We start from the raw sequence: 115,343 nt of genomic DNA on the forward strand, positions 1-115,343 counted from the left end.
CCAGCCAAAGGAACGCTTCTTCGCTCACGCCAAGCTCGCGGGCAAGACGGCTGCGGAGCTCGGCACGTTGCCGCTCCGTCCGCCGCCGGAACTGCGCCGTGTCGATCCCGTTCGGCACGTAGCGGATTTTTCGCGCCGGGACAACGCGGCGCTCGATGTAGCGGTCGACCGCGTCCCGGCTGACATTCGTGGTCAGATCGCACAGCGGATCGGTCAGCCGGTACAGAAGTTCGCGCAGCCGCCCGCCCTCATTCCGGTTGTGCGCTGTGCAGATCAGCCGGGGCATCCGTACAAACAGACGGGTGACTCTGGCCAGGAGGTTCGCGTGTACCAAGTGGCTGTGGACGATATCCGGCCGGAGCTTGGCGACAAGCCGGCGCAGGCGAAAGATGGCGCGAGGATCCGGAACTCCTTTTTTCATCCCAAGGGAATGAACCGGGATTCCCATCGCCCCCAGCTCCTCCAAATAAGCCACCGGCTCAAGCATACTGACGACCTCGATTTGACAGCCCCGCTCCCGGAAGCCCCTGCACAGCTGAACGACTTGCGTTTCGGCGCCGGCATAATTGAGACCGGTCAAAAGAAACATCATTTTTCGCATTTTCCTCGAGCATCTCCTTGATTCTGGAATAAAAGGCGAAGCTTCGTACTCCGCCCGGAATGAAACGGGTCGAGGCGGGTCCAGGACATCCGGGAGCGGTTCGGAAGCCCTCGCCACAGCCACCTCCGACGAATACGCCCAAGCCTCCGTCTCCTTAACGCATCCAAGACCCGAATCCGACACGGGTACCGGCCTTCCGGCCGGAGCCAGCGCCAAGGCGAGAAACGCAAACATGACATACTCGAAATTAAAGCCGAAGTCGCCGCTCATCATGGCGGTTCCGAGGGTCTGCAGGAGAAGGACGAGCAGCACGGATTGACGGCGTGCCATCCAAAGCGCATACAGAAACGCGAAGGACCAGACCAAAAGTCCGGCCACCCCCTGCTCCCCGGCGATTTCCAGCACCACATTATGCGGGTGATCGCGAACGGCCGGCGGCGAGAGGCTGCCCACTCCGCCTCCTATAAAGGGCTGCTCGGTCCACTGTTCCAGCGCCTGCCGCTGCAGCTCCATCCTTCCAAGAAAATTGGCGTCTCCCACCAATTCGCCGAGATTCATAAAGATGGACAGGCGGCTCCCGTGGGCCCACTCTTCCAACTCAGCGGAGTAATTGGCGGCGGCTAACCCCGTCCCTATAAGCAGTACCGGCACGATCGCCGCGTAGCGGGCCAAGTGCCGGAACTCGCCGCGCCGCCATTTCCTGTAGAGCACCATCGCCAATATCAACGCATTGGCGATGGCGAACGCGGCGACCGGTCCGCGGGACTCCGTGGCTAAAGCCGAGGCCGCCGCCGCGACGATGCCCGCCAACCGAATGATCCGGGGGATTCCCGGCGCCCACAGGCAAACGGTAATCGTGATGAGGGACATCCGGGCGTTGAAGATCGGATTGCTGCCCGGAAGAGACAAACGGCCGGGATACTCCGGCGAATACTCGCCGAACGCCAAGTGCGCCGCCGCAAAAGCCAGGCCGAAAAGAGCGAATATCGTCCAGGAGAATTTCGCGTATTTCCTATAAAGGATGTAGGCATAGATTCCCGGAATTGCCGCGTGAATGAAGAGAACCGCTATTTTCGTCAGGCCTCCCGAATCGGGCGGGGCCCAGGTCAGGCTTACCGTCGACAGCAGAAAGACCGCCCCCCACAACCCGATTCCGGGATCCCGAAGCAGCGCGCGGGGCGCGCGGCTTTTGCCGAACCAGGCGAGGAGCGCCGGAATGAGCGGAACCGCAATCAGCAGAAACAGCGCGTTCCCCGGCAGCATTTTTTTATAGAAAAAACCGAACATGTCGAAATAGGTGCAAAATCCGATCACGTAGGCCGCGTCGATGTTCATCCCCGCTTGGGTGATGCATTGGACCAAAAACACCCCCGCGCTAAGCAGCAGGAGCGCGATCAGAATCAGCTGCAGATTCAAGGCTTGTCGCCGCCTTTCCTCGCGATCCGCTCCATAAAGCGAACCCGGGCAGCCTCCTTCACGGCCGTATCCAAATGCATCACTTCACCGGCGGGAACGCGGCGGCCCTTCCAGGTGCGCACAAAGTTTTCGATGTCCTGCAGCCCCTTCGCGGTACTCCCCGCCTCATTCGCCAGCTCCAGAATAAAGGAAGCTCCCTTTGGGAAATCCGTATCCCTGTATCCGATAATAACCGGCAGTCCATAGGCCAGATACTCCCGGACTTTCAAAGGCGAGGCCTCGTTCATGCGATTCCGGTACAGGGCCAGAGAGCCGACGGCTACATCGGCCTGGCGCAGCAGCGGCTCATAGTCCAGCCGGGACAGCCTGCCGTGGAACTCCATATTGCGCGGTGCCGAGCCGCCCACCATATCCTCCGGCTGTAGCCCGACCATATCGAAGTGCCAATCCGGCCGAAGCCGGGCCAAGGCAGCGATCTCGTCCACGCCGTGCCAAGGCTGGCCCGGTGTGCCGATAAAGATCAGCCGGACCCGGACCGAAGGCGGCGGAGGCGATGGGGTCGCATTGCTCAGCGCAAACCCGTTGCCGATCACCTCCCTGGGTTGTCCGTATTTTTTAAAATGAGGCTCCTCTCCGATCTCCGCGCTGACAAAGACAAAGCCCCCCGCGCTGCGCAGTACGAGACCGCGGGTCAGCCGGTGGTAGAGGTAGCGGAGCCTGCTTCCGAGGCGCATCTCCGCCAGGTCGTTCGTGTTGATTTCCAATATGGAAGGAATGCGCCGAAGCAAACGGGGAAGCCCGGCGTAATAAAGGTCGAACCGATGGTATATGGCGTCCGGGGCCCATTGTTCCAGACGGGTAAGGAGCATCCGGAAAGCGGCGAATCGGTTGAGCCCTTTCCCGTAAGGTTGGATGACGAGCGGGATGTCCGCCGGAACCGCCTCGCCTCCCCCATGCCCCTCGCCCTTCCAGCGGCGGGTAAACAAAAACAGCCGAACTTCATGGCCAAGCGCGATCCATTCGGCCATTTGGGCGGTGACCTTTTTAAACACCCCGCTCTCCGGCCCTTCATTCCAATGCATCAGATAGGCGATTTTCATCGGTTCGCCCTCCCCCTTCTCTTTTGATATCGCTGTCCTGCTATCGCCATCCGCCTATTAACGGGAAAAGTTCCCGGTAATTTATCGCTTTGGACGCTTAGACCGGATTTAGCTGGAAAAACTCCATCTAATATGCGCCCCAGCCGCCAATTTCCCCTGGTTCGGATGAAATAGCGGGAGGTTTTCCAGCTAATCCCCCATTGCTTCCCGGCAAACAGTCAATTAACGGGAGGAAATCCCGGTAACTTGCGCCAGCACTAGCACTAGCACTAGCATTAGCATTAGCACCAGCTCCAGCTCCAGCTCCAGCTCCAGCTCCAGCTCCAGCACCAGCTTCAACTCCAGCTTCAACTCCAGCTTCAGCACTAGCTCCGGCTCCGGCTCCAGTTCCAGTCCCACTTCCACTTCGAATTCCAATTGAATCCAGCCCAGCCCAAGCCTCCACACCTTTCCCCCCCGGCCCGGATTCGTTCGTCAGCTCAATTCCTCCAGGCACTTTCGGTACAGCCGGCGGTCGGCTTGATGCACCAGCTCGCTGTTGTGCCACAGGAGGGTGAAGTCCCCTCCATAGCGGGCACATTGCCGGTAAAGGCGGCGGATTCGCTCGAAAGCTCGAGCTTCACACCGGTCTCCCCCATGTTCGGGATGCCATACGGTCTGCTCCATGACGATCAGCGGACGCTCCCGCAGCTTCAGCATCCGCCGGGTTGCCAGGTTGAAAACCGGGTATTCCTGGCAGATGCCGCAGCGGAATCCCGGCGAGTCGGGGTAACCGAGCGAGCTGTCGTAGTCCAGGCCGGCTTCCTCCCAGGCCTGCCATGTATCGGGGGCCCGCCAGCGCAGAAAATGCTGGCGTCCCCCCCAGGCGTCCTGCCGCACGCCGGCAACCTCCGCTCCCTGCCGCAGCAGGGCAAACTGGCGGCGGATGTCCTGCGGGGACAAATAGGCCCCGTACCCCGGGTGCAGGCCGATCTCATGTCCCCGCGCATGTATGGTTCGCAGCAGTCCGGCGATTTCCGGATCCTCCAGCGTATACGCCTCGTCATAACGCGGATCGGTCTGTTCCGGAATGAAATAAAAGCTGCTGCGCACCCCGGCCCGCTCGCTCTGCTCCATCAGCCAGCGGAACGTGTTGTACGGGTCCGTCTCCCGGACCCGGTCGCCGCCGCCCGCGGCCCAGGGCAGCAGCCTGCCCTTCTTCCAGGCGGCCTCGAAGTCCCGGCGCTTTAGCGCGTCGGCGGCCGCCTCCTTAATCAGGCTGAACCGGCCGCGGCGCCGGTGGGCAAAGAAAGGGTGGTCCACATCGTGGCTGACCACCTTCCGCACCTGCCGGCGCCGGCGCAGCCCGTCCAGCCGCGGCCATAACCGCAGCAGCAGGCTCCACAGCAGTTCGGCGTAAGCGTTGACGACCGGGAAGTCGAGGAAGTCTTCCCGGTAAGCCAGCGAAGCCCGGACCGGGAACCGGCCATGGCTGTCCCGGTCGGGAATGACCATCTCTTCATAGCGCGTCAGCATAAAGAAACTGCTGCCGAACAAATCCAGCCCGCAGCGGAGTACGGTGCCCTCCCCCTCCTCCCGGATGAGCCGTCCTTCCGCGTCCGGTCCGACCGCGGCTCTCTTTTCTTCATGGCTCGATCCTCTTTCCCCTTCGGTTTCGAGTAGTTCTCCGTAAATCACGGGCAAGCTGCCAACTTCCTCCATATCCAGCCGGGCGAGCGGTTCCCGGGGGAGCGAGTCCGGGCTCAGCCATTTTCGCTCCGGCATCCCGAGCAGCACGTCGGAGAGCAGCAGGACCGCCCCTTGACCCGAATCTCCGGCTACGCGAAGCTCCCAGTCTTCCCGGTCTTCCCATTCCAGGATGAAGGGCAGACCCAGCACTTCCTCCAGCAGCACCCGGGCCGCATAAGCGCGCTCCGGCTGCCGGGAGCGCGGGCAGCGCAGCATCAGCATCGTCATTCCTCCTGTCCCTGTCCGGCTCCCGCCCCGGCTTCATTCCCGGGCTCCGGTTCCGCCGGCAGATTCCGGTATTTTTTTACGGCGGTCCAAGACATCCAAAGATGCAGCATGTACCCCAGCGTGGACGCCAGACTGAACCACAGCACCGCCGTCATGGAGCCTTGCCCGGTATACTTGGCCAGGAGCAGCGCGCCCAGCACGATAATCACCCGCACGATTTCCCGGTATAAATGGAGGTCCTGCCGCTCCATGACATCGATTGTGGTCCCGACCGCGTTCGCCACGAACTGGCTTAAATACATGACGCCCAGCAAACGTACGATCTGCCCGGAATTCCCCCACTCCGGCCCGAACAGGAAAGCAAAGGCGGACGGGGCGATAAAAACCATGACCAGGACGATCGCCAGACCGAACAGGAAAATGTTGCGCACCGTCCGTTTAAACAACGGATACAGCTTATGGGGGGCATGCAGCCTGTACTGCGAGGATTCGGACAGGTAGACGTTCATGACGGAAGACGTGATCAACGTCATCGGAGATCCGAGAATCCGCTGCCCCAAGGCAAACCATCCGGCGACGTGCGGCCCGTAAAAGGCGGCCAGCAGGATCGTCGGGAGATAGATGCCCAGGCTGTTCAGCATATTGGAGGCCAGGGACAGCATCGGAAACCGCCGGTACCGGTAAGCCGACTCTTTGATATCACTCCAGGTCGTGTGCAGGGCGTCTTGCTTTACGTCTTTTCGCCAGATCCGCCACTGCGGAATCAGGCCGCCGAGCCGGCCGGCCACATCGCCGAGAATCAGGCCGAGCGGCCCCTTGAACAAGCCGCTGAACAGCAGCTGAGCAGACACCAGGGAGAAGCTCTGTGTATATTTGGTCCGCGAGAGCTGACGGAAGTATTTTTTGCGGATCGACCAGCCATTTAGAATTTGATAGAACCCTCCGAAGAAGAGGCTGAGAATAAAAAAGATGAAAAACTCCCGAATATCGGGTTCATGCGCCCACGTCGCCAGCGGACCGGCCAGAAAATAGACCCCCACCCCGCCCAGCAGGCTCATGGCTACACAAATGCGCAGGGACAGGCTCAGCAGACTGCTGGCGACCCGGTCCTCCTCCGGGAGGGTAATGGCCTGCTCGTAGGAAAAGGAAACAAGCATGAGCATGATGGAGATGATCGAGGTGTACATGGAATAAACGCCGTATTCCGCGGGATTGTATAAGCGCGTAATAATAGGCAGGGTGGCGAGAATCAGGAGTTGGCTGATGATCGTCCCGCTGGCCAGGACAACGACGTTCCGGAAAAAATGATCCCTCGTCAGGTTTTTTAAGCGGTTCAGCATCAGCGATCGGCCCCGGGAAATCAGCGTAGCGACTGCTTTATTTTTTCGCTGATCCAAAGCTGGGTTTCGGCCTCGATCTGCGGCCAAATCGGGATGGACAGCACTTCGCCGGCCAACGCTTCCGCCGTGGGCAAATCCCAAAGAGATGGAGCGTACACCGGGAGCCTATGCACAGGGAGGGGATAGTACACGATCGAGCTGATTCCTTCCGCCTCCAGCCCGGCCTGAAGTTCATCCCGTTTCCCGTCCGCGATCCTTAATGTGTACTGGTGATAGACGTGCTTGGCATATGATTTTTCCTCGGGCAGGGTAACCCCCTCCAGACCGCTCAGACAGGCGCGATACCGCTCCGCGGCCAGCCTCCGCCCCGCATTCCATTCCTCGATCCGCGGCAGTTTCACCCGCAATATCGCCGCTTGGATCTCGTCCAGGCGGGAATTGAAGCCGATGAGCTCGTTGTAATACTTTTTGCGGGATCCATGAGTCCGCAGCATGGCCGCCCGTTCGGCAAGATCGGGATCATTCGTCACCAGCAGGCCGCCGTCTCCGTAAGCGCCGAGGTTTTTGGACGGAAAAAAGGAATAGCATCCCGCGGTCCCCAGCGTCCCGAGCTTCCGGTTCTTGTATTCGCCGCCAAATCCCTGAGCCACGTCCTCGATCACTTTCAGATCGTACCGGGCGGCCATTTCGAGCAGCGGGTCCATATCGACGGCATGGCCGAACAGATGCACCGGTATCACCGCTTTTGTCTTGGCGGTCAACACCGTTTCCAGGCGGCCGGGGTCCAGGTTAAAGGTGTCCGGTTCCACATCGACGAACACCGGAACCGCTCCGACACGGCTGATCGCCTCCGCCGTGGCAAAAAAAGTGAACGGCGTGGTCACCACTTCGTCGCCCTCGCCGATTCCCGCCGCCAGCAAGGCGATGACGAGCGCATCGGTTCCCGAATTCAACGCGATCGCATGGGCCGCACCAAGATACTCGGCTGCCTCCCGTTCAAAGGCTTTGACGTTGTCCCCCATAATAAAGGCGCCGCTATCCAGCACTTTTTCAATCGCATCCATCATCTGCGGCTTCAGTTCACGAACCTCGCAGCCTATATCAAGGACGGGGATTTTCCCCATCGCTTTTTCCGCTTTGTTTTCTCGTTCCCTCATCGTCCCTCTACCCTTCCTCCGTTTTACTGACCGTCTCTTGATTTCGTTCATACTTCCTTCCGCACTCCGCACATACCGCCTTGCGGTCGCGGAAAGCCAAGGTTAGCCCGCACTCGCACACCCAACCCAGGCGCCTGGCGGGTACACCGGCTACCATGGCGTAAGCGGGAACGTCCCGATTGACCACGGCCCCGGCCGCCACAAAAGCGGATTCCCCGATCGTCACGCCGCACACTACCGTCGCGTTCGCTCCGATCGACGCCCCGCGCTTGACCACGGTAGGCCGGTAATCCGCGCTCGTGTTGCGCGGAAATGCCGAACGGGGCGTCCGCACGTTGGTGAAAACCATGCTCGGTCCGCAGAAGACGTAATCCTCCAATACGACTCCCTCATATACGGACACGTTATTCTGGATTTTGACGCCCCGACCGATAGATACATTCGGCGCAACATACACGTTCTGGCCCAGGCTGCAGCGTTCCCCGATTTCCGCTCCCGCCGAGACATGGCTGAAATGCCACACCCGCGTCCCCTCGCCGACCCGGGCGCCTTCATCCACAATGGCGGTGGGATGCGCATAATAGGTTTCCAAGATCTATCGCCCCCGTATAATGAACATTTTTGGCGTTCTTGCGTTTTTTGCGCGTTAGCTAGAGCAAATAGTAGGCTTCCGGCTTGGCATACCGGTTCATGGCATTGCGTGTGTCAAGCAGACAGCGGCTTCGCCGACCGATCCGTTCGTAATCGAAAGCGGTATGGTCCGTCGCGATCACGGTGATATCCGCTTCAGCCAGCCCCTCTCCGGTGACCTGGATGCATTCGTACGTTCGATCCTGGAACCGGAACGACGGAATATGCGGATCGCTGATCCATACTTCGGCTCCCCGTTCCTCCAACAGCCGGATCATCTGCAGCACCGGCGATTCCCGGTAATCGTCGATGTCCCGTTTGTACGCCACGCCAAGCAGATAGACAGTGGAGCCATGCAGGGGCTTGCGGGCTAAATTGAGTATTTCCGCGATCTTGTGGACGACGAACTCCGGCATCGCGTTGTTGATCTCGCCCGCCAGCTCGATCAGCCGGGTGTGATAGTTGTACTGCCGGGCTTTCCAAGTCAAATAGAAGGGATCGATCGGGATGCAATGTCCGCCCAGGCCCGGTCCCGGATAAAACGCCATGAACCCGTAGGGCTTCGTCTTCGCGGCATCGATCACTTCCCAGACGTTAAGACCCATGCGGTCGCAAAGAATCGCCATCTCGTTGGCGAGGGCAATATTGATATGCCGGAACGTATTCTCGTAAATTTTCTCCATCTCGGCCACGGCCGGGCTGGAGACGAGGTGCACCTCTCCATCCAGCACCTGCCGATACAGTTCCGCCGCGACTTCCGTGCAGGCCGAAGTGACCCCGCCGACCACCTTGGGGGTGTTCTTGGTGTTGAACGAAGTGTTGCCGGGGTCGATGCGCTCCGGGGAATACGCGAGGAAAAAGTCCTCCCCGCACACCAGTCCGGTCGATTCCAGAATCGGCTTGATCAATTCCTCGGTCGTCCCGGGGTATGTGGTGCTTTCCAGCACGACCAGCATCCCGGGATGCAAGTGGCGGGCGACTTCCCGCGCCGAGTTCTCGACATAGCTGGTGTCCGGCTGCTGATAGACGTCCAGCGGCGTCGGCACGCAGATGGCCACCGTATCCGCCTCCCCGAGGAAGGCGTAGTCGGCCGTCGCCCGGAGCCGGCCGCTCCGCGCCATCTCCCGGAGGTCGTCATCCACGACATCCCCGATATAGTTGTAGCCGCGGTTCACCATCTCCACCTTCTGCGCCTGGACGTCAAAGCCGATGACCCGGTACCCGGCTTTGGCCTTTTCCACCGCCAGCGGCAGGCCGACGTAGCCGAGTCCGATCACCCCGATGACGGCGCTCCGGGTTTGCAGCTTTTCCAATAAAGTTGTGCTGTGTTTCGATTTCCTTCCTTTTTGCCCGCTCATCGCCTACTGCGTCCTCCGTTTCCCTTTTCCTTAAAGTTTCCATATAAGCTGAACTAAAGAATTAGCGGTCTGCAGGCTGACCGGTTATTAACGGGAAAATCTCCTGTTTATTCTCCGCTCTTGTCCCTTGGATCACTAGCGTTGCAAAAAACTCAAGCAAATGTGTCAGCGCCAACTCCGTTCTGAGGTAGGGTCGTAAATAAGGGTCGTTTGCGGCGCTATTTTGTCGAATTTGGCTCTTTGGCATGAAATAGCGGTCTTTTGGGGCCTTATTTTAGAGAAAGTCGGGCAAAAACCGGATTTTTGGGCTCGCACCAGAGAAATAAGGCCCCTTTTAGCCGCTATTCTTCCCTAAAACGCAAATCGGGTTGAAATAACGGCCCAAAAGGCCGTTATTCGGCGGGCGACAAGAAAGATTGCGGGTCGGCAGCACCCATATCAGTTCTAATGCAAAGCTAGTGGAAAAAAACGGATCAAAACTCAATTTTTGTACCCGCTCCAGAGAAATAAAGCCCTTTTTAACCGCTATTTTCCCCGATAAAGCGAATCTGGGCGAAATAGCAGCCCTAAACGCCGTTATTATAGCGGGTGGCAAGTGAAATTGCGGGTCGGCAAGCATCCACCCTAGCCGCCGAAACCCCTATTTTCAGAACAATTTAACGGGAGGTTTTCCGGCTAATTTCCCTTTGCAACCGCGTAGGCACCAAATTAACGGGAGGAAGTCCCGTTAATTTGACTCCTGCCCTTTCAACAGACGGCCATCGTCTATCTTCCGTTCCGGACAATATCCCAGGCCAGCCGAACCGCCCGGGCCCCTTCTTCCAGGGTAACGGCCGGTTCCCTTCCCGTCCGGATCGCTTCCACCATATCGGCGATTATCCGTTCATGTCCCGGTACGCCATAAGGATCGGCCTCCACCTCGGCCATGATTCTGCCGATCTCCTCATCCGGCATCTTGACGCAGTTCCACGCTTTGATCCAGTTGGCGGTCCGCCCGCCGATCAGGACGTATCCGTTCTCGCCGAACACCGCCAGGCTTTCTTCCAGGTTATGCTCGTAAACGGTCGTACATGCCTCTACGACGCCTAACGTGCCGTTTGCGAATTTCAACGCCGCGATCGCGGTATCTTCGGCCTCCATGTTGCGGATTCGGGTGTCCACCCAAGATCTCACTTCGGCCACGGGACCGAACAGCCAGAGGAGCAAATCCAGGCTGTGGATGCCCTGATTCATAAGGACGCCGCCGTCCATCGCCACCGTGCCCCGCCAAGCCGCCTGATCATAGTAAGCCTGGCTGCGGTTCCAGCGGACGGTCGCGTTGACATGGCTCAGCTTGCCGAACATCTTGCGGTCCAGCGCCTCTTTCAAATGGCGGATTGCCGGCCGGTAACGGTTCGGATGTACGACCGTAGCTTTGACGCCAGCGGCCGCCGCGGCCTCCCCGATGCTCTCGGCCTCCTCCGCGCAGAGGGCGAGCGGCTTCTCGATGACCAGATGCTTGCCGGCCCGGGCCGCGGCGATCGCCAGCTCGGCGTGCAGCCCGCTGGGCGTGCAGATGCATACGGCGTCGATATCCGGCTCCCGGGCCAGCATCTCCGCCATCCCCGCGTACGCCGGCACATTCCAGCTCTCTGCCAGCGCGGACACCCTCGTCAAGTTCGGGTCGCAGAGCGCCGCCAGGGCGGCTCCTTCCGCCTGTTGAATCGCTTCGAGATGCTTGCCGGCGATATGCCCGCAGCCGACAATGGCGAAGCGGATCTCCCCGGCTTGCATCCGCTCCCTTTCCGATTCGAATTCGGGTCGTTTTCTCATACGGCTTCCTCGTTTCTATTCGGCGTTCCTTTTTCCTGATCCGTTGCAAGGGACGGGTCCGGGCCCGGATCGCTTGCTTCCGGGTTTCCCCGGCGCCTTCTCTTCCTCCGCGAGGCGTCCCGTTTCTCCAGCAGCATCGCCACGCTTAGCGAGGCGAAAACCCCGATGAAGACGCCGATTGCCAGATTGAACACCTTTTTGGGGCTTACCGGGATGGAGGCGTCCTCCAGATTGGCGTAATCCAATACCGTCACATTGGCGCTCTGTACGATTTCCGTGGATTTGCTGATAAACGATTCGGCAAACGCGTTGGCGATGGCGACGGCGTCCTCCGGGTTATCATGCCTCGCATACAGCACCAGCACGAGCGTTCCCGGGTCGGTTCTCACCTTAATCCGCTTCAACAGGCCGTAGGCGGATTCCGATGTTTGCAGCTTGGCTTTCGCCTCATTGGCGACAAAGCGGCTTTGAATCGCATCCTCATACGTTTTGGTTAGCATCTGGCTGGCCAAAAACTCGTTGTAGGTTCCCGATTCCGAGGAGGAAATCGTGGCGACGAGGCTTGCTGCGGCCTCATATTGGGGACGGACAAGCTCATTCGCCAAAAAAACGCCGCCCACGCATAGCGCCAGCGTAATCAGCACGGCAATCCCGTGTTTTTTGGCGGTTCTCAACAAAACGTTCAGCTCCACTTCCCACTCACCTCAAGCTATCTATATTCCGTAGTACGGCAAATAGAAGAGGTTTCCTCTCATTCTTTTTCAAAATAAAAGAGTCATTGCAGATATTGGTGAATCAACTCCGCAATTTGAAGGGAGGCGGTGCCGTCGCCATATAAGTTCTCGATATAGGCCCTCGGCCGGTAATCCCCTATAATTCGTCCCAAATCCATGGTGAGCGGGTCCACCAGCGTATTCCAGCCGCAGGCCACCGTCTCGACCCACTCCGTCTCCGAACGCAGGGTAAAGCAAGGAACTTTGGCGAAATAAGCCTCCTTCTGCACCCCGCCGGAGTCGGTGATAATCGCCTTGGCCTGGCGTTCCAGCGCCAGCATCTCGAGATAAGACAACGGTTCGGTGAACAAAAGGTTGTCCCCGTACGTCCGCTCGGCGGAATCCCCCATCGCTTTCAGCATTTTGCCGGTCCGGGGATGAAGCGGAAACAAAACCGGCTGGTCCAGGCTGCGCAGCGCCTGCAATATCGCCCTTAGCCGCACGGGATCGTCGGTGTTGGAGGGGCGGTGGATCGTGGCCAGGTAGTAACCGCCAGCCGGGACGCCGAAATCCTCGGACCGGTGTTTCGCCGCGGCCAGGCGTTCGTTGAAAAGTACGGCGTCATACATGACATCGCCCACCTCATAGACGCCTTCCGTCACCCGCTCGGCCCGCAGGTTGCTTACCGCCTCCGCCATCGGCGCAAACAGCAAGGCGGAGACATGATCCGTCATGACCCGGTTGATCTCCTCGGGCATATCGCGGTTATAGCTTCGCAGGCCCGCTTCCACATGAAACAGCGGAATCCGCAGCTTGCTTGCCGCAAGCGCCCCCGCCAGCGTGGAATTCGTGTCGCCGTATACCAGCACGGCATCCGGAACGTTCTCCAGCATCAGCGCCTCCAGCGAAATCAGCATTTCGCCGGTCTGCCGCCCATGCGAAGAAGAACCGATGCCAAGGTCATAATCCGGCTTCGGAATCCGCAGCTCCTCGAAGAACACCCCCGCCATGCTGTAATCGTAGTGCTGTCCCGTATGGACGAGCACCTCGCGGCATCTCTTTCGGAGTTCGCGCGACACCGGCGCCGCCTTCACGAATTGCGGCCTGGCGCCCACGATGGTCATTACCGTTTTCATCCTTTCAACTCCTTTCGTCTTCCATAAACGGCGAGGTCTCCCGCCTCATCCACCCCCTCGCTGACTCCGGCCGCGCGGTAAACCGACGTCATCTCCTCCAGCACCCGGGCCACGGTATACTTGCCGAGCAATCGATCCCTGCCGTTCAATTTCTTGCGCAGCTTCGCACTCGCGTAAAGTTCCCAGACTCTCTGTTCAAACGCCTCCGTATCCCCCGGTCTTACCAGATATCCGTTGATTCCGTCCTCGACCAAATCCCGGTTGCCCCGAACCTCGGTCGCGATCACGGGCAGTCCCGAGGCCAGCGCCTCCATCACATTCACGGGCAGTCCTTCCTGCCTGCTTGTGGTTACGGCCACATCCGCCAGAGCGTAGAGCGCGGGCATGTCTTTGCGCTGCCCCAGAAACACCACATTTCCGGTCAATCCCAATCGCTGTGCCAATCTTTTGTAAGGGGTCTCCAAATCCCCCTGACCCGCCAGGAGCACCAGAAGCTCCGGAATCCGCCGCTTCAAATTCGCCGCAGCCTGCAGCAGAAAACCCTGGTTCTTCCGCTTGCTCAGTTCGGCCGCGTAGATCAGAACGAAGCGGTCCTGGCCGATGTGGTGCTCCCGGCGCAGCTGTTGCTTTTCACGTGGGTCCACCGGCTTAAACCGCCCGAAGTCAACGCCGACCCCATGCACATGCACGATGGATTGGGCTTTAAACCCCCGCCGGATGGCCCGGAGATAATCCTCCTCGTTGATCGTGATCAGGCAGTCCGTCCATCGGGAAAGCAGCTTCTCCGCCGGGTAATAAAGCAGCCAGTTAACGACGGGGGCCCCGTCAAAAAAATGAAAGCCATGCGCGGTATAAAGCACTTTCGTTCCGCTTCGCCTCGCTTGCCTTGCCGCCAATCTCGTCAGAACGCCCCCCATCGGTGTGTGGCAGTGGACCACATGATAATCGTGTCGTTTGATTAAATCCGCCAGCTCCTTGTAGGCCTTCAGATTATTCCACCGGAACGGGGACCGTTTGATCGACAGTGAAAACTGACGATCCGCATCGGGAATCGGCGTCTCCCCGAATGCCGCCGCGTGGACTTCCCAGCCCTGCTGTTTAAACCAGCGCATATAGGGAGTGTGGAACTGGTTCAAATGAGATACCACCGTAGCGCAAAACAACACTTTCTTCAGCACAACCATCCTCCACTTCAGAAAAAAATCAAGGGTTTCTCCGGAACTACTCATACATTGAAAAAGGGAAAATATACTATAACAGCCAGTTCGAAACGTTCTATAACACTAGTAGATGATGTTTCCGGCATCTTAGAACTTGAATTTTTGGGAGGTTAACTATGGAACAGCTGCAGCCTGTTTCGCGCGGCCTGGAGCCTTGGGCCGAATTCAACCGGATTAAGTGGGGCTGTGAAGCGAAAATCTTAAGATTTCAGCGCGAGGATTCCGAGGCCTATATCGAAAGTCTCTTTTTTCTTAACAAACGCGGAAAAATCTATCTTCCTCCGCTTAACCCGTTTCACCCGACCGTGTTTCAGCCTACGCCGACGGACAAACCTTACCGTTTGAACCGGCAGTGGCATCAAACCGCCGAAGTGATGATCGGCGAATTGCTCCGGTACGGAGGAAGCGCGGCTTACTGCTTCCCGCCGGACATCCGGGATATCCGCCCATTTTTATGGAAGGGGTTTAAGGCCGACGTAAAGTACACTTATCAGATCCGGCTTCCCCATTCGCTGGAGCAAGCCAGTCCAGGCATCCGCAACCGGATTAAAAAAGCGGTTCAGGAAGGATACCGCTGCGGCTTGACTCATAATATGGCGGAAGTGCATGCCTGCCTGCTCGAAACGGAAACGCGAAAAGGCTTCAGTCATCGGCTGAGCCTGGAAGATTTGCAATTGGCGCAGACGCTTCTCGGCGACGACGGTCTGCGCTGTTACGTCTGTTACAGCCCGAGCGGCGAACCGGTGACCGCCAGCGTCATCCTGATTTTGGACGGGCGTCGGGCCTTGTTTTGGATGGCGGGGAGCAAAACCGAACACTTATCGCACGGCGTGGTCCAGCTCTCCCAGCATGCGGTGTTCGACGACTTGGCCGCGGCCGGTTTGCAGGACATCGATTTGGTAGGAGCCAATCTGCAATCGGTCGCGCGTTCGAAATCCGGTTGGGGAGGGGATCTAGTATCCTACTATCAGATACGGCTCCCCATATTTAAAGATTTGGCTCGTACAAGCCTGGACTTGCTGCGGTTCCACCGGAAAAAACGGCTTGCTATACTTCAGGAAGAAGGGAGTTTCGGAGCGAGAGGATGATCGATCATACTGCTTTAAGTCAGTGGGGGGAATTCAATCGCCGTAAATGGGGCTGCAGGGTGGAGCATGTGCGGCTGCAGGCGGAGCGGTCCGAGGCGCGGGGAGAGTTTCTGTTCTTTTTCAATGCCGTGGAGCGATTCATGCTTCCGCCGCAAAACCCGTATCACCCGTCGCTGTTCCTGGCTACCCCCAGTCAAAAGCCATTCCGCATCAACAAACAATGGCACGAAATCGCCGGTTTGCTAATGGATCGCCTACAGCAGATTCGGGGACCGGCCGTCGTTCACCTCCCGCCTGAGCTGGACGATGTCCGCCCGTTTCTGTGGCGGGGGCTGAAGGCGGAAGTGAAGTACACGTACTGCGTGAATGTTCCTTATTCCTTGGATCTCGCCAGCAAAGCGATCCGCAACAAGATCCGCAAGGCGGAAGCCGCCGGATACCGAACCGAAAAATCGGTCAATATGTCGCATGCCTACGAGTGCCTGGTAGAAACGGAAAAAAGGCAGGGTTTTAGCCATCAGCTTAGCGCAGCGGATTTGGAGCTCGCGCGCGACTTAATGGGGGACCATGCCTTCCGATGCTATATTTGCTACTCTAAAGACGGGGAGCCGGTTAGCGTCAACATTTCTCTGCTGCTGCAGCCGGCTTCGGCGATCGGTTGGATTGCCGGGACCAAGACCGCCCATCTCTCCAACGGCGTCGTTCAACAGGTTCAGTTCCATGAATTCGAGGATCTTGCCGCCGCCGGCGTACGGCGTTTTGATTTTGCGGGAGCCAATCTCGCTTCCGTTTCGGAAGCCAAGGCGGAATGGGGCGGGGAATTGCTCCCCTACTACGTCATCCGCAAACCGGGTTTAAAGGATGTGCTGCGGGCCGGCCGGGACTGGCTGCAATTCTCTAGTCGGGTCAAACCGTAGCCTCGAGAGATGACGGATGAACGTAGTACTGATTACGTCCCTCCCGCTTGGCTTCGTACATCGCTTCGTCCGCCTCGCGAATCAGCCGGTCCAGATCCCCCGGACCCCCATCGTAAACGCAAATACCGATGCTCGGCGTCGTTACCAGAGGATATCCTTGGTAGTAGTAAGGCTCGGACAAGCTGCCGATAATCCGCTCGGCAACCTTGGAAGCGTGCCTCTGATCACTCGCCGAGAGCAGGACCAAAAACTCGTCCCCCCCGAGCCGGCAGACCGTGTCGCTATCCCGAATATGGCTGCACAGTCTTCCGGCGGTTTCTTTAAGCAGCAAATCGCCCGCGGTATGGCCGAAGGCGTCGTTAACCTCCTTGAAGTTATCCAGGTCGATAAACATGATCGTCAGCGGAGTCATCCCGTCATGGACATATTGATCGAACTTCATTTGGAACAGCGCCCGGTTGGGGAGCCCCGTCAACTCATCATGATAGGCCAGGTATTCCACCTGCTCCTCCAGTCTCTTGCGTTCGGTGATATCAATGATGACTCCCTCCAGCCTCTCCAGATGCCCCAATTCATTGAAGAGCGGGGTTCCCCGGATTTGCGTCCAGCGGTACTCCCCGTCTTTGTCGTAGATTCTGCACTCCAGATTCACGCTTCGTTTATCCAGGACCATTTCCTTCTGGGCCTGCATAATCCTCGGCTTGTCCGCCGGCAGGACCAGGCCGGTCAGCAGATGGTAATCTCCTTTAAACGCCTCCGGCGGCCAACCGGTAATGTGAACGATTCCATCCGACAGCGTCATGACGCCTACGCTTAAGTCGAAGGACCATGTGGCGATCTTGACATTCTCCAAAATATTGCTCAGTTGAATCCCGTTCTTCTCGGCCTTCAACCATAGCGATTTCGTATATCGGGTGAACAAGAAAGAAAACACGGTGGTAAACGCCCCGAAGATCACGATATAAATGACATCGCTTGCGGCCGCTTCGGGAAACATATTGTCCCGAAACCGGATGAACAAATAAGCCGCGCTGGCCAAATACAAGCCCCCGGACAGCAATACCGCCCTGAAATCCAGGTACAAAAGAGCGAATAAAGGCACAAGTCCGAGAAAAATATAGTTGATCGAATAAGGATATATGATGGCATGACTCACAAAAAACACGTACAGGGAAACGATCATCAGTAACATGACGATTTCCGGAACACGTCGGCTGTTCACGAGCAGCAGCATAATCAGGCCCACAAGCAGACCTACCGGAGGATAGATCACATCGATGCTTTTGTCCATGATGAGATTTACCGCGAGTGCTATGCCATAGAAGCTCCACAACAGCTTTAACATCAGTACGTTCCGCCGGTGAATTTCTTGCAACCTGTTCATTTAATCCACGCTCTCCAAGAAATAGTTATAAAGAACTAGATTTACTTTCTTTCATATTACACCTTTGGGAATTATAAGGGTACTATTTCCTAAAAAAAATTAATAAAGTCCAAAAAAAGACCGGATAAACATCCGGTCCTTACGGTTAAGGCACATACTGCTGGACGATTTGGGTGACGACGCCATTCTCGATACTCAAATGATAAGGAAACACTCGAGGATCCAGCACCTGAGCGCCCCGGAACAAACTCTTGAATTTGTCCAAGCTTACCGGTTCATTCCATACAATATCCGCATCCGCGGGATTTCCCGTACGGTCGTAAATCTGCATGAGAATCTTGGCATCCTTGGCTACCGGAATATGTTCCAGCGTCTCGTTCTCATTCACGATGTAGTACCCGTCGGGAGGTCCGTCGATTCCGGCGTCCGGTTCGTGCTTGGCGAAAACCTCCTCGGCTTCCTTCCCGGTGTACCACTCGATCGGATCGACCGCCAGTGCGACCCCGTCCGCGCGAGTATCTATAGCCTCGATATAAACCGTCAACTGTCTCGATTCCGGAGCTGCGACAAGCCGCTCGTTTTGCTCCCGGCTTGCTCCCGAACTGGACGTAGCGTTTAACGAAGACAGCATTACGATAAGTAACAGGGGGATCAACAATTTCATCCATTTTTTCATTCCAGCGTCCCGCCTTTCGAAATCCGGTATCACCGTCTATTAAGTATAAATAACCATTCTCGAACGGTTTAAACACCGTCGGTAAATTTATACTTTCATTATATGGTTTTGCGGAAGGGAAAGGGTCACAAACCGGTTAAAACGGGTGACAAATTCTTATCTTTTCGGCTCAGTGTGCCGGGAAGAAGGTAAGCTGAATCAGGAAAATCAGCCCGAACACATAAAGCAGTGGATGCACTTCACGCCCCTTGCCGCTGACCAGCTTCATAACGGGGTAAGTAATGAAGCCGACTGCGATCCCTGTGGCGATGCTTGCGGTCAGCGGCATCATCAGCAGGATGGCGAAGGCCGGAAAGGCTTCGTCGAACGTCTTCCATTGGATGCGGGCAAGCCCCTCCATCATGAAGCAGCCGACGATAATGAGCGCCGGAGCGGTGATGGCGGGCAGCGATGAAATCGCGCCGACGAGCGGCGAGAAGAAAATGGACAGCAGGAACAACACCGCAACCACGAGCGAGGTGAGTCCGGTCCGTCCCCCGGCCGCGACTCCGGTGGTCGACTCAATAAACGCGGTCGTCGGGCTGGTGCCGAACATGGAACCGACCGTTGTCGCGGTCGCATCGGCAAGCAGCGCGGACTTGGCCCGCGGGAACTCCCCGTTCTTCATCGTGCCCGTCTGCTCCGCCACCCCGATCAGCGTGCCGGTCGTGTCGAACAGCGTGACAAGCAAGAACGCGAACACGGTCGTATACAGCCCCTGGCTGAACACGCCCGGAATGTCCATGTCGAAGAAGACCGGAACCGGCGGAGCGGAGATCATCCCTTGGAACTTCAACTGGCCGGTCAGGTAGCCGATCAGCGCCGTTACGGCCATACCGATAAACAGCGCGCCCGGTATTTTGCGAGCCATAAGAATCAGCGTGACGAACACGCCGACAATCGTCAGCAGCGTCACCGAGCGGTGCAGGTCGCCAAAGGTAACTATGTTATCGGGATTGGCAACGACGATACCGGACATTTTTAGCCCGAGAAAAGCGATAAACAGACCGATGCCAGCGGTAATGCCGAATTTCAGCGAATCGGGAATCGCCCGAATCAACGCCTCCCGCAGCTTTGTCAGACTGAGCAGCAGGAACAACACCCCGGCGAGAAACACCGTGCCGAGCACGGTTTGATAAGTGAGTCCGGTGGAAGCGACGACGCTGGTAAAATACGCGTTCAGCCCCATGCCCGGAGCGATGGCGATCGGATGGTTGGCGAACAGCGCCATAAACAGCGTGCCGATCACGGCGGCGATCACCGTGGCCATAAACACTTGGTCAAACGGGATCCCGGCCGCGCTCAGCACCGCCGGATTGACGACCAGGATGTAGGCCATGGCCAGAAAGGTGGTGACCCCCGCCAGCAGCTCGGTTCTGACGCTGGTTCCATGCTGTTGGAGTTTGAAAAACTGATTCATGTAGGTGTTCTCTCCTCTTTTTTTACGGCTTTACATTTTAATCCTCTAGTATTGTCCGCTTATCCCCTAGCCTCGTCAAGGCCTGGGCGATTCATTCCACGAATCGTTCGGAAATTGCGCTTAGCTATAACAATATAAAAAAACGACCCGTTTAACGAGTCGTTTAACTTAACCGATCTTCAAGGAGCGGTCCGTCGGTCCATATTAGTTCACCCAGTACACTTCTCCCTTGGAGTTATACGTAATCTCGACCGATGCTGCGCCGCTCTTGGTAAAGATCGCGTTACCCGGTTCATTCGCAACTTTGGTCAGCTTATAACCGGATAGATCCAGTCCCAACCATTTTTTAATTTGCGGAACGGCGGTCTTTTTAAGTTTGTTCATATCCGCATTTTTCATAGTTTGCATAACTTTATTGATTTGCGCATCGCTCTTGTTGGCAAGGTTGTCTTGAAGGAATCCCAAATATAACCCGGTTGCTTTATTTGTCTTTTTATCGATATCGACACTTACGGGGTACTTTGAGGTTGGCGCCCCGAAACGGAGTTCATATTTGACGGCGTCCGGTTCGGTAATCAGGAATGCCTGGGTCAAAGCCTCCGCTTTTTTAACATGTTCCACCCTCGCAATAACGGCTTTGGCGGATTTGATCGCTGTCTCAGGGACATCTTGTATCTTCAGGATTTCCAGAGCCATACTCAATTTTCCATCCAGCACATTTATCGTGGTGTTCTGAACCTCCGCTAACATCTGAAGTTTGTTTTTCACCTTTGGATTGGTATTGGTGTAGTCCATGATCAACGTCACGTGTTCCGCCTGTGCCGATCCTCCGGGTAATACGGTATCCAGAGCCTTTTGCATAGCTTCCTGATGGGAAGCACTCAGGTCGCTCCATTTCATTTTTACACTAATACTATCGATCTCCCCCTTCTTATTGAAAAGCACTTCGCCCCCGGACGCTCCCTGAACAGCCAGGATCGAACCTGAAGGGAAATTCGTGGCCTTGCCCAATGTAAGTGATTTCCCGGTCAACTCCTCCAGCTTCTTTTCAGCCTTTTGAATCGAAGACGCGCTCAATGAGGTGGCTGCGGCGAAAGCCGGGTTACTTGAAGCCCCCGTCCGTTGGCTCGCATGGGCCTGCACTTGCATGACGCCGGCTACAAGGGTCCCTGTCAATACTGTAATTCCCAAAGCCTTCAGAAGAGTGCTATACTTGGTTGCTCCCGTTCTTTTCATAAAATAAATCCTCCTAATCGTAAAGTTAGTGTCATTGGATGCTACATAGAGTTAGATCACCCGATCGCAACGAAACGTTACATTGCTATTCGATTTATTTTAGCGGCCGTTACCATCTCGGTGCCTCCGATTATTAGGCTTCCTTATATAGCAGCAATTGCAGTCATTTTAAAAATTTTACGATGTAACCTTTATGCTCCGCAGGGTCATCTAACTAGTATAAACCGAAAGGAGGTTGCCGTTTTGAACTTCGAATCCGATGTCATCCAGGCCCAGGCCGGAGACCGACATGCTTTCGTACTTCTCATGCGAAGAATCGAGTCGGATATGTACGGAATGGCTTACAACATTCTTCAAAATGACGACGATTGCGCCGACGCCTTGCAGGAGACGATGATTCAAGCCTACCAATCCTTATCCGGATTGCGTGAGCCCGCCTACTTTAAAACCTGGGTCTTCCGGATCCTGATTAACAAATGCAATCAGATACACCGCAAAAGAAAAGCCACCGTGGATATGGATTCCTTGCATTACGAGCCTTCCACGTCAGGGGATGAATATGGGCAGGTTGAATTGCGGCAAGTCGTGGACCAACTCGATGAGTCGATGAGGGTGGTAGTGGCATTGCGTTACTTCCAGGACATGCAGATCAAAGAAATCTCGGACTGTCTCGACATCTCCGAAAGTGCGGTCAAAACCCGGCTGCACCGTGCACGTAAGGCATTGATAAATATGCTCCAATATTCCGGAGAAGGGAAGGCGAAGTTAAATGAAAGCTATTGATTTGGAAAAGCAGTTGGATATGGAAATGTCAAAAATGGGAGGAAAGCGTACCATGCCCGATCAAGTGAGACAACGTTTGGAGGAGACCTACGCCCATATCGAGGCCGGATTACCGGGAATGGGCCAAACCACTGAATTTAAACGCCGGAAAAAGCCGGCTCGCCCTTGGGGCAGATTTACCGTCGCGGCCGCCTCGGCAGCTGTTTTAAGCGCCTGCATCCTGGGCACCGCCTTTGTCTCTCCCACCATGGCCCAATCGCTGAAGCAAGTGCCGGGAATGGGGCACGTGTTTAACCTGATCGGGGATTTGGGACTTCAAACGGCCGATGAAAAGGGCATCCTGCAGGCTACCCTGGCCGAAGCAAGCCAGGAAAACACAAAATTGAAAATCTCCGAAATTGTGTTTGACGGTGCGCGCTTGTCCATGGCCTTGGAGCGGGAGGGGGATGCCGAGGCCAGCGAACCGCTGGCTGTCCAACTCGCTAAAACCGAGCTGCTTGTCGACGGGAAACCGCTGGAAGCCAAACCGGGGAGTCTTGGAGGACCGATCGGCTCAGCGAACGCTACTGTCATGAATTTTACCGATATAAAGGGTATGCCGGATCAATTTGATCTGACCGTCAAACTGTATTTGCAGGGGAATGAAAAACCGTTTGAACTGGTTACGCCAGTTACCAAAACAGCCGGCCAGAACGTCGTCTTGAAGCCGGGGGCTCAAGCCGAAAATGAGGTCCTTCGCCTCCGCGTCGATAAAGTGGAGATCACCCCGTCCACGGTTGCCGTTGAGACGACCTATACTCAGCTGGTTGACAAGCTGCCGGCTAACTACGTGGACCCCGTTACATCCGTTCAAGCCTTTGACTATGACGTAACGGATGGTCAAGGACGTGCGCTGGAGTTCATCAGCGGTCAAGGAGAGACCTTGGCAGCCAACCAACCGCGGGAACTGCGCACTTTGTTTACTCCTTTTGCGGAAGTTCCGGAGAAAGTGGTCATCAAGCCTTACGTATACAAGCACAGTTCGGACGGAGGAGTTCAAAAAGAATACCTGTCCGAGCTTGAATTAAGCATCCCGGTGACCAAGAAGTAACTGGCGCCAGCAAGGAAAAAAGGACTGCCCCGTTTATTTTTAGGGACAGTCCTTCTTTTTTTACTGCTGAGGCTGCGGGTTAGGCTGCGGCTCGGCAGGGTGATATTCGACCGGCGCGTGCGTGCGGCGCAGGAAAAGCCCCAGCAGCAGCGCGAGGACGCCGACGAACATCGAGATGGTGAATGCGTTATGAATGCCGGAGACGATCGCGTGCGGTGCTTGAGCCGGATCGGTCGGATCGGAAACCGTGCTCAGGTAATTCTTTTGACCCGCGGAATAAATGCTGATGAACAGCGCCGTACCGACCGCACCTGAGACCTGCTGCAACGTGTTCATAATCGCGGTTCCGTGCGGATATAACCGGCGAGGAAGCTGGTTGAGACCCGTCGTTTGGCCGGGCATCATCACCAGCGAGATCCCGATCAGCAGGGAAATGTGCATGGCAATCACCGTCCCGACAGGCGTCGTGGTGGTGAGGCCGCGCATAAACCAGATGGTGACGATCACGATGACCAGACCGGGAACGACCAGAGCCCGCGGCCCGAACTTATCGAACAGACGTCCGGCAATCGGCGACATCAATCCGTTGATGACACCGCCCGGCAAAAGCGCCAATCCCGCCGCAAACGGAGCCAGCACAAGCGCTCCCTGCAGGTACATCGGCAGCAAAATCAAGGTCGAGAACAGAGTCATCATCATAACCATCAGCAGCGCGGCCGCCAGAGCAAACATCGGATATTTAAAGACCCGGACATCCAGAGTCGGTTCCTTCACGACCAACTGGCGCCATACGAACAGGGCCAAGGAAACAAAACCCGCCACCAGACAAATGTAAACGGTCGGATCCGACCAACCGCCGCCTTCACCGGCATGGCTGAAGCCGTATACGATTCCGCCGAAACCGACGGTGGACAACAGGATTGAAATCAAATCCACTTTAGGACGGGTCAATTCGGAGACGTTCCGCAGGTATATGGCCGCAAACAAAATGGAGAAAGCGGCAAGCGGCATAATCAGGAAGAACAGCCAACGCCAGTTCAAGGCGTCGAGGATCAAACCGGACAACGTAGGGCCAATCGCCGGGCCGAACATGATAACGAGACCGATGGTCCCCATGGCGGCGCCTCTTTTTTCCGGCGGGTAGATCGTCAGAATGGTATTCATCATGACCGGGAGCAGGAGCCCGGTCCCGACCGCTTGAATAACCCGGCCGATCAGCAGTACGCCAAACGAAGGCGCTATCCCGCAAATGACCGTTCCTATCAAAAACAGAATCATGGCCGACAAAAACATCTGTCTCGTCGTAAACCATTGAATCAGCAGCGCCGTAATCGGGACGAGTATACCGATGACCAGCATATAAACGGTGGATAACCACTGTATCGTCGAAGGACCGACGCTTAATTCTTTCATCAAATCCGTAAAGGCTACATTCAGCAGGGTTTCGTTCAGAATCGACACGAACGCGCCGATAATCAGTGCAATCGTGATCGGAAGCCTTCGAATCCCTTCCGTAGGGGCGGTTGAAGCCGCGCCTGTCGCATCCATATTCATTATAATTTTCCTCCAATACTATCCAAGGTTCATTGTGTATGTCTCTATATCAACAAGTCGGGAGGCTTGCGCCTTCCTCCTTGACATATTCGGGCACATGGTCAGTAGACCGTTCTATATATAAATTTTTAAGCATTAGGTTAAAAAAAGTCCCCGTTCCCCTTTAACGGTCAAATAACCGGGGAACCAACTTGGAAGCAATCCGCAGCGGTTCGCTGCTCTTCTGGGTCATGCTCATAATCGCGGCCCCTTCCACCATGGAATTGATCATTATCGCCAGTTCCTGCGCCTCTTCCTCGGCAAGTCCGGACGATACGAACTTCTTCTTAAGTTCGACGCCCCAGCATTCATAGGCATTGCTGCATGCCTGGCGGATCGTTTCGTTACTCTTGGCCGTTTCATGCGCGATGATGCCGATCGGTACTCCAATCACCTCATCCTTGTCGAATTGCTCGATCATCAAATCCAGCATGCGTTGAATAGCCTCCACGGGATCCGCGGTGGATTGCAAAACCTTCATCATTTCGGAGCGCGCCTTGTCCTGCGTATAACGGATAGCTTCGCAGGCGAGCTGCTCCTTCCCCTCGGGAAAGTGATAATATAACGAACCCTTTGGAGCGCCGCTGAGCTGGGTGATCTGATTTAAGCCAGTCGCATTGTAGCCTTGATTCATCAGGAGTCTGGCGGTTGTTTCAATCAGAGTTTTGCGGGTGGGATTCTGGTTTGCCATTGAAATAACCTCGCCTCTCATAGGATTATACCAATCGGTCTATATAATTTAGTTCATAATAACCCCCCTGTCAAGAACCCAAATCCGTCGTAATGAGAAATTTACATTCCATTTTCAATTCTCTTCATTCAAGTTTTCACAAAATCCCGAGGAGGATCGCGCAGGCCCCGGGTTTCACGATCTTACTCGTCCAACCCGAGGCGTCACGCGAAAAAAGTTCTAGCGGCTCCCTAGCCTTTTACCAGGCGTAAGCGCGTGGCGCCTCTCCACCCGGACCCGGGAAAATATCGTCCAGCGCCTTCAATGTGTCCTCGCTCAGCTCAAGCTCCACGACACGGAGCGTATCTTCGAACTGCCGCAGCGTGCGCGGGCCGATAATCGGCGCTGTAACCGCCGGATTCGCCAGCGTCCAGGCCAAGGCGACGTTCGCCTCCGACTCGCCGAGCTCTTTGCACAGCGCGGTGAAGCGTTCCAACTGCGGGCGCAGCTTCTCCATGCGCTCGCTCTGTTTGGCTGTCCGCGACCCTGGCTGCGGATTCCAGTTGCCGCCGAGGATGCCTCCGTCCAGCGGACTCCAAGGGATGACGCCGATGCCGAGCTCCTCGGCGGCCGGAAGCACTTCCAGCTCCGGCAGGCGGCAAAGGAGGCTGTATTTATGCTGTTCGGACACGAGGCCGAACATGCCGTGATGTTTTGCTTCGTACTGGGCTTTGACCAAGTCCCGGCCGGCAAAGTTGCTGGCGCCGACGTAACCGATCTTGCCCTGTTTTAACGGAATATCGAACGCGTTCCACAGTTCGTCCCAGGAAACGCTGCGGTCCACATGATGCATCTGGTACAGCTCGATATGGTCGGTTTGAAGCCGACGGAGCGAATCCTCCAGATGACGGCGGATTTTGTAGGCGGATAGCCCGGCTCCCCCGTTCGGGTCGACATGGGGATCTCCCATTCCTCCGTAAACTTTGGTGGCCAGAACGACCTTCTCCCGCCGGCCGCCGCCTTGGGCAAACCAACGGCCGATGATTTCCTCCGTCCAGCCGCGCTTCGGCGTCCCGCCGTACACATTGGCGGTGTCGAAAAAATTCACGCCGGCATCGATCGCCGCATCCATGATCTTGAACGCTTCTTTCTCCTCCGTGCTCGGCCCGAAATTCATCGTTCCCAGACACAGTCGGCTCACCTTCAAGCCGCTTCTTCCCAAATTCGCATACTTCAATGTTCCAACCTCCTCGTCAAATAGATAGATGGCTGATATCACAAAAGCAGTATTGCGGACTACGCTTTCATTATAACATTGATAGTTAGAGTGGGCGGAGGCTTCGGGCAAAATCCGTGTATTTGGCAACCGCTTGATCGTAACCCGGCATCTTGAATCCCGCGTACCCGGCCACTTTGGCAGAATGTATTCTAAACAACGCTTGGCATGTAAACAGGGCATCCCACACTTTGGGGTAATCGCTCATCTCGTAGGTCGACATAAGCGCATCCCAATCTTCCTTGGGAAGATAGCGGTCTAATAATTTATAGTTCTTGCCGAGGCTAAAAGTATATCCCTGTGCCGCTCCGATCCGCCAAGCCATCATTCTCAGCAGATTGGGCCGGACGATCTCCTGCAGATGGTCGATGGCGAACAAAATCTCCCGCCGCACCAGCCCCTTCACGACATAAGTGGAAGTCATCCAGAACTCGTTGCAGCAATCGTCGAATTTCCGGGCGGTCGGCGGCTCGATCCAATGCTGGCGGTCGTGGGCCGGCTCCTTATGATCGACCCGGTCATCCTTATCCAGCAAAACCTCGACCAGCCCGTCACCGCCGGCAAAATACTCGTCGGCTTCGTCCACGGGAATCAAAGTAAGGTCCATTTTGTTCCCGTCTTCAAATAAAATAATATACGAGAACCAATTCCCCAATTCCGGCGGGAACAGCTCCATATCCTCGGGTTTCTGCATCATGGACCTGCTCCCGAACGTCTCGAGCCAACTCTCGTCGCCTTTATAGTAATCCATGTCGGTTACAAAATAGGAAATATCATAGTCTTGCAGCGCATCCCGGGGAATGTTCGCGTTCGTTCGCGACCCTTCCAGCGTGACCAGGCGAATTCGTTCCTCCCGGGCCGCGAAATCCAAAATAAGGCTCATCATTTCCTGTTCCGTTCTCATAGGAACTCCTCCCGATTTATGGTTATATAGGTTGAACTAAAGAATTGGCGTTGTGAAAAGGTATGAAATGGTTTCGGAGATACGTTACCGAAATTCACAATTGTAGATATACTCGGAGTTTACATCATTAACGGGAAAATCTCCCTTTAATTTACCGCTCTTGGTCCTTTTATCGAATTTAGCTGGAAAAACTCCATCTATTTCGCGGCCCTATTGCCAATATGCACAATTTCAAGCGAATTAACGGGAGGTTCTCCAGCTAATTCGCCTCTCCAGCCGCATACGCACCAAATTAACGGGAACAATTCCTTTTATTTCAATGAGCTGCAGAAGAAGAACGTGAAAAGAACCTCTCCACCGCTCTTTAGCCCCATGAACATCCAAATCGTATTAAGCCCACTGTGACCGAGGTGCCTAGTGCACTTCCAACTCCAAAAGATGCAAATCTGCAGGTATTTCTTGCGGTTTTAGAGAAACGAGCCGGTTTCGACGAAAATCCCTGCAGATTATTTGCAGGAATTTTGTTAGTCAAGGTTATCTGACGGGGCACCTAGTATGCAAATCAATAGTTCAAACTATATAGTTCCTATTATAGACAAAATTCCTGACAGCGTACTGTCAGGAATCGGATATTCAACTTTAAAGTTTTTGTAGATTCTAGTGAAAAAGGAGAGTTTCTATGAAAAAGTTAAAAAAGTGGGTTATAAACATTCTGGTTTTTTATGCCGTGATCCAATTGCTCTTTCTGTTTTTGCGGCATGTCGTGTTTGGGTTGATCGATGTACCGGAACCGTATGAATTGATCGTTCAACTGGCCGCCTCCGGAATCACTGTTTTGCTGGCGCTGCTGATCACCGTCTATCTGACGAATGAAAATGGAGACGCTTGATCATTAGCCGACATCAAATCTTCCGAGACCGGAGTTGCGGCCGCCTCTCGGTAGACCCGCGGAACCCGCTGACCGATGAGGCAAACCGTCTCATAATTCACCGTGTTCATCAGGGCCGCCACTTCATCGACCGGAATGCTCTCTTTGCCTTGTTCCCCGCCAATCAAAATGACGGTATCGCCAACCGATACATCGGGCAGCGCCGTGACGTCGAGCATCGTCTGGTCCATGCACACCCGCCCGGCGATCGGTACCCGGCGGTTCCGCACGATCGCCGATCCCCGATTGGAAAGCGAACGCGATAACCCGTCCGCATAACCAATCGGAACGGTGGCGATGACCCGCTCCCCGTCCGCACGGAAGGTCCGGCCGTAGCTGACCGTGTCTCCCTCCCCGATTTGGCGGAGAGCCGCGATCTTCGTTTTCAGTTGCATCGCTTCCCGCAGCGGGTAGTTCGGAAGCCGGGTATGATCCGAGGGATAAAGGCCGTACATGGCGATTCCCACCCGGATCATATCCAGATGCATGTAGGGAAAGCGCATGGCGGCGGCACTGTTGCAGCAATGCTTCAAGGGAATGGACACTCCCCGGGACTCCAGAGCTTGGATACAGGAGATAAACTGTCTATATTGCCGCTCTGTGAATCCGGGGTCAGGCCCATCCGCATCCGCAAAATGCGTAAACAGCCCTTCCACAACAATATAAGGGGAATAGACGGCCGCTTGCCGCACGATCTTTATAACATCCTCGGTGGAGGTCAGGCCGATTCGGGACATTCCCGTATCCATTTTGAGGTGGATCCGGGCCGGCTTCCGCCGCAGCTCCGCCCGGGCGGCAAGTTCCCGCAGCACCTCTTCGGAAAAAACCGTGAGGGTGATGTCATGACGAACCGCCAAATCAACCGCGGAGGGCGGAGTATAGCCCAGCACGAGAATCGGCAGCTTGATTCCCGCTTCTCTGAGGCGAAGGGCTTCATCAAGCAAAGCCACGCCCAGATAATCCGCGCCGCCCGCTTTCGCCGCAATTGCCGCTTGCACGGCGCCGTGGCCGTATCCGTCGGCTTTGACCACCGCCATAATTCGACACGCCGCTGCCGCCTGACGCCGGAACAACGAAACATTATGAGTTATCGCATCGAGCGAGACTTCCGCCCAAGTGTCGCGGCAACTCATCTTGGTATGTGTAGAAATCATGATGTCCGCCACTTTCATATCGCCTCCACGCCGACGCGCATCCGTTCCAAAAACCGCCCGATTCGCTCCAGAGCCCGTTCCAGGTTTTCCGTGGACGCCGCATAGGAAAACCGGATATGCCCTTCACCGCCTTTTCCGAACACCCGGCCCGGTACGGCCGCCACCCCCGCTTCGCGAAGCAGTCTTTCGGCGAAGGCTTCACAATCCTGACCGGTAGAAGCAACGGAGGGAAAAGCGTAGAACGCCCCTTCCGGTTCATGACAGGAAAGCCCGACTTCCCGCAATCCGCTTACGAACATACGTCGTCTTTGGTCGAATATTTCCTTCATGGCCTCTTTGGCCTCCAAGCCATGTTGAAGGGAAGCCAGCGCGGCGATCTGCCCCGGGGTCGGAGCGCTCATCGCGGTGTACTGGTGAATTTTCAACATGGCCGACAGCAGGTCATGATTGCCGCAGGCGGCGTACCCGACCCGCCAACCCGTCATGGCAAACGCCTTGGAAAAACCGCCGATGACCAGCGTCCGCTCCCGCATTCCCGGCAGCGAGGCAATGCTGACGTGCCGCTTCCCGTATGTCAGCTCCGCATAGACCTCATCCGAAATAACGATCAAGTTATGCTTCACGGCAAGCGCGGCCACCGGAAGCCAATCCTCTTTCGTCATGACGGCTCCTGTCGGATTTCCCGGGTAATTGACGATCAGCACTTTGGAGCGGTCTGTGATCCGCCGGGCCAGCGCTTCCGCGGTAAGCTTAAATTTGTGCGCCGCGCTCGTCTCAACCTCCACGACTTTTCCGCCGCACAAATGGGCGATGGGCGCGTAAGCGACATAACCCGGTGCCGGTATCAGGACTTCGTCCCCCGGGACGATGCAGGTGCGAAGCGCCAAATCAACGGCCTCGCTGGTCCCGACAGTCACGAGGACTTCTCTGGCCGGATCGTACGTCAGCCGAAAGCTGCCCTGCATATATTCGGAAATGGCCTCCCTGAGCTCCGGCAATCCCGCATTAGGCGTATACCCCGTCAGCCCGTCTTGAAGAGCGCGGATACAAGCCGCCCGAACCGGTTCGGGTACGGAAAAGTCCGGTTCCCCCACCCCAAGTCGAATTACATCGGCGCACCCTTGGGTTTGGTCAAAAAACTTCCGGATTCCCGAAGGCTGAATTTCCCTTACTCTTGGAGCAATCCAATTACTCGTTGATGTCATCGCGTTTTCCTCCCTTTCCCCGCTCCCGCAAGGAGCCTTCGATAATCCGGTCCAGCAGCTCCGCATAAGTCCATCCCGCCGCCTCGGCGCTTCTGGGGAGCAAGCTGGTTTTCGTCATGCCGGGCAGCGTATTTACCTCCAGTACAAAAGGAGTATCGTTGTGCAAAATCATGTCGATTCTCGCATAAACGCCGCATTTGAAAAGCCGGCAGCAGGCTAACGCCGTCTCCCGGACCCGGGAATACACTTCATGCGGAAGCGAGATCGGAGCCTCCTCGGCTCCCCCGTCGGTATACTTGGCGTCGTAGTCAAACCAGTCCGCGCGGGCCGCGCGGATGCCCAGCACCGGAAGGAATTCCCCGTCAACGATGGAACAGGTGATTTCCTGCCCCTCGATCATCGATTCGACGATAACCGTCCGATCCCAGCGAAAAGCTTCCGTTACCGCCCCGTACAGGTCCTCTTCATGGTCCGCCCGCCGAACCCCGATGCTGGAGCCGCCGTTATTCGGCTTTACGAATACCGGAAATCCCGCTCCGGCCGCTTGTTCTTGCCAATTCTCCAGGCTAAGGCGACGCCAGTCCGGGGTCGGTATTCCTTCGGCGCGCATCAGCATTTTGGACAAGTCCTTATCCATGCACAGGCTACTGGATAGTACGCCGCTTCCCGAATAGGGGACGCCCAGCGTTTCGAGCGCGCCCTGAACCGTGCCATCCTCGCCAAACGCTCCGTGAAGCGCAAGCAGCGCGAAATCGATGTCCCTCACCCGGTCGATGAGCTCCTCCCGCTTCGTTACTATAATGGGCAGAACGTCATATTTTTTCCGGTCCAAATGCGCAACCATCTCCCGCCCCGTCATCAGCGAGACCTCATATTCGGAGGACACTCCGCCCATGATGATGCCGACTCTCATGCCTGATCGATCTCCCTTCCCCTTAAGTCCCCCGGTCCGTTGTTTCCCGTCAGTTCCCCATCATCTTTGCCGCCGTCTCGCCAATCAAGCGGATGCCGGTCCCGATATCCTCGTCGGACACTCTGGAGAAACCGATCCGCATCGTATTCCGCCCCCGGCCATCCGTATAAAACATATCTCCCGGCGTAAAGATCACCCCTTGTTCCGAGCAGGCCTCCAGCAGTTTCCAGGTGTCGAAATCTTCGGGGAATTCGATGAAAAGATGCAGCCCCCCGCTCCCCGATAGCCGGCTAAACGGGATATACCGCTCGCAGCAGGCCTTGGTCCATTCATATTTCCGTTTATATTCCATCCGGGCCTTCTTCAAATACTTCTCCAAATTCCCGTTCTGCAAATATTGAAAAAGCAGCGATTGATCCAGCGTCGAGGTGTGGATGCTGCGCGCCCGCTTTACGCTTTCCAGGCTGTCGATCAACGCGCGGTCCGCCAGCACCCAGCCGACGCGAATCCCCGGGAACAGCACCTTCGAGAAGCTTCCCAGGTAGACTACGCTGTTGCCCGTTCCCGCCATCGCGATCAGCGGAGCCACATGCGAACCCGAGTAGCGCAGTTCTTCATTGAATCCATCCTCGATGACCGGGATGCGGTAGCGGCTGAACAGCTGAAGCAGGGCCAGTCTTTTTTCCGCGGAAGTTACAATCCCTGTCGGATTGTGGTAGGAAGGGACCAGGTAGGCGCAATCGTAAGCGCGTTCCGCCAAAGCCTCCTCCAGCCTCTCCAAATCGATCCCGTCCGGGTCCATAGGGATGCCCGTGATCTCAAAACCGTGCAGTTTGAGATTTTTGATCGCTGTATAATGCGTCGGATTTTCGCAAATGACCGCACCTCCGGATTCGCGATGCAGGGCGGACAACACGATGTCGAGCCCTTCCGTGAACCCGTTGGTGATAAGGATGTCTTTCCCCTGCAAATCGACGCCCTTGCTCTCCATATAGTTCAGCAAATAGTCCATTAACGGCTTATAGCCTTTGGCATATCCGTAATTCAAAAGCACCCGGCCTTCCATGGCCATGCGGTCCAAAAAAGCCCGTTTGACGTTTTCGAGATCAAACAGCTGTTCATCGGGGGCGATGCTGGTGAATGAAATCGTCCCCTTCTCCGCACGGAGGCCGCGTTTCATATGATCCAGCTCTACCGCCTGCCGCGCCTGTCGGCTCATCCGTTCCTTCCAGTCCATACGCCATGGTTCGGCGTCCGCCGCCGGCCCGGGAAGGCTCGCATCCGAAGCGACATAGCTGCCCCGGCCCGCTTGGGCGTAGATGAATCCCTCTTCTTCCAGCAGGGTATAGGCGGAAATCACGCTGTTGCGGCTGACGCCCAGCAGCTCTCCCAATTCCCGCGTCGACGGCAGCTTTTGCTCACTCTGCAAAGCGCCTTTCAGGATCAGCCCTTTGAGGTAATCCCTCACCTGGATATAAACCGGACGGCCCGCGGCAAGCCGAAAATCATTGAACATGCGTCATCTCTCCTTATCCTCATGATGGCACAAACCGACACCGAAATAAAAGAACCGCCGATCCGGTTTTTTGACCCGGAGGCGGTTCTCATAAAACGGGAGGGGCTTACCGTTCGTTATGATAGCGGCATTTTGGGCCGCTATTTCGCCCAGATTTGCTTTTCGGGAAAAATAGCGGCTAAAAAGGGCCCTATTTCTCTGGTGCGAGCCCAAAAATCCGTTTTTGGCCCGACTTTCTCTAAAATAAGGCCCCAAATGACCGCTATTTCACAGCAAAGAGCCAAATTCGACAAAATCGCGCCGCAAAAGGCCGTTATCCACCCGCCCGGTTTCAAAGGGAGGCGATTACAGCCATTAGACCCCTCGAGTTAATGCAACGCTAGTGGTAAAATCGGTGGTTGGGCCGATTTGGCTTGAATGAACTGGAGTTTTTCCAGTTCATTCACTAAGAATGACCGCTCCAGTTTCACCGTCAATCCTCCGGGACCTGAACCGAGGATGCCTGGTGCGGCAAGGTCGGTTGCTGTGCCGGGCTTGCCAGCCGGAGGCGTTCTTCCGCAGCTGCGGGCGTACCGGTGTCCGGGCTGGATTCGACATAATGCTTCAGCAGGGAGAGCTTATTCTCCCAGAAGCGGTCGAAGTAAGCGAGCCAGCGCTTCAGCTCGAGCAGCGGATCGGCGTTAAGCCGGTAGCGCGTTTCCCGGCCTACCTTCCGTTCCCGGACCAGTCCCGCATCGGAGAGGACACGAAGATGCTTGGAAACGGCGGTCCGGCTCATCGGAAAATGGCCGGTCAGGTCTTTCAGCGGCAGCTCCCGGTCGCCGAGCAAACCCAGAAGCTCGCGCCGGGTCGGATCCGCGACCGCTTGAAAGACATCTTGTTTCGGCGCGGCGGCCGTGTTCGTCATCGTTAACCTCCGACGTAGGCGGACAGCTTGTTAACCAGTCCGGCCCAGCCTTGGTCCATCCGGTCGCGCACAATGTCATGGGGCTCGCCGAATTCCGTCACTTGAGCCGCGGTCCAGCCGCCGTGGATGAGCGTAAACTCGATCTGCCCCTCTTTTTCCACCAGCTCAAAGGTCAGCGTCCAATCTTTACCCCAATTAAAAGACAACTTGTTCGGCGGATCCACAAGCGTTACTTTGCACGGGGATTGCCCGAAGGGCCCCGCCTGCAAATGAAATTCATGTCCCACCACCGGCTTCAGATCATTCGGCATAAACCAGGCCGACAATCCCTCCGCCGTGGCGACGGCCTCCCAAACCTTTTCTGCCGTTGCATGCAATAAAATAGTATGCCGGATATCCGGCAGCGTTTCATTCAGCTTATCTTCCATCATCCATTCTCCCTCCATTAGGAAACCCTTTGGTTTTCATTTTAAGCATGGTGCCATTATATGAAACCAAACGGTTTCCTGTCAACTGAAATTAAGGACCGTACTCCACCATAGGTTGTGAATACGGCCCTTTCTTCATTCCATCGGATCCGGCTTTGCTAAACTGACATTTCTTACCGTTTCGCTACTCCCCCACGGTAATCTCGTACAATCTTGCGGTTTTCTCGGCCGGCAAGACGACCTTCAGCTCCCCGTCTTCGGCGCTCCAGACGCAATCGCCCGCAAAACCCTGCGGGTAAGCGAGACGCACTTGAAGCGGCTTGCCCTTTAACCAGTCCAGCGGGATGGTTGTCTCCGCCGGCTTGTGCGGATTGCCCGACTCCGCAGCCCGCACCCGCCACACCGCCAGGTACACCCGGTCCTCCCGCCGAAGTCCGAGACTCACCCATTCGTCCTGCTGGGTCGGCAAGCCGAGCGGCCAGAACGGCAGCGCTTCGGGGATATCCGCGCGGATCGTTTTGTAGTAATCCAAGGCCTCCTTCACCAGTTCCCGCCGGCGCGGGCTGAGTTCGGCCAGGTGGCCGCTTTGGTGCACGCGCAGCAAAAGCGCGTTGACCATGTTGAACACGACTTCCTCGTCGTCGCCTTCCCGCAGCGGGTATGACCAGATGGCCGACTGCTCCGGCGTCAGCGCGGACGGGGAAGCCGCCGCGATCGCCGCGTAATTGACGTAGTCCTCCTGATCGCTGGTGGACTGGATGCTGTGACGGCTGAGCATCGCATAGTCCATGCGCATGCCGCCGCTGGAGCAGTTCTCGATGACGAGGTCGGGATAACGGGCAAAAATGCCGTCCAGCCACTCCAGATAAGCGCGGTTATGCTGGAGCAGCCCGTCGCCTACGCTGTCCGCCCCGGCTTCGGTCCCGATCCCCGCATTGATGTTGTAGTCCATCTTGATGTATCCGACGCCGTAGTCCTCCACCAGCCGGCGGATCACCTCGGTCGCGTGCGCCCGGACCGCCGGATTCCGGTAGTCCAGCTGATACCGGCTCCGGTCTTTGACCCGTTTGCCGTGCCGCATAAAGAACCAGCTGTCATCCGTATCTTTCAGCTTGGGACTGTGGATGCCCATGACTTCCAACTCCAGCCACAGACCCGGAATCATGCCCTTGCCCCGAATATAGTCGAGGACATATTTGATGCCTTCCGGGAAACGTTCCTCCGAGGGCAGCCACTCGCCCACGCCGTCCCACCATTCCCCTGCGGCATACCAACCGGCATCGATGCAAAAGTATTCGCTTCCCGCCTCAGCGGCGGCATCGATCAGCGGCAGCAGCTTCGCCGTCGTCGGGCTGCCCCACAGACAGTTCATATAATCGTTAAAAATTACCCGCAGCAGCCGGTTATCCTCGTTCGGTCTGCGGATTTTGCGCCGGTATCGGGTCAGCGCCCCGATGGCCTCGTCGAATCCGCCGGACACCGAGCCGACGGCGACCGGGATGCTGACGAACCGCTCTCCCGGTGCCAGCTTGTCCCACCAATGGTTGTCGTGTTCGGTCGGTCCGCTGATCAACGCGGTCAAATAATCGTTCTGGTCGATGATTTCCCAGTGCCAGGAGCCGTTATGCTCGATCTGCCAGAAGAGGGTCGTACCCGCCTCCTCGTTCTCCAGCACCGCCATCGGAATATGTTCCGCGGCGGACCAAGACCCGGTATTGCTGCAAGAAATTCGTTTTGAGGACCGGTCGGTCAAATGGGACAGCCCGAGCTCGGGCAGCCGGTACGCTCTCCACTGCAATTCGCTCTGCCACCCCGTATGCGGAATGAACAGCTTCATTTTCTCGTCGCGGGACCGTACCCCCTCCTTGTCGATTCCGGTCAATGCGAAGGAAGAGACGTATTCCACGCCCAGTTCTTCCGTTCCTTCATTGCTTAAAACCACCCAGGCGCGGGCGGTGGGAACGCCATCGTAAAACTGAATGTGCTGCACGGCCGAAAGCGAGGTTACCGGGTCCTTGAGCGTGATTTCCAGCTTGCGCCCCGTCTCGTTCCGGACATCCGCATGACCGGCATAGCGCATTCGCAGTCCGGGGTAAGTGGCGCGGTGCGTCCGGCCGTGGTATTCCTCCCGGTCTTCGCCGGTAAGCTGCAATTCCATCAGGCGAAAGCCTTGTTTTTGATCTTCGCGAATTTCCCGCTCGTCGTACGGCACCGCCCCGAAATGCAGCAGCCGGACATCCTGTTCCTCCGTGATCTCCAAGACCAGGTGCAATCCGTTTTCTATCATCTCGATGTTCCGAGTCTTCGTCATCGTTCTCCTCCTCATATCTCTTTTATCATGGGTCTATGCAAGTTGAGACGCCATCGCCGTACTCTTTACTTCATCCTATACCTTCCAATTCCTGAAAAAAACTTAACGCAGCACCAGGCGGTGCTGCGTTAAGGGGAGTGACTCGCGGCCCGGTATTATTGAGCGGAACCGAGTTGTACCCAAGCTTGTTCGATTTCGGCTACTGCAGCGTCTTTATCTTTGCTGCCGCCAATGTAAGCCTGCATAATTTCACCGAATTTTTGGTGGAACGTATCCAGCGAGTAGTTGATGGAGAGGTCGCCGGAAGGCTCTTTTTTCAAAATTTCGTCCATTTGCTTCGGCATATCCAGATCAGGAAGCGGAGCGTCCTTGATTGGAGGGATTACTTTCGCAACGCTGGAGAACCAGTTCTTACCGTATTCCGAAGTATACAGCCAGTTGAAGAATTCAATCGTTTCCTTCGCTACAGCGGAATCTTTGTTGATCCGCAGCGCCTGGTCGGCCCCCGTAATGATTTGGGATTGCTCCGGCTTGTCGCTGACAGGGTATCCCGCGATACCGATTTGGATGTCCGGCGTAATTTTCTTGATCGCTTCTTCGTCCCATGCGCCCTTACCGTTCAGAATCGCGGCCTTGCCGGATGCGAAGTCGCTGACTTGAGCGTTGCTGTCGCGCTCCAAAGGCTTGTCCGTACCATGTTTTACCGTCGTGTCAACATAAGCGAAGAAGTTATTGTACAGCAAAGGATAATCCTTGATTTTGGCTTCCCCGGCGATAAATTTGTCGACGAGTTCTTTCGGAGTTACGCCGGCATCCTGTGCGGCGGCATCCACAAAGTGTTGGAAGAGGTGCTTCCATACCCACCATTCTTTGTAGGCATTGGCGAATGGCGTGATGCCTTTGGCTTCCAGCTTGGCGATGGCGTCTTCCATCTCGGCTGTCGTTCTAGGGAATGTCGTGATCCCGGCTTCCTCAAACAATTTCTTGTTATATACGATCGAGAAGAGGTTGCCTTTTACCGGCAGACCGAGCACTTTGCCGTCGCTGGAACTCATGTTGGCGCGAACGGCGTCCGTCATGGCTGCCGCCAACGGTTCGTTGGTCAAGTCGGCGCTGTATTCGGCGTAAGTATCGATGTCCCCGCCCGCGGTCGTTTGGAATACGTCCGGCGTGCTGCCTGCCGCGATTCTGGATTTCAATACGGTGTTGTAGTCGGATTGCATAATTTCCAGATTGATCGTTACGTTCGGCTTCACTTTTTTATATTCTTCGATGTAGGCATTAAACGCATCCGTGTATTCCGGCGAAGCCGTAAACATGTTGATGGTGACCTTCTTGTTGTCGTTCGCAGCACCGCCGTTTCCAGCGCCCGTACCTCCCGTCGCCCCGTTGTTGGCCGCGTTATTGCCGCCGCAAGCGGATAAAAGTCCCATGATCAGCGTCAGGCTAAAAAGACCCGCCCAAATCTTCTTTTTCATTTATACCCCCACTTTCTTGGTTGTGTTTATTCTAGAGGTTTGACCTTCTATGCTCCCTATTCTAATTAAAAGGGTGTCCAATAAAAATGTAGATATGTGGTGTCTTGAGGGTAAAAAAGTGGTGTCCTGGCGCAGTTCACTTTTTAGCCCCCTCCGCCCGCTGACTCCGGTATTCCGACGGGGAGATGGCGTAGTAGTTCCGAAAGGCTTTGCTGAAATAATTCTTGTCCTTGTAACCCAGCATTTCGGAAATTTCCTGAATTTTCAGGGTGGAGTCGTCGAGCAGTTCCTGCGCCTTGTCCATGCGCACCTTTTGAACATACTCGTGAATCCCGTAACCGTACTGCTGTTTAAACAGTTTCATTAAATATTCCCGGCTTAAAAAGTACTTCTCCGTAAACATGGATATTTTAATATCTTCATAGTAGTGGTTATCGATATACTCCTTGATGTCCTCCACATTGAACGGACGTCTCCCGGCCATGGCCTGGCGAATTTGCTCACTATAGTATTCCAGGACCCGCATCAGCAAGCCCTCGAATTCGTCAAAGGTCGCAAAATCGGTCATCACCCGAACCGAGCGCAGCCCGCGTTCTCCGCTGAAAGACGGCAGCCGGTCCGACGAAACGCCAAGCTCCAGAGCCATATCATTAAAAAGAACGACAATCTCGCGAACCATCCGATCCGCATCTCCCAGGCCGAAAAAGGCGGAAGCGCGAACTTTGCGGACAAATTCGCCGAGGACTGTTTTGGCATGGTTCAAGTTACCGGCTTCCAGGGCGCTGCGCAGAATCGGCATCCGGCCGGTCAGGGAATGCACGTCGCGGGCCTTCCGCTGGTCCCCGGAACCGATCACCGCCTTCCCCGTCAGCTTTAACAGGTCGATCGCCTTGAGCGAGGAGCTCGCCGCTTCATAAGAGTCGGCGAGCTCCAGCGGATCGCCGCAAGACTGGCCGACCCCGCCGGCCGCAATGATGCCGAACAAAGAACTCAGCGTGGAGACAACGCGCTTCAACAATTGTTCCGAGCGGAACAACAGCTCCTGCGGGTACCCCCCGTTAGCGGTATACACCGCGATGATTTCCCGTTCCTGCTTAGGATTCGCGAAGCTGAAGCATTGCAATCCGTCATCCGACATTTCATTGATTACATTCGCCACGGCAAAATAGAGCAGCTCCGTATCCGAATTGAACCGACTGTCCCGAATCGACTCCATATTCAAAATCCGCAGGACGAGCGTCCCATATCGCAGGTTCTCCTCTTCGGCGCCGATCAGCGCCAGAAAGGCCTTGTTGCTCTGCTTCTTGAAGCTTCGTTCGATAATGGAGAAGTAAATCTTCTCCTTCAGCTTCGGCAGCGACATATTAAAAGCGATATTCCGCCGGATCGATTCGCTGCGAATCTCGCGTTTCGCCTCCAACAGGCCGATCGCCTTGCCGAGCGCCTGGTTAAGGTCCTGGCGGTTAATCGGTTTGAGCAAGTAATCCAGCACTTTGGAATGGATCGCCTGCCGGGTAAATTCGAAATCGTTGTACCCGCTGATGACGATCGTCAACAGCTCGGGAAATTCCGCTTCCACCGCCCGCAGAAACTCCACCCCGTTCATTTCGGGCATCTTCATGTCGACCATAACGAGGTCGGGTTCGTGCTCGCGCAGCATGTCGAGACCGGACTTGCCGTCCGTCGCCTCCAGCACCGTGTCTACCTGGAGCCGCTCCCATTCGCCTAGGATGCGAATCGCTTCGCGCAGCGGTTCTTCGTCGTCAATGATCAGCACTTTATACATGACTTTGGCCTCCCCGCGGTATCAGCATGATCATTTTCGTGCCTTCTTCCCCGCTCTCAATCTTCAAACCGGCTTCCTCTCCGTAAAGTAGAACCAGCCGGGTGTTCAAGTTCTTCAAGCCGATGTTCTCCCCTTCCTGTTCCTCCCATTCCTTGCGGAATGACGCCAGCACTTCCTCCATCCGGGCCGGCGGAATTCCCGGCCCGTTGTCCTCCACCGTAATGACCGCATGGGTATCAGCAAGCTCCGCACGGATCGTGATCAGGACCGCCATGGAGACTTTCTCCACCGCATGCTTGATGGAATTTTCAACGAGCGTTTGAATGGACAGCTTGGGGATTTGCAGCTCCATCAGCGAATCGTCCCATTCGACGGATACGTCCAGCCGACTGCCGAATCTGGCTTTTTGCAGCGCCATGTACCGGTCGATATGTTTAAGCTCCTCTCTAGCGTAAACGATGTCTTTGCCGCTTATGCAGTATCTCAGCGTTAATGCCAGCGCATCCACCATGTCGGCGACGTCAAAATCGCCGCTCTTCAGCGCTTTGGTGGAGATCGCCTGCAGCGCGTTGTACAGGAAATGCGGATTGATTTCCGCCTCCAGCGCTTTTAAAATCGCATTTTTCTCCACCAGCTTCATCTTGTACCGCTCATTGATCAGATCGTTGGTCCGGGTAACCATCCGGTTAAAATGCCGCGTCAGGTAGGCAATTTCATCCCTGCCCCGCACAGGGGCCTCGGCATCGAAGGTTCCTTCGCTGAACCGCTTCATCTGATGGGACAGCTTTTTGAGCGGCTGCGTGATCGCATTGGAGATCAGCGTGACCAGCACGATCGAAATCGCCAGAAAAATAAACCCGATCAAATAGTTCAGATCCCGCGTTCTCCGGGCCGGCTCGTAGATGTTGCTGTAAGGGATCGGCTTGACCAGCTTCCAGCCGTCCTGCTCCCCGACATTGTACACGATCAGATATTTTTGGCCCTCCGCGGTCCAGGTCATCGGTCCGGCCGCCGCCTTTTCACCTGACGGAGGAAGTCCGCCCGCTTCTTTCATTTGTTTGTAAAACTCAAGATCGTCCGTATGAAACGGCACATTGTTAGGGTCCAGATAAAGCAGGTGCTCCCCGTCCTCAAACGGGATGTCCTGCATAATTCCATTCTTCATATCGGGCTTTAAATAAAAAGATATCACCGCCTGCGGCTCCCTCGAAGCGATCGACCGCAGTACCCGGTGATAGGCCATAAACCCCGGATCCACGTTCGCGGTATAGCCGGTCTTCGTCCCGGGATCCAAAAAAGACTGGTAAGACCGGTTATGCGGGCTTTCCATCGCCTCCTTGAACCAGGGCTGTTCCGGAATCCGCCCTTCGTAACTGATCCGCAGCTTGATATCGTAAGCTTCCTGGGTGATCGAATAATACTTGCCCTGCCCGACAAGGTACAAGTAAATGCTGCTCAAGTCGTCGCGCGAATAAAACAGACTGCGGAGATAGTCCTCCAGGTACATTTTGGCGGCGTAATCCTGATCTTCATGGATAATGGCGCGGATCAGATCATCGTATCGGATTTGCGGGAGGGACAACTGCTCGATCCCTGCCAGATAATCCTCCAGATTCTGATTGACCAGCTTCAGGTTGCTCGCCGTGCTCTCGATGCTGTGGTCCACGGACTCCCGCTGCAGCATGTTGTAGGAAATGATCGTTAACGAACCGACAACCAGGATAATAATCGTGGAAAAAAACAAAATAAGCTTATTGACCAGCCTGCGGGAAATCGGTTCGATCAGGCTTCGAAAGGCTTTATCTATGCGGTGTCTCATCTGCTCCATCCTATCTGCGCGCTTTTTCACAGTTCACCTTTTTACCCTTAACTGTTTATTTAAATCCATTTAGGCCGGATACCCCCTGTCCTATAATTGCATTATAACTGAAATACAACAGCGATTTTAAACCATCGCCACGAAAAAGAGGTGCATTATGTTGAAACTAGGGAGAAAACGTGCCGAAAAGCTCGAATTCGGAGCCTTTACGCTTCCCGTTCTAATTTGCGTCATCGCCGTGTTCTATTATCCGTTTATCATGACGATCCGCTATTCCCTGACGAAATGGAACGGGATCTCGAAGCATCCGAAATTTATCGGACTGGATAACTTCAAGCAAATCTTTATGGGGGACGCCAACTTTACAAACGCGGCCTTGTTCACCATTAAATATGCCATTTTATACATTATCCTGGTCAACGTACTGGCCATTCTGCTGGCGTTGGTCCTCGATATGAAGCTGAAAACGACCAACTGGCTGAGAGCCGCGTTCTTTATTCCTTATATCCTCAGCCTTGTTATCGTCGGTTTTATCTGGAAGTTTATCTTCATGCAAGGATTCGAGTCCTTGGGGGAGAGCACCGGATGGGGAATCTTCCAGCTCAGTTGGCTGGGTGAACCCGGGCTCGCCTTTATCTCGATTCTGCTCGTTTCGCTCTGGCAATCCATCGGCTTCTATCTCGTGATCTATATCGCCGGTCTTCAATCCGTGCCGGACGACCTGAAGGAAGCCGCTACCGTGGACGGCGCGGGTCCGATCCGCCGCTTCTTCAACATCACGCTGCCGCTGCTCGCTCCGTCGATCACGATCTCCGTGTTCATGGCTCTGACCAACTCGATCAAAGTGTTCGACGTCATCCTGTCCCTTACGGGCGGCGGTCCGGGCGGAACGACCTACTCGGTCGCTTACGATATTTACCGCGACACGTTCCAAAACAACTTGTACGGTTACGGTACGGCGAAAGCGCTCATTCTGTTCGTTGCGGTACTCGTCATCACCGTAATCCAGTTAACGATCTTTAAACGCAGGGAGGTTGAGGCTTAATGAAATCCAGCAAAACAGGACGTATTCTGCTTGAAGTCGTGATGGTCATTCTGTCCTTGATATTCCTGTATCCACTGTTTCTGACCATCATCAACTCGCTTAAGAACTTTTCCGAGGTCATGACCGACGTCATCGCGCTTCCGAAGGTGCTGGCGTTCGAAAACTATACGTACGTTTGGAAATTCATTAATTATCCGCGGCTGTTCCTGAACAATGCCGTAATAACCATTCTCGGCCTGGCCGGTATCGTCCTGATATCCTCCATCGCCGCTTACAAACTGGCGCGCACGAAATCCAAGGCCAGCGGGATCATCTACTTCCTTTGCATCATGCCGATGCTGATCCCGTTCCAGTCGATCATGCTGACCGTGCTGCAAATGGCCAAAAACCTGCATCTTGCCGAAAGCACCTGGGGACTCGGCATTATGTACTGGGGTTTCGGCGCCCCGCTCGCCCTGTTCATCTATCACGGCTTCGTCAAAGGCATTCCGAAGGAGATCGACGAAAGCGCCACGATCGATGGCGCCTCCGGGTTCCGGCTTTTCTTCAGCGTGATCTTCCCGCTGCTGAAATCCGTCACGACGACCATCATCATCATCGACGTGATGTGGATCTGGAACGACTTCCTGCTCCCGCTCCTGATGGTCAACGGCTCGCCGGACACCAAGACGCTCACCCTGGCCGCCTACACCTTCGTCGGACAATACACCTCCGACTGGCAGTACGCGATGACCGCCATGGTAATGGCCGTGCTCCCTTCGATCATCGTATTTATCTTCCTGCAAAAATACATCGTCAAAGGCGTTGTCGCCGGCGCGGTGAAAGGCTAAGCTTCAACAGCCCGTCCAGCATATTGTGCTGGACGGGCTGTTTTGGCGTTGGGGCGTTGGGGCGTTGGAGCAACGAGACGTTGGAGCAACGGGGCGTTGGAGCAATGCGGCGTTTAGAGCTAAAGCAGGGGCTGATGCAGGGGAGCGGATGAGTGGATGCACGAGCGGATACACGATAAACGGATGACAACGGGTCAGATGCGGGAGGGAGATGATCCGTGGGAGATGATGCGGGCCGGAGGGGCTGATGCACGGTGGGCTGAGGCGGGAAGCTGATGCGCTGGTGCCGATGTGGAGGGCCAGATACATTTGGGAAAACACGGTGCGAGAGGCCGGACGCCAGAGACGGCGCTTGAGACTGCAATGGGAGTACGGGCAAATTGGCGTGGAGCCGGAGTGCTCGGGGCGGATCTAGCCAAGGGATAACCCAGGCTGGGCACACGCAATGCTCACATATTGCCGGCGGTAAGCTCAGGCGAGGCCAGGCACGCGCATCTTTCGCGTCGTGCCGAATCCTCGGGGCCGGCACCCTCGGGACCGAGGCTAGACAGGGTCTTCCGTTCGATCGACAGGGCGTCATTTCGATAAAAGCCAGCTTCAAAATTACTCTAACGGACATAATAGCCGCTATTTCGCTTAAATGGGCTCTTCAGGAATTCTAACGGAAATAATAGCGCCTATTTGGGCCAAACACCGCTTAAATGACCCCGTTTTGCCGAAATAGCCGCTACTACGTCCGTTAGAATTCCATTTTCCCCTGAAAGTTCGAAATAGCAGCTATGGCTTCCGTTAGAAGCTTGGCCTCGGTTGGCTACTCGGGGGGACAACTCCCCATTGTTACTCTAAGTTACGCTAACGGACATAATAGACGCTATTTCGCTTAAATGGGCTCTTCAGGAATTCTAACGGAAATAATAGCGCCTATTTGGGCCAAACACCGCTTAAATGACCCTGTTTTGCCGAAATAGCCGCTACTACGTCCGTTAGAATTCCATTTTCCCCTTAAAGCACGAAATAGCGGCTATGGCTTCCGTTAGAAGTTTGGCCTCGGTTGGCTGCCTCGGGCGCGCGCTATAATGCCTACTTGCAAATAGCGTCCCAAACGGCCTTATTTGAGACTTTTCCCAATCCCATCAACAATTTGCCGCCCCCGCGATCCAAAGATGTTGCATGATGCCGGCAAAATTTCGGTCAGATCAAGAGAAGTCGGGCATATTAAATGAAAAGATGCATCATATCCCGCCCCTACTTTCATCTTTGTAGTTACTTTTGGTATGATAGTGATCTAAAGTATGTATAAAAAATTGGGAGGTATCGATTTCATGTCTGAACTTAGTTACGGTCTTCATTTCCCTAACGTTTCCGATAACAGACCGTTGTCCGCGATTCCTCTGTCCATATTGGATCTCGCCCCGATCACCGCTGGCGGCACGGCCGCCCAGTCGCTAAACAACTCGCTGGATCTGGCCCGGCATGCCGAAGCATGGGGCTATAAGCGCTTCTGGCTCGCCGAGCATCACAGCATGCCGGGAATCGCCAGCTCGGCCACCTCGGTAGCCATCGGCTACGTGGCCGGCGGAACGAGCACGATCCGCGTCGGTTCGGGCGGCATCATGCTGCCGAACCATTCGCCGCTCGTGATCGCCGAGCAGTTTGGGACGCTCGAGACGCTGTATCCCGGGCGGATCGATCTGGGCCTCGGTCGGGCGCCCGGCTCCGACCAGCTTACGGCGCAGGCGCTGCGCCGCGGCCCGGGCAGCGACGGCCAGGACTTCCCGGAGCGGCTGCGCGAGCTCCGGGAGTACTTCCACCCCGTATCGAGTTCCTCGATGCGGGTAAGGGCTATACCCGGCGAAGGGCTGAACATCCCGATCTGGCTGCTGGGCTCGAGCGGTTTCAGCGCTCAACTCTCCGCCGCTCTGGGCCTGCCGTTCTCCTTCGCCAGCCATTTCGCGCCGGATTACCTGTTGCCGGCGCTGGATTTGTACCGCGGCCATTTTCAGCCGTCGGTTCACCTGGAGAAGCCGTACGCCATGGTCGGCGTGAACGTGATCGTCGCCGACACGGATGCCGAGGCCCGCAGGCTGGCGACTTCGCAGGAGATGCAATTCCTGAACCTGATCCGCCGCCGCCCCGGCCAGTTGAGCGCACCGGTCGACAGCCTGGAGGAGATCTGGACGCCGCAGGAAAAAGCGCTCGTTCAGCGCCAACTCGGCTTTTCGGCCATCGGTTCCCCGGACACGGTCCGGACCCGGTTGGAGGAAATCCTGCAGGAGACCGGCGCGGACGAACTGATCGTCGCCGGACAAATCTATGACCATAAGGCCCGTTTGCATTCTTACGAGCTGCTGGCCGAGCTCAAAAACAATTAACTAAAGCTCGATTATAGGAACGGGGAGAACAACTACCGCTCAGCCATTCAGTTCGATCCTTGCGCCTTCCGGGTGAATGAGGCCGAGACGCACACTGCCAATCGTATTGAGGCTATTAGCGGGAGTTTTTCCCGATAATTACTTCCACCCACTCGCCCGCAAACTCAAAAAAAGGTGTCCCGAAATAATCGAGGACACCTTTTTTGAGTCTTATCCGATCATCGACGCCGCCTGGCGCTCCAGCTGGGCCAGCTGATCGCGGACCAGCACGGCCGCGCCGATCACGATCAGCGCCGGGTTGCTGATCTGCACGGCCGCGGCCACCTTGTGCACCTCGCCGAGCGTGCTGGTGAACGTGCGCTGCCGCCGTGTCGTCCCGCTCTCGATGAGCGCCACGGGCGTCGAGGCGGCCTTGCCGTGCCGCAGGAGCTCGCTGCGGATCTCCTTCAGCTGGCTGACGCCCATGTAGATCACCAGCGTGTCGACGGCATGGGCCAGCAGCTCCCACTGGACGGCCGGGCTTCCGCCGTCCTCGCCGGTCTCGGCGCCCGGGCAGCGGCTGCCCGTCACGCAGGCGAAGGAAGCCGCGACGCCGCGGTGCGTCAGCGGGATGCCGGACGCGGCCGCCGCGCCGATCGCCGAGGTGATGCCCGGGATCACCTCGTACGGGATGCCCCGGGCGGCCAGCGCCAGCGCCTCTTCGCCGCCGCGCCCGAACACGAACGGGTCCCCGCCCTTAAGGCGGACCACCCGTTTGCCCTCCAGCGCGCTGTCGATCATCCGGCGCTGGATCATGTCCTGCGTCATGGCGTGCCGCCCCGGCGCCTTGCCGCAGTAGATCCGCTCGGCGAGCGAATCGCCGTAGGTGAGCAGCTCGACGTTCACCAGCCGGTCGTACAGGATCACGTCCGCCGCACGGATCGCCTTGAGCGCCTTCACCGTGATCAGCTCCGGATCGCCGGGGCCCGCTCCCACGATGCTTACGAAGCCTTCCCCCAGCCCATGGCGCATCATACGCTTTCCCCCGCCCGGGAAGCGGGCGCCGGAATGAACCGGCCCTCGCCCGTCTCAACTGGGGAAATGGTGGGGGCTGCAGGGGAGGCTTTCTTTTTCAGCGAAAAGTAGAGTCCCAAGCCCGTTAAAGTCACGCCCCCGAGCAAATTTCCGGCCAACACCGGAAGCTGGTTCCACATCCACCAGTCCGTCAGGCTCACCTTCGCCCCGAGCAGCATCCCGGCGGGAATGACGAACATGTTGACGACCGCATGCTCAAACCCCTGGGCAAAAAAGATCAGAATCGGCAGCCACATGGCGATGATTTTTCCCGCAGTCGAACGCGAAGTAAAGGCCATCACCGCGCCGAGCGTCACCATCCAGTTGCACAGCACCGCCTTGATCAGCACCAGCCCCAGACCCGAAAGGCCCATCGCCTTGTACCCGAGGGTTTTGGCTTCGCTCGTCGTGATCAGCGTATGGACCAAGGGGTGGCTCAAATCGGTCCCCATTTTCGTAATCGTCAGCCCATAAAGAACGGCATAAAGGGCGCAGCCGAGCAGGTGCCCGAGAATGACCCAGCCGAAGTTCGCCAGCATCCGCCGGAAAGAGGCCTTCCGTTCCAGAACGGCGAGCGGGATCAGCGCAAAACTGCCCGTCACGAGCTCCAAACCCAGCAGAATAATGATGACGAAACCGACGGGAAAAATGAACGCCCCCACCACTCCAAGTGAGGTTTGCTGCGTCGCGGTGAAGGCCAGCGTCGTTGCACAAGCCAGAATCGCGCCGGCCAAAAAGCCTTTCACCAGCATTTGCCGGATGCCCAAGGCGGCCTTATCGGCCCCCGCTCCAATGATCGCTTCAAGTACTTCCGCAGGTTTTACATGATCCATCGGCCCCAGCCTCCCTGTTCCAGTTAATCTATAGTGATGTAGACGGAGCCCGTTGCGGCGTCCACTTCCGTTTCATACACGATCACCGAACCGTGGTCGGGCTCCTGGACGTTGCCGCTCCGCAGATCGATCTTCCAATCGTGCAGCGGACAGTGGACGTTGGACCCGCACACCATCCCTTCCGACAACCGCCCGCCTTTGTGCGGGCAGCGGTTCTCCACGGCATGAACGCTGCCGTCGCTTAGCCGGAACAGGGCGATCTCTTTATCTCCCACCGTAAAAGTCCGTGAGCCCAGCACATCGATATCCTGCACTTGGGCGATTTTTATTTTCGTCAGCATGGCTGTTCCCTCCCAAATCATCATTCATGGCATCCATCCGCAAAATAGTCCGATTACCCCACGACCTGCTCCGCGCTCGGCAGCGGTTCGAAGTTTTTCCGCAGCTCTTCGCTGTTGATGATCTCCTTCCACGGATCCGTCGTCCGGCTCAGCGTTTCTTCGATCCGGGCGGCCAAAGCCTGGCGTTCCTCGGCGTTTTCCAGCACCGCCTTGATCGTCTCCAGCCCGACGCGCTCCACCCATTGCGCCGTGCGTTCGTTCCAGTTGGCCTGCTCCCGGTAAAATTGCAGGTACGCAGCCGTCCACTCCATGACTTCCTCCTCCGTCTTCACCGTGCACAGCAAGTCGGCCGCCCTAACCTTGACGCCTCCGTTGCCGCCGACATAAAGTTCCCAGCCTCCGTCGATCGCGACCACGCCAAGATCCTTGATCGTCGCCTCGGCGCAGTTCCGCGGGCACCCGGAGACGGCCAGCTTCACTTTCCCCGGCGTGTTGAGCCGTTCAAAGGCCTTCTCCAGCGCGATCCCCATGCCGATCGAATCCTGGGTGCCGAACCGGCAGAACGTGGAGCCGACGCAGGTTTTTACGGTCCGCAAAGCCTTGCCGTAAGCATGGCCCGACGGCATATCGAGCTCGGCCCAAATTTTCGGAAGGTCCTCTTTCTTTACGCCGAGCAGGTCGATCCGCTGTCCGCCGGTAAACTTGACCATCGGCACGTCGTATTTCTCCGCCACCGCCGCGATCCGCTTGAGATCGGCCGGGGAAGTTACCCCGCCGTAGATGCGCGGCACGACGGAATAAGTGCCGTCCTTCTGGATGTTGGCGTGGTACCGCTCATTGGCGAAGCGGGACTCCTTCTCGTCCATATATTCCGCCGGCCAGAGCATGCCCAGGTAATAGTTGAGCGCGGGTCGGCATTTCGAGCAGCCTTCCGGCTCCCGCCATTCCAGCACGTTCATGACTTCTTTTACCGATTTGAGCGACATCGCCCGAATGCTCTCCACAATTTCATCGCGTCCCAGCGAAGTGCACCCGCAGATGCCCTCCTTGACAGGCTCGCCCGCGGTCCCGTCTCCATACAGCTCGAGCAGCCCTTCGACCAGTGGCTTACATCCGCCGCAGGAACCGGACGCCTTCGTGCAGGCCTTGATTTCGCCGACCGTGCCGCAGCCGTCCTTGACCGCGTTTACGATCGTGCCTTTGGAGACGCCGTTACAGCCGCAGATGATTTCGTCATCCGCCATGGCGGCGAGCCTGGCGGCCGGCGAAGCGGCCGCTCCACCTCCAGCCGGGAAACCGAGCAGCAGCTCTTTCTCCTTGCCGGCCACGCTCTCCCCGCTCTTGATCTTCGCGAACAGGGAGGCTCCATCCGACGTATCCCCGAACAGCACGGCACCGACCAGCTTATCGTCTTGCAGCACGATTTTTTTATAGGTACCCTCCAGGTCGTCCTGAATCCGCATCGACCGCGTTCCGGGGGCATCCATGAAATACCCGGCCGAGAAAACGTCCACCCCGGACACCTTCAGCTTCGTCGAGGTCACCGAACCCGTGTAGCCGCCGGTTTCCACGCCAGCCAGGCGCTTCGCCAGCACACTTCCCTGCTCGTACAGCGGAGCCACGAGGCCATAGGCGATCCCGCGGTGCTCGGCACACTCGCCTACCGCATAGACGCCCGGAACGCTGGTTTCGAGGAAGTCGTTCACGACGATGCCCCGGTTGACCTGCAGTCCCGCCGAATTGGCCAGCTCCACATTCGGCTTGATCCCCACGGCCATAACGATGAGGTCCGCATCCAGGGAGCTGCCGTCCGCGAATTCAAGCCCGTCGGCCCGGCGCCCTCCCCGGATCGCCGCGGTCTGTTTGGCCATCAGGAATTTCATCCCCTGGGCCTCCAGTTCCCGCTGCAGCATTTTGGCCGCCGGCTCATCCAACTGGCGCTCCATTAAATAAGAATGGATATGGATCACCGAGACATCCATCCCCAGATGCAGCAGGCCTCTCGCCGCCTCCAGCCCCAGCAGCCCCCCGCCGATAACGGCGGCTTTTTTGTATTTTTTCGAAGCCTCCATCATTAAATGGCAGTCCTTAATGTCGCGGAACCCGATGACGCCTTCCTTGTTCGCGCCGGGCAGCGGAAGCATAAAAGGGTTAGACCCCGTGGCGACGATCAGGGCGTCGTACCCTGCCTCTACGCCGGACTCCGAAACCACCTTTTTCTTCATCGTATCGATTTTGACTACCGCATCCCCGGTGTAAAGGCGGATTCCGTTGTCCGCGTACCAATCCAAGTCGTTGATTACGATTTCTTTCATATCGGACCCGCCCGCCAGTACGGAGGACAGCATGATCCGGTTATAATTCGGATGAGGCTCCGCTCCGAAAACGGTAATTTCATAAGCGTCCGGGGCCAGCTTCAGGACATGCTCGACCGTCCTCATTCCCGCCATCCCATTGCCGACCAGCACCAGTTTTTTCTTTTCACCCATGTCCGGTTCTCCCCTTCCGTTTCTTTTGTCCTCGGTACAAGCACTGCACAACAGAAAAAGCCTGCTCCGCCACAGGCCGGTCATAAGCATGCGAATGGCATGTTTATTTCCGATCCTTGATTCTGGCGAAGACAGGCTCCGTTGCCGCTTCAGCATCGACACCTCATTGTGCCCGATGGTTTGTTATGTGAACTGGTTGTTATCGTTGAGGCTATTATAAACAATAAATCTCCGCATGTCAATATACATGACATAAAATTTTTAAATAACTGAATTTTGCGAAAATAGTTTACATGTTAAGTTAGCTTATATTATTTTGCGACTTGAATGCTACATATGTCACTTAATCCATGCTTTCTTACGAAAATTATATTGATTTTTCAGAAATATCACGCGAAAATACAGATAAAACTTTCAAACAGGATGATTTTATGTAAGGTTTTATGACGGGTTGGTTATTGAAGTAGGAATGAATAGGAGGGTTATATTCCGATGCGTTTCCTGTTGGTCATTCGCGAATCCGCCTCCCTTAAGAAGTACGAGGGGCCATCCGATGCGTCCGAAGGTGATGCCGAGCCAGAGCATCTGCTGAAACGCCATGGATACCGGGTATCTGCCTCCTGCCAAAGCCAGGATATCCGCAAAAAAATGCAGGAGGCCGATGCCGTCGTCCTCCAATTGCCGATCACGGGAATTCGCGATTGGGAGCAGCGGTTGTCCCGGTGGAAGCCGGTTCCGCTTCTTTGGTGGTGCAGCGCCGAAACGGCCGCCTCCTCCCTGGAAGCTTGCGAGGAAGACATCCCGGTCGACGGCATCCTGACACCAACCATGTCAGCTCACGAACTCCATTGGGCCCTCCACCTGGGCGGCAGGCATTTTTTTGAGCGGCGTCAGTGGCTTGAAGAGCGGGCCCAACTGGTCTCCCGGCTGGAGGAGCGCAAGTGGATCGATTTAGCCAAAAGCATTTTGTGCGAAATCAACCGGATTCCGGAGGCGGAAGCCTACGACGTTTTGCGCCGGCGGGCGATGAATGAACGCAAACGAATCGTCGATATCGCCACTTCGATCGTCAAGGCTCACCAACAATTAAAAACCTAGCAAGGCTAGGCGGGTTCACAAGGAGGATTCCGTATGAACATGACGGATATATTGAAGGAAGTCGGACGGGGAAAACGCGGCGCCCGCGACCTGAACTACGAGGAAGCTCTCGCCGCCGCGGAGCTGATCCTGGACCGGAAAGCGACGCCGGCGCAAATCGGCGCCTTTCTCCTGGCGGAGCGGATCAAGATGGAGAGCGTGGAAGAATTGCTCGCCTTCGTCGAGGCGATCCGCGATCGGTCAATGCGCATTCCGCGCAGCGCGGACGGGCTGGGGCTGGGGCTGGGGCTGGATTGCGCCGGGCCATACGACGGAAGAAAAACTTCCTTCATGGCCGGATTCGCCTCCGCCTTTCTGCTGGCCGCAGCCGGCGTTCCGGTAACGATCCACGGCACCCCTTCACTGCCGCCCAAGTGGGGCGTTACCCTGATGGATGTGCTCCAGGCCATGGGGCTTGACGAAGGAGCGCTTTCCCGCGAGCGGACGACGGCCGCGGCCGAGGGAAGCGGCGTCCTGGCCGTGCCGGCCGAGGCTTGGTGTCCCCCGCTGCGGAACCTGCGGGAGCTTCGGGAGGAGCTTGGCCTCCGCACGATCCTCAACACTGTGGAGAAGCTGGTCGATTACAGCCACTCACCGTATCTCGTGTACGGTGTTTTTCACAACACCGTGTTTGAACGGACCGCCCAGCTCCTGCAGAGGCTGAATTACCAAAAGGCCCTGATCGTCCAGGGCCCGGAAGGCTCCGAGGACGTCCATATCGACCGCCCTACGCGCGTTTACACGGTCGATTCGAGCGAAGCCAGGCTCCGGGTGATTGACCCGGAAGCCTATGGGCTTGAAGCGGTGCCGCCCGAAACGCGATGGACCGCCGCCGAGCAGCTGCGCGTGACCGAAGCCGTCCTGACCGGTGAAGCCCACCAGGCCTTCATCAACCAGGCGGTTTTGAACAGCGCCTTGCGCCTGCATCTCACGGAACGCGCCGATTCCGTCGAAGAGGGGATCTATATCGGCAAATCCCTGTTGGACGGCGGCGGCCCCTGGCAAGCGTTCAACAGGTGGCGGGAGGCCCTTCTGAACGGTAATGGGAAGTTGGCCCGGCGCTAAATCGGTACGGGTCGGTTGTTGGTGATCAGTTGTAGCAAACTAGGCGCTTCTAGTGCCTCACCCTTAAACCTACGGGGATCAAGGGCCTAGCGCTCTACTCTCCGACCTTTCCCAACTCCAAAAAGATGCCAATCTGCAGGTATTTTAAGCCGGTTCCCGAGAGGATTCGAAAAAAGATGCAAAACTGCAGGCATTTTTAGCGATATTAGACAATCGAGCCGGTTTCGTCGAAAATTCCTGCAGAATCGCAGGAGTTTTCATTTTTTTGTTCCGAACAGGGAAAAAAACATGCAGATTTGCAGGAATTCTATGTTATCGAGGTTGCTGCTCTAGCCAATCGCGCGTCGTTTAACGGGAGGTTTTCCCGTTAATCCGCCGCCCAGGTCCCATCCAGGGCACATCCATGCCCAACAAGGGCCTATCCATGGCCTACCTTGGCCAATCACGGCAACCATGGCCGTGCCCGCCCCTAAAGGCTAGGCCTGCCCTCGCCCAGCCTAACAGTCCAAGCTCTAACTTGTCTTTACCTTCTACCGTAACTAAACACTGCAGGCAAATCATATTACTCAACTAACTAATTCTTCACCAGAGTGCCTCGATCTTCTGAGTGCGCTGACCATACTGCCCAGTCCCGTCGTCCGCTCGCATTAACGGGATTTTCTCCCGTTAATTTCCCTCATTAGGCGGGATCTCACCTAATTAGCTGGATTTCCTCCCGCTAATTCAGCTCGTTTGGGCCAATCCAGCCCGATCATGGCAGATTAGCGGGACTTTTTCCAGGTAATCCTCACTCCCGGCCACTTGCGCCTCATTTAACGGGAGATTTTCCCGTTAATTCGCCGCGCGGCCACGCGCCCCCTTCCATCACGCTTTAGGCTTCCAAATGCGGTATCTGCCGCTCAAGGCAAGCAAGGTGAAGAAATAGAGACAGTTATCGTAATAGCGGCGATCTCCGGTCCGAAGCGGTGTGTTCCAAAACAGTTCCACGCTGGCGCGGGCATTCGCTCCCTCTGTGGCGAGCGAGGCCATGGCGTTGGTGGCAAGCAGGCCGACCGGGTGGAGCGCTTTTTCCTCGAAAGGCTCCCCCTCAATGGTATACCTGCGGTAATCGTCGGGCGTTTTATTCGCAAAAAAAGCCTGAATCCGGTCGGCGGTTTCCCGCTCCCACGTTGCTCCGCCGAACCATTCCGCATCCAGTCCCAAATTGGCGGCCACCCGGTAAGAGTCGCTGAAAAAGTGCCCGAACCCCCGGACATGGTTCGGCGTGCCGTCATAATGGGCGTACTCCGGGGCAAGCCCTGTCACGGGATGACAGGCGGCCTGCACGTAGCGCCGGCTGGCCTCGGCCGCCTCCTTCCAGAACGCCCGGTCCTCCGGATCCGCCCATAAAGCGAACAACTCGTAAAAATGCGGCAGATGATAGGACGGGTCCGTAAACTCGCAGTTCGGGATGAACTTGATCAACTTGTTGTCCCTATTCCACATCGGATCCCCTTTGCCGTCCTCCCCTTTATGCAGACAGGTGCGCAGCAGTTCCCTCGCTTGTTCGCCATAATTGAAAGGCGCTTCCCGATCCCCCCAGCGGTGGGAGGCGAAAAACAGCGCCATCGCAAAATACTCCTCCCCGTCCGGGGCCGGCCCGTCCGACAGTCTGGTACCGTCGGGCGCGCAGGACCAGGCGAAATAACCGGCATTCTCCCCCTCTGTCATGTACATGTAATCCACGGCCCATTTCCATAAGCGGTCGAACACGTCCCGGCGGTCCATCTGCACGGCCATCATCATCCCGTAAGACATTCCTTCGGTGCGCGCATCGTGGTTGCCCGTGTCCAGCATATACCCCATATCGCTGCCCGATTCATGATAAATCCGGGTTTTCTCGTCACCCTCGAACATCTCACGCCAGGCGGCCTCCACCCGCCGGGTAATCTCCTCTTCCTCATAACCGTAGTCGGCCAGCAAATTCCGATATCGATCCGTATAATAAGCTCCTTTTAACGCGTTCATCGGCACGGACATCCTCCTGCTTCTTTTTTAATGTTAGCGCTTACCAAAAAGGTACCAAAGGATGGAACGTGTTGCTATGCGCAGATCGCGCCTTTTTTTACCCAAATCAAGCCTCACTTCCCCAAACTTCTTTAATTTGTGCAGTTACACTGCCATACTTGTATGGTAGTATCTAACCTAACAGGAGGTGATCGTTTGAAACCATTGACAGACTCCGCGGCCGGATCTGCCGGAAACCATGTTTATGCCCAACTGAAACAGCAAATTGTTACTCTGGAGCTCCCTCCGGGGACGGCACTTTCGGAAAAAGAGATGTCCGTCGCTTTTCAAGTCAGCCGAACGCCCGTCCGGGAAAGCTTCGTCCGGCTCGCGCAGGAGGGATTGCTCGTCGTGCTGCCGCAGCGGGGTACCCGCGTCTCGCTGATCGACCCCGATCTGGTCGAAGAAGCGCGATTTATGAGGGAGCAGCTGGAACGGGCCGTGATTCGCTTGGCCTGCCGGGATTTTCCCGAAGCATCGCTCCGCTCGCTGAATGACAACCTGGAGCTCCAACGGGATGCCTTGGCCCGGCATGACGGCAGCGCCATGTTCGAATTGGACGAGGCGTATCATCGGATTCTTTTTGAAGGGTGTAGGAAGCTGGGCACCTGGTCCGTCATTCAGCAGATGAATGCCCACCTGAACCGGACCCGGGTGTTATGGCTGAAAACGGACCCGTATTGGGATCATTTGTATGATCAGCACCGGGCCATGGGCGATGCGGTGGTACGGCGGGATAAAGAACTCGCCGATCGGACGATGAAGGAGCATTTAAGACTGAGCATTTCGAACTTAAGCGTGCTGCAGGAGAAATTCCCGGATTATTTCAGCAAAACGGAGCAATAACCCTCATCACATAGAAGGCGGTGGACTTATGCGTATGGTATTCCGCTGGTTCGGCGAAGGAAACGATACGGTTTCGCTGGAACAGATCAAGCAAATTCCCGGGGTCGAGGGGATCGTATGGGCGCTTCACGATCTTCCGGCCGGAGAAGAATGGCCGATGGAGCGAATCGAAGAGATGCGCCGGCTCGCGGACCGGCACGGCCTTCATATCGAGGTCGTGGAGAGCGTCAATGTTCATGAGGACATCAAGCTCGGCCTCCCTACCCGCGACCGCTATATCGGCAATTACATCCGCACGGTCGAAAAGCTGGCCAAAGCCGGAGTCAAAGTGATCTGCTATAATTTTATGCCGGTCTTCGATTGGGTGCGGACCGAGCTTCATAAGCCGATGGAGGACGGGTCGACGGCACTCTTTTTTGAACAGTCCAAAATCAGCGGGGTGGATCCCTTTGAGCTGGTGCGCCTCATTAACGAAAACAGCACCCTAACGATGCCGGGCTGGGAGCCGGAGCGTCTCGAACACCTGACCGCACTGTTTGAAGCCTATCGCAACGTGACGGCCGAAGATTTGTGGGCCAACCTGAAATATTTCCTCGACGCCGTCATTCCTGTCGCGGAGGAACACGGGGTCCTGATGGCCGTGCATCCGGATGATCCGCCATGGCCGATCTTCGGACTGCCGCGGATATTGACCGATCAGGAAAATTTCCGCCGGTTTCTGGCCCTTCACGACAGCCCGTCCAACGGGATTACCCTGTGCAGCGGCTCGCTCGGAGCGAATCCGGACAACGACATCATCGGCATGATTCATGAATTCAGCGGGCGGATCCCTTTTGCCCACATCCGGAACGTCAAGGTGTACGAAAACGGCGACTTTATCGAAACCTCCCACCGGACATCGGACGGATCGGTCGACATCCGGGGGATCGTCAAGGCTTATTATGACATCGGATTCAAGGGCTACTGCCGCCCGGACCACGGCCGTCATCTTTGGGGAGAAATCTGCCGGCCGGGATATGGGCTGTACGACCGCGCCCTCGGCATTATGTACCTGTGGGGGTTGTGGGACGCCTTTGCGGGCCGGCGGCCCGCGGAACAAGCACGGAAGGAGGCGGACGGCCATGTCCCGATTGCCTAAGCATCCCGCGTTAGAGGGAAAAAATGCGGTTATCACGGGCGGGGCCGGCGTCCTGTGCCGCGCGATGGCTTTGGAGCTCGCCCGCCAAGGCATGCGGGTGGCGGTGCTGAACCGCACGGCGGAGCGGGGCGAGCAGGTGGCGGAGGACATCCGCCGCCTCGGCGGCACGGCGATCGCCGTGGGCTGCAACGTCACGGACGCGGACAGCGTGCGGGCGGCGGAGCAGGCGGTGCGCGCGGCGTTCGGGCCGTGCGATGTGTTGATCAACGGCGCCGGAGGCAACCAGCCCAGCGCCAACACGACGGGCGAAACGTTCCGGGCCGAGGATTTGGCCAATCCGGACGTGACGACGTTTTTTGACTTGAGCCTTACGGGCGTGCGCACCGTGATGGATCTCAATTTCGTCGGAACGCTGATTCCGACGCAGGTGTTCGCCAAGGAGATGGTCGGTCGCCCGGGGGCGACGGTGCTGAACATCTCCTCGATGAGCGCGCCTTGTCCGATGACCAAGGTGCCGGCCTACAGCGCGGCCAAAGCGGCGGTCAACAACTTCACGCAGTGGTTGGCGGTGCACTTGGCCGAGGCGGGAATCCGGGTGAACGCGGTGGCCCCCGGATTTTTCTTGACCGAGCAGAACCGCGCTCTGCTCATGCAGGAGGACGGGACGCCGACCGAGCGCTCCCGGAAAATCATCGCCCACACGCCGATGCGCCGCTTCGGCGTGCCCGAGGATCTGCTCGGCACGCTGCTGTGGCTGGCCGACGCCGACACCTCCGGCTTCGTCACCGGCACCGTCGTCCCGGTCGACGGCGGCTTCATGGCCTACTCCGGCGTGTAGGCTCGCCCCCTCAACCCACGAAAATAAAGCGCCCGGAGTGTTAACCCGCTCCGGGCGCTTCGTTTCTAGTAGATTCGTCTCCCCCGCTCATCCGGTACGCCGGATTTGCGGTAGAAGTAGGTATTGATTACGTCGCGCCAATGCCGGGCGTGCTCGGCCTGCTCCGCGAGTCTTTCGGCGACCAGCGCGTAGCGTTCGGAATCGACCTTGCCCTCCAGGGAAGTCCACTTGCCCCGCAAGTCTTTCGCCGCCTCCGCCCCTTCGAAGTGCGTATCGTAAATGTGCTGAATGACGGTTTTTCCGGATCGCAGCCGGTGGCCGTAGGACACATGATGGAAGAACAACAGAAGCTCATCCGGGCAGGTGTCCGGCGACTCGAAGATGTCCCGGTTCGGACTGAAATATTGCGCGGTGTAGCCCGTACCCGTGGCGACGGTCCGATCCACGCCGATGCCGTCCCGGTCGGCAAAATGATAGGTCCCCCAGCGGGAGTATTCGTATCCGTCCACATCCGGCCCGTAATGTGTGTGGGGAACGACCATCCAGCCGACGCCGAGCGGGGCCGTGTAGCTCTCGTAAATCGGCCAGGAGGACATGAGCATCCGTGTCACCGTCTCGGCAACCTCCCTGTCGTTTCCGAAGGTTTGCCCCACCCATTCCCGGGCAATCTCCTCGGCGGAAAGGTCCGGGTCCCAGGTCAGCCGGCCGTAACCGTACAGATTGGCCTGTGCGAGCGGATGCCCGGTCCAGCAGGCGTCGTCCCCGGTGTTGGACACGGCCGCCACGCCGCTGTATTTCATGCCGAACCCGGAGCCTTCCACAATCCGCTTGACCTCCCCGCCATCGGGTACCGCGTGCGTCTCGAAGTCCAGCACCTGCTTCCACTGCGGAATCAGGTAGCACAAATGGCGCTGCTGGCCGGTGTATTCCTGGGTAATCTGGAATTCGATCACCTGATTCGTCTGCCGCATCGCTCCGAACAGCGGAGACACCGGCTCGCGAACCTGGAAATCCATCGGCCCGTTTTTGATCTGCAGCAGCACATTGTCCCGGAAGCGCCCGTCCAGCGGCTTAAAATGGTCGTAGGCCGCCCGCGCCCGGTCCGTGGAGCGGTCGCGCCAATCCTGCATGCAGTTGTATACGAAGCAGCGCCAAATCACCAGCCCCCCGTAAGGTTCGAGAGCCTCGGCCAGCATGTTCGCTCCGTCGGCATGATCCCGCCCGTAAGCGAACGGTCCCGGCCGATGCTCGGAGTCGGCTTTCACGACAAAGCCGCCGAAGTCCGGGATATGCCGGTAAATCCGGCGCGCCGTCTCCGTCCACCAATTCCGGACGCCGGCATCCAGCGGGTCGGCGGTATTCAGCCCGCCGATGGCCAGCGGGGAGGCAAAATTGATGCTCAAAAACAGCGCAATCCCGTACTCCCGAAACACCGCCGCCACGCGCGCGACATCCGGAAGCCCTTCCTCGGTAATGAAGCGGGTTTCTTGTTCATGGACGTTTACATTGTTGATTGAAATCGCGTTAATGCCCACCGATGCCAACAGACGGGCGTAATCCCGAATTCGCGCGACGTCCCGCACGATGTTTCCTTCCCGGTAAAAAATCGATTTTCCCGCGTATCCCCGCTCGATCGAACCGTTCGCATTATCCCACTGATTGATCATCCGCAGCCGGTTTACCGGGGACGCCTCCGTCGCCAAGGCTTCGGGAGTCCGCTCCATGGCGATCCCGCGAAGCAGATGGAAAACCCCGTACAGCACGCCCCGATCGGAATCGGCGGACAACTCCAGGCGCCTCCCCGAGCCGGACGGGCGAAGACTCACCGAAAACGCGCCTTCTCCCTTTTCCCACGGCCGACTCGCTGTTTCTCCGGTTCCTGTTCCCCGCCGCCGCCGGATTACCAGGCAAGGCCCCTCCTCAGGTTCACCGATTAGGACGACGGGATCCACGCCCAGCATCTTCCCCGCGCCATGTCTTAGCTCCCTCACGGCCGTTTCGAGCACTGCCGACCGTTGCCCGGGCCCCGTCCCGGGGTCGGCCTCAAGGTAGACACGACCAAACCATTCGGCGTAAACCCGCCGAAGATCGCCGTCCCTCAGTTCGCTGTACTGCAGCCATGCTTTGTATAATGCGCTTTCGGATTCCATTCGCTGTTCCTCCCGTGCATCATGATTTGCTGTAACTAAACAAGACCGTGGTCGGCGAGAACAACCCGGCACGGTCTGGCCGCCAGGGCCGCTATGCCCTGTCGAGCGAAGCAAAGAGGCCGGCGGAAAGGAAGGTTGAGCCCATTTGGCCATTCACCGTTAGCTAAAGAGCGGCGATCCGGTCATAGGCCGGTTTCGGACGGTGTCCGGCGTCGAACAGGAACGGCCAGTTTTTCCGGCCTCGTACCGGAAAATCGTCCAGCCACGTATAGTCGTCCGCGGCTCCCCAAAATGTGACGGCTGTAATTTCGTTCCGATACTCCTTAAGCAAACGGAAGACCGCCTCATACCGCTCCGCCTGGATCTCCAGCATGTCCGGCGTCGGCGCCTTCAGGTCGGCACGCTTGTCTTCGAAGCGGAAGACCGATATGTCCAGCTCCGTGAGTTGGAGCTGCAAGCCGAGGGAAGCGTACTTTTCGATCGCGGCGCGGATGTCCTCCAGGGCTGGGTCATACAGGTTCCAATGCGCCTGCAGGCCGATACCGTGGATCGGGATGTCCCGATCCAGCAAAGACTTGACCAGCGCGTAAATTTTGTCGCGCTTTTGCGGGTGCGATTCGTTGTAATCATTATAAAACAGGAGCGCGTCCGGATCGGCCTCGTGGGCAAATTCAAAAGCCTTGGCGATGAAATCCGGGCCGGCAATATCCAGCCAACGGGAGGAGCGCAAGAGTTCGGCGCCTTCGTCGGCGATCGCCTCGTTCACGACGTCCCAGGCATAAATATCTCCTTTATAACGGCCGACCACCGTATGAATATGGGAGCGCATCCGCTCCAGCAGAACCTCCCTGTTTACCGAATCCCCCTTCCGATCTCGAAAGATCCAGTCCGTCGTCTGGTTGTGCCACACCAAGGTGTGTCCGCGCAAGGCTATGCCGTGCTTCCGGGCAAAAGCCGCCAAAAGGTCGGCCTCCTCGAAGGTGTACACCTCCTCCTCCGGATGAACGCTGGCAAACTTCATTTCGTTCTCGGCCGTGATGCTGTTAAAATGCCGGGCCAGCAACGCCTCCTGCGAAACGATCGTCCGCGGGTTTACCGCGGCTCCGATTTTAAAATCTTCCTGGAACAGCTGCTTCAATGGCGTTTCCGTCCGCTTCAGGTGATCCATAAGCCCCTCCTCAGAATATATGATGTGAACCTTCGAGTTTACTCCCTTTATTCCGTTCGCTGCTCAAACCAGTCAAACCGGGCCGGGGCTGCGCTGGCTTTCCCGTTACCGGTCGCGTACAGACCGACCACTACGCCGGTAAAACACATTTTATTCACGAAGTCCTCGGGCGAGAGCCCCCGGGCGGAACCCGCCGCCAGCCGAACCCAAACCCCGTCCTCCAGCGAATACAGCAGGGCGTATTCCTCCGGGTCCGCGGCGATTTTCAGCCGGACGCGTCCCGCCTCCGTCTCGACCGCCGCCTCTTTGACCGTTTGTCCCCGAGCCGTCAAACGCGCGGCGATCTTTCTTTTGCCGCCCTGCATGCTGAGGAAGATTTCATAATGCGCGTCCTCATCTCTCCGCGCGCATATTCCCGCTTCCTCCCCATCTTCGAGCGGATCGAATTCCAGGCAGGCGCTCCAAGCGGCCCGGACTTGCCGCTGTCTGCGGCCGACGAACGCCACCTGGCCGACATCGTTCAAGCCCGCGGCCTGCCCCCGCAGCGTAAGCCAACCCGGGCGTTCCGCGAGCGACCAGCTTCCTTCCGCGGGATTCCGCAGGAAGGTCCAGGCCGGATCCAAGCGGCCGCCGTCGAAGTCGTCCCTGCCCTCGGCTTTCGCTGCAAGCGGGGAAGGGGCGCCCGGGATTCGCGGCACGTTCATTTCCAGGTTGACGAGGCCCTCGTTGTTGTCGATCATCGGCCACCCGTCTTCACTCCAGTGCACCGGCGCCAAAAAAGTCTCCCGGCCCAGGACGCTGTAGCCGTCGCCGACCAGACGAACGCCAAGGAACACGGCCCACCAGCCGCCGCTGGGGTCTTCAATCAGGTCCGCGTGCCCCAAGTACTGGATGGGGTGGTCGATCCCCCGATGCGTCAAAATCGGCTGCGGGCACATTTCAAACGGTCCGTAGGGATGGGAGCTCCGCCCGATAATTTCCCGATGCTCTTTGGCCGTTCCGCCCGACGCGGTCATGATATAGTAGAGGCCGCCGATTTTATACAGATGCGGCCCTTCCGTCCACGGGCCTCCGTCTCCCCGCCAGATTACGGCCGGTTCGGTCAGGGCTCGGCCCGTTTCAATGTCGATCTCGTACTGGATGACATGGGAGTCGTAATCCGCTCCCTGTTGGGCGGTGACGTAAACCCGGCCGTCATCGTCAAACATCAGGGACGGGTCGATCCCGCCATAGGGAACGGGAATCGGGTCGGACCACGGACCTGCAGGATCGGCCGCCGTCACGTAAAAGTTCCCGATCCCCCGCACGTCGGTCGTAATCATGTAAAAGACACCGTCATGGTAGCGCAGCGTTGGGGCGTAAATGCCGTCGGAACTCCGGCGGCCCCGCAAATCCAACTGCCCGATCCGGTCCAGTACGTGCCCGACTTGTTCCCAATGGATCAAATCCCGGCTGCGGAAAATCGGGACGCCCGGGAAATACTCGAAAGAGCTGCAGATCAGATAAAAGTCATCCCCGGCCCGCGTGATGCTCGGGTCGGGGTAGAAGCCGGGAAGAATCGGATTGGTATACGATATCGCATTGAAATGCTTGTTCATCTATTCTTTTACACTCCCCACGTTAAGTCCGACGACAAAGTACTTTTGCATGAACGGATACACCAGAAGAATCGGCACGGAAGCGACCACCGTAACGGCGGCGCGGATGGACAGCGGGGTGACCATGGAAGCCGCCGCATCCTGCGTCATCCCCGCCCCGGCCGCCACGGCCGGATTGCTGTTGGCGTTCATGCTGGACGAGAGCAGCTTCATCAGCTCGTACTGCATCGTACTCAGCTCCTGTCGGGAGGAGGTGAACAGGAAGGCGTCGAACCAGGAATTCCAGGCGCCCACGGCGACGAACAAGGCAATTGTAGCGAGCACGGGCTTACACAGCGGGAAGATGATCCGCCAGAAAATTTTGAAATCTCCCGCCCCGTCGATTCTTGCCGATTCGACCAGGCTTTCGGGGATCGTTCCGATATAAGTCCGGATGACGATCAGGTTGAAGGCGCTGATCATGGAGGGCAGAACATAAACCCAGAAGCTGTTGATCAAGTTCAAGTCCTTCATCAGGAAGTAGCCGGGGATCAAACCGGCGTTGAAATACATCGTCAGTACGAAGATAAATGTGATCGGCTTGCGGAACACGTACTCCCGGCGGCTTAGCGTATAGGCCAGCATCGACGTCAAAAAGATGTTGAGCAGCGTGGACAGCACCGTTCTTGCCACCGAGATGAGAAAAGCGTTGTAAATCGTCCCCGATACGAACACGGCTTTGTAATTTTGCAGCGTAAATTCTCTGGGCCACAGATAGAGCCCGCCCCGGATCGTATCGTTCCCGGCGTTGAAGGAAACGACGATCGTGTTCAAAAAGGGATATAGTGTAACGATGACAAGCAGGGTCATAAATATGGCGTTAAAGGTGTTAAAGAGAATCGGCTCCAACCGGCCTCTCCCCATCCGGCGGTTTACGGCGGCGGCAGACATCTGCCGCGGGCTGATCGTTTGATTATCCATGCTTATAACAGCCTCTCTTCCCCTAGTCGCTTGGCGGTCCAGTTTGCGATAAGCAGCATGGTTACGCTAACGACCGTTTTGAATATACCGCCGGCGGTAGCCAGGGAATAGTTGCCCTGGGCAATACCGTATTTCAGGACGAAAATGTCGATCGTTTCCGACCAGTCCACCACAAGGCCGTTGCCTAACAGGTATTGGACTTCAAAGCCGGCCTCCAGAATATGGCCCACGGACATGATTAGCAGGATCACGATCGTGGCCTTGATTCCGGGGATCGTTACATGCATCATTTTCCGGTAGCGGCTGGCCCCGTCGATTTCGGCGGCTTCATATAAGGCCGGGTCAATGGAAGCGATGGCGGCCAGATAAATAATCGTGTTCCAACCGACTTCCTTCCAGACATGCGAGGCGCCGACAACGCCCCAGAAATATTTCCCCTCGCTCAGCCATAGGATCGGTTCCTTAATGATGTGCAGCTTCATCAGAATATCGTTGACGATCCCGTCCGAAGCCAGCGAAGTCGCCACGATCCCCGTGACGATAATCCAGGACAAAAAGTGCGGAAGGTACGAGATCGTCTGAACGGTCCGTTTCAGGAACACCTTTTTGATTTCATTCAACAGCAGCGCCAAAATAATCGCGGTCACAAAACCGAGAACCAGATTGATCATGCTCATTCCCAGCGTGTTGCGCAGCACCCGCCAAAAGCTGTCGTCCGAGAACAGAAACTTGAAATGCTTGAAGCCCACCCATTCCTGCTGGGCGAAATCCCGGGCCGGTTTGTAATTTTGAAAAGCCATCGTCCATCCCCAGACAGGGACGTAAGCAAACAATATGATATAAGCGAGCAGCGGTACCGACATATAAATCAGCTGTCTTTGGCTTTTGATGACGGACCACGTCAACGGCTGTTTTTTTCCCTTTTTCACGTTCCGGACGGCGCTTCTTTTCGTTAAAGTCTCATCCATAATTGTTCTCCCCACAGAACCTGTATTTGGGAAAGTGGAAGGCTCCTTGGCCTCCCACTTCCGGTGGATCAAAGCGTTATTTCACGGTCCAGGTATCGATTCTCCACTGCAGCACTTCATTGATTCGTTCCTCATAGGCCTTCACGTTCAACTTGCCGATTTCCCCTGTATACTCGTTCCAGATCTTATCGAACTCACCCGGTTTGGCCAAAATCGCCTGCGGTAAGTACTTGGTCGACAGGTCGTTCAGTTTCGTGTTCACGATCTTCGCTTCCGATCCTTCCACCAGATCGACGGACCAGGCCGGGTAATAAATCGGATTCTCCGGCGGATCGCTGAAGAAGTCCACATAGCTTTCAAAGCCGTAAGCCGCAAGGAACTCTTTGTCATAAGGCTTCAATCCGGCCTGGTATTCTTCGGGCTGCGCGGCGGCGTCCGTGGCGTTGCCGTCACTGAAGTAGCCCTCCAATTTCGGACTGTGCGCATACAGCGTTTTCGCTTTGTTCCCCAGTTCCCAGGTCGCATCCGTTGTTTTCTTGCGCTGTTCCTCGGTTCTCAGAAAACGCCCCTTCTCGTTGACAATGTAATCTTCGCCTTCGATGCCCCAGGTCAAAATTTTCTGCCAATCCTCCTGAATCAGGCGATCCCACATTTTAAGAATGCGCACCGGATCCTTGGCGTTGACGCTGATGCCGAATCCGTTATTCAGGTTTAGTGCCGCGCGATCCCGGTAATGATCCCGGATGCTCGGATCGTAGACAAGCGGAAGTCCCACGTAAGTCCGCTCCAGCTTTTCCTGTGTAATCAGCGCATTCTCGGCGCTTTGGAAGTTCCAGTGTTGGTCGAACATCCCAAGGACCGTGCCGCTGGAAATTTTCGCCATGTACTGGTCGAAGTTCTGGGTAAACGTCTCTTTGTCGATCAGACCGAGCTGATTCATATCGTTCAGCTTCTGGTAGTACTTTTTGGCATAGTCCTTGTTTGCAAAAATCTCCGCTTTCCCGTCCTTGACGACCACGCCGCCATCGTTCGGATGACCGATTAAATGCTGCGGCGCATTGAACAAGCCCCAGTTTTTCCAGTCATAGTTCAGGATTTCGAAGCCGATGGTCGGGCTCCCGTCGATGGTCGGATACTTCTCCTTGTACTTGGCGATCAAGTCGAAATACTCGTCCAGTGTCTTTACCTTCGGATAACCGAATTCCTTCAGCACCGCCTTTTGAATCCAGAAGGCCGGCCCGGAGTACCAGGTCGAGGCGACCTCCCCGTTGTAAGCTCCGTAATTGGGCAGGGTGTAAATATGCCCGTCGTTCGGGTCTTTCATCATGTTCCAATACTTCTCATAGTGCTTCTTCAAATTCGGTGCATGTTCTTCGATGAGGTCTTCCAGAGGTATAAAAGCGCCGGCCGCCGTCAGCTTCGTGTTGGCGGTCATAATATCGGGGTAATCGGAGCCCGCGATCATGACGCCCAGCTTTTGATTGATATCGCCGGCCAGGAATTCGAATTTAAACGTAACGCCCAGCTCATCCTTAATCTTTTTGTAAATCTTGTTGTCCGGTGTGGGCTGCTGACCGGCTTCTCCGATAAAGGCGGTAATTTCAAACGGTCCGTCCGCCTCCTGTTCTCCGGTGTTGCTCTTTCCGGCCTTGGAAGCGTTGTTACCGCCGCATCCCGATAGGATAACGCCTAACGATAACAGCATGATCATGCTGAGCCGGAGTACTGATTTAGACTTGCCCCCCATATAAAGCACCTCCGAATTGATTTGAATACCGTTAGGGATTGTAAGCCCTTACAAGTATCTGTTCTCATTGTAAGAGCGTTTTCAAGGCCGAACTATATCACAATTAAAGCTCTTACCCCTAAAAACTTTAGATCCTGTTTTTGTACTCATTGGGAGACATGCCGTGTCTTCTTTCAAATTGTTTCAGGAACTGGCCATAGTTGGCGTACCCGACCCGCTCCGCGATTTCACAGTTCTTCATCTTCCCTTCGTTCAGCAGCGACAGCGCTTCTTCAATCCTTAAATCGTGAACCATATCGTGAAAAGAAACCCCGTTCTTCTTCATCAGCAACTGCCCCAAATATACCGGGTGGAGGTAAAACACCTGGGCCAGTTTTTTAATAGTCAGGGCTTCCCGGTAGTGTTCCCGAATGTATTGATTGATCTCTTCCACGATGCCTTTGGATTTCCGCGCTTGCTCCCGGGAGAGCGCCTCGATGCACGCTTCCCCGAAGGATTTCAAATATCCCATCATTCCCGTTAATGTAGGAGGAGCCGACATTCCGGGAACGTGATACGAAGCGAGAACCTCTTCCGCCGGGTCTCCCAGCATTTCGCGAAGATACTCCGAGGTTTTGTACAGCAGGTGAATCACCGCCTTCTCCACGATCTCGGGAGCCGTGCGTTTCTCCCGGAAGCTGCGGGCCGCCGAGGTTACCGACTCCTCAAAATCGTCCGGTTTCATGAGCTGAATGGATTCGATGATCCGGTCCATCAGAGGCATCTGATCATAATGTTGACTGAAGCCCAGCGCCCGCGTGGCCTCATGGGTGAATATTTGCGGAGATCCGCCTTCCTCATAAAACCGGTGGGACATGGCTCTGACCGCCGTGGCATAACTATGGCCGATTTCGTAGAGCGATTTGCGGCTTTCCCCCAAAGCCAGGCAAACCGGCCGTCCTGAAGCCCCGCGGATCAATTCGCTCACGACGTTTCCGGATTTCGAGGATTTCGCTTTTCCCGGCGCCTTTTCCGCGCCTTCACCGTATACCAACACAAACTGGCCGTAATCCAGATCGATCAAGTATAGGGCCTCCTTCTCCTCCAACAGGGAGGACGCCCATTCCCTGGCCTCCGGAAACCGATCATCGGCTTGAACGAGGCAGCAGTTCCACGCTGCACGGCTTGCCGAAACCCTGTCTAGAAACGGGCATGGGCGGATGTCCTTTGTCTCCTGAGGGTCCGACGCCAGCAGAGATCGGATCAGGGCCGCCGTTTCCTCGTAGGCCGCAACCCGGCTGATCCGGCTCCGCTCGGCTTCCCGCAGCAGCTCGCCGCGGATTTGCTCCAGCTCCGCCGCCGCTTCCTCCGCTTCCACCGGCTTGAGCAAATAATGGGTAATCCCGAATCGCATCGCCCTTTGAGCATATTCAAACTCGCTGTACCCGCTGATCAGGGCAAAGCTCACCGCTCGGCGGGCCGGGTGGCGCTGCCAGGCTTCGATCATTTCCAGCCCGTTCATGACCGGCATATTTACGTCCGTTACGACCAGATCCGGCTCCAACTCCTCGATTAACCGCAGCCCTTCCCTGCCGTTTGAACCGGTCCCGCAAATTTCAAAGCCGAGTTTTCTCCAGTCGATCCACATCTGCATGCCTTCCAAGGCTCCCGGCTCATCGTCGACCAACAGCACTTTAAACGCCATCGATGTCCCTCCTGTCTTCATTCTGATGTTCAAGGAGCTTGATGGGGATATCGAACGATACCGTCGTCCCCTCTTCCGGGCTGCTGGAGATATCAAAGCGGACTTGATCGTCATAATACAGTTCCAGCCTGCGGTACACGTTGCGGATGCCGATACTGCTCCCCGACGCATTCTCGTTGCGTACCGACAGAATCAATTCGCGAAGACGTCCCGCTTCGATTCCGATGCCGTTGTCGGAAATGACGACGCGAAGCCGGCCGTCGGCCACAAAGGCACGGATCCGGATCAACCCCCGCCCCTCCACCGCCTGGATGCCGTGCTTGCAGGCATTCTCCACCAGCGGCTGGATGCTCATTTTAGGGATTTTATAACGCAGAGCCTCCTCGTCAATTTCACACTGAAATTCGAATTTGTCCCGAAAGCGGAACTTTTCGATTTTGAGATACATTTCAATGAACCTCATCTCTTCTTCCACGGGCACCAGATCCTCTTGCCAACTAAGCAATCTCCGCAGGAGCTTCGATAAGCTTTTGATGATATCGGTAACGTCCTCATATTGGTTTTTGGTGCACACGACCAGAATCGCGTTCAGCGTATTGAATAGGAAATGAGGGTTCATCTGGCTCTGCAGAAAGTTTAATTCCGCCCGGACCCGTTCCATCTCCAGGCTCTTCTTCTGAATCTCCAGTTTGTACACATTGTTGATCAGGGAATTGATTCTGGAGGTCATGATATTAAAGTTACGAATCAGCCCGCCGATTTCATCGCGTCCTTCATCGATCCGGATCAGATCAAATTTCTCGTTCGTCACCTTCTGCATGTGCCGCGACAGCCGCTTCACCCGATAATTGTAGGATCTTAGCATGACATAAATAAAAACCGACGTAATCAACGTAATCGCCGCCGCCAAAAAGCCGACATACAGCCGCATGTCCAGCATCGCCCTGGTGACCCGGTTCCCCTGCGGGACGCCGATCAGCCGCCATCCTTTGACGTATTTGGCCGTTCCAATGGCCACCTCGTAATGCCCTATACTTTGCCGATCTCCCAAATCCGCCGCAAGCTTCGGATAACCCGCGCTTTCTGCGGCGTCCCGCGGGTATCCGTCCTCCGTGGACATAATGACTTCGTTGTTCTCATTGACCAGGAATAAATTCAGATAATCCCTTTCGCGCGCGAGCACATCATAAATCAGGCTTAAATCGATATCGATTCGTAACAGCTTGTCAAAAGTGCGGTAATAGTTGTAATAGTCCATGTTTTCAATCACGCTCAAGTAGGGGGACGTCAGTGTCCGGTTGTCCGCCTGCTTCTCGCGGTAGGCCGCCACCATCACGGACGCATCCGATTTTTCCCACATCCGGTACCATTCGCTCTCCCGGACCTCCTGATTCATGATGTGATAATTGCTGCCCGGAACGATGGTGGGGTTCTCCGTAAATATATCGATTCGCGAAATCTGGTTATTGACCGGAATGTAACTGCTGACCCGGTGCCTGAGCTGCTCGTCGAACGCCGCGTAGAAATCGGGCGAATCCTTGTAAATCCGGTCCAGCATCTCATACAAGGTCTTATCGGTATTCAAGGCGTGGCTGACGGCCACCCCGCCTTCGATGAAATCATGAATGTCCTTTCTGGCCCGTTCCAGTGAAATTTCGAGGTTCTGTTCCTCCCGTTCCCGGATCAAACCGGACATCCGGTCCATAAAGAGCAAATTCATGACGACGATCGGCAGCAGCACGCCGACAATATAGATCACAATAAACTTGTAGTTCAAAGGGATATCGTTGACGATTTTGGTGAAACCGATCTTTCCTTTCCGCATATGAACACCGTCCCGGGAAGTCATTCCGCCCGCTTCCGCTCCGGCCCCTGCTTATAGGCCGACGGAAGCACGCCCGTTTTGCTTTTGAATTTGCTTATAAAATAATCCGCGTTCGGGTAGCCGACCTGCAGCGCGATCTCCGTAATTTTCATCTGCGTGCGCTTCAGCAGCCTTTTCGCCTCATCGATGCGTTTATCGTGCAAATACTCGTTAAAGGTTTTGCCCGTCTGTTTTTTGAACAGCTGGCCGAGGTAAGTGGCGTTCAGGTGGTATTGCTTGGCTAAGTCCTGAAGCTGCAGTTTGCTCCGGTATTCCCGGTCCACATGCCGAATCACGTGAAACATCGTATTGTTTTCGTTTTTGAGCCGCAGCTCGGAAAGAAGCGAATCCGCTTCGCGGCAGAGGCCGTGGATATACCGCTTTAATGCCGGGTAATCCCGGACCTCGCTTAACCGCCCGCAGTTTCCCTGTACGCGCTGCATATAGGCGTCGGGTGCTCCTTCCATTTCCAGAACCACCCGGCAAAGGCGGAACTCCAAATCGGCTACATGAGCCTTTGCGGCCGCAAGCCCGGTCCGGCGTCCGAGCAGGGCATCGAAAACCTCATCCAAAGCCGAGTCAAGCTTGGCCGTGTCCCCGTCGACCGTGCAGTCCAGGAGGCAGCCGAGCTTCTCATTGAGCAGTGCGTCCTGCCGGGGCGAAGCCGTGTTCCGGTCGCGGAAATAAAAAAGCCCCGCTTTCCCCTCGCAGCGTTTGGCCTTGCAGAGCTCCTTCGCCTGCAAATAGAGTTCGCGGACCGAGCGGATTCCTTGCGATCTCCCGCTGACGGCGACGATCGCCGACGAGGGGGCGCCCGTCCCCGGTCTCCCGCACGGCCGGCTCGGCGGTAAGCCAATCTCCTGCAGCCGGTGTTCCGAATGGACGGACGCCGGAAGAATAAACCCGATGCGGGCCGCGCCATCTTGAAAAGAGCGCAGCGGCTCCTCGGGAAATAGAACGCGGAATTGACGTTCTACCTCGGCGTAATCCTCCACTCCGTCCACCAGCACGCAGACCAGTTCTGCGTCGGGCGGAAGGTTCAAGCCCCGGATCGCTTGCTGTTCCAGGTCTTCGTTGTACTCGCCCTGCGTCAACCGCCCCAGGATATGGCTCGCGAACAGCCGCTGCCGCTGTCTGTGGGCTTCTTCCGCCGCAAGTTCACCCTGGATTTGAGAGCCGATCCGCCGTAAAATCGCCTCGATCTCTTCTTCATCGACCGGCTTCAGCAAATATTCCGCAACCCTTTGGCGCATCGCCGTCCGGGCGTAACCGAAATCGTCGTAGCCGCTCAGCACCACGAATTTGGGCGGCCGCTTCAGCGCCCGGTTCGAACGTTCGATGAGCTCCAGACCGCCAATCACCGGCATTCGTATGTCCGTCAGCACCAGTTCGGGCATGAGCCGCTGGATCAAGCCGAACGCCTCCGAGCCGTTGGAGGCCTCGCCGCATACTTGAAAACCGTAATGCTCCCACCTGATCATGGTCCGGAGCCCCTCCAGAACCAACGGCTCATCATCAACCAAAAGAACATTCATCATCCGTTCATCCGCTCCTTTGGGCGATATCTCTCCTTTTACTTGACAGATATCCGGAATGTAAGCGCAACCACAACTATATGCTACCATACTTGTATGGTAGTTGGAATACAAAAATAAGGGGCTCCCGCTCCAATATACAGACGAAAAAAACTCCTCATAAAGGAGTTTTTCTCATCTAGATCCAGTTAATATAGCTAAAGCCATACACGGAGCTCACCGTCATGACGACGGTCCATACGGCCAGGCTGACGCCCATCCAGCCGATGACGCGGGTCCGCGAAGAACCGAACGTCAACGCCATCAAAGCCGCGAGGTCCGTGCCGACCAGCACCGGTGCCAACAGTGCCAGCCCGGGCAAGCCGTAGCGCTCCCACAGGTTTCTGGCGCGGGTCTCCCTTTTGTTCTCGGCCGTGACGCCTTTCGCTGCTCTCCGTTTGTCGCGCCAGTTCCGGTACGTATTGAACAGGAGCCCCAACAGTACGATCATAAGAAAATTGCCGGCAAATCCTACGATGGCTACGGCGACCGGCTGTAATCCCCAGACGATTCCGGCCGGAACCACGATAAACACATCAAGCCAAGGCGCGGCCGCCAGCAGAAATAGAGCGGCATATTGCCAGATCCCCTCGGCCTGTTCTGCCCATTCCAACATGTAAGTCTCTTCCCCCCAGTCCGATTCTCTGTGAAGCGATACCTTGCGATTCAACTCCCGCTCCCCTTAAGAGCGTAATCAAAAAAACGCTCTCCCGCAACCTTTGGCTGCGGAAGAGCGCTTCGATTCCATTTCGGCCGATGCTACACCGTTCGCTGCTATTCCGGCCGCTCCAAGGCGAACACGCCGCCGATCCGGGCGTAATTCTGCCCGGCCAGCCGGCTTACGGCCCCCAGTCCGGCGGCGTCGATGCGTCCGTCTTCATAGATCGCCTCCGCGATATGAAACCGGACCACCCGGCCGATCAGCAGGTCGGCCGCCGGAGCGTCGGCCGTGCCGCCGAGCGGAAGGCTCCGCTCCAGCAGGCACTCCATCCGCACCTTGGCCTCGGCCACGCCGGGCACCGGGATGCACTCGCTCGCGACCGGCGTCAATCCCGCCAAGGCGGCCTCGCTCTCCTCCGGCGGCAGGGCCGCCGCCGTCGCGTTGACCTGCGCGATGTAAGCTTCATCCGCGATATGGACCACAAAAGCCCCGCGCTCCAGTGCATTGCGGGCCGTATCCTTGGACCGTCCCTGCTTGCGCTGGACGGAGACCGAAATCATCGGCGGATCGGCCGTCACGATGTTGAAGTAACTGAACGGGGCCGCATTCAGGGTCCCGCCGGCGGACAGCGTGGTCACCAACGCGATCGGCCGCGGAATGATCGTCCCCGTCAGCAGCTTGTAATTGTCCCGTTCGCTCTGGCGATCGGGGTCGATCGAACGCATAACCGGCGGCATATGCTTGCCCTCCCCCTCTCTCATCAGGCCATTTTAGGCGAATGTCCGTTGATACCATGCCGAGGCGGCGTCAATCTCGGAAGCAGACAGCTGGTGTCCGGACACTTCCCAATGAACCGTCACCTGGGCCCCCGCTTCCGTCAACAGGCGTTCCAACTCCTCCGTCTCCTCCGGCGGACAAAGCGGGTCGTTTCTGCCGGCTCCGATGAAGACGGGAACTCCGTCCAAGGCCGGCAGGTCAATCCCGCGCCGCGGCACCATCGGATGGTGCAGAATAGCTCCGCGTAAGGCGTCCTTGTGATGAAAGAGCAGACTGCCGGCGATATTTGCGCCGTTGGAGTAGCCGACCGCGACCAGGTTCCCCCGGTTGAAGCCATAGGTCTGCGCCGCTTCATTCAGGAAGTCGTTCAATTCCGCGGTTCGCAACACCAGGTCCTCCTCGTCAAAGACGCCCTCCGACAAGCGTCTGAAAAACCGCGGCATCCCGTTCTCCAGAACATTTCCCCGGACGCTCAGCACCGATGACTGCGGGGAGATGATGCCAGCCAGCGGCAGGAGATCCCGCTCGGTTCCTCCGGTGCCGTGAAAAAGCACCAGCACCGGCGCGTCCGAATTGGTTCCCTGCTGAAAAATATGCTTCATACCTGATCCTCCTTCAATATCCGAACCTCAATCGGTTCCAGGTTTGCTTCAATCAGCTTCCGCTGCTCCTCGTACCAGTCGGGCAGCATTAACTTCTCGCCCAGCTTGTCCACAGGTTCGTCCCGGGCAAATCCAGGCGGATCGGTGGCGATTTCGAACAGAATGCCCCCTTCTTCCCGGAAATAGACCGCGTTGAAATACTGCCGGTCCACAATTGGGGTGACCTGGTAACCCAGCCCCGCCAATTTGTTTCTCCAGGCCGCATGTTCTTCGTCGTCTTTTGCCCGCCAGGCGATATGGTGTACGGTACCGGCCCCGCCGTTACCCGGCTCCACCGGCTTCACGTTGATATCGATAATATTACCTAAGTCTCCGGCCGTTTTGTATCGGACGTAGGACCCGTCCTCTCCTATTTTTTCCATCCCGAATACCTGCTCCAACAACCGGGCTGTTTTCTCGGGGGACAAACTGTACAGAACCGCTCCTCCGAACCCTTTGATCGCATGGTCGGCCGGGATGCCGCCGAACGACCACGCGCTGGCCTTCCCTTCCTCCCGTTCCACCAGCTCCAGCACCAGGCCGGAAGGATCGCGGAAGCGAAGCACGGTCTCGCCAAATCTCTCCCTCTTCTCCACGGAGACCTTAAACCGGCGCAAGCGTTCCTCCCAAAAATCCAGCGTTTCCGGAGGAATCGCATACGTCGTTACGCCGACTTGGCCTCCGCCGATCCGGCCGCGCCGGGAGCCCGGCCACGGGAAGAAGGTGATGATCGTTCCCGGATGACCCATTTCATCCCCAAAGTACAGATGATACACTTCAGGCGCGTCAAAGTTGATCGTTTTCTTAACCAAGCGCAGGCCCAGAATGCCCGAGTAAAAATCGACGGTTTCCTGCGGTCCCGGTACAAATGCGGTAATGTGATGAATTCCTGCGGTACGTTGTGTCATATTTTTCATCCCCCTTATAGATATTTGACGAATTCGGCCACCGGCTTGCGGTAGCCGCGCGGGCGCTGACTTGAGGCGTCCTCTTTGCCGATCGCGATGAGCATGACCGGAACATAGGACTGCGGTGTGCCCAGTACCACGGATAACGCCGCCGGATCAAAACCGATCATCGGGCAGGTATCCCACCCAAGGTCCTTGGCGATCAGCATCAATTGCATGGCGGACAAGCTGGCGTTGCGGATCGCTTCTTCCCGCTGGAAGACCTCGCCCCGCTCCTCGTAGAACGCGAGGGTCGACGCAACCGTGAGGTCGTATTCTTGCTTGCTCATGGCGCCTAGCGTAAGCAGGCCCTCGTTGAGCATGGCCACATCTTTGTAAGCGTCGGGAATTCCCATCACCGCGATCACGGCGGAGGCGGTACGAATCTTGTACTGCTTGTTGGCCGCCTCGTATACTTTTTCCTTGAGTGCCGGATCTTTTACTACGACATAATGGGCATGCTGCAAATTAAATGCCGAAGGGGCGTATTTGACCAGATTGAACATCTCATTCAAATCCTGCTCCGGAATGTCTATGCCCTGGATAAACTTGCTTGCCGAACGGCGGCTTTTCACCAAATCCGTAAATTCGCTCATGGTATAGTCTCCTCTTTTTCAATCATTTTTATAGAATCATTCGTCCAAGTGAGTTAATCCCTCTTAAAAGATCAGAGCGTCCAAAGAGTACGTACCCGCGCCCGTTAATCCCACTGCGACGGCAACGGCGATGATAAGCAGAGGATATTCGGAACCGTTCGCCGTGGACCAATAGCCGTTCTTGCCGTGAACCGTAACGATCGCCATGACCATGGTTGCCACGATCAACGCGGCCCCGAGCGGTGTCAACAGCCCGGCGGCAAACAACAGACCGCCGACAAACTCGCCCAACCCGGCCAACACCGCCATCAACACACCCGGTTTTAAGCCGAGGGACTCCATCCAGCCGCCGGTTCCTTTTGGACCGTAACCGCCGAACCAGCCGAACAATTTCTGCGCCCCATGCGCCATAAACGATAATCCGACCACCAAACGCAAAATGAACAACCCGATAGCTATACTCATCATTGATTCCATCTCCTTTGAATTTGTACTGTTACAATATTGAGAATCTCATTATTAAGATATTAGTTTTAAAAAAGGGCCCTAAGCTTTCTCCGCTTAGGCACCGGCCTTTCGCTTCTTCCGTCAAGGCATCACTCCCGGCTACTTAAACCCCTCCTGGGCGTATTTCCCCAACTTCTTCAGCAGGGCGCTGGCCACCCGTTTCTCCTCGTCCGTTAACCCGGCGGTTGCCCGGGCGATGACTTCCGCGTGCTTGGGAAAGACTTCTTCGATAAACCGGGAGCCTTTCTCCGTAATCTCCGCGTAAGTCAATCTCCGGTCTTCCGTGGAGGCTTTGCGGCAGGCGAGGCCTTTCTGCTCCAGCTTGTCGACCACATACGTAATATTGCCGCTGCTCATTAAGACTTTGCCGCCGATCTGTTGAATCGGCTGCGGCCCTTTGTGGTACAGCAGTTCCAGCACCCCGAACTCCGTTCGCGTCAGTCCGTATTGGCGGATATCCCGGTCCGTGTGGGCCCCGACCCATTGACTGGCCCGCGACAGCGCGATGTGCAGATCAAGGGCGTCCTGTTGTCCATAATCCATAAAAATCTCCTCCCTTCCTTTTCGCCGTCCTATTGTGCTTCCTCATTTATCTTAATATGATTTATCTCGATGTCGTTTATCTTGATATTAAGATAATTCTTTTTTCGACCATTGTCAACCCCCGTTATAAAAAAAGAGCCCGCCTTAGGTTTCCCCGGCGACCCCTTCGAGAATCTGTTCCAGTTTTTTTCGGCTCATCATTTCATGGCCGACGTACCGGCCGTTGTAGAAAAAAGCGAACGTCGTCCAAGGCGCGGGCGCCTTCTGCGCCTCTTCCCGCGACATGATGCGGTGCGCCCGGAACGGGATGCCCCGTTCCTCCGCAACGGCCTGCCAATCCTGCAGCACCCCGGCGGCAAACGGGCATTGCGGCGTGTAATACACCACCAGGCCGTCCTCGTTCACGGTCAGCGCTCGGGCGGTCTCCTTAAAGGACGGCAGCGGAGCCGCGTCGTTCCATCTCAACACCGCCAGCTCATAGTAAGGCTCCGCCTCGTCCACGACTTCAAAGCCGTGATGGAGAAAAAACTTCCGCTCGCTCAAGTACGGCATCTTTTTGTCCGAAAACATATGGACCACGCCGTCCATCCCCCGCTCCCGGGCATCCGCCATACAGCGCTCCAACAATTTTCGCGCGTAGCCCTGGCCTTTATATCTCCCGCTGACCCACAAGCAATTGATCATCATATAATTGGGGGCGTGCACGGGAACCCAGGCCGCCTCGGCAGGCAGGTATTCGATGAACACTTTGGCCCGCTCGTTCAGCCTGACAAACGTGAGACCCTCCGCCATCCGGTCCTTCAACCAGCTTTTTTTGCTGTTTACCGCCTCCTCGTAGGCTTTCGCTCCCAGAGCGCAGCAAATGTGCTCCCGATCCAGCCGTTCGGGCGTCATCTCGATTAATTCCATGCTCGAACCCCTCACCTTTTAGGATTTTAAGGCAATGTAGATGGATACGACCGCATTCTCCGGATCGAAGTTCCGCAAATCGTACAGCTCGTAATCCGCCGTGTAAGCCCTCTGCTCGGCCGAGTTTTGGAAATAGTTCCAAATCCGCCCCCAAGCCTCGCCCACTACCTGATAGACCGGGCCCCGGCGCGTTTCAAACACTTTATATCTGGCGGCCGCAAGGCGAGCTTCCCCGTACCCGTTTGCTTCCTGAGGACCGTCATTCGGCTGCCCCTGCCATTCATGGCCGAGAATCACCGTATACGCCCCGGAGGCATCGCTTTCGTAATCGGTATAGACCGCATAGAGCAGATGCGGATTTTGATGCTTGTCCGGATGTGGAGCACCTTCGCGGAAATAGCGGTCCCACAGTCCCGGCAGCCGCCCCTCCGGGCCGCCTTCCTCCGCATTGGTCGTCCGCACGGAGATCCCGGCCACCCGAATTTCCCGTTCCAGCTTGAACTCTTGCAACTCTTGCTCGTGATTCATCGTTGTATCGCTCCCTTCAAAGATATTTTTATTCTACAGGAGCGACCTGGACATCAGTCTGTCCAGTTTAAATTCGATTCCGCTAAGATTCGGAAAAATTTCCGCTTTCATAGACGCGGACGATACGCTCCGCCCGGGATTTGATCTCCTCCGCCAAAGAGGGCGGGTGCTCCACCCTGACCAGATCGCCGTAGCTGAGCAGCATTCCGCAAAACCACTCGTCCACCGTAAAGCTGCCTTCCACTTGAAAACCGCCGTCCGGGTGAGCCGTGATTTGCTCCGGAAAAAACGTGTCCCCGAACCGGTATCGCGCTTCCGCCCGAAACACCAGCCGAACCGCGGCCTCTTCCCCGCCCGACCAGGACTTGTTCCATTCGTAGCTTTCTAGCCTCGGGGCTTCCCGAAGCTCGAAAGTTTCCGCCAGCAGGTTCAACTCCTGTATCCGGGACAACCGGAAAGTCCGGAAATCGTTGCGCTCCCGGCAAAACGCCTGAAGGTACCAGACGCCGCCCTTCATGACCAAAGCCGTCGGCTCTACGATCCGGCTCTCGTCGCTCCCATCCTGGCGGACATAGATCAAGCCGGCGAGCCTGCGTTCGCGGATAGCCTGACGGAGCAGGGCCAATTTCTGCCTGGCCGTACTTCCCTGGCCCCAAGGTTGAAAATCAAAGATCACGGTTTCCCCCTTGGTTTCGGTATGGCCCTCCTCCGATTGGAGCAGCGCTTTGAACTTCTGCACCAGGTCATCGTAGGTACGGTCCTGGATCGCCCGGCTCGCCCCCTTTACGGCGGACAGCAGCGAGCCGATTTCCTCCGGCGTCATCATATGCCTGTCCAATGTATAGCGGTCCATAATCTCAAAGCCGCCGGACGCGCCTTGCAGCGCCATGACCGGGATGCCCGCGCGGCCCAGCGTTTCCATGTCCCGGTATATCGTTTTGACGGAGACCTCAAACCGCTCCGCCAGCTCCTTGGCGCTCATCCGGCCGCGATTGAGCAGCAGTACGGTCATCGCCAACAGACGTTCCGTTTTCATCGGACCCCCGCACACCCTTCCCGTTTCCGTTCCCTATCACTATGCAAAATAGTACTTCACCTTCGTATCCTTTATAATATAGGGGAGCTTTACGTCTCACCATCATTATAAACCGGAGGTAGAGAAGGATGGAATTAAAAAACAAAGCCGCCATTATTACCGGCGCGGGTAAAGGGATCGGCAAAGCGGTCGCCACCGCCCTCGCTAAAGAAGGCGTCAACTTGGGCCTGATCGCCCGCACGACGAGTGACCTGGAGGCGCTGCAGAAGCAGCTGTCCGGCGAATTCGGCATCCAGGTACATATCGCTTCCGCCGACATATCCAAACGCGAAGAGGCCGAGGCCGCCGTGTCCCAGTTGATCGGCGCGCTCGGCACCGTCGACATTCTGATCAACAACGCGGGCGTGGCCAAGTTCGCCACCCTGAACGACATGGATCCGGCCGACTGGGAGCGGATCATCAACGTAAACCTTATGGGCACGTACTATGTGACGCGCGCCGCGCTGCCGCATCTGCTGGAGAAGCAAAGCGGGGACATCATCAACGTGGCGTCCACGGCGGGCGAACGCGGTTTTGCGACCGGGTCGGCGTACTGCGCCTCGAAGTTCGCGCTGCTCGGGCTGACCGAATCGCTGATGCAGGAGGTCCGCAAGTCCAACATCCGCGTCGTGGCCCTCACGCCAAGCACGGTGAACACCGAGCTGGCCGTGAACACGGGGCTGAAGATCGGCGACGAAGACCGGATGATGCAGCCGGAAGACGTGGCCGAGCTGGCTCTGGCTACGCTGAAGCTGCCGAGCCGCGTTTTCGTCAAAACGGCGGGCATCTGGACGACCAACCCGCAGTAGCAGGGGCGGGTTATTGCGAAAAAAAGAAGAAGCCGCGGTTTCCGCGGCTTCTTCTTTTTGTATGCTGAATCTGCTTGCTCTTTATTTGCTTCTGCGCCCCCGGGCGAGTTCCAATTTTAAATAACGGCCTTTTGGGCCGTTATTTCGGTCCGATTCGGCCCCACGGGCATAATAGCGGTCAAAAAGGGCCTTATTTACCTTGTGCGGACCCCAAATCAGGGTTTGGGCGGCTTTTTTCCAAAAATAAGAGCCTAAAAGGCCGCTATTCGGTTCAGATGAGTCTAATTCGACAAAATAGCGCCCCAAAAGACCCTTATTCACCTACCCTACCAACCTCATCAAAACGGACTTGGCCGCTGACAAATTTGCTCGAGGTTGCCGCAACGCTAATGCTGTAGTCTGTAGCGAGCACCGAAATCAGGGCTTGGCCTCCCCCTACTTCCGCGCCCCATGCTCCGGTCGAACGTTGAGGAACACATTCACCGCAAACAGAAGCACGCTTACCGTCACCAGGATCGCTCCCAGCGCGGTAATCCGCTCAAAGGCGGCATTTCCCTTCACCACCATGGCCAGCGCGACCATCATAACCGGAAAGCCGATCATGTGCGTCCAGAATTGGAGAACGCCCAGGAAACTGGCCGCTCCCTCGGGGAACAACCAGTAGATCACGCCCGCCAGCGCGAAGGAAGCCCATCCCAGCAAATTGACGTGCGCGTGGACGCTCCCCAGGTCATAATCGTGGTTCATGGACATGTACATGCCGAGCAGTATGCCGATAACGAAATAGACGACCGAAACTTTCAAATAGGTGATCCCGGTGATCTTCATGCGGTTTGACCTCCCTTTTTGTCACAAAAAGTTCAAACGCTTGATTTCCTCACCATTGTATTCCTGCTTGGCCCGCTTCATGACCATTCCTCCGGGAGCAGCCTCGCATAGTGGGGCTGCCGGTACCGGTCATCCACCAGCAGCAGTACGCCCTGGTCCTTCTCCGACCGAATCAGCCGGCCTCCGGCCTGGAGCACCTTGTTCATCCCGGGATAAACGTACGCGTAATCAAACCCGTCCTTGCCCTGCGCCTGAAAGTACTCCTTGATGATGTCGCGCTCCAGCCCGATTTGCGGCAGCCCGACGCCCACTACGGCTACGCCCGTCAACCGGTCGCCCACCAGGTCGATCCCTTCCGAAAAAATCCCGCCCATCACGGCGAAACCGACCAGCGTGTCCTCCCGGCCCGCCTCAAAAGCCGCCAGGAATGCCTCCCGCTCCGCTTCGGACATTTCCCCCCGCTGTACGAGCAGCCGGACGCCCTCCGGGCCTTCCGCCGCAAACGCCTCATAAATCAGGTTCATATAGGCGTACGAAGGGAAAAAGAACAGGTAGTTTCCCGGCGGCCTTTCCGCCACGGCCCGGCGCAGAAGCCCCGCCAGTGCGTCCTTTGTCTGCTCCCGGTCGCGGTAGCGCGTCGACAGAGGATGAATTTGGACGTCCAGCTGTTCCCGGGAGAACGGGGATGGAATCGTGACCGTATAATCTTCCGGCCCGGCTCCCAGCATATCCCGGTAATAGGGCAGCGGCGATAATGTCGCCGAGAAAAAGATCGAGGAGCGAAATCCCTTCCTCGCTTCCCGCAGCAGGTAGGAAGGATCGAGGCAGAACATCTTGATGCGCACGTCTTTGGGGGAGTCCTCCGCATAGGTGACATACCGCTCGTCGTACAGCTTGCCGATCCGCACAAAAGCTTGGGCGTTGAAATAAGCCTGCAGCAGCAGCTCGCGGTCCTCGGGGTGTGCGGCCGCCGGGCCGGGTGAAGCGAGCTCCGGCTCCGCCTGGAGGATAAATTCCTCCAGCAAAGCGAGCAGGTCCTCGGGTTTATCCCGGTCCACCCGATGCGGTCCCTCGATTTTTTTGCGCAGCGCGATAAAATATCCGTTGACCGCCTTGGCTGCCCGGTGCACCCCCGCGTTCACGCCTTTATAAGCCCGCTGCAGGGCGAGGAAACCGGCCTTTTCCAAAACCGCCGAGTACATTTCCCTGCCCCGGTCGACCAGATTGTGGGCCTCGTCCACCAGCAGCGCGGTCCGGTTCTTTTGCTCGGCGAACAATCTTTTTAAGGACACGCGAGGGTCGAATACGTAGTTATAGTCGCAGATGACCGCGTCGGCGGCGTAGGCCAATTCCAGCGAAAATTCGAACGGGCATACCGTGTGCTTCCGAGCGTACCGCTCGATCACCTGGCGGGTGATCCGGGTTTCCTGGGACAGGATGTCCAGCACGGCCCCGTTTATCCGGTCATAGAAGCCGTCGGCAAACGGGCAGTCCTCCTTCCGGCAGCTCATTTCATCTTGGAGGCAGACCTTTTCCTTGGCGGTAATGGTCACCGTGTGCAGGTGAAGACCGCGCGATTCCATGAGCGCAAAAGCCTCCTCCGCGGCGGTCCGCGTAATCGTGCGGGCGGTCAGATAGAACAGATGCTGCAAATGTCCTTCCCCCATCGCTTTGACGGCGGGAAAGGTGGTGGAGATCGTTTTCCCGATGCCGGTCGGCGCCTTGGCGAACAGGTTTACGTTCTCTGCGATCGTCTTGTAGACCGCTCCCGCCAGCATGCGCTGTCCCGCCCGGTAGGCCGGAAAAGGGAACGCCAGCTCCGCGACGCTGCGATCCCGCGCCTGCCGATGATCGCGGAGCATCTTCGCGAATGGCGCATAGCTCCGCACCACCTCCTGCACGAAGGCCTCCAACTCGGCGAATGCCGCCGTCTGCAGGAATCGTTTTTGATCGCCGGACGGAAGCTGGACATAGGTCAGCTGAATGTTCATTTGCGTCAGCCCGCGATCCTTCGCCACGATATACGCGTAGCATTTGGCCTGGGCCCAGTGTACAGGGTACGTATCCTCCGCAATCAACGTCAGATCCCCGGACGTCGACTTGATTTCGTCCACGGTCAGCGTTCCGTCCGCTTCCCGCAGCAGGCCGTCGCACCGCCCGTCCACGGCAAAAAGGAGATCCCCCCAAGGGATCTCCGCCGATACGTACACTTCTTTCTCATCGCCCTCGCCGTATTCGCGCTGCACCTGCTGGTGCGCCCTTGTCCCCTCGACGAGAGCCTGGGCCGTCCGGAAACCGCCCAGGTCCAGATCGCCGCCGCGAAACACATACTCTACCAGCGGCCTTACCGCTATACTAACAACCGGATTGCTCATCGTTTCCTCCGCCGTCACAGAACGTTTGTTCTAAGTATAGCATACGCGCGGGGAGAAGGGGTACCTATAGCCGATAGGCGAGCATGGGGAAATCCCTTGGAAACTGAAAAAGATGCAAATCTGCAACAATTTTTAGCCGTCTATCGGACTCCGATCAAAATTCCTGCAAATCTGCAGGAATTTTTGGACACATTCGCAAAATTTCCTTGTTCCGCCATAAAAGCTTGCAGATTCGCAGGAATTTTTAGTTTTTCCCCCCGATGAGGAAAAAAGCCTGCAGATTTGCAGGAATTCACACGAGATGTGCGACGTTTCCCGTTTCCGCCTAACCCTTCGCCGCCCGGAACTCATGCTCCAACAAGCTCATCGTAATGGAATCGTGATACTTGTGATTGTAAAAGAGCGCTTCGCGCTGAACCCCTTCCTTCTTAAATCCCAGCTTCTCATAAACATGGAGCGCGCGGGGATTGTAATCGAAGACGTTCAATTCGATGCGGTGCATATTCAGAATGCCGAAGCCGTAATCCAGCATCAGTCTTAGCGCCTCGCTGCCGTATCCTTTCCCCGTCTGTGCCTGCGAACTGATCGCGATGCGGATGTTGCAGTTCCGGTTGTACGGATCGATATCCTGTAACGCGATATCCCCGATCAACTCGTCGTTCTCCCGCAGGGCGATCAGCAGCAGCACGCTGGAATCGTCCTGATTTTTGCGTTCGATATAGGCGGCGGTCCCCTCCTTCGTGAAGTGCCGCTGGGTTCCCGTCAGCCTCCGCGTTTCCGGATCGTATAAATTGTAAAAATACCACTCCGCATCGTCCACGCCGATCGGACGCAAATAAACCTGCTTTCCTTCCAAAAATCTGGCGTATTTCATCGTACTCCATCATCCCTTCGGTTCTCTTGTCCATCCACTATAGCAAGTTATTGTATACTTAAAAATATACAAATTGGTCAAAAAGAAAAGGACAGATGAACAGTGGACTTTTTTGCGAACCTTCTTCCGCCGGGAGCCGCCGATTCCCGCCCAAGCTACCGATACCAGGAAATCTACGAGATGATCAAGCAGAACATCATCAACGGGATGCTCACCGAGGATAACCGCTTGCCCTCCATCCGCAAGCTCGCCGAATTTCTGTCGCTCAGCGCGACGCCGGTCGAGCTGGCGTACCAGCAGTTGATCGCCGAGGGTTTTATCGAGAGCCGACCAAGGCGGGGTTACTACGTAACCAAGCTGCCGGAAGCTTACGGAAAGCTCGGCAGACCCGCCGTCCTCCCGGGAGAGAAAACCGTTCCTCCCGCTTCCGCCGCCCAGGCCGAACCAGAGAAGATCCTGGGCGAGATCCGCTATGATTTTCATCTCTCCAAGAACGACTTCACCCTGTTCCCTTTTTCCATTTGGAAAAGGCTCCATCATCAGCTGTTCGGACCCGAACACCGGGATCTGATGTTTTATGGAGATGCCCAAGGGGAGCTCGGGCTGCGCCGGGAAATCGCCGGATATCTGCGCCAATTCCGCGGCGTGATCTGCGATCCCGGCCGGATTATCGTTGCGGCGGAGCAGCAGATGCTGGTCCAATACCTTGCGCTTCTGTTCAAGAATCATACCGACGGCCTGGCCGCCGAAGATCCCGGCTATCGACTGATCCCGGCGACGTTTCACGCGCTCGGTTACCGGATTGATCCGATCGCTCTCGATGATGCCGGTCTTCGCCCGGACCTACTGCGGCAAAGCTCGGCCAGGCTGGTCAGCGTCTCGCCTTCCCATCAGTTTCCGCTCGGGATAACGATGCCCGTCGGGCGCAGGCTGGAATTGCTGGAATGGGCCAAAGCGGTGGACGGTTATATTTTGGAGGACGATTACGGCGGCGAATTCCGCTACCAAGGCAGGCCGATTCCCTCGCTGCAAGGACTCGTGGCGAACAACCATGTGATCTATCTGGGCGGCTTTTCGCAAGTATTGGCGCCCGATTTCTGCATTCACTACATGGTGCTTCCGGAACATTTGGTTGCCCGGTATCATGACCTGCGGCGGAATCTCATGTTCGAAGCTTCCGCCTCGCGAATCCATCAGCGGGTTCTGGAGCAGTTCATCCAAGGGGGATACTTCGAAAGACATGTGCGCAGAATGCGTAATTTATATCGCAAGAAAAACGTGCTGTTGACCGCCTCCATTCAAAAGCACTTCGGCGGCCGGGCCGCCATTTTGGGCGACGGGGCGGGGCTGCACCTTGTGCTGGAAATCCGCTCCCGCCTGAGCGAAGCGGAGCTGCTCCGATTGGCCGGGGAGGCGGGGGTCAGGGTCGCATCGGCGGCGTTCTTCTGGCACAAAAAAACCGAAACCGACCAAAAACGCTTTATGGTCGGTTTCGGAGGCATCCCCGCGGAGCTCATTGACGAAGGCATCCAACGCTTGCATGAGGCTTGGTCCGCGTACCTGATTGAACCCGGAGGATCGGAGATTCAGCGGGCCAACCGGATATGATACTCCTTCTCCAGATAGCGGTGAATCCGTTTAAAATCGGCCGGGGTCAGCTCATGCAGCCGCTTGCCGTCCTTGAGCTCACGGCCAAGGATAATGCCGATGGTTTCTCCGGCCAGCGCCGTGGTAGGGATAATACGCGCACTGCCGTAGGCTTTGATCGCGGCACCGACATTTTTGCCCGCCACCAGCACATTGTCATAGTTCTTCAACTCGAAAGAGCGCAGCGGGATGCCGTACCGGTCGGGCTTTCCGTAACCGATCCCTTTTTTGACGATCCGCGTGGCCTGCAAATCGACGGGATAGCCGCCGATCGTCACATTGTCCCAAAACATCCGGCCGGACATGAGATCCGGATAATCCAGCACGTATTCCGTCTCATACCGGTTGTAGTCTCGAATGTACAAATATTCCGGGTATCCGTTCAGCTTTGCTTTGGCAAAGCCGGGAATATGTTTGCGCAAATACTCCAAAATATAAGGGGCCTCCGCCTTTCCTTTCGCCACAGCCGCCGCAACGGACTTCGGGTCGGCCGGATCCACATCGTAGATCAGCAAACTGTTGATGATAACCTCGCCGTCCTGCTGATAGGTCGCATTGAGACCGCGCAGCATCAGTTGGCTGTCCCGGGGCTTATAGTTATAAGTCAAATTGCTGAATCCGGTGGCAAAATCCCAGTCGACATAGGTGTTGGAGCCGTATTTTTCACGGACATGGGTCAGCGGGTAATCGTCTAGAACGGCCTGGTGCAGCGCCTTCCAATCGATATTTTTAAACTTCAGCATATACGTCGCCGCCATGTAATCGGGTTTCTTGCCTTTATACAGGCTTTCCATGCCCGGAATCCGCCTGCCGTTCAGTTTTCCGGTCAATGCATTGAAATCCGTGTTCTCGACAAAATACTCCGCTTGCACCGTGTACTTCGACCCCTCTGTTGTCCGGTATGTCAGCGACTTCAGCGACTTCAACGACCTCCCCGGCTTTCCTTCCTCCCGCGGCGAGGTTTCCACCGCTTCGATCGCAATCCCGCTCTTCAGGGGAATCCCCCGGAGTAGCCGGTTGAAGTAGCGCTCAAAGGCGGCCGGCTTGCGGACCGATCCCGCTTTATAGCCGTCGTACAAGGTCTTCAATTCGCCTTGCACCAAGCTCCGCTTCTTGTTGTCGTTAGGCTCGTCCAGAACGAGCATCTGGCCTTGGATCAACTCTCCGCCCGGCTTGCTGCGCGGGTCTAAAATCAGCACGTTTAATCCGAGATCATGGGCGGATTTGGCCAGCAGCACCCCTTCGATCTCACTGCCGACCACTACGACGTCGTAACGGGTGCAGCCGACCCCGCAAGAGTCCGCCCGTTTCGGGGCCGCGGCTCCCGACGGACTGTAAACATGTAACATCAAAGCGGCGGTTAGGAGGGCAAGACAATAACGAAAAAACTTACTGCGGCGGTTTATCATAGACGACACGTTCTCCTCGCATAGGTAATATGAGGCTATTGTACCTCCGGTCAGACCGGAGCATCCAGTATCTAACGGCTTTTTTTAGGAAACCCTATCCCCGCAAAGGCAGTAGATCCCACGAATTTCGCAGATCCTTACCCCTGTGTTCTAACCTATCGCCACCCTTTCCCCGGGTTCGACATCATTCCCGGATGGATGTTCATTTGTTATTATCTAATCTATAATTTAGGAATAACAAGTAAATAAGAAGGGGGTTTGAGCATGAGCTTCCAACGCGATTTTGTCTGGGGGGCGGCCACGGCGGCCTACCAAATCGAAGGAGCGGCCCGGGAGGACGGAAAAGGATTATCCGTATGGGATATGTGCTCCGGGATTCCCGGTTTTATCAAAAGCGGGCATACCGGGGAGATAGCCTGCGATCACTACCATCGTTATAAAGAAGACGTTCGGATCATGAAGGAACTCGGGTTAAAAGCTTATCGCATGTCCATCTCGTGGCCGCGGGTATTGCCGGAAGGGACGGGCCGCATCAACGACAAAGGGCTGGAATTCTATGATCGTTTGGTTGACGAGCTATTGGAGAACGGCATCGCTCCCTATGTGACTCTATTTCATTGGGACTATCCTCATGAGCTGTTTAAAAAAGGCGGATGGCTTCACCCGGACAGCTCCGACTGGTTTGCCGAGTATACGCGGACGGTCGCCGAGCGCTTGTCCGACCGGGTCAAGCACTGGTTCACGCAAAACGAACCGCAGTGCTACCTGGGACTCGGCCATTTTACAGGCACCCATGCCCCGGGCCTGAAGCTCGGGCCCGCCGAATGGCTGCAGGCGGTGCACAACTCGCTTCTTGCGCACGGCAAGGCGGTTCAGGCGCTGCGGCAGACCTCCAAGCAGCCTTGCGAAATCGCTTATGCCCCGGTCGGTATCACCTCGTACCCCGTCACGCCGACGCCGGAGAATATCGAGGCGGCCCGGGAGCGGACGTTCGGTATTACGGAACCTACGTTTTGGATGAATACGTGGTATATGGATCCCGTTTTTTTCGGGAAGTATCCCGAGGACGGGTTACGTATGTTCGAGCCTTGGCTGCCGAAGTTCCAATCCGGCGATATGGACATCATCCGCCAGCCGCTTGATTTTCTGGGTCTCAACATTTACCACGGCACCCCGGTGCAAAAAGGAGCGGACGGACAGCCCGAGGTCATCGGCAACGCGGCGGGCCATCCCGAAACCATGACCCGCTGGACGGTGACCCCGGAATCCTTGTATTGGGGACCCAAGCTGTTCCACGAACGATACGGGCTTCCGATCATGATTACGGAGAACGGCCTGTCCAGCATGGATTGGGTCAGCCTGGACGGGAAGGTCCATGATACGCAGCGCATCGACTTCCTCCACCGTTACCTGCGGGAATACCGCAGGGCCGCCGCTGACGGCGTGCCGCTGAAGGGCTACTTCTGCTGGTCGCTCCTGGATAACTTCGAGTGGGCCGAGGGTTACCACGAGCGTTTCGGTCTCGTGCATGTCGATTATAGCGACGGCAAACGAACCATCAAGGATTCCGGTTATTGGTATCGATCGGTGATCGAGAGCAATGGCGACGCGCTGTAAGTTTGAAAGAGCCTCCGACTCACCTTGGGGTGGGCTGAGGCTCTTTTTTACAGGGCAAGCGGTTACATTTAATTTTGAGGACAACGGGCGAAATTAACCCTTGATCTTATGCGATTTAAACCTAATAATTAGTAGCTGTATAAGTTGAATGTTAGTTGAGTCATCGGCGCTGCATTAAAACTGATATGGGTGCTGCTATCCGCAGTCTCAGCTGCCGCCCGTTATAATAGCGGCGTTTTGGGCCGTTATTTTGGGCCAATTTGCGTTTTCGGAAAAAATAACGGCCCAAAAGGGCCTTATTGCTCTGGTGCGAGTCCAAAAATCAGGTTTTGGCCCGCTTTTCCCTAAAATAAGGCCTCAAAAGACCGCTATTTCTCACCGAAGGGACGAATTCGACAAAATCACGCCTCAAATGGCCCCTATCCACCCGCCCGGCTTCAAAGGGAGGCGATTACGGCCATTAGACCCTTCGGGTTAATGCAACGCTAGTGGTCAAAGAGGCCCTTATTGGCCTTGTACCGACCCAAAGTCAGGGTTTCGATCGCTTTTTCCCAAAAATAAGAGCCTAAAAAGCCGCTATTCGGTTCCGATAAGCCAAATTCGACAAAATCACACCGGAAAAGACCCTTGTTTATTTCCCACCGCTGTCAAAGGGTATCGGCTACGTCGGAGTCTACATCATTAACTGGAAAATATCCTGTTAATTTACCGCTCTTGGCTTTTCCATCAGAATTAGCTGGAAAAGTTCCAGCTAATTCGCGGACCTATTGCCGAAATACACAATTTCGGGCGAATTAACGGGAGGTTCTCCAGCTAATTCGCCTCTACAGCCGCATATGTACCAAATTAACGGGAGGTTTTCCCTTTAATTCAAACCAAACATCTAGTTGTAGATCAAGAGCGTGAAAAGAACGCTTCACGCCGCTGTCTAATATGCAAATCCATAGTTCAACCTATATAATTCGACAAAATCACGCTGCATCGGGGCCTTGATCCTGAACGGCCTACAATATTGGGAAGACCCGCTCTTCAGAAAGGTTGTACAACATGAATTCTACATCCACACCCGCTCTTAGCGAAACTAAGGCTGCGGCCTCCACAAAAAAAGAACCGTTTCCCGTCGCGCTTCTGTCGCTGACGGTCGGTTCGTTCGCCATCGGCATGACCGAATTCGTCATCATGGGCTTGCTTCCGAATGTGGCGGCTGATCTGCATGTCAGCATCTCCACCGCCGGGCAGCTGATCACGGCTTACGCCATGGGCGTAGCGATCGGCGCCCCCATTCTGACGCTGCTCACCCAACGTATCCCGCAAAAAGGATTGCTCTGCCTGCTGATGATATTGTTCATCTTGGGCAACGGCATCTCCGTATTTGCTCCGAATTATACGGTTCTCATGGCGGCGCGCATTCTGACCGCGCTGACCCACGGCACGTTCTTCGGCGTCGGGGCCGTCATCGCCGCCGGCCTCGTCCGGCCAGAGAAGCGCGCCGGCGCCGTCTCGATCATGATGGCCGGCCTGACCATAGCCAACATCGTCGGCGTCCCGCTCGGCACCTTCGTCGGCCAGCAGATGGGCTGGCGTGCCTCCTTCGGCGCCATCGCGATCATGGGCGTCATCGCCTTGGCCGGCATACTGCTGTTCGTGCCGCGGCTGCGCCAGGAAGCGCCCAGCGGGATGGCCCAGCAGATTCGCTCGCTCCTGCGCCCGAAACTGCTGCTGTTCCTGCTGATCGCGGCGCTCGGCAACACGAGTCTGTTCGCCGTCTTTACTTACATCGCCCCGCTGCTTCAGGATATTACCGGCTTCGCCGAGCACAGCGTGACCTGGATTCTCGTGATCTTCGGCTTCGGCGTGACGATCGGCAATATCCTCGGTGGACGCCTGGCGGACTGGAAGCTGATGCCGTCACTGCTCGGGCTTTATCTGATGGTAGCCGTTCTTCTCGGCGTCTTCACCTTCACGATTCAAAGCCCGGTTCTGGCGGTCATCACGATCTTCTTCTGGGGCGTCGCTTCGTTCGGCGTCATGCCCGGCCTTCAGGTGCGCATCATGAGCCTGGCCCAGGCGGCGCCCGCCCTCGCCTCCACCTCCAGCCACTCGGCCGGCAACCTGGGGAACGCCGCCGGCGCCTTTATCGGCGGGCTGGCCATTACCCACCTGGGCCTGACGTCGCTGCCGTGGATCGGCTCGCTGCTCGTCAGCCTCGCGTTGATTCTTGGCGCGATCAGCTATGGCGCCGAGCGTAAACAGGGCGCGGCGTAGGCCGGTCGGTCCGGTTTCGCCCCTAGGTAATAGGAAAAAGCCTGCAAATTTGCAGGCTTTTTTCTATTGGCGCCTCGTAGGCGTCTCGGCATCGACATCGATGCGCAACCTCCCGGCGGCCGCCGGATTATCGGCCCCACTGTGGAGACAGCGCCAACAACGGGTGTCCATCAACTCATGCCGCCCCCAGCACGACCAGCAGGGCCGTCCCCGAGCCGAGGAAGCAACCGGCCAGGCAGTCGGAGGGGTAGTGCACGCCCAGGTATATCCGCGACAGGCCGACGATCGACGCGAGCGGCAGCAGGATTTGCGCCAGACCCGGAGCCACGAACAGAAAAGGAATCGCGACGGAGAACGCCGCCGTCGTGTGCCCCGACGGGAAGGAATAGTCCTTCAGCGGAAGAATGGCGATTTGGGCCTGCGCCAGGGCATTGTAGGGCCGGACGCGCTGAAACGTATTCTTGATCAGCACGGCGAGCAGATGGCTCACCGTCAAAGCGATCAAGCTTAGCCAGCCGGTTCGCCGCCATGGGCCTTCCGCAAACAGAATCACGGACAGGACGCAGCCAATGGTGAAGGCGGCGCTGCCCATGTGGGTGAATTTTTTGAGGAACCCATCCAGCCAGCGGTTTCGCAATCTGTGGTTGCACCACAGAAACAGCCGGTTGTCATATTCACGCATCCTAAGATAATAACGGTTTTTCATGTCCCAACACTCCAAGCGGAAGCAAACTTTATAACAGGCGGGCGGCTAGTGCGGCTGTCCTGCCTTTTGTCCGGCGGTTTTGTATGAACTGACCGGCCGAATCCAGTAAAATATCATAATCGCAAACAGCAGGATGGCGCTGATGCCCACCGTCACCGTAGCGTCGAAGCTTTCCGCCATCCATCCCCCGAGCATCGGCCCGATGATAACGCCGATTCCTTCAATTCCGGAGAGAACGCCCCAGCCCGTCGCTTTTTGCTCGGCCGGGACGAAGTAGGACAGTATCGCGTTCCAGGCCGGCAGCACGGCGGCATAAGCGGCACCGAGGCAGACCGCGAGGAGCATCGTGCTGAACATCTGCCGGGAGTAAATGAGCAAGCCCAGGCAGGCGGCCAAAGCCCCGAAGCCGACGATCAGCAGCCATTTGTGGCCCCACTTGTCGGCGAGACGGCCCATCGGAATCAGCAGGAGCACGGTCATCGCTCCGCCGGCCATCAGCACGATGGAATATCCCGAATAATCCAGCGCAAGATATTCCGAAGCGAAGCTCGGCAGCACCGGCACCAGCAGTCCCGCGGCCATCGTCTGTACGATCATGCCGGGAACGAGCGGCTTCATTTGCGTAAGCTTGTTCTTCATCTCCCGCATCTGCTGCCTGAACGGAATCGCGGCAATTTGACTGGCGGACGGGAATTCGACCTTAATCACGGCCGCCAGCAGCCAGCCGGCACACCATAATCCGGCGAGCAGCCAGAACGACAGCTCATAACTCCGGTCGATCAAAAAGTTGACCGCGACCGGACCGAGCCCGAGAGATACCAGCCAGATCGTATAGACCGAACCCATTTGCGAGCCCCGGCTGTCCTCCTGAATTTGCGAAAGGCACAGCAGCCATACGGGAGATACCCCGATGCCGATCAACCCGGCCCCGAGGATGATGGCCCAAGGGGCGCTCACGCCATAGGAGACGAGCAAACCGAGCAGGCCTAACAGCAGGAACAAATTCAAGATCAGCCGGGCCGGAAACCGGTCAAGCACGTATCCCGCCACGACCTTGATCAAGGTGTCGGCCAAATAATGCACCGAGATGGCGATTCCCACGGCGGCCAACGTAATATGCCGCTCTTTCGCAAAGGCGGGAAGAAAAGAAATCAGAAAAGCGCTGCGGGCCATTTCGGTCAAAAACAAAATGGCTGAACGATGCAGAAAAGAAGGAGAAAATTGACTCCGCCATGCGGATTTTACTGAACGCTTCATAAATTCATTAGACTCTCCTATACTCCATATTTATCTGGTTCATCATCCTCGGCCAGCGGTCCGCCGATGCAAACAACCTGACGGCGGTACTCCTCTCCGGCTCTGACCGGCTGCTCCGCCACCGTACGCAGTACATCCTCTACAATCGTATCGGAGGCATGCCCTACGGCGAGAGCTTCGTATTGCCTGATCATCTCGTTTCTTTTTTCTTCGGAATCCAGAATTTCGCGGGCCCGCTCCACCAGTTCACCCACGCTCGAGGCGACCGACGCCGCTCCCTTGCGCTCAAGATACCGGGCGTTCTCCAATTCCTGTCCGGAAAAAGGCCGGTAGACGACTATCGGCGTGCGAATTTGGATCGCCTCCGACAGCGTGATTCCTCCCGCTTTCGTAATCACACAGGAAGCCCGCCGCATCCGCTCGTGAATCTCCTCGACATACCCGAACAGGCGCAGCCGATCATTCCCGGCGAACCGGCGCTCCAGCCTCCGCTTCATCTTGTCGTTTCCGCCGCAGACGATGTCGACCCGTACGTTCTCCAGCGCCAGCAGCTTCGCGATCACCAACTGAATATTCGGGAGAGGGATGTAGGCTCCCATTAAAATGAGAATGGTACGGGGCCGGGGCTGTTCCGATTTTGGCGAAGCCGGCGTGCAAAACGGTTCGCGAACCGGAATGCCGGTCACCGTAATCGCATCGCGATCGGCTCCGCGCCGCACCATCTCCGTTTTCAAATCCTCCGTCGCTACGTAAAAACGGTCGGAGCGGGTAAGCAGCCAGCGGTTATGCAAACTGAAATCGGTGACAACCGTAAACCAGGGAACGTGGATGCCGTTCTTTTTCAAAGTCTCGGAAATCCCCCCGAAGGGAAACGTGCAGATGATGGCATCCGGCCGCAGCTCCTTCAGAATGGCGACGAATTTCTTTACGCCGAGCCACCCGCTCCATTTCGCAAACGCGCTGTTCGTCTTCGCATTCCGGGTGGCGTAATAACTCCAGCCGTAATAGTCCAGACCATACGACGAAAAATACGGGCTGCATAGGTACAAATAGCGGGAGATGGAGTTCATCCCGGGGTGCGCTTCCTGGTAAAGGTCCACGATGCTGATATTGCCGATCCCGCGCCGGTAAAAAGACTGCTGCAGTGTTCGGGACACCTGAATATGGCCGTTCCCATATCCGGCGGTCAGGATGACGATCTTCAAATCTCTCAAGACGAGCTACCTGCCTTTCCACCGATTTGACGTAACCTCCCGCTTCTTCCGTTCACTATCCGATAATTAGTATATAAAAGTTCAAGGTGAACGAAACCGGGCAGGCGTCGGGGAGTTTCCCCGACTATAGTCCAGAAAATGACTTATTTTACAATGCCGTCGGGCTTGCGGCGCAACTCCGCCATAAAATAATCCATCGCGCTTTGAAACTCGTCCGGCAGACTTTCCGTTTGCAGGTAGTCGCACATCCCGCGGGAAACCGCATCCGGGTCCTCCCCAAAACGCTCCACGATCCGTGCAAACTGTTCCCACCTTCCGATATCGTCGTGGAAGGCCTGCCTTTTCGTCGGTACGCCGTGGGACTCCACGTAAATTTCCGCACCGTAGCTGTAAGCTTTGGAGATGAGTCTCAAAAAGTGGGCCGGCGTATAGGAAAAGGGACCGCCATACACGGATGGACCCAACGCGTCGCCGAGAAACAGCGTCTTGTCTTCTTTTACGTAAAGAAAGCAGCTATCCTCCGCATGGTCACCGCCCACATGCTCTACCGAACAGGTGACGCCGCCCAGGTCGATATCCAGACCGTCCGCAAAGAGCAGGTCCGGCACGATCACCCGCATATCGGCGATATCCCCGTACTCGCCCTTCATGTCGGAAATGGTGCGGTCGCTGATCACACCCTCGTCCGACAAGCGCCGCAGCACCGCATCGGACCATTCGAGATCCGCCAGGGAACGCAGCGTCTGCGCTGTGATCCGTTGAGCCATCACCGGCACGTCCCAGGCCGGAAGCCCAAAGGTATGGTCCCAATGCCAGTGGGTCAGCACCAAATAGTCCGGCTTCGGCAGCCCCTGCTCTTGCAGATATTCCTGAAATTGCGCCGCATGTTGGGGGGAATTCCCGGCGTCCATGAGGAGACTCTTCCGGCTGCCCCGGATGTGGGCCAGAATCGGCCGATCCGTCTCATGTTCGGCGTGCATGATATGAATATGTTCGCTAATTTGTTCAAAACGACTCAAGATAAGCTCATCTCCTCCTGAAAGTAGTATACAGAAGCCATGGACAACATGACTACCAAATTTTTACGCTCACTCCGCTTCCCGCAGCCTTTCCACGACGGTGGCTTTCGTCAACAAGCGGTAGGCCGCCAGGGTCACGGCCGCCGACAGGACGAGCAGGACCGGAATCGCGGATAAAATCGGCCAGACGGACATCCGGAATACCATAAATGCCATATTGTCGGAAATCCCCTTGCCGATCTTGTAGATCAGATATAGCCCCGCCGTTCCAAGAATGGCGCCTACGAGCAGCGTGCCGTACGCCCCCTCATAGAGGAGCGTTCTTTGAAGCTGTCTGCGGGTCATGCCGACGCTCTCCAGCACGGCAAATTCATGCCGCCTTGAAAGAATCCCCGTAATCACCGTGTTGATGTAATTCAGCACGCCGATCAGCGCAATGGTGAAACTGAGCCCATAACCAACGGTCTTAAAGACCGTAATAAAGCCCTGCATTTCTTCGACGTAATCCTCCCTCGATTTCATCGTCAGCTCCGGATGGGCATCCACCAGCGACCGAACGGCATTTCCCGCTTGCTCCAATCCGGCCTGCTCGGCATGCAAAGTCAGTGAGAGAAGCTTCGGCTCTTTCACCGACCGGGTAAATTCATCCGCCGGAAGATACCAACTGAACCCTCCGACCGGGTAAACCTGGGTTCCCGCCGCGTAGAGCGCCTGCTCGTTCAAGAGGGCCATGACCTCATATTCCCGCTCCGAACCCGGCAGCCGGATAAAATCACCGGGATGGTAATAGGTAACGTACTTCCCCTCGACATTCAACGACGCTTCCGAAATCAGCACATATTTTCCGGTCATGAACTTGTCACGATCCAACGATCCTTCGAGGATGTCTCCCTTTTGGATCTGGTTCATCCAGCCCCGGTCCACCCCGTAAAGCTGCGTACCAATCCACCCTCGTTCGAGGATATGGGAGTATGCGGGAAACTCGGGAGCCTCTTGTTCCGCCAACGGGGCCAGCATCGTTTTCATCCCCGGGGTAAGTGCCATCTCCTCGTAGGAAAAATAAACCCTGTCCACCCCGGTAATCCCCTCCGTACCGGCCAACAATCGGGTTAACTCATCCGTCAGCGCCGTCCCCGACACCACCCCGCTGGTATCCGGCAATTCCTTCACGACAAAATCCCCCGCGATGAAGGTGCTCAGGTATTTGTTTACATTCAGCGAGGAGATTAGCGCGTAAACGGTGCCGAACAGAATCAGACTGAGCGATAGGGAAGCCAGCATGAGCCATAATTTCTTCTTATGGCGGAACAGATTGGCCAGCGCCATCCGGCTCAGTTTGGCTCCCCCCGCGGAACGTTTGAACTTTTTCCGCCCTTGGCCGCCCAGGCCCGTAAATTTCACCGCTTCGACAGGGGCAATGCGAGAGGCGGCCCGGCCGGGTTTACTAGCGGCGATGCGCACCGTCAAGTAGGAAAAGAGCGCCGCACCGGCAAAAATTAACGGGCTTGCGGAGTAAGCCATCTCCAGTTTGTTTCCCGTAAAACGGGTGAGCATCGGCGTAATCCAGCAGCCTACCCCATAGCCCAGCAGCAATCCGACAGGCAAAGCGATAAGATAGAGGCGATTGGCCTGGATCGTAATGATCCTCCTCAATTGCCGGGGTGTCGTCCCGATGGTTTTTAGAAGCCCGTAAAATTTAATGTCCCGGACGACGGAGATGTGGAAGATATTATAAATAAGCAAATACCCGCTCAGCATGATGATGAGCAAGAGCACGGCGTACGGCAGCAAATCCAGCGGGTTTTCCAGCAGCTCCACGCTGGTATACGCCCAGTTCACCCCGTAATCCGCCTTGATTCCCGTATCGGCCAGCACCTTATGGATTTTGCCTTCAATTCCGAAGGCGTTGTTAAACATGACGTCCAGTCTTGTCGTATTCGTATAAGTGCCGCTGCGACGGGTCATTTCCGGATCGATGCCGGAGAGTTGGTCCCTGGCAAAAGCCTCCGAAACGAAGGCGAGTCCGGACATCGCGACGTACCGGTCCGCCTTGTAGTAGCCGGACAAGGTGAACTTCCGCGTCACCCGCTTTTTGTCGATCTCCAGCTCCAGCTCAATCTCGGAGCCCAATCGATGGGGTACGCCCAACAGGTCCAGAGCCCAGGTGTTCATCGCGATCTCATCTTTTCCCGTCGGCAAACCGCCATCCTCAAAACGAATAAAACTGTGGTCGGCGACTTGCCGATCTATCGCGTCGATCTCCACGCGCGTGCCGCGAAACGCCTCGTTTACCGCATCACCGACAAGCAGCGCCTTCCCGAATTCTTTAATGGAAGGATGCCGGGCGAGCCGCTCCGCTTCATCCGGCGTTAAATATTTGAAACTGCCGTGAAAATCGCCGCCGGACGTCTTCATCCGGGTCAATTCCATCGACCGGTTGATGTTGAACGCCATCGTGAACACGGACGTCAGCAGCAGGGTCGTCAGCACGATAGCGCTGATCACAAAAAAATTGCGCGTCCGGTTGCCCCGCAGACTCCGGCCCGCCAGCCGGGAAACCGCCGCTCCTCCGGCCGGATGATTTTTTCCCGTCATCCCCTACACCCCCCGCTTGCCGGAGGTCTCGGGACGCATCGCAATCTTTCCGTCCTCAATCCGGATGATCCGGTCCGCCGTCTGGGCGATATCCTCGTTATGGGTGATCATCACGATCGTCTGGCCGAACTGCTCGCTCACCTGCTTCAGCAGGATCATCACTTCCTGGCTCGTTTTGCTGTCCAAGTTCCCCGTCGGCTCGTCCGCCAGCACGAGGGACGGCTTCGTCGCCAGCGCCCGAGCGATCGCCACCCGCTGCTGCTGTCCGCCCGACAAACGGGACGGCAGTTGGTGTACCTTGTCCTTCAAGCCGAGCGCCCTGATGATCCGTTCCACATAGTCCTTGTCGACCCGCGTGCCGTCCAGCTCGATCGGGAGCACGATATTCTCATAAACGTTAAGGATGGGAATAAGGTTGTAATGTTGAAACACAAATCCGATCGAACGCCGCCGGAAAATGGTCAGCGCTTCGTCGTTCATGGCAAAAATATCGTTTCCGCCGACGAACACTTTGCCCGATGTGGCCCGGTCCAACCCTCCCATCATGTGCAGCAGCGTGCTTTTTCCGCTTCCGCTTGTGCCGACGATCGCCACGAACTCGCCTCGTTCCACCGTCAGCGAAATCCCGTCGAGCGCTTTGACGACGGGTTCGGTTTGGCCATAGTATTTTTTCAAATGATCAATTTGCAGAATCGGCATACTCTTTCTCTCCTTCAGTTACCGGCAGTTTTGTTGGATCAAATTCAATCTAGCAAACCAAACTGACATCCGGGTGACTGAAAAATAACGGAATGGACATATTCATCTCCCGCATTCCACCGGCAAAAAAACAGAGAATACCGATCCCTCTCCAGGGACGGAGGATACTTTGATATAGCCGCCCTGGGCCGTCAAAATTTGGCGGGTCACGTATAACCCAAGGCCGACGCCCTCATACCGGGCCGTACGGGGACTGCGATAAAACCGCCGGAAGACGGCGGCCCATTCGCTCTCCTCAATCCCGATCCCCGTATCCGCGATATCGATCCGGACGAACATTTCGCCCGTCCGGGCCGTCATCGTAATGCTGCCGCCGGGGTCACTGTATTTGACCGCATTCTCCAGCAAATTGAACAGGGCCTCCGCCGTCCATTTCGGATCATGGCAGGCTGTCACGCCCGGTAAGCACTCCACCTCAATGCCGATCCCCTTTTCTTCCGCCTTCCCGTAAATTTGCGAGACGGAACGGGTTAAGGTGGGCATAAGAGGAGCCGACACGGCCTGAATGGCGATCATGCCGGTCTCCAGACGCGACAGGTTTACGAGGGAACGGATCAACCAATCGAGTTTGGCCGACTGCTCCTTGATACTGGCGACGTACTGACGCGCCTCATCCCTAAGCTCCGGAACCTCCTCCAGCAGCCCGCTGTACAAAATAATGTTGGAGAGCGGTGTTTTGGTCTGATGCGAAATATCCGAGATGAGCGCCTTCATGCTGTTTTGTTCCGCAGCCAGCTTCTGTTCCTGATTGCTCGACAACTCGATGTAGCGGAGAATCTTCTGCTCGAAGGAAGACAGGGGAGTATCGGTATATTCCATCCGGCGCGTTCCCCCGCTCAAGGCCCCGTCCATGATGGAATGAAGGGTGTCCATCTCGTCGGCCGCCTCCCGCTTAAGGGTTCGTACCAGCGCTCCCCCCAACATCAGCAGCAGAAGGGCAAACAAGACCGAAGCCCAACCCGCCCGCGGTTCAAACCCGGCAAAGTAAGCGACCGCTCCAATATACCCGACGATGAGAAGCACGAATGCCCCTGCATAAATCGAATAAATCCTACTCCGGCGGGGCGGTTTTGGGGGAAGGTGACGATTCATTCCCGCTCTCCCGCGTTCCAGGTGTAGCCGAGGCCGTAAACCGTTTTGATATGGACGGGGGCGGAGGGCTCGTCCTCGATTTTGGAACGCAGCCGTTTTACCGTCACCGTCAGCGCGTTCTCATCCACAAATTCGGCCTCCCGGTCCCAAACCCGTTCCATCAGCTGCTCCCGGGTCAGGACCTGGCCGGGATGCGAGACCAGAACCTTCAGCAGCTTCTGTTCCGTCTTGCTAAGGGACAGGCTGACGCCTTTCTTGCGGAATTCCATTCTGCCGAAATCGAGCATTAGGTCGCCGGCCGTCAACCGCTCTTCGTAGAACGGCCGGCTCCGGCGCAGTACCGCCATGACTCGGGAGCGCAGCACCATCAGGCTGAAAGGCTTGGTGATGTAATCGTCCCCGCCGAGCTCGAACCCCAGCACGATATCGCTCTCCATATCGTTGGCGGTTAAAAAGATGATCGGTACCTGCGAGGTCCGCCTGATTTTTTCGCAGAGATCAAGTCCGCTTCCGTCCGGCAAATTCACGTCCAGCAGGATCAAGTCGATCCCGCCCCGCGCCAACCGCTCCTCCGCCCCGGCCAGATCATAGGCCTGCTCCAGGACAAGCCCCTCCTGGGCGAGCGTCAGCGCGATGCCTTTATTCAAACTGATATCGTCTTCTACAATGAGCAATGTGGTCATGCGGCAACGCTACCTTTCTTCCGTACAATCTTCTCCACTAGTAAAACGTTTCCGCGGCCCGTGAAGTTTCATAACATAAAAAATCCCCCGGACCGAGCCGGCCAGCTTAATAGCTGTACCGCGCCAATCCGGGGGATTTCATTTATTTTGCGCCTTCGCCGCGCCCGATCAGACCGGCCTGGACCAGGAATCGCTCGATCAAGACCGCGGTCTCGGCCCGGGTCATGCTGTCTTGCGGCCGAAGCTTGCCGTCGCTGCCGCCCGCGAGCCCCCGCCGGACAGCGGCGGCTACCGCAGGCTTCGCCCAATCGCTGACGTCAGCCCGATCCGCAAAAGCAGCGAGCGGCGCATCGGCCGAACCTTCCGCGTTGCCGGTTCCGTCCGCTGCCTGAGCCGCCATTCCTGTGAGCTCCGCAGCCCGGCCGATCATGACCATCGCCTCTTCACGCGAAATCGTCCGCGACGGCCCGAATACGCCTCCTTCATAGCCCTTGATCAGGCCGTATTCGGTTGCCCGGCCTACGGCCCCGGCGAACCAGTCGGCGGCGGCGACGTCCTTGAACCCGGCGGCCTCGCCGCCCCGATCGTTCAAGCCCAGCGCCCGGATCAGCATCGCCGCGAACTCCGCGCGGGAAACGGTCCTGTCCGGCTGGAAATGCGCCGGGTCGGCACCGCGGACGATCAGTCTGGAAGCGAGGCCGTTCACCGCGGCACCGGCCCAATGATGCTCCATATCCGCGAAGGCGGCCGTTTTTCCGACCAGCGCGTAAGTGCTGTTCGTGAGACTATGGATGACGGCGAACTTGACGCCGTCGTGTTCTTCGATATAGAAAGGTACCGGATACACCGTACCGTTCGGCTCCACGACTACCGCACCAGTCACGCTGTCCGCTTTGACGCCTTCCGGCAGAGGAAGCTCCCTCCGCATGTAGAAGCCGAACCGCTCGACGGAGACGGTAGTCCCCGCCAAAGATGCCGTGACCGTAAAATTCACCGGGCTTCCCACCGGAGTGAACCCTTCCCGGTTAGCGGCGCTTTGCATGGCGACCTGCTCGATCGGACCGCCTTTCGCAATGAAGATTTTTACGTTCGATTCCCGTGCTCCCGCCTCCAAATCCGCCACGGCGGCGGGGAACCGGTAATGGCCTATAGGCGTGCGAACCCACAAAATCGCTTTGTTATCCGCCAAAGCAAGCAGGGTCCGGCCCTCCAACAGCACCTCTGCGGCCTCCGCCTCTTCAGGGGCGCTGATCTCGATGACCGCCTCCGGACCCGAACGGGCCAGAAGCTTCGCCAAGCTCTCGGAGTTCAGTTCGGCCGACCAAAGGGCTGTCCCTTCTTGTTGCAGCATAGTCGCTTTGCCGATCGGTTCTTGCCAAGCCAGCCCGTTGACCCGTACCTCCAGCTGTGCTTGCCGGGACGGTGCAGGAGCCGGAGTTCCCGGGTTTGCTCCGCCAGAGCCGCTCCCCGAGGATGAGCCGGAGCCGTTTGAACCGGAACCCGGATTCGGGTTAGGCTGCTGCGGGGCCTCTTTTTCCCGGGTGACGGTAATGTCGTAAGTCTTCGTTCCGCCGTCCTGCGCCTCAACGCGGATTTCTATAAAATTCACACCTATGTTTAAGCCCAAAGGCGGCGAGCTTTCTCCGGACGGTACAGACGCCCCCGCCACCGTGATCCGTGCAAGCGGGTCCGCCGCGACAGGCGTTATCGCCATATGCGTCAGACTGGACGGAACACGGACCGCGTAATGTGTAACGGCCGGATCGAAGCCGGGGGTCAGAATTCCGTCCGAAATCAAGAGACCGCTTAAATCCGCGCTGCCCTGCGGCTCCGGAGCCGTAGGCGTCGCTGCCGCCTCATTGGAGTAAGCGCTTGTTCCTCCCGCATTCCCCGCTTTTACCGCGAAATAATAGGTCGTTCCGCTGCTCAACCCCGTCGCAGTGTATACGGCGTCCGTTACAGTATGGACCGGGAGGGCCCCGTAATCCCCGGGTGCCGTTCCTTGATAAATCTCGTAATACGTGGCCCCCGTCACCGTACTCCAGTTCAGAGAAACCGTTCCGTTACCTGGAATCGCCGCCAAGTCCGTTGGAGCGGCCGGTGCCGCCACAGGTTCGCGTTCGGTGACAAAGTTCCAGCCTTGCGGCCCGGGCCCTCCCGCATATCCGTTATTCTCCGCGTCAACAAAAGCCCCCGGTTCGATCTCCACATCATAGGCCGTGTCATATTCGAGTGAGACGCTCCGGTCGATTCGGTATCGGTTCCCGCCGAGGTTTACCGCATCCTCCGTTGGAATCCGGTCCGCCAACGCGCCGTCGCTTTGCCGGGTCAGCCGAATGAATTTCCCAGCCACCGGGGTTACCGGTTCGTCAAAGCCGAACTCCAGCGCGGCGGTAACCGGAACATCCCGCGCGCCGCTTGCCGGTGACGACGAAACGAGCACCGGTCCGGCAACGTCGATCCATTTGGCGTAGAGCGTGATGCTCTGCGTCAGCAGGGTCGAGAAGTCGAACGGCGTCACGTACAGTCGATCCTCAAACCAGCCCGCAAAACGGAAGCCATCCCGGACCGGAGCGGCCGGAACGGCGGCGGCTTCCCGATAGTTAACCGTTTGGCTGGCTACAGGCGATCCGCCGCTGCTGTCGAAGGTAACGATCCGCGGATAATACAGGGTGAAATTCACCGTGGTCTTGTTTCCCGCCGCATCGGTCACCTCCAGCTTATGGACGCCCTCCGTTGCTACGGTTCCGCCGCTTGCGAACGGCTCCCCGTCCAAACGGCCATACCCTTCGTTGAACGTTATCGTAACGGCAGCGTTATACCTTTCGCCTTCGGCAGCACCGTTTACCTCAGGCGGAGTCTTGTCGATCGTGAATTGCAGTTTTGTGACATTGCCTGCGGCATCGGTTACGACAAGGGTGTGCACCCCTTCCCCGCTTACCACACCGCCGCTTGTAAAGGGACTCCCGTCCAATACCGCGAATCCCTCGTTAAACGTGATCGTTCGATCGGAATTGTAAATCCCCTGATCAACGGCACCGAACACGATCGGAGGAACCGAGTCGATCATGAAATTCACCGTAGACTTGTTCCCCGCCGCATCGGTTACCTCCAGCCGGTGCTGACCCTCACCGCTCACCGTCCCGCCATTCGGAAACGGAGCGCCATTCAACAGGGCCGTGCCTTCGTCAAAATGAATGGTGACGTTTGAATTATATGTCGCTCCTTCGGTAACCCCCGAAATCACCGGCGGCGTTTTGTCGATCGTAAACTGGACCGTTTTGACAAACATACCGGATATAGTGGACGTCACAACCAGCCGGTACGCTCCTTCCTCGCTTACCACGCTTCCGCTGGTGATAGCCCGGCCGTTCAACTGGCCGGTCCCGTTCTCAAACCGAATGATCACATCGCTTCGGTAATTCCCGCCGTCCGTGACCCCGCTGATGGTCGGCTCCAATTCCCCGACCGTCAGGGTGACGGTCGTTTTCGCGCTGCTTCCGTTATCGTTGCTGGCGATGTAGGTAAACGCATCCGTACCTGTATAGCTTACGGTCGGCCTGTAAGTAAAGGAGCCGTCCTTCTTGAACTGGATCGTTCCATGCGAAGGCGAATCCATGATTTTGGCCGTAACCGCATCCGCATCGTTGCTTAGGACTCCGTTTTGGCGATTAACGCCGAGCGTACTGTCCGGAGCGACGGCATACCCGTCCGGCTGAGGCACGGGGAGCTTAAACGCGCGAACCGGAGGGACACCCGTTCCGACCACATAATAGGTCAAAGCTTGCGGATTATTGCGCAGGTCCGGCAGCTTAAAATAATCCGCCCCCTCCCCGTATAACCCGTTCATTAAGCCCCGCAGGTCCTCATTTCCCGCATTCGGCACCGTACGGCCATCCGCTTCCGCCCACGGAGCTCCCGCCCAGCCCATCGGGAACGCCACAAGCTCCCCGGTAAAATAGTCGGTATCTTCGGCGGATGACGAAGTGGTTGAGGTAGCTATGTAATACGACAACGCTTGACGGCCCTGGTCGTCAACCAAGGGCGGAGCCTCTATGGCCGGAAGCTGGAAGAACCGCGGATCCACCCGTGGCCCGAACCGATTCCCAAGCATATCCGCCAGTTGGGGATACTCCGATACAATATGCGTTCCGCCATCGGCGGGCAGCCATCCGTGAAGATAGCGTCCCGGATAGAAGGGGAATATTCGGACTTCCCCCAGCTCCCGCTGCTCTCCGTGATCGGCATCCTCATAGTTCGGGTAAGCCCCTTGCACGGCCATATAGTAGCCCGTACCTTGAAGCGGTTCATACCCCCTCAGATCCGGCACGGCAAATGTGCGTGCGCCATCACCGCCAAATTTGTTCCCCAGTATGGAAAACAAGGCCGGATTCCCCGCAATCGGCAGCTCCTGGCCCGCGCAATAGATCCACCCGTTAACTCCCGTGTTATACGGGAACAGGCGAATTTCGCCTATAAACGGATAGGAAGCCGCAGCCTGCGCCCTCTGCTCAACAGGCCAAAAGCCTCCCAGTACAAACTGCACCGTTAAGAGGAAGGCAAGTAGGGACTTCCAGACGACCCCGCCCGGCCCCCGACTCTTGATTCGATTCATTGAAAAATCCCCCGATCCGACTAGTCGTTTATCCTAAAAATTTTAAAATCGAATAGTTCAAAACTATTATATTATTAAATGGGTCTATTGTAATTGAATATTTTACCTTTATTTACATCATGCAAAAAAGCCTGACCCAGAGGCTTTAACGTCCTCTGCATCAGGCTGCTTTGGCTTCAGCGAGACTTCGCTATCAGTCAAACAAATCGCTGCTTACTCTGCCGGTGGAGCGGTTCACCTCGAGCCAGTCGCTGGTAGCGGTATGCTCATCCTCTTCGCTGTTGCGGACGGCTTCATAGAAATGGACGGTTACCACGTTCTTATCCGCACTGTCCACCTCGATGATGAAGATCGATCCGATATCGTTCTGATCCCGCATGTTCTTGGTGTAACGGGTCGTCCCCTCCATACCGGTTGCGATATAGAACGCTTCTTTTTCGCTCAACTTGTAGTTCTCGTCGTCCCGGAATCCCGGTTCTCCAGCATCAAACTTCTTCATCTCCAGTTCAAGCAGCCGGTCGAAATACGTTTTGCGGAGCACCTGATAGATCAGGTCCTCATCCGCTCCCAAGGACTTCAGTCGTTCGCGGTTATCCGCCACCTGATAAGGGGCTGCTTCCCCCAGGTTCTTCAATTCGTCCGATGCCGTATCCAGTAGCGCCAAGTGCTCCTCACTGACCACTTCCTTATCTTCGGTCCCGTAAGAACGTATCAGAAGCAATTTCCGCGTATCGTCCAGCTCATAGAAAAACACCTCGCTATTCCCTCCCCGGTACGCGGCCTTCAGATCCACCAGATCGTACAGCCGGGTCAGGAACGGCGCGTCCGCACCGCTCGCACTCGACAAATAGTAAGTCCCCTTGGGTTCGGCATTCAAGCCGCCGTACTCTTTGCCCGGATAATCCAAGGTTAACGAGTTCTCCGTAAACTTCAAAGTAATATCCTTATACTCCGATTCAACCGGCTTATATAGCGACATCTCGGGATCCCAGACAAAATCGAATTCCAGCGATCCGCTATGGTGGCTGTAGCCTCTGACTACGGATACGCTCAAGTGATATCCGTCCCGTCTCTCCGGCAAAGCCTCGACTTTGGCCTCACCCATATTAGCCGGGCTGTAGCCGGCAATCAAATACCGGCCGGGCACAACGGGAGACGGCTCCGCCTTCACCCCGGCGTCGGTTCCCTCCACCTTCTGAACCGTACCGGACACAGGGACCGCGGCCCGGTTCGCAGCGGCCTCCCCCTTCGTTTCCTGAACTTGCGAGCATCCGGCCGCCAAAAGCACGGCCCCCGGAAGCAGCAACAAAACGAGCAAAGAGCGAATGCAACGCCCGTAGTTTGACTTGAAGCTCCTAACCACGATGAGTCTCCTCCCGTTCCTCCCACGGCTTCGCTTGTTCGGCTTCCTCCGCCGCCATTTTGTTCGATACCTTCTGGTAAATAAAGGATATTCCCAGCAAGGCCATGCCGAAGCTGAAATAAGCAGCGATTTTGCTGGCTGTCGTCATCAATTCCAGATCGAAGAGCAGCATTTTTCCGGTCGCCAGCAAAGTTAGTCCCAAACCGACACGCCGGATGTGCAAATACTTATAGCGGAACCCGTAGGCGATATAACCGATCGCCAGCAGCAAGTACACCAGACTGAACAGCCAGCCGATATCGCCCAAATGGAACTGGACGGCCAGGAAGGCTGTAATGATTCCAAGCAGATATACCCCCAGAATGATCGGATACCATTCCCGCTGCTTCGGATGGGGCTCCAGCAAGCCGGAGATCAGGTCGCGGCCGCTGAAGAACACCATGAGATTGAACACAATCAAAATCACAATGGAGATATAGTTTTGGGCCGAATTGTAATGAGACACCTCTTGCAGAGCCGGGACCGTCATCGTCAACGCGACGCATACCAGATATCCCATGCCGTAAAGGAACCGGACATAGGTTTTGACGAACCGATCCTGCAGGAAGGAAGCCTTGGAGAAACCATAGGCCAAGACGAGCGTCACCGCAGTGATCAGAAGCAATCTGTAAAACTCGTAGAGATCCGACCATACCGGCATAACATGATTGTAAATCCGGCCCGTCTCGTAAACCAGGTAAAGCCAGATATTCACTAACGCGGCGTATTTTATCGTACGGAGCATCGACCGATCCGCCGGGTTGTACCGCCGGGCATCCCCTTCATCCTGCAGACGGAAGGCATAAAATAACGTGTGCGCCAGAAGCCCCAGGGAAATAAATGTATATTTCCAGGCGAAATCCAGCGAATCGAAGCCGAACAGACTGATCATCGAGTCGATGAGGATAAAGGCGCCCGCACAAAGGCCGATAATTCCCCAGCCGATCCGTTCCAGCCCCTTGTAACGGTAAAGATGGCCGATGACCGACAGCAGCAGCCCCTCAACCAGCCAAGCCAGCGACATATAGCGAATGCCGAACTGGAACGGAACAACCAGCAGGGAAAACGTAAGTGAAGTCACATAGAACAACAGGCGCGTTTCCTTTTCCTGCGGCAGATATTTGCGCGACAACCGGGCAAGCCCCAGATTGGCGAGGCAAAAGAGCAGCGCCAGCCCGCCGCGCCAAGCGTCCCAGCCGGCAATCTCCAGCAGTTCGTACAAGATGCTGCAACTGATGACCATATTGAGGGCCAACAGGCTGAAATCCCACCAGGACAGCTTCGTTCCATACTTGAACGGCACGTAAAGCGTAATGCCGAGATACATGAGGAAAGCGATGATCGAATAGACCATGCACGCCGCCGTGTTGTCCGCTATGGCGATAAGAATCACCATGGTCGCCATGTGCAGGGCGAAGCTTATGTACTGAATCACGAGCCACCGCTTGCGGAAGGAAACCGCCAGAATCGAAGCGTTAAGCAAGAGCAAATAGCCCATCGCCGCATATACGGTGCTTTCTTGCAGACCAAACGCAATCATATAAGAATACAAAGGCAGGTACCCGCCCGCGAGCCCGAAGGCGCAAATCGTCCGGGAATCGTACCTCAGGGCCAAGAACACGGCCGCCGCGGTAACCAGCACGGAAAGGACCAGTCCCGTCGTCAAACCGATGATATCCAGCAAAAAATAACTGTAAAACACCGAGCCGTGCAGCACGGAAATCCCGCCCCCCAGCAAGCCGAGGGCAAACGTTTTTTGCTTGCGGCGGAACAGCCATTCCCCGCCGCCCAGCATCAAGAGACCGAGCAGGAAGAAGGACGCTCCCTTCGCGTACCCGTTGAACCAGTTTGAAAAAGAATATTGGAATGCAGCGCCCACACCGAACAGAATCAGCAGAATCCCCAGCTTGTTGATCCAGTTGAGGCCGATCTTCATCTCCAGCCGATCCCGCTTCTTCTCGGCCTGAGGCCCGGGCATCGGCGGAGCCGCCATGGCCGGGTTGTTAACGGCCGGTCCGGCTGCGAGCGACGGCTGCGAGGCATAAGCCTGCGCGGCTTGACCGAGGATCCGGCGCTCTGCCTCCAGCGCATGCTGCCGATGAGCCGCCATTCGGTGGCTGAGCTCCTCCTCAAACTGCGCCAGCTTCGCCGCGATGACCTGTTGATCCGCCTCCAGGTATTTTTCCGCCTGCTCATAGAACTGGCGGAGCCGCTCCTTTGCCCCCCGCTCGATCGCATCCAACCGGCTCTGATGCCCTTGATGCGCCGCGGAAAAATGCGCCTCGAGCCTCTGGTGCGACAATTTGCCGGGCGACGGCGGCGGAATTTCCCCCGGCTGCTGTCCGGACATCGCTGCCCGGAGCCCGCCGTTTTCCCGTTCAAGTTCATTCAGCCGGGTTTCCAATTCCTCTACCCGCCGCCGAAAATCGCCGTACTGCTGCCGCAGCGTTTCGTTTTCCCTGGCAATTTCGCCCAGGCTTTCGTACTCGGCCAGCAGCGTTTCATACTCCTGCGCCAGCCGGTGCTGCGCGTTCTTGATATCATTTAGCCGATCTCTAAAATCCTTCATTCCTTTCCTCCATGTACAGTGACTTCCAGAAGTTTCCGCTTGATAAAGCGGCAATCTCTCCTATTTTACAATAAGTTGATTCCCATCGGTCTTTCGCCCCCAAAAATGCTTCCAAAGTCCCTGGGTCCGGCCCGGACAATGCCGGGGTCCAGTTTCGAAACTGGACCTCGGTCTGGATGCGTTCACGACGTCCGCCGGGTTTCACGGGTTCGGCCAATCGTTATACTGAAAAGCGATCGTTCACTAAATTATGGAACTCTGGAAAGCGAGGTTGTCCTTCCGATGCAAGCGGCGGCTACTCCTTTTTTCAAAAGGTGGATTCAATATGTATGGATGGGCTGGGAGCGGGGGTTTGAACGGTGGAGCCGGGCGAGATCCCTGTATTCCGGAAATTACGGGATATGCAAAATGTTCGTGACCAAATACCGCGGTCCGGTGATCGACTGTCAGGACGGAACGCAAATCGTTTCGGGCGACTGGGTCGGCGAGCTTCATCTCGACAACCGGATCATTCTGAATATGCTGCGGAGCCAGAACGCCAATCAGGTCGCCCTGCGCGTGGCCCGGCTTCTCCGCTGCTCGATGCGGGAAATCTGCTCCGAAATAAAGACCCACCCCAAATTGGGGCAGGTCAAAGCGCTTCAAGGCATCACGCTGCTGCATAGAGGTATTACCCACGGCCTGGGTTTTGAAACCCATCCGCTGAAACAGGGGACGTTCCGCGCGCTCACCACCTCCTATCTCCGCCTGCTGCTCTCGGTCTTCCATCCGCGAAACCGGGGGCGGATCGCCCCGCATGCCGAGAAGCTGGTCCCCCTGCGGCTGGTCATGTCCCGCGAGGCCCTGCTGCGGCGGTTCTCCCCGGTGAGGCAAACGGGATAAGGCGGCGTCAATAAAGGTCGGGTACCTCCGCCAAGCGATCCCCTTTTAACGGGCCGTCGCCCGTTCATTATAAGCTTTGAGCAGCGTAAAGCGCCCGGGCCGGACCCGGTGCGCCTCCCGCAGGCTGCGCGCCAGCAATTCGGAGGAGACGCCGAGCTCCGCTATCGAAACCGGCCCGCCGGCCGCGGCCAGGAGCTCCGTCAATTGCTCCGGCTCGGGAATCCGCCCGAGTTCCCGGCAGATCTCCTCCCAGCGCGCGGCGATGGTTTGCCCGGCATCCTTTTCGGGATTCATGAAACCATCCCGAAGCATCCAGGGAGCCGGCCCCTCATGGGCGATGCGGCGGTACAGCTGCGAAATCTCCATGCAGGCCACGCCGACTTTGGCCCCATGAAGGAGCTGGCGCTTGCCGAGCCGCAGGTACTCCATCTCCCAATAATGGGAGAGATGGTGTTCCGCCCCCGAGGCCGGATGCGACTGCCCGAAGAGCAGCATCGCCAGGCCGGACTCGACCAGCGCGCTCATCAGCGTACGGATGCCGTCTTCTTGGCGCGCGGCGATCGATTCCGCCGCCCGCACGCAGCTTTCGAGCGCAGCCCGCGTCATTTCGGCCGATTTCTCCAAGTAGAGCCCGCCCGTTACGACCGCTTCAAATTTCCAGTCGAACAAAGAGGTGTATTTGCCCAACATATCGCCGAAACCGGCCGCAACCAGGCGCGAAGGCGCCTGCACCAAAATGTCCAGATCCGCGAAAATCGCCAGCGGGCCGATCGCCAGAATCGTCTTTTTTTCGCCGCGTACAATAATGGGGGCCCCTTTGGAGTTAAACCCGTCCACGGAGGGGGCCGTAGGTATTGAAATAAAGGGGATTCCCGCCGTGTAGGCCGAATATCGGCAAATATCATGAAGCGTGCCGCCCCCGACCGCCAGTACCACCTCCGCGCCATGATTCTGAATATCCAGAATCAGTTGGATGATCGACGCCTCGTCCGCAATGACATCCCCTTCCGCATCCGGCAGGATGATCGTCGTATGCACCCGAATCCCTGTCCGGGATACCGCTGCCTCCAATCCCCGCCCCGCCGCTTCATAGGTTGTGCGGTCCACCACCAGCGAGGCGCGCTCGAAGCCTTTCTCCTCCAGGTAGAGGGGCAGCTTCGCGATCGCCCCCGTTTCGGTGCAAATCCGGTCGATTTCGGCGGCCGGCTGTGAGCCCGCCTGTTCTACCGGCCCTTGATATCCATTCTTCATCATCTAGTCCCTTCTTCTGTCGTAAGCTCATGGTTTCCGGTATTCCCCGTTTCGGATTAAGCCTTCACCGGGTTTACCGGCATCCCATGGTTCGTGCGCAGAGCCAATGCGGGCAGCGGCTCATTGCAGGTCATCCCCGTCACCCCGCACTCCAGGCTGTAGCGGACCTGCTGCTCGTCATCCGGGCAGTAACTCCAGACCAGAATCCCCCGGTCTTGGAACTCGCGAACCCGCTCGGGCGTCAGCAGCTTCATTTCCAGGCCGACGGCCCACATCTTCGAATAGGTCCCGTCCTCCCCGGGGACGAAGCCGCTCATCAGCTCACCGGGGAAGCCCTGCGTCTTAAACCCGTACTCGTCGCGGATATAGGTCAATACCGCTGCGTCAAAGCAGGTGAATACGCAGCGCTCCAGATAGCCGTAGCGATCGAGCAACCGGATGGCCAGGTCGGCCGTTCTTGCCGCGTTTTGTGCCGGTTTGATCTCCACGTTCAGCAGCATCTCCGGGTAAGCTTGCAGCAGGTCGCACAATTCCTCGAGCGTAGGAATCCGCAGCCCGGCAAACTCCGGACCCATCCACCCGCCGGCATCCAGCCGCTTCAATTCATCGCGGGTGAGCTCGGCTACCGGACCGGTGCCGTCGGTCGTCCGGTCGACCGTCGCATCATGGATCACCATCACCGTCCCGTCCTTGGACAGCCGCAGATCGAATTCGATCATGTCAACGCCCCGATCCATCGCTTCCTTGAACGCCAGCAGCGTATTTTCCGGGTAAGCCGCCTTATACCCCCGGTGTCCCGCGATCATAAACGCGCCTTCGGTTCGCCATTGTTCCATGTTCATCCTTACGACTCCTCTCATGTGGCGCCGAATTCCCGCTTACTCGGCGAGAATCCGTTCGGCTTCTTTTTTAAACGTGTCCAGTGTCGCGGCGATGTCCTTACTGTCATACATGATCGCTTCAATCGCGGAAAAGAATTCGTGCATCACTTCCGGCCAGGCCACGTCCATATTCGTATCCACGGCGTATTGCAGCTGGTCGTAGGCTACCTTGCGGTTGGGTTCCTTGGCCCATAGCTCCTTCATTTCGGCGGATTCCACCATTTGCTTGGTGAACGGAAGGTACCCGGATTGCAAAATGAATTGCAGCCCTCCCTGCGGATCCGTCTCCATCCAGCGGATGAATTCCCAAGCGGCTTCCTTGTTCTTCGAACCGGCCAGCATCGCCACATTGGCCCCGCCGGTCGGATTGGCGAATTGATCGTTTTTCGGCAGGAAGGCCGTAACGTAGTCAAAATCCACCGAGCTGCTCAAGCCGCCGATCGATCCCGTCGATTGGAACATCATGCCCACTTTTCCTTCCACGAACATCGAGTTTACGATATTGCCGGAATCCTGTGCGGGCGGATAATAAAGCGCCCCGGTACCTTGCAGCTCCTTCAAATAACCGAACACTTCCTGCCCTACGCCGTTATCGACAAACCCGACGGAGGTACTCTCTTCATTAAAAAAACGGCCGCCGGATTGCGAGATCATGGCGATCGGATACCAGGTGTCGTAAGGCATCGTTAAGCCATAGCGTTTGTACTCGTTACCTTCCTTGACAACCAGGGCGTTCGCCGCGTTTTTCAACTCTTCCCAGGTTGTCGGAACCTTCAGTCCTTGCTCGTCCAGCAGTGTTTTGTTCACATGCAGGATCGGAGTGGAGCGGTTTAAAGGAAGCGAGACCAACTGATCGTTGAAATAGGAATGTCCCATCAGACCGGCGGTAAAGTCGTCCGCGCTTATCCCGGATCCCTTCAGATAGGGCGCCAGGTCCTCCAGCACTTCCGAGTCCGCGAACATCTGCACATAAGCCCGCTCCAGCATCGTCACATCCGGAGCCGTGTCGGAAGCCACGGCCTGCTGCAGCTTCGTTACGGTTTCGTCATAACCGCCCTGGTAGGTGCCGACGACTTCAATGTCGTTATGGGACTCGTTGAACCGCTGGATCAGCGCGTCCATATACTCGCCGTTCTTGCCGCCGAGCGAATGCCAAAACTGCACGGTCGTCTTCCCTCCGGACGCCGCCGCATCCGCCGTACCCGCCGAGTTCGCGGAAGCCGGATCGCCTTTGGCGCCGCTTCCGGCGTTTCCGCCGCCGCTGCCTCCTCCGCAGCCCGCCAGCAGCCCCAGCACCAGCGTTAACGTAAGCAGCAGTACTCCCTTGTTTTTCATTCCGATTTCCCTCCAGTGTATAGTTTTGGTTTGTATTTTGAGGGGATTAATAAACTACTTAATCCCCGAGTACACAAAAGCCTTGACGATCTGCTTGGAACAGAACAGATAGACGATCAGAATCGGAATGACCAGTACGACATTGCCGGCCATAATGATGTGCCAGTTGCTGATGCCTTCCGTTTCGCGCAGCATGGAAATGCCCAGGGTCAACGGACGAATCGAGGCCGAGTTGGTCATCACGAGCGGCCAAAAATATTCGTTCCAATGGCTGACGAAGCTGAACAGGGCGATCGTCGCCAGCGCCGGCTTGGCCATCGGGATCATAATTTTCCGCACGAGCTTCCACTCCCCGGCGTTATCCAGGCGGGCCGCCTCGATAATCTCCTCGGGGATCTGCATGAAATACTGGCGCAGCAGGAAGATTCCGAAGGCGTTCGACATAAACGGGATGATTTGCGGCCACAGCGTATGAATCAGGTCCATATCCGCCATCATCAGGTAGACCGGGATGAACGTAATCTGTCCAGGGATCATGAAGGCGAGCAGCACCAGGCCGAACAGAACGTTTTTCAGCGCAAACCGGTATTTGGCAAAGGCGTACGCCGCCGGGATCATCACGGCAAACTGGATCACGATAATCGATACGGTAATGATCAGGGAATTTTTGGCATAGGTGAGAAACGGGCCGGCCCGCATCGCTTCGGCAAAATTGCCCCATTGCGGTACGGCGGGAATCCAGGTCGGCGGGAATGCCAGCGTCTCCCGGAACGTCTGCAGCGACGTTGAAATCATCCACAAAAACGGAAAGATAAATACCGCAAGGATGACGATTTTAAAGGCTATGCCGACCGCTGATTTTAACCAGTTGAAATAGGAAGAATCCAATGTGTTCACGGTTGATCTCCTTCTCTTCTCAGCATTAAAATTGGGCAGTCCGGATTATTGGTAATGCACCTTACGGGCCAGCAGCCGGAAGTAAACGAACGTCAGGAGGCCGATGATCAGCATGAGCACGACGCTCGTGGCCGCCGAATAGCCGATATTGGTCGTCCGGAACCCGTAGATGTAATAGACCAAAGTATCCGTGGCTCCGTTAGGCCCCCCGCCGGTCATGATTTTCACGGTATCGAACACCTTAAAAGACCCGATCGTCATGATAATCAGAATGAAGAACAACTGCGGCGAAATCAGCGGCAGGGTGATCTTCGTGAACACTTTAAACCTGCTGGCATTGTCCAAAGCCGCCGCTTCGTAGATGCTCGGCGAGATGCTTTGCAGCGCGGCGACGATGATGAGCGCGTAATAGCCGATGCTCTGCCAAACCGAAACAATGATGACGGAGATCATCGCCGTTTTGGAGCTCTGCAGCCAGTCGGAGGCCGGGATGCCGAGCGATCTCAGCACAAAATTAAGCACGCCCTGGTCCGGCTCCATCAGCCACATCCAAACGAATGCCACGGACACGATCGATACGATATGGGGCGTAAAAATCCCGGCTTGAACCACCGCGTTAAACCGGGTTTTCTTGTTCAGCCAGACCGCGATCAACAGCGACAGAAGCATCGTCAGCACCACTACGCCCAAGGTGTAAACGGCCGTATTGCCCAGCGCTTTATAGAAATCCCCGCGGGTCAAAAGCTGGGTGAAGTTGTCCCAACCGATGAATTTGCTCTTGGCCTTGTTCATCAGGTTGTATTTATGAAAGCTCAGGTAAACGAGATAGATGACCGGGTAGACGACAAACATGCCGATGCCCGCCATGGCCGGCGCAATCAGGACGTAAGGACGAAGGGCTTCCCAGATCGGCTTTCTGTTCATGGCCGCCTCCGCAGCAATTCCAGGTAACCGGCCGCTCGGGGATCACTAGACTCAAGCCGACGCTCATCTCCCCCGAAAAAATGCAGTTTGGACGCGTCCACCCCCAGGAAGACTTCCTCATCGACGCGGTACAGATCCTCGGCGGACTTCACCATAAACGAATCCGAACCGGAACGGATCTGATAAATGGTTTCCGATCCAAGCATCTCCCGGGTAATAATCGTGCCGCGCGTCTGGTAGTGGAGGGCGGATTCGGGCGGGAGTTGCCGCGACAACACCGCATGTTCCGGCCGAAAGCCGAACCGGGCCCCCTCCGTGCCGAGTTCCCCGATGTTCATGGGCGGGACGCCGATAAACTGGGCGGTGAACAGGTTGTTCGGTTGATGATAGATCGCCTCGGGCGCGGCCTCCTGCTGAATCTCCCCTTTGTTCATCAGCACGATCGTATCCGCCATCGACATCGCCTCGACCTGATCGTGGGTAACGTAGACGAAGGTCGTTCCCAGCTTCTTGTGCAGTTCGATCAGTTCGATGCGCATCTGCACCCG

At 56.6% G+C, this 115,343-nt stretch carries 96 protein-coding genes (2 of these 96 cut by a window edge); 19 read left to right on the plus strand and 77 right to left on the minus strand.

The features are described 5' to 3' along the window. The 13 genes from LBW89_RS10025 to LBW89_RS10085 form a co-directional block, all read right to left on the minus strand. Positions 1-2,017: the 5' portion of a glycosyltransferase gene (locus tag LBW89_RS10025; RefSeq protein WP_148453264.1), read on the minus strand. It extends 809 nt beyond the left edge of the window; only the first 2,017 of its 2,826 coding nucleotides appear in the window; its start codon is at positions 2,015-2,017; its stop codon lies off the left edge, out of view. Next, positions 2,014-3,117, minus strand: a complete 1,104-nt coding sequence (locus tag LBW89_RS10030) for a glycosyltransferase (RefSeq protein WP_148453267.1) — start codon at positions 3,115-3,117, stop codon at positions 2,014-2,016. The genes LBW89_RS10025 and LBW89_RS10030 overlap by 4 nt, the downstream gene beginning before the upstream one ends. A gap of 222 nt (positions 3,118-3,339) precedes the next feature. Next, positions 3,340-3,564 (minus strand): hypothetical protein, encoded by a 225-nt coding sequence (locus tag LBW89_RS10035; protein ID WP_170287099.1) that lies wholly within the window; start codon positions 3,562-3,564, stop codon positions 3,340-3,342. Between the two features lie 27 nt (positions 3,565-3,591). Further along, positions 3,592-5,067 carry a polysaccharide deacetylase family protein gene (locus LBW89_RS10040; RefSeq protein WP_148453270.1) on the minus strand — a complete coding sequence of 492 codons (1,476 nt, stop codon included), beginning with the start codon at positions 5,065-5,067 and terminating at the stop codon, positions 3,592-3,594. A 2-nt stretch (positions 5,068-5,069) separates the two neighbouring features. After that, positions 5,070-6,413 carry a lipopolysaccharide biosynthesis protein gene (locus LBW89_RS10045; RefSeq protein WP_148453272.1) on the minus strand — a complete coding sequence of 448 codons (1,344 nt, stop codon included), beginning with the start codon at positions 6,411-6,413 and terminating at the stop codon, positions 5,070-5,072. A 20-nt stretch (positions 6,414-6,433) separates the two neighbouring features. After that, on the minus strand, positions 6,434-7,570 hold the full coding sequence (locus LBW89_RS10050) for a DegT/DnrJ/EryC1/StrS family aminotransferase (protein WP_225039081.1): 1,137 nt from the start codon (positions 7,568-7,570) through the stop codon (positions 6,434-6,436). 7 nt (positions 7,571-7,577) lie between these two features. Next, the gene (locus LBW89_RS10055; protein WP_148453275.1) at positions 7,578-8,162 is read right to left on the minus strand and encodes an acyltransferase; all 585 of its coding nucleotides are present in this window, start codon (positions 8,160-8,162) and stop codon (positions 7,578-7,580) included. Between the two features lie 58 nt (positions 8,163-8,220). Continuing rightward, a complete protein-coding gene (locus tag LBW89_RS10060; RefSeq protein ID WP_148453278.1) occupies positions 8,221-9,558 on the minus strand; it encodes a nucleotide sugar dehydrogenase in 1,338 nt (445 codons plus the stop codon). A gap of 334 nt (positions 9,559-9,892) precedes the next feature. After that, a complete protein-coding gene (locus LBW89_RS10065) occupies positions 9,893-10,177 on the minus strand; it encodes a hypothetical protein (protein ID WP_225039082.1) in 285 nt (94 codons plus the stop codon). A 146-nt stretch (positions 10,178-10,323) separates the two neighbouring features. Further along, positions 10,324-11,370 carry a Gfo/Idh/MocA family protein gene (locus tag LBW89_RS10070; protein ID WP_225039083.1) on the minus strand — a complete coding sequence of 349 codons (1,047 nt, stop codon included), beginning with the start codon at positions 11,368-11,370 and terminating at the stop codon, positions 10,324-10,326. Next, on the minus strand, positions 11,367-12,062 hold the full coding sequence (locus LBW89_RS10075) for a YveK family protein (RefSeq protein ID WP_148453287.1): 696 nt from the start codon (positions 12,060-12,062) through the stop codon (positions 11,367-11,369). Before LBW89_RS10075 ends, LBW89_RS10070 begins: the two co-directional genes overlap by 4 nt. A gap of 83 nt (positions 12,063-12,145) precedes the next feature. Further along, a complete protein-coding gene (gene wecB / locus LBW89_RS10080) occupies positions 12,146-13,219 on the minus strand; it encodes a non-hydrolyzing UDP-N-acetylglucosamine 2-epimerase (protein ID WP_225039084.1) in 1,074 nt (357 codons plus the stop codon). After that, positions 13,216-14,397 carry a glycosyltransferase family 4 protein gene (locus tag LBW89_RS10085; RefSeq protein ID WP_225039085.1) on the minus strand — a complete coding sequence of 394 codons (1,182 nt, stop codon included), beginning with the start codon at positions 14,395-14,397 and terminating at the stop codon, positions 13,216-13,218. Before LBW89_RS10085 ends, wecB begins: the two co-directional genes overlap by 4 nt. A 158-nt stretch (positions 14,398-14,555) precedes the next feature. On the opposite strand from LBW89_RS10085, the gene LBW89_RS10090 reads away from it, so the two are divergent. Together LBW89_RS10090 and LBW89_RS10095 are read left to right on the plus strand one after the other, a co-directional pair. Further along, on the plus strand, positions 14,556-15,527 hold the full coding sequence (locus LBW89_RS10090; RefSeq protein ID WP_225039086.1) for a GNAT family N-acetyltransferase: 972 nt from the start codon (positions 14,556-14,558) through the stop codon (positions 15,525-15,527). Beyond that, a complete protein-coding gene (locus LBW89_RS10095; RefSeq protein ID WP_225039087.1) occupies positions 15,524-16,444 on the plus strand; it encodes a GNAT family N-acetyltransferase in 921 nt (306 codons plus the stop codon). Before LBW89_RS10090 ends, LBW89_RS10095 begins: the two co-directional genes overlap by 4 nt. On the opposite strand, the gene LBW89_RS10100 is transcribed toward LBW89_RS10095, so the two are convergent. The 4 genes from LBW89_RS10100 to LBW89_RS10115 form a co-directional block, all read right to left on the minus strand. After that, positions 16,434-17,828: a diguanylate cyclase domain-containing protein gene (locus LBW89_RS10100; RefSeq protein WP_225039088.1), complete on the minus strand. Its 1,395-nt coding sequence runs from the start codon at positions 17,826-17,828 to the stop codon at positions 16,434-16,436. The two genes, LBW89_RS10095 and LBW89_RS10100, sit on opposite strands and share 11 nt — an antisense overlap. 145 nt (positions 17,829-17,973) lie before the next feature. Continuing rightward, positions 17,974-18,504, minus strand: a complete 531-nt coding sequence (locus tag LBW89_RS10105) for a hypothetical protein (RefSeq protein ID WP_225039089.1) — start codon at positions 18,502-18,504, stop codon at positions 17,974-17,976. 169 nt (positions 18,505-18,673) lie between these two features. Continuing rightward, complete coding sequence (locus tag LBW89_RS10110) at positions 18,674-19,963, minus strand: NCS2 family permease (protein ID WP_225039090.1); 1,290 nt, start codon at positions 19,961-19,963, stop codon at positions 18,674-18,676. A gap of 204 nt (positions 19,964-20,167) precedes the next feature. Further along, positions 20,168-21,199, minus strand: a complete 1,032-nt coding sequence (locus LBW89_RS10115; RefSeq protein ID WP_225039091.1) for a hypothetical protein — start codon at positions 21,197-21,199, stop codon at positions 20,168-20,170. 243 nt (positions 21,200-21,442) lie between these two features. Here LBW89_RS10115 and LBW89_RS10120 point away from each other — a divergent pair, with 243 nt between their 5' ends. Both LBW89_RS10120 and LBW89_RS10125 read left to right on the plus strand, forming a co-directional pair. Next, positions 21,443-21,982, plus strand: a complete 540-nt coding sequence (locus LBW89_RS10120) for an RNA polymerase sigma factor (protein ID WP_225039092.1) — start codon at positions 21,443-21,445, stop codon at positions 21,980-21,982. A 52-nt stretch (positions 21,983-22,034) separates the two neighbouring features. After that, complete coding sequence (locus LBW89_RS10125) at positions 22,035-23,072, plus strand: DUF4179 domain-containing protein (RefSeq protein WP_225039093.1); 1,038 nt, start codon at positions 22,035-22,037, stop codon at positions 23,070-23,072. A gap of 60 nt (positions 23,073-23,132) precedes the next feature. Here LBW89_RS10125 and LBW89_RS10130 read toward each other — a convergent pair whose 3' ends face one another. From LBW89_RS10130 to ant(6), 4 genes are all read right to left on the minus strand, one after another. After that, positions 23,133-24,626 (minus strand): MDR family MFS transporter, encoded by a 1,494-nt coding sequence (locus tag LBW89_RS10130; RefSeq protein WP_225039094.1) that lies wholly within the window; start codon positions 24,624-24,626, stop codon positions 23,133-23,135. Positions 24,627-24,789: 163 nt separating this feature from the next. Further along, a complete protein-coding gene (locus LBW89_RS10135; protein WP_225039095.1) occupies positions 24,790-25,356 on the minus strand; it encodes a TetR/AcrR family transcriptional regulator in 567 nt (188 codons plus the stop codon). 238 nt (positions 25,357-25,594) lie between these two features. After that, complete coding sequence (locus LBW89_RS10140; protein ID WP_213507007.1) at positions 25,595-26,572, minus strand: aldo/keto reductase; 978 nt, start codon at positions 26,570-26,572, stop codon at positions 25,595-25,597. Between the two features lie 85 nt (positions 26,573-26,657). After that, positions 26,658-27,515, minus strand: a complete 858-nt coding sequence (gene ant(6), locus LBW89_RS10145) for an aminoglycoside 6-adenylyltransferase (protein WP_225039096.1) — start codon at positions 27,513-27,515, stop codon at positions 26,658-26,660. 679 nt (positions 27,516-28,194) lie between these two features. On the opposite strand from ant(6), the gene LBW89_RS10150 reads away from it, so the two are divergent. Continuing rightward, complete coding sequence (locus tag LBW89_RS10150; RefSeq protein ID WP_225039097.1) at positions 28,195-28,404, plus strand: hypothetical protein; 210 nt, start codon at positions 28,195-28,197, stop codon at positions 28,402-28,404. On the opposite strand, the gene alr is transcribed toward LBW89_RS10150, so the two are convergent. From alr to LBW89_RS10200, 10 genes are all read right to left on the minus strand, one after another. Beyond that, entirely contained in the window at positions 28,374-29,615 is a 1,242-nt protein-coding gene (gene alr, locus LBW89_RS10155) for an alanine racemase (RefSeq protein WP_225039098.1), read from the minus strand. The two genes, LBW89_RS10150 and alr, sit on opposite strands and share 31 nt — an antisense overlap. After that, entirely contained in the window at positions 29,612-30,802 is a 1,191-nt protein-coding gene (locus tag LBW89_RS10160; protein WP_225039099.1) for a pyridoxal phosphate-dependent aminotransferase, read from the minus strand. Before LBW89_RS10160 ends, alr begins: the two co-directional genes overlap by 4 nt. Beyond that, positions 30,786-31,715, minus strand: coding sequence for a D-alanine--D-alanine ligase (locus LBW89_RS10165; RefSeq protein WP_225039100.1), 930 nt, complete (start codon positions 31,713-31,715; stop codon positions 30,786-30,788). Before LBW89_RS10165 ends, LBW89_RS10160 begins: the two co-directional genes overlap by 17 nt. 49 nt (positions 31,716-31,764) lie before the next feature. Next, positions 31,765-33,231 carry a PLP-dependent aminotransferase family protein gene (locus LBW89_RS10170; protein ID WP_148453340.1) on the minus strand — a complete coding sequence of 489 codons (1,467 nt, stop codon included), beginning with the start codon at positions 33,229-33,231 and terminating at the stop codon, positions 31,765-31,767. 472 nt (positions 33,232-33,703) lie between these two features. Further along, positions 33,704-34,138: an ArsR/SmtB family transcription factor gene (locus LBW89_RS10175; RefSeq protein ID WP_148453343.1), complete on the minus strand. Its 435-nt coding sequence runs from the start codon at positions 34,136-34,138 to the stop codon at positions 33,704-33,706. Between the two features lie 2 nt (positions 34,139-34,140). Then, positions 34,141-34,566, minus strand: coding sequence for an SRPBCC family protein (locus LBW89_RS10180; RefSeq protein ID WP_225039170.1), 426 nt, complete (start codon positions 34,564-34,566; stop codon positions 34,141-34,143). Between the two features lie 184 nt (positions 34,567-34,750). Then, positions 34,751-36,877 (minus strand): alpha-galactosidase, encoded by a 2,127-nt coding sequence (locus LBW89_RS10185; protein ID WP_225039101.1) that lies wholly within the window; start codon positions 36,875-36,877, stop codon positions 34,751-34,753. A gap of 155 nt (positions 36,878-37,032) precedes the next feature. Then, on the minus strand, positions 37,033-38,355 hold the full coding sequence (locus LBW89_RS10190) for an extracellular solute-binding protein (protein ID WP_225039102.1): 1,323 nt from the start codon (positions 38,353-38,355) through the stop codon (positions 37,033-37,035). A 136-nt stretch (positions 38,356-38,491) separates the two neighbouring features. After that, entirely contained in the window at positions 38,492-40,141 is a 1,650-nt protein-coding gene (locus LBW89_RS10195) for a response regulator (RefSeq protein ID WP_225039103.1), read from the minus strand. Continuing rightward, positions 40,134-41,960, minus strand: coding sequence for a sensor histidine kinase (locus tag LBW89_RS10200; protein ID WP_225039104.1), 1,827 nt, complete (start codon positions 41,958-41,960; stop codon positions 40,134-40,136). Before LBW89_RS10200 ends, LBW89_RS10195 begins: the two co-directional genes overlap by 8 nt. A 157-nt stretch (positions 41,961-42,117) precedes the next feature. Between LBW89_RS10200 and LBW89_RS10205 the strand changes: the two genes are divergently transcribed. The 4 genes from LBW89_RS10205 to LBW89_RS10220 all read left to right on the plus strand — a co-directional run bounded on the left by LBW89_RS10205 (position 42,118) and on the right by LBW89_RS10220 (position 46,207). After that, complete coding sequence (locus LBW89_RS10205; RefSeq protein WP_148453358.1) at positions 42,118-43,005, plus strand: carbohydrate ABC transporter permease; 888 nt, start codon at positions 42,118-42,120, stop codon at positions 43,003-43,005. Beyond that, positions 43,005-43,835, plus strand: coding sequence for a carbohydrate ABC transporter permease (locus LBW89_RS10210; protein ID WP_225039105.1), 831 nt, complete (start codon positions 43,005-43,007; stop codon positions 43,833-43,835). The genes LBW89_RS10205 and LBW89_RS10210 overlap by 1 nt, the downstream gene beginning before the upstream one ends. A gap of 247 nt (positions 43,836-44,082) precedes the next feature. Then, positions 44,083-44,250 carry a hypothetical protein gene (locus LBW89_RS10215; RefSeq protein ID WP_225039106.1) on the plus strand — a complete coding sequence of 56 codons (168 nt, stop codon included), beginning with the start codon at positions 44,083-44,085 and terminating at the stop codon, positions 44,248-44,250. 907 nt (positions 44,251-45,157) lie between these two features. Next, positions 45,158-46,207: an LLM class flavin-dependent oxidoreductase gene (locus tag LBW89_RS10220; RefSeq protein WP_225039107.1), complete on the plus strand. Its 1,050-nt coding sequence runs from the start codon at positions 45,158-45,160 to the stop codon at positions 46,205-46,207. 210 nt (positions 46,208-46,417) lie between these two features. Here the strand turns inward: LBW89_RS10220 and cobA are convergent, their stop codons facing one another. The 4 genes from cobA to nirB are packed head-to-tail and all read right to left on the minus strand — an operon-like array spanning position 46,418 to position 50,923. Beyond that, a complete protein-coding gene (gene cobA, locus LBW89_RS10225; protein ID WP_225039171.1) occupies positions 46,418-47,218 on the minus strand; it encodes a uroporphyrinogen-III C-methyltransferase in 801 nt (266 codons plus the stop codon). After that, positions 47,218-48,093: a formate/nitrite transporter family protein gene (locus LBW89_RS10230; RefSeq protein WP_225039108.1), complete on the minus strand. Its 876-nt coding sequence runs from the start codon at positions 48,091-48,093 to the stop codon at positions 47,218-47,220. The genes cobA and LBW89_RS10230 overlap by 1 nt, the downstream gene beginning before the upstream one ends. Positions 48,094-48,116: 23 nt before the next feature. Then, positions 48,117-48,434 carry a nitrite reductase small subunit NirD gene (nirD, locus tag LBW89_RS10235; RefSeq protein WP_213507023.1) on the minus strand — a complete coding sequence of 106 codons (318 nt, stop codon included), beginning with the start codon at positions 48,432-48,434 and terminating at the stop codon, positions 48,117-48,119. Positions 48,435-48,487: 53 nt separating this feature from the next. Next, a complete protein-coding gene (nirB, locus tag LBW89_RS10240) occupies positions 48,488-50,923 on the minus strand; it encodes a nitrite reductase large subunit NirB (protein WP_148453370.1) in 2,436 nt (811 codons plus the stop codon). A gap of 492 nt (positions 50,924-51,415) precedes the next feature. Between nirB and LBW89_RS10245 the strand changes: the two genes are divergently transcribed. Continuing rightward, positions 51,416-52,021, plus strand: a complete 606-nt coding sequence (locus tag LBW89_RS10245) for an ANTAR domain-containing response regulator (RefSeq protein WP_148453374.1) — start codon at positions 51,416-51,418, stop codon at positions 52,019-52,021. A 33-nt stretch (positions 52,022-52,054) separates the two neighbouring features. Then, positions 52,055-53,125 carry an anthranilate phosphoribosyltransferase gene (locus tag LBW89_RS10250; RefSeq protein ID WP_148453376.1) on the plus strand — a complete coding sequence of 357 codons (1,071 nt, stop codon included), beginning with the start codon at positions 52,055-52,057 and terminating at the stop codon, positions 53,123-53,125. An 864-nt stretch (positions 53,126-53,989) separates the two neighbouring features. Here the strand turns inward: LBW89_RS10250 and LBW89_RS10255 are convergent. Further along, entirely contained in the window at positions 53,990-55,132 is a 1,143-nt protein-coding gene (locus LBW89_RS10255; RefSeq protein ID WP_225039109.1) for a glycosyl hydrolase family 8, read from the minus strand. Between the two features lie 195 nt (positions 55,133-55,327). Here LBW89_RS10255 and LBW89_RS10260 point away from each other — a divergent pair, with 195 nt between their 5' ends. From LBW89_RS10260 to LBW89_RS10270, 3 genes are read left to right on the plus strand one after another with little or no spacing between them, the layout of a single operon-like run. Next, entirely contained in the window at positions 55,328-56,017 is a 690-nt protein-coding gene (locus tag LBW89_RS10260; protein ID WP_225039110.1) for a GntR family transcriptional regulator, read from the plus strand. A gap of 28 nt (positions 56,018-56,045) precedes the next feature. After that, entirely contained in the window at positions 56,046-57,155 is a 1,110-nt protein-coding gene (uxuA, locus tag LBW89_RS10265; protein WP_225039111.1) for a mannonate dehydratase, read from the plus strand. Next, the gene (locus LBW89_RS10270; RefSeq protein WP_225039172.1) at positions 57,139-57,993 is read left to right on the plus strand and encodes an SDR family oxidoreductase; all 855 of its coding nucleotides are present in this window, start codon (positions 57,139-57,141) and stop codon (positions 57,991-57,993) included. Before uxuA ends, LBW89_RS10270 begins: the two co-directional genes overlap by 17 nt. Before the next feature lie 65 nt (positions 57,994-58,058). Here the strand turns inward: LBW89_RS10270 and LBW89_RS10275 are convergent, their stop codons facing one another. From LBW89_RS10275 to LBW89_RS10365, 19 genes are all read right to left on the minus strand, one after another. Further along, entirely contained in the window at positions 58,059-60,143 is a 2,085-nt protein-coding gene (locus tag LBW89_RS10275) for an alpha-glucuronidase family glycosyl hydrolase (protein WP_225039112.1), read from the minus strand. A 163-nt stretch (positions 60,144-60,306) separates the two neighbouring features. Continuing rightward, entirely contained in the window at positions 60,307-61,311 is a 1,005-nt protein-coding gene (locus LBW89_RS10280) for an endo-1,4-beta-xylanase (RefSeq protein WP_225039113.1), read from the minus strand. A 47-nt stretch (positions 61,312-61,358) separates the two neighbouring features. After that, positions 61,359-62,909, minus strand: coding sequence for a glycoside hydrolase family 43 protein (locus LBW89_RS10285; protein WP_225039114.1), 1,551 nt, complete (start codon positions 62,907-62,909; stop codon positions 61,359-61,361). Continuing rightward, on the minus strand, positions 62,910-63,869 hold the full coding sequence (locus tag LBW89_RS10290) for a carbohydrate ABC transporter permease (RefSeq protein ID WP_148453400.1): 960 nt from the start codon (positions 63,867-63,869) through the stop codon (positions 62,910-62,912). A gap of 2 nt (positions 63,870-63,871) precedes the next feature. Continuing rightward, on the minus strand, positions 63,872-64,837 hold the full coding sequence (locus LBW89_RS10295) for an ABC transporter permease (protein WP_148453403.1): 966 nt from the start codon (positions 64,835-64,837) through the stop codon (positions 63,872-63,874). A 76-nt stretch (positions 64,838-64,913) separates the two neighbouring features. Then, a complete protein-coding gene (locus LBW89_RS10300) occupies positions 64,914-66,584 on the minus strand; it encodes an ABC transporter substrate-binding protein (protein ID WP_225039115.1) in 1,671 nt (556 codons plus the stop codon). 127 nt (positions 66,585-66,711) lie between these two features. Beyond that, the gene (locus tag LBW89_RS10305) at positions 66,712-68,268 is read right to left on the minus strand and encodes a response regulator (RefSeq protein WP_225039116.1); all 1,557 of its coding nucleotides are present in this window, start codon (positions 68,266-68,268) and stop codon (positions 66,712-66,714) included. Continuing rightward, positions 68,258-70,093: a sensor histidine kinase gene (locus LBW89_RS10310; protein WP_225039117.1), complete on the minus strand. Its 1,836-nt coding sequence runs from the start codon at positions 70,091-70,093 to the stop codon at positions 68,258-68,260. Before LBW89_RS10310 ends, LBW89_RS10305 begins: the two co-directional genes overlap by 11 nt. Positions 70,094-70,113: 20 nt before the next feature. Beyond that, on the minus strand, positions 70,114-71,670 hold the full coding sequence (locus LBW89_RS10315) for a helix-turn-helix domain-containing protein (protein WP_225039118.1): 1,557 nt from the start codon (positions 71,668-71,670) through the stop codon (positions 70,114-70,116). A 175-nt stretch (positions 71,671-71,845) separates the two neighbouring features. Beyond that, positions 71,846-72,322 carry a small multi-drug export protein gene (locus tag LBW89_RS10320; RefSeq protein ID WP_225039173.1) on the minus strand — a complete coding sequence of 159 codons (477 nt, stop codon included), beginning with the start codon at positions 72,320-72,322 and terminating at the stop codon, positions 71,846-71,848. 158 nt (positions 72,323-72,480) lie between these two features. Then, the gene (locus LBW89_RS10325) at positions 72,481-73,092 is read right to left on the minus strand and encodes a flavin reductase family protein (protein WP_225039174.1); all 612 of its coding nucleotides are present in this window, start codon (positions 73,090-73,092) and stop codon (positions 72,481-72,483) included. A gap of 45 nt (positions 73,093-73,137) precedes the next feature. Then, positions 73,138-73,746: an alpha/beta hydrolase gene (locus LBW89_RS10330; protein ID WP_148453416.1), complete on the minus strand. Its 609-nt coding sequence runs from the start codon at positions 73,744-73,746 to the stop codon at positions 73,138-73,140. Then, the gene (locus LBW89_RS10335; protein WP_225039119.1) at positions 73,743-74,693 is read right to left on the minus strand and encodes a ring-cleaving dioxygenase; all 951 of its coding nucleotides are present in this window, start codon (positions 74,691-74,693) and stop codon (positions 73,743-73,745) included. The genes LBW89_RS10330 and LBW89_RS10335 overlap by 4 nt, the downstream gene beginning before the upstream one ends. Before the next feature lie 14 nt (positions 74,694-74,707). Next, positions 74,708-75,328 (minus strand): nitroreductase family protein, encoded by a 621-nt coding sequence (locus LBW89_RS10340; protein ID WP_225039120.1) that lies wholly within the window; start codon positions 75,326-75,328, stop codon positions 74,708-74,710. Between the two features lie 63 nt (positions 75,329-75,391). Then, the gene (locus LBW89_RS10345; RefSeq protein WP_225039175.1) at positions 75,392-75,793 is read right to left on the minus strand and encodes a DoxX family protein; all 402 of its coding nucleotides are present in this window, start codon (positions 75,791-75,793) and stop codon (positions 75,392-75,394) included. A gap of 141 nt (positions 75,794-75,934) precedes the next feature. After that, the gene (locus tag LBW89_RS10350; RefSeq protein WP_148453425.1) at positions 75,935-76,378 is read right to left on the minus strand and encodes a MarR family winged helix-turn-helix transcriptional regulator; all 444 of its coding nucleotides are present in this window, start codon (positions 76,376-76,378) and stop codon (positions 75,935-75,937) included. Between the two features lie 144 nt (positions 76,379-76,522). Next, a complete protein-coding gene (locus LBW89_RS10355) occupies positions 76,523-77,287 on the minus strand; it encodes a GNAT family N-acetyltransferase (RefSeq protein WP_213507050.1) in 765 nt (254 codons plus the stop codon). Positions 77,288-77,305: 18 nt separating this feature from the next. After that, positions 77,306-77,815: a GyrI-like domain-containing protein gene (locus tag LBW89_RS10360; RefSeq protein ID WP_148453431.1), complete on the minus strand. Its 510-nt coding sequence runs from the start codon at positions 77,813-77,815 to the stop codon at positions 77,306-77,308. Positions 77,816-77,897: 82 nt separating this feature from the next. Beyond that, entirely contained in the window at positions 77,898-78,851 is a 954-nt protein-coding gene (locus LBW89_RS10365) for a helix-turn-helix transcriptional regulator (protein WP_225039121.1), read from the minus strand. Between the two features lie 128 nt (positions 78,852-78,979). Here LBW89_RS10365 and LBW89_RS10370 point away from each other — a divergent pair, with 128 nt between their 5' ends. Next, the gene (locus LBW89_RS10370; RefSeq protein ID WP_148453436.1) at positions 78,980-79,699 is read left to right on the plus strand and encodes a 3-ketoacyl-ACP reductase; all 720 of its coding nucleotides are present in this window, start codon (positions 78,980-78,982) and stop codon (positions 79,697-79,699) included. Between the two features lie 81 nt (positions 79,700-79,780). Here the strand turns inward: LBW89_RS10370 and LBW89_RS10375 are convergent, their stop codons facing one another. The 4 genes from LBW89_RS10375 to LBW89_RS10390 form a co-directional block, all read right to left on the minus strand. Next, positions 79,781-80,020 (minus strand): hypothetical protein, encoded by a 240-nt coding sequence (locus LBW89_RS10375; RefSeq protein WP_225039122.1) that lies wholly within the window; start codon positions 80,018-80,020, stop codon positions 79,781-79,783. A 114-nt stretch (positions 80,021-80,134) separates the two neighbouring features. Further along, positions 80,135-80,527, minus strand: a complete 393-nt coding sequence (locus LBW89_RS10380; RefSeq protein WP_225039123.1) for a cytochrome-c oxidase — start codon at positions 80,525-80,527, stop codon at positions 80,135-80,137. Positions 80,528-80,604: 77 nt separating this feature from the next. After that, complete coding sequence (locus LBW89_RS10385) at positions 80,605-82,902, minus strand: ATP-dependent DNA helicase (protein ID WP_225039124.1); 2,298 nt, start codon at positions 82,900-82,902, stop codon at positions 80,605-80,607. A gap of 325 nt (positions 82,903-83,227) precedes the next feature. Continuing rightward, complete coding sequence (locus tag LBW89_RS10390) at positions 83,228-83,776, minus strand: GNAT family N-acetyltransferase (RefSeq protein ID WP_148453448.1); 549 nt, start codon at positions 83,774-83,776, stop codon at positions 83,228-83,230. A gap of 102 nt (positions 83,777-83,878) precedes the next feature. Here LBW89_RS10390 and LBW89_RS10395 point away from each other — a divergent pair, with 102 nt between their 5' ends. Beyond that, the gene (locus tag LBW89_RS10395; protein WP_225039125.1) at positions 83,879-85,384 is read left to right on the plus strand and encodes a PLP-dependent aminotransferase family protein; all 1,506 of its coding nucleotides are present in this window, start codon (positions 83,879-83,881) and stop codon (positions 85,382-85,384) included. Here LBW89_RS10395 and LBW89_RS10400 read toward each other — a convergent pair. Beyond that, positions 85,363-86,832, minus strand: a complete 1,470-nt coding sequence (locus LBW89_RS10400) for an FAD-dependent oxidoreductase (RefSeq protein WP_225039126.1) — start codon at positions 86,830-86,832, stop codon at positions 85,363-85,365. The two genes, LBW89_RS10395 and LBW89_RS10400, sit on opposite strands and share 22 nt — an antisense overlap. A gap of 264 nt (positions 86,833-87,096) precedes the next feature. Here LBW89_RS10400 and LBW89_RS10405 point away from each other — a divergent pair, with 264 nt between their 5' ends. Together LBW89_RS10405 and LBW89_RS10410 are read left to right on the plus strand one after the other, a co-directional pair. After that, complete coding sequence (locus LBW89_RS10405; RefSeq protein ID WP_225039127.1) at positions 87,097-88,449, plus strand: GH1 family beta-glucosidase; 1,353 nt, start codon at positions 87,097-87,099, stop codon at positions 88,447-88,449. A 1,047-nt stretch (positions 88,450-89,496) separates the two neighbouring features. After that, positions 89,497-90,714, plus strand: coding sequence for an MFS transporter (locus tag LBW89_RS10410; protein ID WP_148453460.1), 1,218 nt, complete (start codon positions 89,497-89,499; stop codon positions 90,712-90,714). A 175-nt stretch (positions 90,715-90,889) separates the two neighbouring features. Here LBW89_RS10410 and LBW89_RS10415 read toward each other — a convergent pair whose 3' ends face one another. The 11 genes from LBW89_RS10415 to LBW89_RS10465 all read right to left on the minus strand — a co-directional run bounded on the left by LBW89_RS10415 (position 90,890) and on the right by LBW89_RS10465 (position 108,625). Beyond that, a complete protein-coding gene (locus tag LBW89_RS10415; protein ID WP_148453463.1) occupies positions 90,890-91,420 on the minus strand; it encodes a phosphatase PAP2 family protein in 531 nt (176 codons plus the stop codon). A 45-nt stretch (positions 91,421-91,465) separates the two neighbouring features. Continuing rightward, positions 91,466-92,677, minus strand: a complete 1,212-nt coding sequence (locus LBW89_RS10420; protein WP_148453466.1) for an MFS transporter — start codon at positions 92,675-92,677, stop codon at positions 91,466-91,468. A 17-nt stretch (positions 92,678-92,694) separates the two neighbouring features. Next, complete coding sequence (locus LBW89_RS10425; protein WP_148453469.1) at positions 92,695-93,891, minus strand: MGDG synthase family glycosyltransferase; 1,197 nt, start codon at positions 93,889-93,891, stop codon at positions 92,695-92,697. Positions 93,892-94,034: 143 nt separating this feature from the next. After that, positions 94,035-94,910 (minus strand): MBL fold metallo-hydrolase, encoded by an 876-nt coding sequence (locus tag LBW89_RS10430; RefSeq protein ID WP_148453472.1) that lies wholly within the window; start codon positions 94,908-94,910, stop codon positions 94,035-94,037. Between the two features lie 69 nt (positions 94,911-94,979). Then, positions 94,980-97,505, minus strand: a complete 2,526-nt coding sequence (locus LBW89_RS10435) for an ABC transporter permease (protein ID WP_148453475.1) — start codon at positions 97,503-97,505, stop codon at positions 94,980-94,982. A 3-nt stretch (positions 97,506-97,508) separates the two neighbouring features. Continuing rightward, positions 97,509-98,204, minus strand: a complete 696-nt coding sequence (locus LBW89_RS10440; RefSeq protein ID WP_148453478.1) for an ABC transporter ATP-binding protein — start codon at positions 98,202-98,204, stop codon at positions 97,509-97,511. A gap of 102 nt (positions 98,205-98,306) precedes the next feature. Continuing rightward, complete coding sequence (locus tag LBW89_RS10445) at positions 98,307-99,287, minus strand: sensor histidine kinase (RefSeq protein ID WP_225039128.1); 981 nt, start codon at positions 99,285-99,287, stop codon at positions 98,307-98,309. A 65-nt stretch (positions 99,288-99,352) separates the two neighbouring features. After that, positions 99,353-100,039, minus strand: a complete 687-nt coding sequence (locus LBW89_RS10450; protein WP_148453484.1) for a response regulator transcription factor — start codon at positions 100,037-100,039, stop codon at positions 99,353-99,355. A 142-nt stretch (positions 100,040-100,181) separates the two neighbouring features. Further along, positions 100,182-104,654 carry a tail fiber protein gene (locus LBW89_RS10455; protein WP_148453486.1) on the minus strand — a complete coding sequence of 1,491 codons (4,473 nt, stop codon included), beginning with the start codon at positions 104,652-104,654 and terminating at the stop codon, positions 100,182-100,184. A gap of 193 nt (positions 104,655-104,847) precedes the next feature. Then, positions 104,848-106,017, minus strand: a complete 1,170-nt coding sequence (locus LBW89_RS10460; RefSeq protein ID WP_148453488.1) for a hypothetical protein — start codon at positions 106,015-106,017, stop codon at positions 104,848-104,850. Continuing rightward, positions 106,010-108,625: a DUF2339 domain-containing protein gene (locus tag LBW89_RS10465; RefSeq protein WP_148453490.1), complete on the minus strand. Its 2,616-nt coding sequence runs from the start codon at positions 108,623-108,625 to the stop codon at positions 106,010-106,012. The genes LBW89_RS10460 and LBW89_RS10465 overlap by 8 nt, the downstream gene beginning before the upstream one ends. Before the next feature lie 282 nt (positions 108,626-108,907). Here LBW89_RS10465 and LBW89_RS10470 point away from each other — a divergent pair, with 282 nt between their 5' ends. Beyond that, positions 108,908-109,507, plus strand: a complete 600-nt coding sequence (locus LBW89_RS10470) for a YkoP family protein (protein WP_148453492.1) — start codon at positions 108,908-108,910, stop codon at positions 109,505-109,507. A gap of 45 nt (positions 109,508-109,552) precedes the next feature. Here the strand turns inward: LBW89_RS10470 and LBW89_RS10475 are convergent, their stop codons facing one another. From LBW89_RS10475 to LBW89_RS10500, 6 genes are all read right to left on the minus strand, one after another. Further along, entirely contained in the window at positions 109,553-110,761 is a 1,209-nt protein-coding gene (locus LBW89_RS10475) for a sn-glycerol-1-phosphate dehydrogenase (RefSeq protein WP_148453494.1), read from the minus strand. A gap of 53 nt (positions 110,762-110,814) precedes the next feature. After that, positions 110,815-111,600: a glycerophosphodiester phosphodiesterase family protein gene (locus LBW89_RS10480; RefSeq protein ID WP_225039129.1), complete on the minus strand. Its 786-nt coding sequence runs from the start codon at positions 111,598-111,600 to the stop codon at positions 110,815-110,817. 36 nt (positions 111,601-111,636) lie between these two features. Further along, positions 111,637-112,974 carry an ABC transporter substrate-binding protein gene (locus LBW89_RS10485; RefSeq protein WP_148453496.1) on the minus strand — a complete coding sequence of 446 codons (1,338 nt, stop codon included), beginning with the start codon at positions 112,972-112,974 and terminating at the stop codon, positions 111,637-111,639. Positions 112,975-113,028: 54 nt separating this feature from the next. Then, a complete protein-coding gene (locus tag LBW89_RS10490) occupies positions 113,029-113,769 on the minus strand; it encodes a carbohydrate ABC transporter permease (protein ID WP_148454517.1) in 741 nt (246 codons plus the stop codon). A 147-nt stretch (positions 113,770-113,916) separates the two neighbouring features. Beyond that, on the minus strand, positions 113,917-114,795 hold the full coding sequence (locus LBW89_RS10495) for a carbohydrate ABC transporter permease (RefSeq protein ID WP_148453498.1): 879 nt from the start codon (positions 114,793-114,795) through the stop codon (positions 113,917-113,919). Continuing rightward, positions 114,792-115,343: the 3' portion of an ABC transporter ATP-binding protein gene (locus LBW89_RS10500; protein WP_148453500.1), read on the minus strand. It continues 504 nt past the right edge of the window; 552 of the gene's 1,056 nt are visible here — the last part of the coding sequence; its start codon lies off the right edge, out of view; its stop codon occupies positions 114,792-114,794. The genes LBW89_RS10495 and LBW89_RS10500 overlap by 4 nt, the downstream gene beginning before the upstream one ends.

Origin of the sequence: Paenibacillus sp. alder61 (assembly GCF_020179875.1) — a bacterium.
Classification (GTDB): domain Bacteria; phylum Bacillota; class Bacilli; order Paenibacillales; family Paenibacillaceae; genus Fontibacillus; species Fontibacillus faecis.

Excerpts from the sequence above, each read along its gene's own strand:
- LBW89_RS10335 (WP_225039119.1), bottom strand. The coding sequence starts at position 74,693 with ATGACACAACGTACCGCAGGAATTCATCACATTACCGCATTTGTACCG.
- LBW89_RS10220 (WP_225039107.1), top strand. The coding sequence starts at position 45,158 with ATGTCTGAACTTAGTTACGGTCTTCATTTCCCTAACGTTTCCGATAAC.
- LBW89_RS10275 (WP_225039112.1), bottom strand. The coding sequence starts at position 60,143 with ATGGAATCCGAAAGCGCATTATACAAAGCATGGCTGCAGTACAGCGAA.
- LBW89_RS10185 (WP_225039101.1), bottom strand. The coding sequence starts at position 36,877 with ATGACGAAGACTCGGAACATCGAGATGATAGAAAACGGATTGCACCTG.
- LBW89_RS10405 (WP_225039127.1), top strand. The coding sequence starts at position 87,097 with ATGAGCTTCCAACGCGATTTTGTCTGGGGGGCGGCCACGGCGGCCTAC.
- LBW89_RS10370 (WP_148453436.1), top strand. The coding sequence starts at position 78,980 with ATGGAATTAAAAAACAAAGCCGCCATTATTACCGGCGCGGGTAAAGGG.
- LBW89_RS10130 (WP_225039094.1), bottom strand. The coding sequence starts at position 24,626 with ATGAATATGGATGCGACAGGCGCGGCTTCAACCGCCCCTACGGAAGGG.
- LBW89_RS10195 (WP_225039103.1), bottom strand. The coding sequence starts at position 40,141 with ATGTATAAAGTGCTGATCATTGACGACGAAGAACCGCTGCGCGAAGCG.
- LBW89_RS10435 (WP_148453475.1), bottom strand. The coding sequence starts at position 97,505 with ATGACGGGAAAAAATCATCCGGCCGGAGGAGCGGCGGTTTCCCGGCTG.
- cobA (WP_225039171.1), bottom strand. The coding sequence starts at position 47,218 with ATGCGCCATGGGCTGGGGGAAGGCTTCGTAAGCATCGTGGGAGCGGGC.
- LBW89_RS10200 (WP_225039104.1), bottom strand. The coding sequence starts at position 41,960 with ATGAGACACCGCATAGATAAAGCCTTTCGAAGCCTGATCGAACCGATT.
- LBW89_RS10410 (WP_148453460.1), top strand. The coding sequence starts at position 89,497 with ATGAATTCTACATCCACACCCGCTCTTAGCGAAACTAAGGCTGCGGCC.
- nirD (WP_213507023.1), bottom strand. The coding sequence starts at position 48,434 with ATGCTGACGAAAATAAAAATCGCCCAAGTGCAGGATATCGATGTGCTG.
- LBW89_RS10045 (WP_148453272.1), bottom strand. The coding sequence starts at position 6,413 with ATGCTGAACCGCTTAAAAAACCTGACGAGGGATCATTTTTTCCGGAAC.
- LBW89_RS10165 (WP_225039100.1), bottom strand. The coding sequence starts at position 31,715 with ATGAGAGTCGGCATCATCATGGGCGGAGTGTCCTCCGAATATGAGGTC.
- alr (WP_225039098.1), bottom strand. The coding sequence starts at position 29,615 with ATGAAAGTGGCGGACATCATGATTTCTACACATACCAAGATGAGTTGC.
- LBW89_RS10400 (WP_225039126.1), bottom strand. The coding sequence starts at position 86,832 with ATGATAAACCGCCGCAGTAAGTTTTTTCGTTATTGTCTTGCCCTCCTA.
- LBW89_RS10270 (WP_225039172.1), top strand. The coding sequence starts at position 57,139 with ATGTCCCGATTGCCTAAGCATCCCGCGTTAGAGGGAAAAAATGCGGTT.
- LBW89_RS10415 (WP_148453463.1), bottom strand. The coding sequence starts at position 91,420 with ATGAAAAACCGTTATTATCTTAGGATGCGTGAATATGACAACCGGCTG.
- LBW89_RS10385 (WP_225039124.1), bottom strand. The coding sequence starts at position 82,902 with ATGAGCAATCCGGTTGTTAGTATAGCGGTAAGGCCGCTGGTAGAGTAT.
- LBW89_RS10070 (WP_225039083.1), bottom strand. The coding sequence starts at position 11,370 with ATGAGAAAACGACCCGAATTCGAATCGGAAAGGGAGCGGATGCAAGCC.
- LBW89_RS10390 (WP_148453448.1), bottom strand. The coding sequence starts at position 83,776 with ATGAAATACGCCAGATTTTTGGAAGGAAAGCAGGTTTATTTGCGTCCG.
- LBW89_RS10110 (WP_225039090.1), bottom strand. The coding sequence starts at position 19,963 with ATGAATCAGTTTTTCAAACTCCAACAGCATGGAACCAGCGTCAGAACC.
- LBW89_RS10295 (WP_148453403.1), bottom strand. The coding sequence starts at position 64,837 with ATGGATGAGACTTTAACGAAAAGAAGCGCCGTCCGGAACGTGAAAAAG.
- LBW89_RS10255 (WP_225039109.1), bottom strand. The coding sequence starts at position 55,132 with ATGAACGCGTTAAAAGGAGCTTATTATACGGATCGATATCGGAATTTG.
- LBW89_RS10310 (WP_225039117.1), bottom strand. The coding sequence starts at position 70,093 with ATGCGGAAAGGAAAGATCGGTTTCACCAAAATCGTCAACGATATCCCT.
- LBW89_RS10180 (WP_225039170.1), bottom strand. The coding sequence starts at position 34,566 with ATGGAAGATAAGCTGAATGAAACGCTGCCGGATATCCGGCATACTATT.
- LBW89_RS10300 (WP_225039115.1), bottom strand. The coding sequence starts at position 66,584 with ATGGGGGGCAAGTCTAAATCAGTACTCCGGCTCAGCATGATCATGCTG.
- LBW89_RS10340 (WP_225039120.1), bottom strand. The coding sequence starts at position 75,328 with ATGAGCGAATTTACGGATTTGGTGAAAAGCCGCCGTTCGGCAAGCAAG.
- wecB (WP_225039084.1), bottom strand. The coding sequence starts at position 13,219 with ATGAAAACGGTAATGACCATCGTGGGCGCCAGGCCGCAATTCGTGAAG.
- LBW89_RS10480 (WP_225039129.1), bottom strand. The coding sequence starts at position 111,600 with ATGAACATGGAACAATGGCGAACCGAAGGCGCGTTTATGATCGCGGGA.
- LBW89_RS10060 (WP_148453278.1), bottom strand. The coding sequence starts at position 9,558 with ATGAGCGGGCAAAAAGGAAGGAAATCGAAACACAGCACAACTTTATTG.
- LBW89_RS10420 (WP_148453466.1), bottom strand. The coding sequence starts at position 92,677 with ATGAAGCGTTCAGTAAAATCCGCATGGCGGAGTCAATTTTCTCCTTCT.
- LBW89_RS10475 (WP_148453494.1), bottom strand. The coding sequence starts at position 110,761 with ATGATGAAGAATGGATATCAAGGGCCGGTAGAACAGGCGGGCTCACAG.
- LBW89_RS10190 (WP_225039102.1), bottom strand. The coding sequence starts at position 38,355 with ATGAAAAAGAAGATTTGGGCGGGTCTTTTTAGCCTGACGCTGATCATG.
- LBW89_RS10040 (WP_148453270.1), bottom strand. The coding sequence starts at position 5,067 with ATGCTGATGCTGCGCTGCCCGCGCTCCCGGCAGCCGGAGCGCGCTTAT.
- LBW89_RS10305 (WP_225039116.1), bottom strand. The coding sequence starts at position 68,268 with ATGGCGTTTAAAGTGCTGTTGGTCGACGATGAGCCGGGAGCCTTGGAA.
- LBW89_RS10065 (WP_225039082.1), bottom strand. The coding sequence starts at position 10,177 with ATGCTTGCCGACCCGCAATTTCACTTGCCACCCGCTATAATAACGGCG.
- LBW89_RS10470 (WP_148453492.1), top strand. The coding sequence starts at position 108,908 with ATGCAAGCGGCGGCTACTCCTTTTTTCAAAAGGTGGATTCAATATGTA.
- LBW89_RS10125 (WP_225039093.1), top strand. The coding sequence starts at position 22,035 with ATGCCCGATCAAGTGAGACAACGTTTGGAGGAGACCTACGCCCATATC.
- LBW89_RS10350 (WP_148453425.1), bottom strand. The coding sequence starts at position 76,378 with ATGGATTATGGACAACAGGACGCCCTTGATCTGCACATCGCGCTGTCG.
- LBW89_RS10485 (WP_148453496.1), bottom strand. The coding sequence starts at position 112,974 with ATGAAAAACAAGGGAGTACTGCTGCTTACGTTAACGCTGGTGCTGGGG.
- LBW89_RS10325 (WP_225039174.1), bottom strand. The coding sequence starts at position 73,092 with ATGCGTTCGATCGACCCCGATCGCCAGAGCGAACGGGACAATTACAAG.
- LBW89_RS10345 (WP_225039175.1), bottom strand. The coding sequence starts at position 75,793 with ATGAGTATAGCTATCGGGTTGTTCATTTTGCGTTTGGTGGTCGGATTA.
- LBW89_RS10170 (WP_148453340.1), bottom strand. The coding sequence starts at position 33,231 with ATGTTCAATGATTTTCGGCTTGCCGCGGGCCGTCCGGTTTATATCCAG.
- LBW89_RS10280 (WP_225039113.1), bottom strand. The coding sequence starts at position 61,311 with ATGGATCACCTGAAGCGGACGGAAACGCCATTGAAGCAGCTGTTCCAG.
- LBW89_RS10175 (WP_148453343.1), bottom strand. The coding sequence starts at position 34,138 with ATGACGAACACGGCCGCCGCGCCGAAACAAGATGTCTTTCAAGCGGTC.
- uxuA (WP_225039111.1), top strand. The coding sequence starts at position 56,046 with ATGCGTATGGTATTCCGCTGGTTCGGCGAAGGAAACGATACGGTTTCG.
- LBW89_RS10115 (WP_225039091.1), bottom strand. The coding sequence starts at position 21,199 with ATGAAAAGAACGGGAGCAACCAAGTATAGCACTCTTCTGAAGGCTTTG.
- nirB (WP_148453370.1), bottom strand. The coding sequence starts at position 50,923 with ATGGGTGAAAAGAAAAAACTGGTGCTGGTCGGCAATGGGATGGCGGGA.
- LBW89_RS10285 (WP_225039114.1), bottom strand. The coding sequence starts at position 62,909 with ATGAACAAGCATTTCAATGCGATATCGTATACCAATCCGATTCTTCCC.
- LBW89_RS10230 (WP_225039108.1), bottom strand. The coding sequence starts at position 48,093 with ATGGATCATGTAAAACCTGCGGAAGTACTTGAAGCGATCATTGGAGCG.
- LBW89_RS10095 (WP_225039087.1), top strand. The coding sequence starts at position 15,524 with ATGATCGATCATACTGCTTTAAGTCAGTGGGGGGAATTCAATCGCCGT.
- LBW89_RS10090 (WP_225039086.1), top strand. The coding sequence starts at position 14,556 with ATGGAACAGCTGCAGCCTGTTTCGCGCGGCCTGGAGCCTTGGGCCGAA.
- LBW89_RS10315 (WP_225039118.1), bottom strand. The coding sequence starts at position 71,670 with ATGATGAATGTTCTTTTGGTTGATGATGAGCCGTTGGTTCTGGAGGGG.
- LBW89_RS10360 (WP_148453431.1), bottom strand. The coding sequence starts at position 77,815 with ATGAATCACGAGCAAGAGTTGCAAGAGTTCAAGCTGGAACGGGAAATT.
- LBW89_RS10210 (WP_225039105.1), top strand. The coding sequence starts at position 43,005 with ATGAAATCCAGCAAAACAGGACGTATTCTGCTTGAAGTCGTGATGGTC.
- LBW89_RS10365 (WP_225039121.1), bottom strand. The coding sequence starts at position 78,851 with ATGAAAACGGAACGTCTGTTGGCGATGACCGTACTGCTGCTCAATCGC.
- LBW89_RS10290 (WP_148453400.1), bottom strand. The coding sequence starts at position 63,869 with ATGGATAATCAAACGATCAGCCCGCGGCAGATGTCTGCCGCCGCCGTA.
- LBW89_RS10030 (WP_148453267.1), bottom strand. The coding sequence starts at position 3,117 with ATGAAAATCGCCTATCTGATGCATTGGAATGAAGGGCCGGAGAGCGGG.
- LBW89_RS10100 (WP_225039088.1), bottom strand. The coding sequence starts at position 17,828 with ATGAACAGGTTGCAAGAAATTCACCGGCGGAACGTACTGATGTTAAAG.
- LBW89_RS10215 (WP_225039106.1), top strand. The coding sequence starts at position 44,083 with ATGCACGGTGGGCTGAGGCGGGAAGCTGATGCGCTGGTGCCGATGTGG.
- LBW89_RS10050 (WP_225039081.1), bottom strand. The coding sequence starts at position 7,570 with ATGAGGGAACGAGAAAACAAAGCGGAAAAAGCGATGGGGAAAATCCCC.
- LBW89_RS10465 (WP_148453490.1), bottom strand. The coding sequence starts at position 108,625 with ATGAAGGATTTTAGAGATCGGCTAAATGATATCAAGAACGCGCAGCAC.
- LBW89_RS10250 (WP_148453376.1), top strand. The coding sequence starts at position 52,055 with ATGAACATGACGGATATATTGAAGGAAGTCGGACGGGGAAAACGCGGC.
- LBW89_RS10205 (WP_148453358.1), top strand. The coding sequence starts at position 42,118 with ATGTTGAAACTAGGGAGAAAACGTGCCGAAAAGCTCGAATTCGGAGCC.
- LBW89_RS10355 (WP_213507050.1), bottom strand. The coding sequence starts at position 77,287 with ATGGAATTAATCGAGATGACGCCCGAACGGCTGGATCGGGAGCACATT.
- LBW89_RS10440 (WP_148453478.1), bottom strand. The coding sequence starts at position 98,204 with ATGCCGATTCTGCAAATTGATCATTTGAAAAAATACTATGGCCAAACC.
- LBW89_RS10330 (WP_148453416.1), bottom strand. The coding sequence starts at position 73,746 with ATGAAGCATATTTTTCAGCAGGGAACCAATTCGGACGCGCCGGTGCTG.
- LBW89_RS10495 (WP_148453498.1), bottom strand. The coding sequence starts at position 114,795 with ATGAACAGAAAGCCGATCTGGGAAGCCCTTCGTCCTTACGTCCTGATT.
- LBW89_RS10450 (WP_148453484.1), bottom strand. The coding sequence starts at position 100,039 with ATGACCACATTGCTCATTGTAGAAGACGATATCAGTTTGAATAAAGGC.
- LBW89_RS10105 (WP_225039089.1), bottom strand. The coding sequence starts at position 18,504 with ATGAAAAAATGGATGAAATTGTTGATCCCCCTGTTACTTATCGTAATG.
- LBW89_RS10245 (WP_148453374.1), top strand. The coding sequence starts at position 51,416 with ATGCGTTTCCTGTTGGTCATTCGCGAATCCGCCTCCCTTAAGAAGTAC.
- LBW89_RS10150 (WP_225039097.1), top strand. The coding sequence starts at position 28,195 with ATGAAAAAGTTAAAAAAGTGGGTTATAAACATTCTGGTTTTTTATGCC.
- LBW89_RS10455 (WP_148453486.1), bottom strand. The coding sequence starts at position 104,654 with ATGAATCGAATCAAGAGTCGGGGGCCGGGCGGGGTCGTCTGGAAGTCC.
- LBW89_RS10490 (WP_148454517.1), bottom strand. The coding sequence starts at position 113,769 with ATGATTTCAACGTCGCTGCAGACGTTCCGGGAGACGCTGGCATTCCCG.
- LBW89_RS10380 (WP_225039123.1), bottom strand. The coding sequence starts at position 80,527 with ATGAAGATCACCGGGATCACCTATTTGAAAGTTTCGGTCGTCTATTTC.
- LBW89_RS10135 (WP_225039095.1), bottom strand. The coding sequence starts at position 25,356 with ATGGCAAACCAGAATCCCACCCGCAAAACTCTGATTGAAACAACCGCC.
- LBW89_RS10160 (WP_225039099.1), bottom strand. The coding sequence starts at position 30,802 with ATGACATCAACGAGTAATTGGATTGCTCCAAGAGTAAGGGAAATTCAG.
- LBW89_RS10320 (WP_225039173.1), bottom strand. The coding sequence starts at position 72,322 with ATGTTGGAATGGGCAGAACAGGCCGAGGGGATCTGGCAATATGCCGCT.